Here is a 111509-nt window from a genome sequence, read left to right as displayed (position 1 = left end):
TTCATGGCCGTGTGGTTCACCCTGGTTTACGCGCCCATTGCGCACATGGTGTGGAGCGGCGACGGCGGCCTGATGTGGGACTGGGGCGTACTGGACTTTGCCGGTGGCACCGTGGTGCACATCAACGCCGGTGTTGCCGGTCTGGTGGCCTGCCTGGTGTTGGGCAAGCGCAAAGGCTTCCCGACCACCGCCATGGCGCCGCACAACCTGGGTCTGACCCTGGTGGGTGCCGCGATGCTCTGGGTCGGCTGGTTCGGCTTCAACGCCGGTTCCGCGGTTGCCGCCAACGGTACTGCGGGCATGGCCATGCTGGTGACCCAGGTCGCTACCGCTGCCGCAGCGCTGGGCTGGATGTTCGCCGAGTGGATCACCCACGGTAAGCCGAGTGCGCTGGGGATTGCCTCGGGCGTGGTTGCCGGTCTGGTGGCCATTACCCCGGCGGCCGGTACGGTCGGTCCGGTCGGTGCGCTGATCATCGGTCTGGCGGCAGGCGTGATCTGCTTCCTCTGCGCCACTAGCTTGAAGCGCAAGCTGGGCTATGACGACTCCCTGGACGCCTTCGGCGTGCACGGTATCGGCGGCATCGTCGGCGCCCTGCTGACCGGCGTGTTCGCCGCGCCGGCTCTGGGTGGCTTCGGCACCGTGGAAGACATCCCGCTGCAAGTCTGGATTCAATTCAAGGGCGTGCTGTTCACCGTGGTCTACACCGCCATCGTCACTTTCGCGATTCTCAAAGTGCTCGATCTGGTGATGGGCCTGCGTGTCACCGAAGAGGAAGAGACCGTCGGTCTCGATCTCGCCCAGCACAACGAGCGCGGCTACAACCTGTAAGCACACGGAGTGCGCCCGGAGCCAACCCGGGCGCCTTAACCGAACAGCGCTATAAAAGCGCGACGGCAAGAGGTGAATCATGGACAACACAGCATTGACTGCATTGCAGTATGGCTTCGATACCTTCTACTTTCTGATTTGCGGTGCCCTGGTGATGTGGATGGCGGCGGGTTTTGCCATGCTCGAATCCGGCTTGGTGCGCGCAAAGAACACCACGGAAATCCTCACCAAGAACATCGCGCTGTATGCGGTGGCCAGCATCATGTACCTGGTGATCGGTTACCACATCATGTACTCCAGCCCGGAAGGCGGCATCCTGCCAAGCCTGGGTTTCCTGATCGGTGACGAGAACAGCGTCGAGTCGGTACTTGCCGGCGGCGACGATGCCCCTTACTACTCGGCACGCTCCGACTTCTTCTTCCAGGTGGTGTTCGCCGCGACCTGTATGTCGATCGTTTCCGGTGCGGTGGCCGAGCGCATGAAGCTGTGGGCGTTTCTCGCCTTTGCCGTGGTCATGACCGGTTTCATCTACCCGGTTCAAGGCTTCTGGAAGTGGGGTTCGGGCTTCCTCAACGAGGCCGGTTTCCTTGATTTCGCCGGTTCCGGCGTGGTCCACATGGCCGGTGCTAGCGCTGCTCTGGCCGGTGTGTTGCTGCTCGGTGCGCGTAAAGGCAAGTACGGCGCCAACGGTCAGGTCAACGCCATTCCTGGCGCCAACCTGCCGATGGCGGCCCTGGGTACTTTCATCCTGTGGATGGGCTGGTTCGGCTTCAACGGTGGTTCGCAGTTGAAGATGAGCACCATCGAAGACGCCAACGCCGTCGCTCAGGTGTTCGTCAACACCAACATGTCGGCTGCCGGCGGCTTGATCGCGGCGCTGATCGTGGCGCGCATCCTGTTCGGTAAAGCCGACCTGACCATGGCGCTCAACGGTGCTTTGGCCGGTCTGGTGGCGATTACCGCCGAACCGCTGACGCCGAGTGCGCTGCAGGCCACCCTGATCGGTGGCGTGGGTGGCGTGCTGGTGGTGTTCTCGATTCTGGGTCTGGACAAGCTGAAACTCGACGACCCGGTCGGTGCCATTTCCGTACACGGTGTAGTCGGCATCTGGGGCCTGTTGGCGGTGTGCCTGACCAACGGCGATTCGAGCCTGGGTGCCCAGTTGCTGGGTATCGGCGCGATCTTCACGTGGGTCTTCGTCTGCAGCCTGATCGTCTGGTCCATCATCAAGTTGGTGATCGGCCTGCGGGTCACCGAGGAAGAAGAGTACGAAGGCGTGGACATCGCCGAGTGCGGCATGGAAGCCTATCCGGAATTCACTAAAAACTGATTCCCGGCGATTTAAAGCGAGGGCGCCTAAGGGCGCCCTTTGTTTTTTCTGACAGCGCGCTAGAATGCGCGCCGTGAGCACATTTACCGGAGCGGACTGTGTGCGTCCGGGCCGGCGCAGGGAATGGCTGGCGACGCTGCCAGGTAAGGTCATTTGAATTTTTTCCAGCGGCATACGAAAGCGTGCGCAGCTGGGCTATAACTAACCTGCTTTTCGCAAGTCATGAGGTTGAACATGAGCGACGAAGAACTGGAACAAGACGAGCTGGAAGGTTCCGACGAAGACGAGGGTGAGGAGCTGGCTGCCGCCGATGATGGTGACAGCGGCGACGACGGCGACGATGAAGTCGTGGTTACCGGCAAGAGCAAAGCCAAGGCCAAGGCGGCGGTCGATGTCGACGATTTGCCGAGCATTGAGGCCAAGCAGAAGGAGCGCGATGCTCTGGCTCGTGCCATGGAAGAGTTTCTCGCGCGCGGTGGCAAGGTGCAGGAGGTCGAGCCCAATGTGGTGTCCGACCCACCGAAGAAGCCGGACAGCAAATACGGCAGCCGCCCTATTTAAGCGCCCCTATGCAGACGAAAAACCCGCCCGTTGGCGGGTTTTTTTAGCGCCATCACAACCGTGTGTTGCATACGGTTGGGAGCGTGGCTGCCGACCGATGCTCTGGCGCATATCCGCTAGGTTGGCGTTGGGCGGAGCGAAGCCCAGCATCAGGTGCCTTGGGCGTCGTCGCAATGCTCTTGCACCATGCAATTGGCACAGCGCCGTTGCGTGCGCCAGGTGCTGTGGGTTGCCGTGGTTACGCCCAGCTCTTCAGCAGCGCCGGCAATTCGGCCAGGCTGCGGATCTCGGCCTGCGGCTGCGTGGTGGCCTCCCAGGGTTTACCCTGAGGGTTGAACCAGATCGCGCGCAACCCCGCCGCTTGCGCCCCGGCGATGTCGTCACTGGGGTGATCGCCGATATGCACGGCATGCTCGGCGGCGACGCCGGCGCGCTTGAGCGCCTCCTGAAACGGTTTGGGATCGGGTTTGCCGACCCCCAGTTCTTCCGCGCAGAGGGCGAACTGGAAATAGTCGGCCAGGCCCAGGCGGCGTACGTCGGCGTTGCCGTTGGTGATTACTCCGAGTTGATAGCGGTTGGCCAGGGCTTCCAGGGTCGGATGCACCTCGGCGAACAGCGCGACCTGGTGGCGCGCGGCAAGGAACACCTGAAAACCGCCCTCGGCCAGTGCCACGGCCTCGCCCCGCGCGTAGCCAGCGCCTTCCAGGGCATGGAAGAGGATGCGCCGGCGCAGTTCGCTAAGGCGGTGCTTGAGTGCCGGCTCGGCGTGCAGCAGGTGGGCGCGGATCTCCCACAGGTGTTCGACCGGTACCGCGCCCAGGCGTGGCGCGTGCATCGCTAGCCAGTTGCGCAGCGCCGCTTCGGCGTCCTGCATCACCGGCGTCACGTCCCACAAGGTGTCGTCGAGGTCGAAGGTGATCAGCTGAATACTCATTCGGTACTGCCTTTGCGTTTGGCCCGTGGGTGGGTGCTGTCATACACCGTGGCCAGGTGCTGGAAATCCAGGTGGGTGTAGACCTGGGTGGTGGCGATGTCGGCATGCCCGAGCAGCTCCTGCACCGCGCGCAGGTCTTGGGAGGACTCCAGCATATGACTGGCGAAGGAATGGCGCAGCATATGTGGGTGCAGGTGCTGGCCCAGTTCGCGCACGCCGGCCTGGCGCACGCGCAACTGTACCGCACGCGGACCGAGACGCCGTCCCTGTTGGCTGATAAACACCGCGCCATCGCTCGGCCTGGCCAGCGCGCGCAGCGGCAACCACTGTTCCAGGGCCTGACGGGCCATGCGCCCGACGGGCAACTCGCGGGTCTTGCTACCTTTACCGAGTACCCGCACCAGGCCGGCCGAGAGGTCGAGGCCATCGAGGTTCAGCCCGACCAGTTCGGAGAGGCGCAAGCCGGAGGAGTAGAACAGCTCCAGCATGGCCTGGTCGCGGCGGGCGATAAAGTCGTCCTCCACCGCGCCGTCGAGCAGTTGCGCGGTGCGGTCGGCATCCAGGGTTTTCGGCAGGCGCCGCTCGCCCTTGGGTGGGGTCAGGCCGCTGGCGGGGTCAGCCTGGCAGTGGCCTTCGCGGATCAGGTAGCGGTACAGGCCGCGGGTGGCCGAGAGCAGGCGCGCCAGGCTGCGGCTGGACTGCCCCTCCAGGTTCAGGCGGGCGACCAGCCGGCGCAAGCGCGCGGTATCCAGCGCCGACCACGTGCCGAGCTGTTCGCGCTCGCAGTAGGCCAGCAGCTTGCCGAGGTCGCTACTATAGCCGTCGAGCGTATGCAGGGAGACTTGACGCTCGCTACGCAGGTGTTCGAGGTAGGCGTCCAGGAGGTCTTGCATGGAAGCTCCCTGCGGGTGCACGTAGGATGGGCTCTGCGGCGCAGATTGCAGACACTAAGCAATATTGGCGCGGCGCGTAACCCATCGGCAAGCTATCGGGCAGCGATGGGTATCGCTTTGCTCAAGTGTGCAACGGTTCTAACGCACCGAGCGCAGCGGGGTGGCGAAGCGCGGCAGGACGCGGGCCAGCACTTCGGCGATATAGCCGAGAAACAGGGTGCCCAGAGAGCTTTTGTAGTGCTGCGGATCGGCGCTGCCAATCGCCAGTACGCCATGCAGACCTTGGTATGAGAGGGCCACCACGGCGGCCGAGCCAACTTGCGCGCCTTCGCTTTCGCCGAACAGGAAGGTCAGCTCGTGGCTGCGCAGCACGCCACAGATGGTCTTGCCCCCAGCCAGCAGGCCGCCGACAGCCTGGTGGGCTTCCGCGCTGCTGACCGAGCGGCCGACCGGCAGCGGGGTTTCGCTGAACAGGATCAGGCTGACGAAGGGCACCTGGAACTCGCGGCGCAGGCTGTCTTCAACGCAGCTGACCACTTCTTCCAGGCTGCTGGCATCGAGCAGGTCGAGCACCAGGCGGCGGGTCTTGTCGAACAGGCGGTCGTTGTCGCGCGCCACATCCATCAGCTGCGAGAGGCGATGGCGCATCTCGATATTGCGCTCGCGCAACAGCTTCACCTGGCGTTCGACCAGCGATACGGTGTCGCCGCGCTGGTGCGGGATGCGCAGTTCGGGAATCAGCTCGTCGTGGTCGATGAAGAATTCCGGGTGCAGCCGCAGGTAAGCCGCAACCGTGGCCGAGTCGAGTGTCTTGGGCGAATCCTGCTGGTCAGTCATAGGCGAACCTGTCCTTCGTACACGCGTACCGCGGGCCCGGTCATCATAACGGGCTGGCCTGGGCCTGCCCATTCGATGGATAACTTGCCGCCCGGCAGCTCGAGCTGCACCGGCGAATCCATCCAGCCCTGGCTGATCGCCGCCACGGCCGCCGCGCAGGCGCCGGTGCCGCAGGCCTGGGTTTCGCCCGCGCCGCGTTCCCAGACGCGCAATTTGCCGCGCTGGCGGTCGACGATTTGCAGGAAGCCAACGTTGACCCGTTGTGGGAAGCGCGGGTGGTGTTCGAGCAGCGGGCCGAGGGTGCGCACGGGGGCGTTGTCGACGCTGTCGACGCGCAACACGGCATGCGGGTTGCCCATCGACACGGCGGCCAACTCGACCGTTTGCCCGTCGACTGCAACGCTGTAGCTGAGCGCCTGCTGGTCGGCTTGGAACGGGATATCCGCGGGCACCAGGCGCGGCGCGCCCATGTTCACGCTGATCTGCCCATCGGCGCGCACGTCCAGCTCGATGATGCCGCCCTTGGTTTCCACACGGATCTGCTTTTTCACCGTCAGGCGCTTGTCCAGCACGAAGCGGGCGAAGCAGCGCGCACCGTTGCCGCACTGCTCCACTTCCGAGCCATCGGCGTTGAAGATGCGGTAGCGAAAGTCGACGTCCGGGTTGCTCGGCGGTTCGACCAGCAACAGCTGATCGAAGCCGACACCGGTGTGGCGGTCGCCCCACTGCTTGGCGTTTTTCGGCTGGATGTGCGCGTGCTGGCTGACCAGGTCAAGGACCATGAAGTCGTTGCCGAGGCCGTGCATTTTGGTAAAGCGCAATAGCATCGGCGTTACTCCGGCAGGCGGCTTTCGCCCGCAAAGAGTTCGCTGAGCGTCTCGCGGCGACGCACTTCGAAGGCCTGCTCGCCATCCACCATCACCTCGGCGGCGCGGCCACGGGTGTTGTAGTTGGAACTCATGACAAAGCCGTAGGCGCCGGCCGAGCGCACGGCCAGCAAGTCGCCTTCGGCCAGGGCCAGGTCGCGGTCCTTGGCGAGGAAGTCGCCGGTCTCGCAGATCGGCCCGACGATGTCGTACGGGCGGCTGGCGCCGTCGCGCGGCTGCACCGCCACCACGTCCATCCAGGCTTGGTACAGCGCCGGGCGGATCAGGTCGTTCATCGCCGCATCGACAATGGCGAAGTCCTTGTGTTCGGTGTGCTTGAGGTATTCCACCTGAGTCAGCAGCACGCCGGCGTTGGCGACGATCGAGCGGCCCGGCTCGAATACCAGGGCCAGGTCGCGGCCGGCCAGGCGTTCGCGCACCGCTTGGATGTAATCGCCGGCCAAAGGGGGGTGCTCGTCGCGGTACTGCACGCCGAGGCCGCCGCCGAGGTCCAGGTGCTTGAGACGGATGCCGCGCTCGGCCAGGCGATCGATCAGCCCCAGCAGCCGCTCCAGCGCGTCGAGGAACGGCGGCAAGGTGGTCAGCTGCGAGCCGATATGGCAATCGACACCGACCACCTCCAGGTTGCTCAGCGCGGCCGCCCGGCTGTAGACCGTTTCGGCATCGGCGATGGCGATACCGAACTTGTTTTCCTTCAGCCCGGTGGAAATGTACGGGTGAGTACCGGCGTCGACGTCCGGGTTGACCCGCAGCGATACCGGCGCCTTGACGCCCAGTTCGGCGGCGACCAGTTGCAGGCGCTCCAGCTCATCGGTGGATTCGACGTTGAAGCAGTGCACGCCGATTTGCAGGGCGCGGCGCATGTCGTCGCGGCTCTTGCCGACGCCGGAAAAGACGATCTTGCCCGGCTCGCCGCCGGCTGCCAGCACGCGTTCCAGCTCGCCACGGGAAACGATGTCGAAGCCGGCACCGAGGCGCGCCAGGACATTCAACACGCCGATATTGGAGTTGGCTTTAACGGCGAAGCAGACCAGATGCGGCATGCCTTGCAGGGCATCGGCATAGGCGCGGTACTGCGCCTCGATGTGTGCACGCGAGTAGACGTAGGTCGGTGTACCGAAGCGTTGGGCGATGGCGGACAAGGCCACGCCTTCCGCGAACAGCGCGCCGTCGCGGTAGTTGAAGGCGTTCATAACCCGTCCTTATTCGGCTTGCGCGGGTGCGGAGGGGCTGTCTTCAGGCAGGTACAGCGGGCCTTTCTGGCCGCAACCCGCGAGCAGGGCGGTGACGGCGACGAGCGCGACAAGGGCAGTAAACAGCCGCTTCATGGCGAAATCCTTGTAATAAAGCATGATTGCGCCGGAGTATACCGACCGCCCGGCGCCTTGCCTATGCGCCAGGATTCCCGTCCGGCGGGGCTTTGCCCGTGCCTCGATGGGGTCAGCGAAAAGGAGTCTGGATGGATAACCCTGCACCACTCGCCAGTTCGGTTTCCGTTGCCTACCTGCAAGGGTTGCTGGATTACCTCGGGCGCCACGGCGTCGAACCGGCCGGTTTGCTTGCACGGGTCCAGCTGAGCGCGGACATCCTCGCGCAGCGTGACCAGCGCATCGCCGCCAGTACCTACCTGGAGTTGCTCGCTCAGGGTGTCAAACTGAGCGGCGACGACGCCCTTGGTCTGCATCTGGGCGAAGCGGTGCGTCCCGGTTATTACGGCGTGCTCGGCTACCTGATCATGAGTTGCGCGACCCTCGCCGACGCCCTGCATCGCCAGGCCCGCTATGCCGCGTTGGTCGGCAACCTCGGTCGCGTCGACCTGGCCGACGAGCCACCGCGCGCCGGCCTGGAACCGCAGGTGGCGCACAGCTGGCAGCCGTGGTTGCCGCAGCAGCAACGCCAGCTCAGCGAGGAAACCCTGGCCGGCTGGGTGACCTTTGGCCACTGGATCAGTGGCCTGGATATTCCGCCGACCGAGGTGCGCTTTCAGCACCCGGCACCGCCCGATACCCGTGAGCATCAGCGGATATTCCGCTGTCCGGTGCTGTTCGGCCAGGCCGATAACGCGCTGGTGTTCCCCAAGCGCCTGCTGGCCGCGCCGCTCGGCCAGGCCGATGTGCAGGTGCGGCTGATGCTCGACGCCTACGCCGATCGGCTGCTCAACGAAATCAAGCAAGGCCACAGCGTGCTCGATCGCGCGCGCCTGGAACTGGCGCGTCAGTTGCCGGAATCCGGTGCCGACCTGAGGCTGATCGCCGCGGCGTTGGCGCTCAGTCCGCGCACCTTGCAGCGGCGTTTGCGTGAAGCCGGGTTATCCTTTAACCACCTGGTGGACGAGACACGCCAGCAACTGGTGCTGCATTATCTGCGCGACCCGGCGCTGGAACTGGCGGAAATCGCCTTTCTCGTCGGCTTCAGCGAGCCTGGTTCGCTGGCCCGCGCGTTTCGTCGCTGGACTGGGCAAAGCCCCGGTGAATACCGCCGCCATCTGCTCGGCTAAATGCCTCTGGCGTTGGCCGAAGGTGGCGGTAAACCCGTGTCGGGCTGCTGATGTGCCCCGTTGTATACGGCCTTTTGGGGCTGGTGCTGGCGTTCACGGCAGCCGCACAACGCCTGATTCGACACTTTTTGATGCAGCTGAATTTTTTGAGGTTACCCGCAATGAGTTTGACCGAAGCCCGCTTTCACGATCTGGTCGATGCCACCCAGCAGGCGGTGGAAGACATTTTCGATGACAGCGACCTGGATCTCGATCTGGAAAATTCTGCTGGCGTGCTGACCGTGCGTTTCGAAAATGGCACCCAGTTGATTTTCAGCCGTCAGGAACCGCTGCGCCAACTCTGGCTGGCGGCGCGTTCCGGCGGCTTCCACTTCGATTACGATCAAGCCAGCGACCGCTGGATCTGCGACAGCAGCGACGAACAACTGGGCGAGATGCTTGCGCGCATCACCCTGGAACAGTCGGGCGCCGACCTTGAATTCGAAGAGCTCTGAGCGTGCCAATAGGCCTGGCGAGGTGGCCGATACGGTCGCCTCGCCGTGCCGCCGCGAGTGCTGCCTGGACGACCGGGATATGTGCCTGGGCTGCGGTCGGGTGCTGGCGGAAATCCTCGAATGGGGCACGGCCGACAGCCCGCGGCGGCGGATAATTTGTCACGACGCCCAGGCGCGCTTGCGGCAACCGCGGGGCTGACCAAGTGGTCTTGTTTATTTGAACGGCTGTGATACGGTCGGCCCAAGCTTCGCAAAACCCCGCTACCTAGAGCGGGGTTTTGCTTTTTTCGCGTCCAGCAAAGGAGACTCGCGTTCACCATGACCAGTACCCCGTCGATCACCATTACCCGCCTCGACTTGCAGCGTTTAGAGCGTTTGCTCGACAGCCTGGAAGACCTTGGCCCGGGCGCTATCGCCCTGCAAGCCGAGCTGGACCGTGCCGAAGTGGTCGGCCACGACGAGGTGCCGGCTGGCGTGGTGACCATGAATTCGCGGGTGCATTGCCGTGAGGAAAGCAGCGGCAAGGATTACCACCTGACCCTGGTATACCCGCAGGACGCCGGCGGCGACGGCAAGGTCTCGATCCTTGCGCCGGTCGGCAGCGCCTTGCTGGGCTTGAGCGTCGGCCAGCATATCGACTGGGCCGCGCCCGGCGGCAAGGTGCTGAAGTTGACCCTGCTGGCGGTGGAATATCAGCCGGAGGCGGCGGGCGAATACAGCCGTTGAGTAACGCCCGGCGCCGATCGGCAGCCAGCGCTCGGCGCGATGGTCTAGAGTAGGCTGCATCGTCGATCCGGCACGGAGGCCTGTATGCCCAGTCTACCGCTGTACTTCCCCGAAGCGTTTGTCTTGCCGCAAGCGCTGTTGTGCGCGCAATTGGTCAGTACGGCTTATGACCAGTACACCCAATGGCAAACCCAGGACCGCCCCCGGCGGCCGCAGGACTTCACCTGGCAGCCGCCCGCGCTGGCCGGCTGGCAGTTCTCGGCGCCGATCTGGAGCATTCTCAGCGAGCTGCATTTTCTTAACGAATCGGAGCCATTTGGTTTCGCTGCCCGCGATCCGCAGGGCGCGGTGTACCTGGTGTTTCGCGGCACCGACACGGTGCAGGACTGGCTTGACGACCTGGATGCCGAGCAGCGTAGCTATCCGTGGCAGGCCGGCGTGGGTCAGGTGCATGACGGCTTTCTCAAGCTCTATACCTCGCTGCGCGATCTGGCCTTGCAAGCGGTGGACAGCTTGCAGCCGAACGCTGCGTTGTGGGTCTGCGGGCACAGCCTGGGCTGCACCCTGTCGAGTCTGGCGGTGCTGGATGTACGCGAGCGCTGGCCGGACCTGCCGTTGCAGCACTACAACTTCGCCAGCCCGCGTCTCGCCGCTGCGGATTTCGCCGCCTACTACAACGCGTTGCAGGTGCCGACGTTTCGCCTGGTCAATGACAGCGATCTGGTCCCGCAGGTGCCGCCTGGGGTGACCGGCCGCTGGATCTATCAGCACCTCGGTCTGGCAATCACCTTTACCGCCAGCTACGCCGGCGTAGCGGCCGATCACAGCCTGGCGGACTGCTACCTCTACGCCCTGCTGAACCCGCAGTCGCCGATGCGTAGCTAGTACCTCAGGGCTCAGGCTTTTTGCAGGGCGATATTCAGCGCTTGTTCCAGCTTGGTCTTGTAGCGCAGGTAATGCACGGTCTGCGCGTGGCCTTCGCCGAGGACGGCGGAGAGGTCGAGGTCGGTGATGTAGCAGGGGTAGCGTTCGCCGCCCGAGCGTTGCGCGAGGATGTGCTGGGCGACGGCGGCGAACAGGTCGCCGGCGTATTCCAGTTCGGAAAATTCGCGATGGTTGCAGTACAGCGTCACGTGTACGCGCTTGCCGTCGGTGGGTTCGACAATCGCTTGGACGTCATAGAACGGATGGCTGATCGGCGATTGTGGCGGCGGACGGCGCTCCAGGCGTTGCGCACGTAGCGGCGCTGGCGGCAGCACCTGATAGAACAGCACCTCCAGCGCGGCCTGGGACGTCGGGGTGTCCAGCGGCAGCAGGGCGTTGCGCCGGTACAGCACGGATTGCAAGAAGCGTTGCAGCGGCGTCAGCAGGCTCTGCTCATCGCGAAACGGCATGCGCTGGCGCCACAGGGCGTTGTGTTCATCGAGCACGGTCAACTCGGCCTCGCCGCTGGCCTCGTGCTGGCGGTAGAACACCTGGATACAGTCGGGGCGGCCGAACGGCAGGATCAAGGCCAGGTCGTCGCCTCCCAGGGCATTGCGGTCGAGGTGCAGCGCGCTGTAATCCGGCTGTTCCTCGCCGAGGTGTTCAAGCAGCGCCGACAGGTCGTGCAGGGGCGTATGGCTGACCCGGCCCGGGGTCAGTTCCAGCACGTGGTATTGCTGTTTGATTTGCAGCAGGTAGCGGTTGCGTCGTGCGCTGCCAAAGTTGCTCAAGGTGTCGCGGAACAGCTCTTCGACCCGCTCGGCGATGGCCGTGGCGCGGTTGCGGCAGAAGCAGCGTACGCGCAGGTTTGGCGGGTTGCCGTTGGCCGGCAGGCTGTTGAGGAAGTCGCGCAGGCAATCGAGCAGCGCGTGCGGGCCGTCATAGCGGCTGATGGATAATTCGTTCCAGCTGTTCAGGCTGACCTGATCGATGGTCAGCACCAGGTTTTCGCGCACGCCGGAATAGCCCAGCGCATCGATGCGCTCGGTGGTCATGTGCACGTTCATCTGGCTGTGCTGCTTGAGCGGGTCGATGCCGACGTTGACCAAGAGCAGCACTGTGCCCGGCGTGCTGGCTTGCAGCAGCGCGGTTTCAGTCACAGCTGCCAGGGGCAGGGGCACCGCTTGCTGCAGGCTGGAGAGCAGATTGGACAGCTCGTATTCGCCCAGGTCGCTGCTGCCGGGGTGCAGCGACAGCCGTGTGCTGCTGTCGATCACGCCGTTGCGGTGGCACCAGGCGAGCAGCTCGATCAGCTCGCGGGCACGTTTGAGCGGCGCGAAGTCGGGCCATTCCTGCGCCCCCAGGCTGCCATTGAACAGCGCCCACTGGGTTTCGTTGGGCGCTTCCGGGCTCGGGCATTGCACCAGGGTCAGGGTGTCTTCGGCGAGATCCGGGGCGATGCCCGGATTGATGAATTCGATCTTGCCGGCCTTGCGCTCGAACGCGGCATACAGACGCCGGCCGAGTACGCCGAGGTCGCGGCTGTTGAGCGAGCTGCCGGCTTGTTCGCTGCGGGCGAACTGCGACAGGAAGCGGTAGCTGTAGGTCAGTTCGTTGACCAGTGCACGGCGCTCGGCACTGACCTGGCGCACCTTCCATTGGCTGCGGCTGTCGAGCATCGCCAGTTGCCGGCTATCCCAGTGCCAGTCGGCGGTCAGGCGCTCCAACAGCAGACGCTGCCAACTCTTACGGCGGTCGCGCGGTGGGCGGCTGAGCTTTTTGTTGACCTTCAGGTACAGGCAGCGACGGATCAGCTCCAGGCGCTCGGTTTCGCCGCGCGCCGTGAGGTATTCCTCCAGGCGCCGGTACACCACTATGTAGGGGTCGAGTTCGTCGAGGTCGAGGCGATTGGCGAATACCGCCTGCTTGAAGCGCAGCGACAGGCACTCGACTGTGGGGTGCTCGCTGGCGTAGACCTCGGTGAGCAGCAACTTGAGCACCGATTTGTAGGGCGACTCGATGCCTTTGTACAGCTGCCACATGCCGGCGCCGATGAATTCGCCCGGCGGAATGTGCGCCAGATGGCCGAGGTCGAGCACCTCCTCGGCGCGGATAAAGCGCTTGCTCAGCAGGGTGGTGGTGTAGGCGTGGTAGCGCTGCTCCTCGTACACCGGCACCAGCCACCACAGCGGCGTGCGCCCGGCCAGCCAGATCGCGGTGCGGTAGAACTCGTCGAGCAGCAGGTAATGCTGGGTGGTGCCGCAGTCGTCGGAGGTCAGCTGCGCCTCGCGGTCGCCGACGGTAAAGCGCGCCGGGTCGATCAGAAAGAAATGCGCTTCGGCGCCTTGGGTCGCCGCCCAGCTTTCCAGTTGGTCGCACTTCTTGCGCAGCTCGCCGATTTCCTGCGCGCTGAGGTCGGGTGCGTGGCACACCCAGAGGTCCATGTCGCTCTGTTCGGCCTGCGCCACCGTGCCCAGGCTGCCCATCAAAAACAGCCCGTGAATCGGCAGCGACGGGTTGCCGCGCCGCGCCTTGTAAGCAAAGGAGCGGGTCAGGCGCTGGGCCTCGGCGAGCAGTTCGTCGTCCGGCTCGAAGCCGCTCAGCCCGGCGGGTGTTAGCCCGGAGATGTAGCCGGGCAGTAGCGGATGGTTGACGTGGAACAACAGCGGCAACAGCCTGAGGACCAACTGCTGACGTGTCGACAGCGCCTGCATGGCCCGCTCCAGACGCCCGCTGTTGACCTTGAGAAAGCGCGCGCGCAGCTGCGCCAGCACCTTGCGGTCGATACCGTCGTCGATATCCGGGCGGATTTCCTGGGTGCGGCTCATGCGCAGGCTCTGCGGGGGTAATGCGGCAAGACTATCAGCCAGGCGTGACGGCGGGCAGGGGGCGATGGGGAAAACGGCGCACGTGACGGGTTCGACCGGGTCGCGCGTGCGTCTGCGGCCGTTTCGCCGGCCGCCTTGGCGGTCGGCGTAGGACGGCCGGTTAGGCGGTTTCGGTCACGCTGAGGATGGTTAGCAGGGTTTGCGCATGTTCCGCCGCATCCAGGCCCAGGCTGGTCAGGTAGCCGCCGTCGGTTTGGGTGGTCAGGCCTTTGGCATGCAGGCGTTGGGCTGCGGCAATCGCTTGTGGGGCGGCCACATGATGAACCTTGAGGCCTTCCTGGGTGTTGCCCAGGTTGAACAGCGCGAGAAGTTCCAGTTCAGCAATCAGCTCAGGGGTAAAGGACATAGGTGCTCCGGGCTCTTGTTGTCATGGGCCGGGCACTGCATGCGCCCGGAGGATGGCACCCCGCGGGGATCAATCGGCAGCGGGTCTTTGCAGTGTAGCGAGCCGCGGCGCAGCGCGCTGACTTCAGCGACTATCGTCGCAGTATCACGGTGTTTCTTCCGGCAGCTCGGGCAGGGCGCGCAGGGCTTGCTCGTAAGCGGCGCTGTCGAATGGGCGGTCTTCGCTGAGCATGCACTTGATTTCGTGGGCCAGCACCAGCGCCATCAGTTGCAGGATTTCTTCGCGCTCGTAGCCAACCAGCATCAGTTTGTTCTGCGTGGCCAGGGCGGCAGGCGGCTCGCCCGCTTCGATCTGGTTCTCGATGGCCTGGATCAGGGCGTCTTCGGCAAAGGCTTCGTCTTCGGGGTTGTCGTGTTCAGTCATGGAGGGCTTATCCGCGGAGTGAAGGCGCAGTGTGCCAGCGCGCTGCCAGCCGCGCCATTCACTGGTCTGATGCGACTGGCTGGGTCGGCCTGCGGGGGTCTATAACTCTGAGTACCCCTTCGCCGGCCTGGAGCCTGCCACCATGTTCAAACTGTACGGATTCGCAGTCAGCAATTACTTCAATATGGTCAAGTTGGCCCTGCTGGAGAAAGGCTTGGCATTTGAGGTGATCACGCTGCACGGTAACCAGAGTGATGAGTTTCTCAGCATCAGCCCGCGTGGCAAGGTGCCGGTGCTCGGTGTCGAGCAGGGGTTCATCAATGAGACCAGCGCGATCCTCGATTACCTGGAGGAGTGCGCTGGCGGTACGCCGCTGTTGCCGGCCGAACCGTTTGCCCGCGCCCAGGTGCGGGCGCTGATGAAGGAAATCGAGCTGTACATCGAATTGCCGGCGCGTTTGGGTTACCCCCAGGCATTTTTCGGCATGGAGATTCCCGACGCCCTGAAAACCCGCTGCAAAGCCGAGCTGCTCGCCGGCATCGCCACGCTCAAGCGCCACGGCCGCTTCACTCCTTACGTCGCGGGCGACAGTTTCAGCCTGGCCGATATCTACTTTCTCTACAGCGTCGACCTGGCCTGCGTGGTGGCGAAAAAGCTGTTCAACCTGGATTTGCTGGGCGATTTCTCCGTGGCCCGCGATCTGCTGGTGCTGCTCAATAAAAACCCCCACGTACAGCAGATCGCCGCCGACAAGGAAGCCGATATGCCGGGCTTCCTGGCGCTGGTTCAGGCTCAGGCGAAAGGGTGAGCAGGCGCGGCGCAGGGCGCGCCGCGCAGTACGACTCAGCGGTCTGCTAGCAGCGCCCGGCCGCGTTGCACGGCGGCGCGGACCTGATTCGGTGCGGTGCCGCCGATATGGTCGCGGGCATTCACCGAGCCTTCCAGAGTCAACACGGCAAAGACGTCCTGCTCGATCTCGCCGCTGAACTGGCGCAGTTCGTCGAGGCTCATTTCGGCCAGGTCCTTGCCGCTGTCCACGCCGTATTTCACCGCGTGGCCGACGATTTCGTGGCAGTCGCGGAACGGCAGGCCGCGGCGGACCAGGTAGTCGGCCAGGTCGGTGGCGGTGGAGAAACCGCGCAGCGCCGCTTCACGCATGATCGCGTGCTTGGGCTTGATCGCCGGGATCATGTCGGCAAAGGCGCGCAGCGAATCGCGCAGGGTGTCGGCGGCGTCGAACAGCGGTTCTTTGTCTTCCTGGTTGTCCTTGTTGTAGGCCAACGGCTGGCCCTTCATCAGGGTCAGCAGGCCCATCAGCGCGCCGAATACCCGGCCGGTCTTGCCGCGTACCAGCTCCGGCACGTCGGGGTTTTTCTTTTGCGGCATGATTGAGCTGCCGGTGCAGAAGCGGTCCGGCAGGTCGATGAACTGGAATTGCGCGGAGGTCCACAGCACCAGCTCTTCGGAGCAGCGCGACAGGTGCATCATCGCCAAGGACGCCGCGGCGCAGAATTCGATGGCGAAGTCGCGATCGGAAACACCATCCAGTGAATTGCCGCCAACGGCGTCGAAACCCAGCAACTGTGCAGTGATTTCGCGTTGAATCGGGTAGGTGGTGCCGGCTAGCGCGGCCGAGCCGAGCGGCATGCGGTTGGTGCGCTTGCGGCAGTCGACCAGGCGCTCGTAATCGCGGCTGAGCATCTCGAACCAGGCCAGCAGGTGATGACCGAAGGTTACCGGCTGCGCGGTTTGCAGGTGGGTGAAGCCGGGCATGATAGTCGCCGCTTCACGCTCGGCCTGCTCCAGCAGGCCCTGTTGCAGACGGGTGATCTCGGCGAGGATCAAGTCGATCTCGTCGCGCAGCCACAGGCGGATATCGGTAGCCACCTGGTCGTTACGGCTGCGGCCGGTGTGCAGCTTCTTGCCGGTCACGCCGATGCGGTCGGTCAGGCGCGCTTCGATGTTCATGTGCACGTCTTCCAGGTCGACGCGCCAGTCGAATTGGCCGGCTTCGATCTCGCTCTGAATCTGCGTCAGGCCGGCGACGATGCTGTCGCGCTCGGCGTCTGTCAGCACGCCGACCTTGGCCAGCATGGTGGCGTGGGCGATGGAGCCCATGATGTCGTGGCGATACAGGCGCTTGTCGAATTCGACCGAGGCGGTAAAACGGGCCACAAAGGCATCGACGGGTTCGCTGAAGCGGCCGCCCCAGGATTGGTTGGTCTTTTCAGTGCTCATGGGTTTCGCTCGGCTGGTGCGCTAAAACAGGCGGGCCGCAGGTGGCGGCCAGCGTGGCGGAAAAAGTCTGCCGATAATAACAGGGTGGCGGGCAAAATCGCCGCGTCGGTTTGTCGGCCGCTGCCACTGCCGACGGTCTGGGCAGTGTTGCGCCGATCACAGATTTGCCGGTTGCACGGCATTTGAGCGGTTTATTTTGCCCGGCCAGAGCTGGCCCGCTTGCCGGTTTGGCGGGCCGCGCGGAAACTGCGCCGATGCATACTCAATGGTTCAACACTAAAAATACCGCGGTCCTGGTCGACGACTTCTTCGTCCCCGAGCTGTGCCAGCCAGAAGCGTTGCTGAGCATGGTGCTGCTCGCCGAGTTGCTGGTGCTGGTGCTGGTGCTGTCCGAGCCGATGTTGCCGGGGTTCGACTGGGTGCGCTTGGCCCTGACGTCGCTGTTCGTGCAGTGGATCGTGCTGCTGTCGGCGGCGCTGCTCTGCCGCTTGCGGCCGTTGATGGCGCGTATGCGGGCGGCGCTGGCCGGCTGCCTGTGCTGTGCGATGGTGGTCGGTCTGGCGCTGGCCTGCACCGCGGTGGCCGATTATTACGACCTCGGCGGGCCGCTGCCGCGCGAGGGTGAGGTCAATCTGTACCTGCGCCACGCGTTGATCAGCCTGATCATGTCGGCGCTGCTGCTACGCTATTTCTATCTGCAGAGCCAATGGCGGCGGCAGGAGCAGGCGGAGCTGCGTGCACGTATCGAGTCGCTGCAAGCGCGGATTCGCCCGCACTTCCTGTTCAACAGCCTGAACAGCATTGCCAGCCTGGTGGTGCTCGACCCATACAAGGCCGAGCAGGCGGTACTGGATTTGTCCGATCTGTTTCGCGCCAGCCTGGCCAAGCCCGGCAGCCTGGTGGCCTGGAGCGAGGAGCTGGAGCTGGCAAAACGATATTTATCGATCGAGCACTATCGCCTCGGCGAACGACTACAGTTGCAGTGGGAGGTCGCCGATGTGCCGCATGATCTGCCGATCCCTCAATTGACGTTGCAACCTTTGCTGGAGAATGCCTTGATCTATGGCATCCAACCGCGCATCGAGGGTGGCCTGGTGCGGGTCGACGCGAGTTATACCGATGGGGTGTTCAACCTGTGCGTCAGCAATCCTTATGAGGAACCCGGCGAGCAGCAGCCTTCGCGCGGCACGCACCAAGCGCTGGGCAATATAGATGCACGCCTTGCGGCACTTTTCGGGCCGCAGGCCAGTCTCAGCGTGGAGCGCCGTGACGGCCGCCATTTCACCTGTCTACGCTATCCTTGTGCGAGACTCACGCAGGAAGCCAGAGCACTATGAATGTCCTGATCGTCGATGACGAACCACTTGCCCGCGAGCGCCTGATCCGCATGGTCGGCGAGCTTGAGGGCTATCGCGTGTTGGAGCCGGCCGCGAGCAATGGCGAAGAGGCGTTGACCTTGATCGACAGCCTGAAACCGGATGTCGTGTTGCTGGATATCCGCATGCCCGGCCTGGATGGTTTGCAGGTCGCCGCCAAGCTCTGCGAGCGTGAAGCGCCGCCCGCGGTAATTTTCTGCACCGCCCATGACGAGTTTGCCCTGGAGGCTTTTCAAGTCAGTGCGGTCGGCTATTTGGTCAAGCCGGTGCGCCCGGAAAATCTCAGCGAGGCGCTGAAAAAAGCCGAGCGGCCGAACCGTGTGCAACTGGCGGCGCTGACCCGTCCTGCGGCGGAAAGCGGCGGCGGTCCACGCAGCCACATCAGTGCGCGGACGCGCAAAGGCATCGAGCTGATTCCGCTCGATCACGTTATTTATTTCATCGCCGACCATAAGTACGTGACGCTGCGTCACGAAGGCGGCGAGGTGCTGCTGGACGAACCGCTGAAGGCGTTGGAAGACGAGTTCGGCGACCGCTTCGTGCGTATCCACCGCAATGCCCTGGTGGCTCGCGAGCGCATTGAGCGCTTGCAGCGCACGCCGCTCGGGCACTTCCAGCTGTTCCTCAAGGGCATGAATGGCGAGGCGCTGATCGTCAGCCGGCGGCACGTGGCCGGGGTGCGCAAGTTGATGCATAACCTATAGGGTCTGTTGCCGTTTCATCGCGAGGCGCGTTGCTGCGAGAAATGGCCCCCCGGTTAGGCGCAGGACGCAGGTAATGGCTATTCCCTTACCAAGTCCTGCAACAACAGCGGGGGGCCATTTCCCGCGCAACCCACGGGGCCGGGCCTGTTTTTGCGCGATGCGGCGTTTCTCGACGCTCATTTGGAACAACCAAACTTCGCGTCTGTGTGACCCACATGGATGTGGGAAATGCCGCAAGCCCGCCGGGAGCGGGCGCGGCCCTTGCCTCGCGCAAAAACAGGCTCCGGCGCGACCGCGAATGAAACGGCAACAGACCCTAACAGGCCGCTAACTCAGGCGCAGGCAGCTCGGCACTCGTCCGGGCTGCCTGCGTGGCTATCCGCTCAGGGCATGTGAGCCTGTTATTATCCCCGGCAGTTCGTTTTCTGGAATTGCCCCATGTCTCGCGAAATTCGCATTGCCACCCGTAAGAGCGCCCTGGCCCTGTGGCAGGCCGAGCACGTCAAAGCCCGTCTGGAGCAAGCGCATCCCGGTTTGCAGGTCAGCCTGGTGCCGATGGTCAGCCGTGGCGACAAACTGCTCGATGCGCCGCTGGCGAAAATCGGCGGCAAGGGTTTGTTCGTCAAGGAGCTGGAAACCGCGCTGCTGGAAAGCGACGCCGACATCGCCGTGCATTCGATGAAGGATGTGCCGATGGACTTCCCGTCCGGCCTCGGCCTGTACTGCATCTGCGAGCGTGAAGACCCGCGCGATGCCTTTGTCTCCAACACCTTCGCCAGCCTCGACGCGCTGCCTGCCGGCAGCGTGGTCGGCACCTCCAGCCTGCGCCGCCAGGCACAGCTGCTGGCGCGTCGCCCGGACCTGAAAATCCAGTTCCTGCGCGGCAACGTCAATACCCGTCTGGCCAAGTTGGATGCCGGCGAATACGACGCCATCATCCTTGCCGCCGCTGGCTTGATCCGCCTCGGTTTCGCCGCCCGTATCCGCGCCTCGATCAGCGTCGATGACAGCCTGCCGGCGGGCGGGCAAGGCGCGGTCGGCATCGAGTGCCGCACCGCCGATGCGGAAATTCATGCGCTGCTGGCGCCATTGCACCATGCCGATACGGCGCTGCGAGTGACCGCAGAGCGTGCCCTGAACAAGCACCTGAACGGGGGTTGCCAGGTGCCGATTGCCTGTTATGCGGTGCTCGAAGGCGAACAGCTATGGCTGCGCGGGTTGGTCGGTCAGCCGGATGGTGGGCTGCTGCTGCGTGCGCAGAGTCGCGGCCCGGCCAGCAGCGCTGAACAGCTTGGCGTGCATGTCGCCGAAGCCCTGCTGGCGCAAGGCGCCGCCGACATCCTGCAAGCGGTGTACGGCGAGGCGGCTGACGAGTGAATCAGTGGCGTTTGCTGCTGACGCGCCCGGCCGAAGAATGCCCGGCGTTGGCCGCGGCGTTGGCCGAACGCGGCATCTACAGCAGCAGTTTGCCGCTGCTGGCGATCGAGCCGCTGGCAGAAACCCCGGCGCAGCGAGCGACCATCTGCGAGCTGGATCGCTACTGCGCGGTAATTGTGGTCAGCAAACCGGCCGCACGCTTGGGCCTTGAATTACTCGCTCGGCACTGGCCGCAGCCGCTGGCGGAGCAACCCTGGTTCAGCGTCGGCGCGGCGACTGCCGAAATTCTCGGTGGCTACGGCCTGAGCGTTTGCTTCCCCAGTCAGGCGGACGACAGCGAAGCCTTGCTGGCGCTGCCGCAATTGCAGCAGGCGCTGGCGGCGGCAGTGGCCCCGCGGGTGCTGATGCTGCGCGGCGAGGGTGGCCGAGAGTTACTCGCCGAGCGTTTGCGCGGCCAAGGCGTGCAGGTCGACGATCTGGCACTCTATCGCCGTAGGTTGCCGGAATACCCGCCGGCGCTGCTGCCCCAGCGGGTGCGTGCGGAACGCTTGAATGGCCTGGTGGTCAGCAGTGGGCAAGGTTTTAGTCATTTGCTGCAACTGGCCGCTGGAGAGTGGCCACGGTTGGCTCGACTACCCTTGTTCGTACCCAGCCCGCGTGTCGCCGAGCAGGCGCGCGCTGCGGGCGCCGAGCTTGTTGTGGACTGCCGTGGCGCGAATGCCGCGGCGTTGTTGGCGGCGTTGCACACGCAGGCTGCCCCCGACCTCTGATGCAAAGGATGGATACGTGAGCGAAGCGACTTCTCCGAAAGAGCAATCCGTGCAGGATGCACCGGCTTCTGGCGCCGCGGCTACGCCAGTCGCCGCCTCGGCTAAAGCGGCATCGCGCGGCAATGGCCTGGCCATGTTGGCGCTGCTGCTGGGCGCGGCCGGCGTCGCGGTTGGTGGTTGGGGCGTGTGGCAGGTGCGTGGCCTGGAGGCCCGCGATCAGCAACAGCTCGGCCTGCTGGAGGCGGCCCGCAGCGAAACCGCGACCCTGGCGCAAGGCGCGCAGGGCCTGAGCGAGCGTCTGGCGCAACTGCCAACGGCCGAGGAGCTGGAAACCCGGAGGCGCCTGGTCGCACAGCTGCAAGGCGACCAGCAACTGCTCAATCAGCGCCTGGAAACCGTGCTCGGTGCCAGCCGCCAGGATTGGCGTTTGGCCGAGGCCGAGCACCTGTTGCGTCTGGCCAGTCTGCGTCTCTCGGCGTTACAGGACATCAACAGTGCCGAGGCCTTGGTGCAGGGCGCCGACGAAATCCTTCGTGATCAGGATGACCCCGCCGCATTCGCGGCCCGCGAGCAGTTGGCCAAGAGCCTGGAAGCGCTGCGCACCACCGAGAACCCCGACCGTACTGGGTTGTTCCTGCAACTGGGTGCCCTACGGGCGCAGGTAGCGCAGTTGAACACCTTGCCCCCGGCGTTCGTCAGCCAAGGCGGGGTGCTCGGCGATTATGCGGCGCAAGGCGATGGCAGCAGTTGGTGGAGCGAATGGCTGGCGACTCTGTCGCAGTATTTCCGCATCGATTTCAACGCCGACCAGAATGTGCGTCCGCTGCTTGCTGGGCAGAGCCTGACGCAAGTCCGCCTGGCCCTCAGTCTGGCCTTGGAGCAAGCGCAATGGGCGGCGCTGCATGGTCAGACCCAGGTCTACCGGCAGGCGCTGCAACAGGCGCGCGAGGTGCTGGATGCGCATTTCAACCTGGATAACCCGGATAGCCGCGCCTTGCGCGCGCGCATCGATGAGCTGGTCGAGCAGCCGATCGAGGTGGCCGCGCCGGACCTGAGTCAATCGCTGAGTGCCGTGCAGGCCTATATCCAGCGCAAGCAACGCACGCGCGAACAGGCTGAGCCTGAGGCACCCGTGGCAACGCCGCCGGTGGAGGACGCCCGCCCATGAAGCGCGTCTATCTGCTGCTTGCCGTATTGGTGGTTGCCGCAGGCCTGGCGTTGCTTGGCCTGGTCATCGCCGAACACAAGGGATACGTCCTGTTCGCCTACCCAGGCTTTCGCTATGAATCCAGCCTGTGGGCCTTCCTCGCCCTGGTCGCGGTGGTATGGCTACTGGCGTACCTGCTGCGGCTGGCGCTGCGCTTGATGATCACCTCCGGTGGCCTGGTCAATCCGTGGTCGCGCCTGCATCGTCGTCGGCGCGTACGCCTGGCTGCCGAGCTGGGCTTTCTCGATCTGGCCGAGGGCCGCTGGGCGCGTGCGTTGCGCCACCTGCGCCGAGCCGCCGAAGACGAGCCGCAACCGCTGATGTATTACCTGGGCGCCGCCCGCGCCGCCCATCACCTGGGGCAGCATCAAGACAGCGATGGCTTGCTGGAGCAGGCGCTCAATCGTCAGCCGCAGGCCGAGTTGGCCGTTGCCCTGACCCATGCCGAGTTGCAACTGGCGCGCGGCCAGGCTGACGCGGCGCTGGACACTCTGCAGGCCATGCGCGAACGCCATCCGGGCCATCACTTGGTACTGCGCCAGTTGCAGCAGTTGTACCTGCAACGCGGCGATTGGTCGGCGTTGCTTGGCCTGTTGCCGGAGTTACGCAAGGAAAAAGCCCTAGGTGATGCCGAACTGGCCGAGTTGGAGCGGCAGGCCTGGCGTGGGCGCCTGATGGCCATCGGGCAGGACGAAGGCGCTAGCGAAACGGCGCTGAGCAGCCTGGCCCACGCCTGGCAGCAGCTCTCCTCGGCGCAGCGCCACGAGCCGCAATTGCTCGGGGTGTATGCCGAGCAGTTACGCCGGCTGGGCGCCGAAGGCGAGGCCGAAGCGTTGCTGCATGCGGCCTTGAAGCGCAGCTATGACAGCCATCTGGTGCGCCTCTACGGCTTGCTCCGGGGCCGCGATCCGGCGCGCCAACTGGAGGCGGCCGAGGGCTGGTTGAAACAGCATCCCGAGGACGCCGGCCTGCTGCTGACGCTGGGGCGCCTGTGCTTGCAGAATCAGCTGTGGGGCAAGGCCAAGGCGTATTTCGAAAGCAGCCTGGCTTTCCAGCGCCACCCGGAAACCTGCGCCGAGCTGGCACGCCTGCTGGCGCAATTGGGCGAGGTGGAACAGAGCAATCGCCTGTTCCAGGAAGGCCTGGGTTTGCTCGACCAGCGTTTGTGCGGCGTGCCGGTTGCGGTCGCGCACTAATCGCCAGGCGCCGGTGCTGCCTGCGGCGGATTGCCCCAGGCAGCCCGTGTGGCGCGACGCATGGCGTATTTCGGCGGATGGCTAGCCGCTCTACCCAGGCCATTTGCCTTGAAAGGCCACGGCGCTTTCCACTACCGTAAGCGCCTTCGCCACCTCCCTCGGAGCCGCCATGCCTTTGGCCAGCCCTCGTTCGTTGTTTCTCCTCGCTTTCGTCGGTTGTCTGGTGCTGATGGGCGCAGCCCTCTACCTGGAACATGTGGTCGGTCTGGAGCCGTGCCCCCTGTGCGTGGTGCAGCGGGTCTGCGTGATCGGCTTTGGCCTGGTCTGCCTGCTCGCCGCCCTGCATGCGCCCGGGCGTACGGGCCGGCGTGTCTATGCCCTGGGGGCGCTACTCTTTGCCGCCGCCGGCGCGGCGACCGCCGGCCGGCAAATTTGGTTGCAGAGCGTGCCCGCGGATCAGTTGCCGGCCTGCTTGCCGAGCCTCGACTACATGATGGAAGCCCTGCCGTTTCAGGACATCGTACGCATGGTGCTGCATGGTTCGGCCGATTGCGCCGAGGTCAGCTGGACGCTGTTCGGCATGAGCATCCCGGAGTGGAGCCTGCTCGGTTTCGTCGCCATGTTGCTGTTTGGCGTATTCCAGTTGCTGCGTCGGGCCTGATCGTTACCGGGCCAGGCCGGCATTCTGAGCGAGCGCGTAATGCTCAAGCGCGTGCGCAGGGCGGCGTGGCGTCGCGATTGGGGTCAGGTCACCCGGCGTTTCTACAAGCCAAGCGCCGTGCGGGGCGCCGATTAAACGCTCGTATGAAATTTTCTCGGTCGTGCGCCTTGATGGCACCGGCCCGCGGGCATAATCTGGCCCGCATACACCGCCGGAAAGTTGCCATTGTGCGGCTGTCTTCCCAAGACCATGTACCGATTGACAAAAAACCGTCTCGGATCGGACGTATAACTAGAGATACCGATAAGGGAAGTGAGGTCATCATGCTCGAGAGTTGTCAGAACGCCCAGGAACGTTGGGGTGGAGTTCACCTGCTGATTGACCGCTGGTTGCAGGAGCGCCAAGAGCTGATCGGCGCTTATGCGGCAATTAGCGACTCCCCGCAGGCGCCCAGCGCCAATGCGCAGACCTTGCAGAGATTCTGCGAAATTCTGGTCGACTATGTGTCCGCCGGGCACTTCGAGGTCTACGAGCAGTTGACCAACGAAGCCAAAGCCTTCGGCGATCAGCGCGGCCTTGACCTGGCCAAGCAAATCTACCCGCGCATCGACGCGATCACCGAGGTCGCGCTGGCGTTCAACGACCGCTGTGACAATGGCGATTGCCGCGACAGCGTGTCGTTGGGTGAAGAGCTGAAGCGCTTGGGGCAATTGCTGCATGAGCGCTTCGAGTTGGAAGACTGCCTGATTGAAGTGCTGCACAACGCCCATCAGCAGCAGGCTGCTGCCCCCGCGCTCTAGCGGGCCGTTGAAAAATGTAGGCGAGGCAGCCGAGACAAGGCAAAAACGGCCGAAAAAGCGCAGTTTACGTGGTGTAAATGAGCATTTTGAGGCCGTTTTTAACGCCGTATCGGCAATGTAGGTAGTTTTGCAACGGCCTGCTAGCGGCTGGCAGCACGGCGATCAGTCACTGGTGTCGAGCAGCTCCAGTTCGAACACCAGTGGCGAATAGGGCGCTATCAGATCGCCCGCACCCTCGGCACCGTAGGCTTGCGCCGAGGGAATCACCAGGCGCCACTGCGCGCCCACGGGCATCTCCAGCAATGCGCTGCGCCATCCGGCGATCACGCTATCCAGGCGAAACCACTGGGCTGTCTGGCTTTCATCGAACTGGCTGCCGTCCGCCAACTGGCCGATATAACGCACCTGCACCCGGCCATTTGCGCTGGGCTTGCGACCTTGACCGGGGCGTAACTCCTGTAGCAGCACGCCGTGCTGCAATTCCCGCACACCTGGCTTGGCCTGCTCATTGGCGAGAAAGCGCGCCTCGGCGGCAATCGCGCGTTCGGCTTTTTCCGGTGCGACGGCGAGTTGCGCTTCATGTTCGGCGAGCAAGGTGTCGATACGCGCGGCATCCAATTGCAGAGGTTGATTGCGATAGGCCTGACGCAGGCCATCGAGCAAGGCTTGCAGCTCCAGATCCGGCACCTCCTCGCGCAGCCGTTCCCCCAGGCGCACGCCCAGACTGTAGGCCAGTTCCGTGGCGTGTTCCTGCGCGTGGGCGAGTGGTGCCAGCAGGCAAACCAGCAGTAATGAAAGACGAGGCATGGAGCGGCTCCAGGCGAAGGTGGCGGCGATTATGCCAGGCCTGGACGCCGACTCAATGCATGCACTGGCGACTGGCGAGGCTGGCGTCTAGTATGGGCTGCATCTCTACCCGCTAGGAGGCCCGTCATGTCGGCCACTAAGAACGCCAAGAAGAAATCGGTTAGTACCCCGCTGCACCTGCTCCAGCAACTTTCCAGCAGCCTGCTCGAACACCTGGAGAACGCCTGCTCGCAAGCGCTGATCGATGCCGAAAAATTACTCGCCAAGCTGGAGAAGCAGCGTGGCAGCGCCCAAGAAAAACTGCACAAGGCCCGCAGCAAACTGCAAGATGCGGCCGCCGCCGGTAAAGCCAAGGCGCAAGCCAAAGCCAAGGCCGTGGTGGGTGAATTGGAAGACCTGCTCGATACCCTGAAAACCCGGCAAACCGAGACCCGCAGCTATATTGTCGGGCTCAAGCGCGACGCTCAGGAAAGCCTGAAGCTGGCCCAAGGGGTGGGTAAGGTGAAGGAGGCCGCAAGCAAGGCGCTGAGCAGCCGCGAAGCCAAGCCGGCGTCGGTAAAACCGGCCGCCAAACCTGCTGTCAGCAAAGCGCCGGCAGCGAAAGCACCCGCCAAGGCAGCGGCCAGCAAGGCCCCAGTCAAGGCGGTCAGCAAGCCAGCCGCCAGCTCTGCGACAAAAAAAGCCGTGACACCGGCGGCCGCCAAGCCAGTGGCGAAAGCGCCAGCAAAACCCGCGACTAAACCGGCTGCCAAACCAGCGGCGAAAAAGCCAGCAAGCGCAGCGGCTAAGCCGGCGAGCAAAGCGCCCGCCAAGCCTGTTGCGAAGGCACCCAGCAAGCCCGCGGCGAAAAAACCGTTGGCAGCGGCCGGCAGCGCCAAACCGGCAGCCGCTAAACCTGCGGCAAATAAAGCGCCTGCGGCTAAAACCGCAAGCAAGCCCGTGGCCAAACCTGTGGTCAAAGCCGTTGCAAAACCGGTGGCGAAACCGGCCGTGAAGCCTGTGGCGAAACCCGCAGCGAAACCCGCGGCGAAAAAACCAGTAGCCGCCAAACCAGCCGCGCCCAAGCCTGTCGCCAGTGCTCCTGTCGCCGCGCCGGCGGCGGCGACGCCTGCCGGTAACGGCAGCACCCCACCCGCTACGTCCTAAAGTTGCAGGGCCGCGGCACGCAGTTGTTCCAGCGCGTCGCGGTCGGCTGCTGTATTCAGGGGCGTCAGAGCCTCCAGCCAGCAGTGCAGATCTTCTGCGGCCCGAGTCGGCCAGTGATCGCTCAGTGATGCCAGGCGCTGCAATTGCACGCGCTCAGCCGCCAGTTCCAGTTGTTTGACCTGCTCGCGCAGCGCGGCCAGGGCACTGTCGTCGTGGGCGGCCGTGCGCCATGCCTGGCGCACGTGCCGCAGAACACTCACCACCTCGCGTTGCCAGAACTGCGCGCCGTTGCGTAAGCACTCGGCCCGCTCGGCATTCCAGCTCACGCCGCGTCGGCCAAGCCAGGCGCCGCAGAGCAGCAGGCAAATATCCGCGCCCTGGCTTTGCAGGTGCAGGCACGCGGCTTCGACGCCGGGGCGTTGGTAGAGGTCTTCGGCGAAGCGCCACAGGTCAGAGGGCATAGTGCTTTCCAGGAATGCGGCGGGCGACTCTGATAGACTCCGCCGCCATTATGATTCGACTCCAAAACCTCACTTTACAGCGTGGCCCTCAGCGTCTGCTAGAAGACGCCGAGCTGACCCTGCATCCCGGCCAAAAAGCCGGTCTGATCGGCGCCAACGGCGCCGGCAAATCCAGCTTGTTCGCCTTGTTGCGCGGCGAGTTGAGCGCGGACGCGGGCGATTGTCTGATTCCCGCCGACTGGCGCATTGCCCACATGCGCCAGGAGATCGACGCCGTCGAGCGCCAGGCGGTGGACTATGTGCTCGATGGCGATGGGCAGTTGCGCAAGGTGCAAGCCGAGCTGCTGCTGGCCGAAGCCGCCCACGACGGCGCTGCGATTGCCCGCTTGCATACCGAGCTGGATAACCGCGACGGTTACAGTGCCGATGCCCGTGCGCGTAAATTGCTCGCCGGCCTGGGCTTCGACAGCGCGCAGATGGACCGCCGCGTCGGCGACTTCTCCGGCGGCTGGCGCATGCGCCTGAACCTGGCCCAGGCGCTGATGTGCCCGTCCGACCTGTTGCTGCTCGACGAGCCGACCAACCACTTGGACCTGGATGCGATCCTCTGGTTGGAAGGCTGGCTGCAGAGTTATCCGGGCACCTTGCTGCTGATCTCCCACGACCGGGATTTCCTCGATGCGGTGGTCGACCACGTCGCGCACGTCGAACAGCGCAAGTTGACTCTCTACCGCGGCGGCTACTCGGCCTTCGAGCGCGCCCGCGCCGAACGCCTGGCCCAGCAGCAGCAGGCGTACGAGAAGCAGCAGGCGCAACGTGCGCACATGGAAAAATACATTGCCCGCTTCAAGGCCCAGGCCACCAAGGCGCGCCAGGCGCAGAGCCGAATCAAGGCCCTGGAGCGCATGGAAGAGCTGTCCGCCGCGCATGTCGACTCGCCGTTCGACTTCAGCTTTCGCGAAGCCGACAAGATTTCCAGCCCGTTGCTCGACCTGAGCGAAGGGCGCCTCGGCTATGGCGACAAGGTGGTGCTCGAGCAGGTCAAGTTGCAGTTGACCCCGGGTGCGCGCCTGGGCTTGCTCGGGCCGAACGGCGCTGGCAAGTCGACCCTGATCAAGAACCTAGCCAATGAACTGCAACCGCTCGGCGGTCGTGTGCAGCGTGGCGAAAACCTGGTGGTCGGCTACTTCGCCCAGCACCAGCTCGATGCCCTCGACGACAAGGCCAGCCCGTTGCTGCACATGCAGCGCCTGGCGCCGAGCGAGCGCGAGCAGACCTTGCGGGATTTCCTCGGCGGTTTCGATTTTCGTGGCCCACGTTGCGACGAGCCGGTGCTGAATTTCTCCGGTGGCGAGAAAGCCCGCCTGGCGCTGGCCTTGATCGCCTGGGGCAAGCCCAACCTGCTGTTGCTCGATGAGCCGACCAACCACCTCGACCTGGAAATGCGCCTGGCGCTGACCATGGCCCTGCAAGATTTTTCCGGTGCAGTGGTAGTGGTCTCCCACGACCGGCATCTGCTGAAAAGCACCACCGACGAGTTTCTCCTGGTTGCCGAGGGCCGCGTGCTGCCGTTCGACGGCGACCTCGACGACTATGCACGCTGGCTGGTGGACTATCGCACGCGACAGGCGCCGGTCAGCGGTGGCGAGAGCAACCTCGACAAGACCGACAAGCGGGCCCAGCGCCAGGCCGCGGCGGTGTTGCGCCAGCAGCTGGCGCCGCACAAACGCGAAGCCGACAAGTTGGAAAAAGACCTCGGTCAGCTGCACGAAAAGCTCGCCAAGGTGGAAGCCCAGTTGGCTGACAGTGCGCTGTACGAGGCCGCGCGCAAGGACGAGTTGCGCGACCGACTGGCCGAGCAAGCCAGCCTGAAAAGTCGCGAGGCCGATCTGGAGGAGCGCTGGTTGCTCGCCCTGGAAACCCTCGAAGCCTTGCAGGCGGAACTGGAGGCTGCCAGTTGACTATCGAACTGCCCTCGTGGGACTGGTTGATCACCTACAGCGAGCTGCTGATCCGCGCGGGTCAGGTGGTGTTGATTCTGCTGTTGGGCTGGCTGCTGCAACGCTTTCTGGCGCGCGGCCTGACGCGTCTTGGCCAGCGCTACCCACAAGTCCCGCCGGAGCTGCTGATGCCGCTGCGCGGCGGCCTGCGCTGGTTGATCATGGGCAGCGCCTTCATGCTGGTGCTGGAGCGCCTGGGCGTTTCGGCAGAGGTGCTGTGGACGGCCCTGACCGGGTTCGTCGCGGTGGCGGCGATCGCCTTCTTCGCCATCTGGAGCGTACTCTCCAACCTGTTCTGTGCCCTGCTGATCCTGACCCTCACGCCATTTCGCATCGGCGACTGTGTCGAGGTCATCGAGAGTGCCGACAAGCCGGGCGTGCGTGGCCGGGTGTTGGCGATCAATTTGTTCTATACCACCCTGGAAGACCTCAGCGGCGATGCGCCAGGCACCTGGGTGCAGATTCCCAACAGTCTGTTTTTTCAAAAAGCCGTGCGCCGCTGGCGTAATGGCGAGTTACCAACCCCACGACCGACACTGCCCAAACACGAGAGTTAACCCACTATGGAATGGCTAGCCAACCCGGAACTATGGGTCGCATTTCTGACACTGACGGCCCTGGAAATCGTTCTCGGCATCGACAACATCATCTTCATTTCGATTCTCGTCAGTCGCCTGCCGAAGCATCAGCAGCCGCAGGCGCGCTTCTTCGGCTTGGCGTTGGCGATGGGCACGCGGATTCTCTTGCTGTTGTCGATCACCTGGGTCATGCGCCTGACCAGCGATCTGTTCCAGATGTTTGGCCAGGGTATTTCCGGGCGTGACCTGATTCTGTTCTTCGGCGGCCTGTTCCTGCTGTTCAAGAGCACCATGGAGATCTTCCACAGCCTGGAAGGCGCCGAGGAAGCCCATAAAGCCGGCGGCAAGACCTACGGCTTCATGGGCATCATCGTGCAGATCGCGATCATCGACATCGTCTTCTCGCTGGATTCGGTGATCACCGCGGTCGGCCTGGTTGACAACGTGCCGGTGATGGTCGCGGCCATCGTCATTTCGGTGATTGTGATGATGCTCTCGGCCAGCACCATCAGCGACTTCATCGACAAGCATCCGTCGCTGAAGATGCTCGCCCTGTCGTTCCTCATCGTGGTTGGCACCGTGTTGATCGCAGAAGCCTTCGAGGTGCATGTACCGAAGGGCTACGTCTACTTCGCCATGGCCTTCTCGCTGGCGGTGGAAGCGATCAATATCCGCTTGCGCGGCGCCATGGCGCGCAAGAAGGGCCAGGAGCCGGTGCACCTGCGCAAAGGTTCGCCGGACTGACCGACGAGGCTGGGCGCGTTACGCTGCCAGGGGTAGGCTGAAGACCTGCCCCGGGCTCTGTCGCCGTTAGCTGTTGATGCCGCTCAGCGTCTTGTGGGAGGCGTTTTAGTCGTGAGAGATGTGCAGTTTTCGCCGTTTTTCACCGCTAAATCCTCGCCCACAAAAGCCGGCCGCTCATGCAGCAGGTGTCATCGGCACATAGCCGTTATCAACCCGTATTGAGGTATCTGTCATGGTGCTTGAAACCTGGCTGGCGTTCTTCGTCGCCTGTTGGATCATCAGCCTGTCGCCGGGCGCCGGGGCTATCGCCTCGATGTCCGCCGGCCTGCAATACGGGTTTTGGCGCGGTTACTGGAACGCCCTCGGCTTGCAACTGGGGCTGGCCTTGCAGATCGCCATCGTCGCCGCCGGGGTCGGAGCGATTCTCGCGGCGTCGGCCTTGGCCTTCAGCCTGATCAAGTGGTTCGGCGTGGTCTACCTGGTGTATCTGGCCTACCGCCAGTGGCAGGCGCTGCCCAGCGACCTCAATGCCGATGCCGGGCAGCGTCCGCTGGGCCGTCCGTTGAGTTTGGTGCTGCGCGGGTTTCTGGTGAATTTCAGCAACCCCAAGGCCATCGTCTTCATGCTCGCGGTGCTGCCGCAGTTCCTCAACCCGCAGGCACCGCTGCTCGCGCAGTACCTGGTGATGGGCGTGACCATGATCTGCGTCGACCTGATCGTCATGGCCGGCTACACCGGCTTGGCCGCCCGGGTGTTGCGCGTGTTGCGCACGCCGCGTCAGCAGCGGGTGATGAACCGCAGCTTCGCCGTGTTGTTCGTCGGCGCCGCCGCTCTGCTGGCCACGGTGCGCCGCGCGCCGGCGTGACGCAGTCGACGCTGGGTGCGTGAACCGGTGCTGCGACAGCTGCATGGCGAGACCCTAGGCTACCCGCTTTGCCTTGTCGAGCCGCCGCATGCCGTCTTCTTCGATTCAATCTGCCCACTACGCCGACAGCCCCGATCTGGCCATCGCCGCCTTGCGCCACCCGCCACTGGAACAGGCGTTGGGCGCGGCTTGCGCCGAGTTGGCGATTGCCGAGGCTTACCTGGCCGCGTTGCGCGACCCGGCGATTGGCCCGCAACCGCGCCTGCTGTTGGCGGTAACGGCGGCCGGGGTGACGGCCCAACGGCGCCTGGCGGCGCTGGTCGCCGAATTGCTGCCGGATGAACTGGAGCTGGACTTGATCGAGCTGGCCGATGACAGCCTGTCGGCGGCCTTGCGCGAGCGTTGTACGCCGTTCTACCGGCGCTGATCACCAGGGAATGGCGGCGCCGTCCCAGGCCCAGAAGCTGCCGCTTGCCGCAGGGCCGTGACGTTCGATCTGCTCCAGCAGGCGCGCGGCGGCGAAATCCGCGGTGAACAGTTTGTCCGCTGGCACATTGGCCTGGAAGGGCTTCGACAACTGGGTGTCGGTGGTGCCAGGGTGCAGGGCGAGCACGCAGGCCTGCGGGTTGAGCCGCGCCAGTTCGATGCTGGCGGTGTGCAGCAACTGGTTCAGCGCGGCCTTGCTGGCACGGTAGCTGTACCAGCCGCCGAGGCGGTTGTCGCCAATCGAACCGACCCGCGCCGAGAGCGCCGCCACCGTGCAGGGATGGCGGCCGCGCAGCAGCGGCAGCAGGTGCTTGAGCAGTAGGATCGGCGCGAACGCGTTGACCTGAAAGGTCGCCAGCAAGCCTTGCAGGTCGAGCTGGGCCAGGCCTTTTTCCGCCTTTGATGCGCCGTCTTGCAGCACCCCGACGGTGCACAACAGCAGGTGCAGGCGCGGAACCGCCGCGCGCAGCTGGGTGGCCAGCTCGCTCAGCGCCTGTTCATCGCATACGTCCACATCCAGGCAGTGCAAGCGCTGACCATGCTGCGCGGCCAATGCCAGCAGTGCGGGTGCCTGGCTGGCCTGGCGGGCGATAGCCCAGACGCCGGCTACATCCGCGCGCGCCAGCAGTTGCGTGGTCAGCGCCAGGCCGATACCACGGCTGGCCCCACAGACCACGACATGGGCCGGTTCTTCCAGGCGTTGCCAAAAACTCATCGGGTCTCTCCTAGCGCATTGCGACAATCCGTCGCGGGCCTTGGTGGATCAAGGGTTGAGGAAAATCGTTAGGGAAGTAACAATCTAATGCCACACATTCGTATTTGGGATTAACTCCTATATGACTTCCGTATTGCGTTTCTTCAGTTGGTTGCTGCTGCCCGTATTGGCCGCGTGCAGCCTGACTGTCATGGCCGAGCCCATCGAGGGCGCGGCGCAAGCGTTGCACCTGCTCGGTTACCTGGGCGCCGACTACCCGGCCACTGTGGCCAATGGGCAAATCATCGACTCCGGCGAATACCGCGAGCAGCTGGAGTTCCTCACTGTACTGCAAGGCCTCATCGTTGCGCTGCCGGCGCGTAGCGAACAGGCCGAGCTGGAGCAGGGCGTGGCGACGTTGCGTCAGGGCATCGAGCAGCGCGTGGACGGTGGCCAGGTCGCCGCGCAGGCGCGCCAGTTGGCCACCACCCTGGCCACGGCCTATGGGGTCAGCCAGACCCCGGCCATCACTCCCGATCCCAGCCGTGGCGCGCCGCTGTTCGCCCAGCACTGCAGCGTCTGCCATGGCGCCAGCGGCGCCGGCGACGGTCCCGCGGGGATTGGCCTGGAGCCGCCGCCGGCCAACCTGCGCGAGCAGGCGCGGCTGGATAGGTTGAGCCTGTACGACCTGTTCAACAGCATCGGCTTGGGTATCGACGGCACCGATATGGCGGCCTTTGCCGACCAGCTCGATGAGCGCCAGCGCTGGGATCTGGCCAGTTATATCGCCGGCTTCAGCGCCGCGCCTGCGGCCAAGGGCAAGCCGTTCGCCATATCTGCGCTGGCCGGCATGACTCCGGCCGAGGTCGCTGCCGCGCAAGGCGAAACTGCCGCTGCGGTTTTCCGCGCCCAGCGTGCGCAGCCACCGGTGCAGCAGCGTGGCCCGCAGCAGATGATCGAACACATCCGCGCGACCCTGGAGCAGAGCCTGGCCGCTTACCGTGCCGGTGATCATGAGCAGGCCTATGACCTCTCCATCGGCGCCTATCTGGAAGGTTTCGAGCTAGTCGAAAGCGCCCTGGATAATCTCGACGCGGCGCAGCGCAAGACTACCGAGCGCGCGCTGATGGCTTACCGTCAGGCCTTGCAGGATGGTCTGTCGGTGCCTCAGGCGGCGCAGCGGCTGGAGCAGGCCAAGATCGAGCTGGCGATTTCTGCCGCCTTGCTCGACAGCGATGGTCTGTCGGACTCGCTGAGTTTCTTCTCCAGCCTGCTGATTCTGCTGCGCGAAGGGCTGGAGGCGATTCTGGTGCTGGCGGCGATCCTCGCCTTCCTGCGCAACACCGGCCAGCAGCAGGCGGTGCGCAGCGTGCATCTCGGCTGGGGCCTGGCGCTGCTGGCCGGGGTCGGCACCTGGGCGCTGGCGGCGTACCTGATCGACGTCAGCGGCGCCCAGCGCGAGCTACTCGAAGGGCTGACCGCGCTGTTCGCCAGCGTCATGGTGCTCTGGCTCGGCGTATGGATGCATGACCGGCGGCATGCGGCGGCCTGGCAGGATTACATCAAGAGCAGCCTGGTCGGCGGCGGCGGTCGTTTCGGCTTTGCCGTGCTGGCGTTCTTTTCGGTGTACCGCGAGCTGTTCGAGGTCATCCTGTTTTACGAAACCCTCTGGCTACAGGCTGGCCCGCAAGGCCATGGCATGGTCCTCGCCGGTGCGGCGGCGGCCCTGGTACTGCTGCTTGGTCTGGCCTGGGTGATTTTGCGCGGTTCACGCAAGCTGCCGCTGGCGACCTTCTTCGGGCTCAACGCTATGATGCTGTGCGTGCTCTCGGTGGTGTTCGCCGGTCATGGCGTGGCGGCCTTGCAGGAGGCTGGAGTGCTGGGTACGCGGCCGGTGACGTTCGTCGAGTTCGATTGGCTGGGCATTCATGATGATGCCTACAGCCTTGCGGCCCAGGCCACGGCGCTGGCGGCGATTGCCCTGCTGTATGGGCGCAGCTGGCTGGGCGGGCGGCAGCGGTTGACGGCCTGAGGACGTGGCAGGCGCCGGCATGGTTTAGCATGTCGGCTCGGTTGCCCATGGAGAGCGCTACGTGATGCGAGTCTGGATCGATGCCGATGCCTGCCCACGGGGCGCGCGGGATCAGGTGGTGAAATTCGCCCTCAAGCGCGGCTTCGAGGTGCTGTTGGTCGCCGGCCAGGCAGTGGCCCGGCCGAGCTTCGCCTGCGTGCGCCTGATCGTGGTGCCGAGCGGGCCGGATGCGGCGGACGATTACCTGGTCGAGCATGCGCTGCCCGGCGAGCTGGTGATCTGCAGCGATGTGCCGCTGGCCGACCGCCTGGTGAAGAAGGGCGTCGCCGCCCTCGATCCGCGCGGTCGCGAGTTCGACGAGCGCAACATGGGCGAGCGCCTCGCCGTGCGCAACCTGTTCACCGACCTGCGCGAGCAAGGCCAGGTCGGCGGCGGGCAGGCGCCCTACGGCGATAAGGATCGCCAGGCGTTCGCCAACTCGCTGGACCGTATCCTTACCCGTCTGAAAACCCTCGGCGCCTAGCCCGTAGTGCGATACCCATTAGCGATACCCGCATGGGTATCGCTGCGCTCAACCCATCCTACAAACTTCAGCGGCGAGTTGTTGAGGCTTGTCGCGGCTGAAGCCCCTCCCACGGTCGCTATCTCAGTGCATCTGCACTAACCACACAGGTAGGTGCCGGTGCCCACCGCCACCAGGGTGCCGTCGTCGCTGTGCAGTTCGCTGCGCACCACCGCCACCTTGTTGCCGGAGCGCAGCAGCACCGCGCTGGCGGTGAAGCGTTGTCCGCGTCCGGGGCGCAGGTAGTCGATGCGCAGGTCGATGGTGCCGAGCTTGGACAGCCGCGCCATGCGCTCGCTGCTGGACAGGTGCTGGTGCCGCTCGAAGGCGCCAATCAATGCCATGGCTCCGCCGGCGACGTCGAGCAGGGAAGAGATGACTCCACCATGCAGAATGCCGTGGACGAAGTTGCCGATCAGTTCGGGCTTCATCGGCAGGTGCATGGTCACCCGTTGCGGGCTCAGTTCATCGAGCTCGATGCCGAGCATCTGGTTGAACGGGATGCGCTGGAAGAAACTGCTCACCGCCTGTTGCAGCTCGGCGGTGAGTTCGAAGGGTTGGTTGGTCATCGCGGCGCGCCTGTGTGGTTTGCCACCACGCTGCCGCAGCGCGCGTTACTTGGCCAGAGGCGCGGCGGGTGTGCCGCGCGCATTGGCGGGTTCGCCGTAGCGCCGGCAGGCGCAGCCCGTTGCTTGTGGCGGCGCTTACTCGTGAGTCATTTCCAGAACCCGGTCGACCAGCTTGTTGATCCCCGACGCGGCCTGGCTGATCGACTGAGCGAGCATGTAGGCCGGGGTGCTGACCAGCTTGTGCGCGGCGTCTTCGACGATCTCGCTGACTTCGCAGTCGTGGTGCACTGCGCCCATCTGGGTGAGCGTCGCCGCGGTGTCGTGGTCGGTGCCGATGGTGCAGTTGACCCCCGCGCCGAAGATTCTTGCCGCCAGGGCCGGGGCGATGCAGATCAGTCCCACGGGTTTGCCGGCCTTGGCGAAACCCTGGGCGGCGTGCAGCACGTCGGGCTGCACCGTGCAGTTGGCGCCGCTGACGGCGAAGTCGGAAAGGTTTTTGGCCGCGCCGAAGCCGCCGGGCATGATCAGCGCATCGAAGTCGGCGGCATGCAGCTCGCGCACATCCTTGATATTGCCGCGGGCGATGCGCGCGGATTCGACCAGGACGTTGCGGCTTTCGTCGGTTTCATCGCCGCTGTAGTGGTCCACCACATGCAGCTGCGTCACGTTCGGCGCAAAGCACTGTACCTCGGCGCCGCGCTGGTCGAGGCGCAACAGGGTGATCACGCTTTCATGAATCTCCGCGCCGTCGTAAACACCGCAGCCGGAAAGAATCACCGCTACTTTTTTGTGCATCGCGTACTCCTGGTCATTGGGCTGGGCCGAGGTGGGCACGCAGGAAATGCCTGACCTGCTGTGCATCCTTGGCGAGTTGAGGTGGATCGCTGGCTAAATCGCTGGGGTGGGCGAACACATGATTCGCGTGCACGTACTGTTGCACTTGGACTGAGTACGGCGCCAGTTGTTGCATGGCGGCCAGGGATTGTCGGCAAACAGCCCCTGACCGGTTCAGGCAGCAACGCGGCGCGATACGATTAGGCGCCAGCGGGGTGAGTATCACGCTGCCAGCGAGCCAACGGAGAGGTCTGCGCATACTGTCGTCAAATGCCACTTAGGTTGTCATTGCGCGTCGCGAGAGGTGCGGACGCCAGGGGCTAGGATCCACTAGCAATCCTAGCCCCTGGCCTTGCACAACGATATGGCCCCGATATGAATTACATCCTGTATGCCGTGCCTTTTTTCTTTCTGTTGATCGCCTTGGAGCTGCTCGCCGACCGCTGGCGCGGCGTCAGCACTTATCGCCTGGCCGACGCGATCAACAGCCTGAGTGCCGGCGTGCTGTCGACCAGCGTGGGCTTGCTGACCAAGGCGGTCGGTCTGCTCACCTACACCCTGGCCTGGCAGCAGCTGGGGCTGTTCGAGTTGTCCGCCGACAGCCTGTGGGTGTGGGCGTTCGCATTCGTCTTCTACGACTTCTGCTACTACTGGAACCACCGCCTCGGGCATGAGCGCAACGTGCTGTGGGCGGCGCACTCGGTGCATCACCAGAGCGAGGACTACAACCTCTCCACCGCGCTGCGCCAGACCAGCACCGGCTTTCTCTTCGGCTGGATCTTCTACCTGCCGATGGCCGTGGCCGGCGTACCGCCGCTGGTGTTCCTGACGGTGGCGGCGCTGAACCTGCTGTATCAGTTCTGGGTACACACCCGGCACATCCCCAAGCTCGGCTGGTTCGAGTGGATCTTCATCAGCCCGTCCAACCACCGCGTGCACCATGCGCAGAACGCGGTGTACATGGATCGCAACTACGGCGGCGTGTTTATCCTTTGGGATCGTCTGTTCGGCACGTTCCAGGAGGAGCTGGACGAACAGCCGGTGATCTTCGGCGTGACCACGCCGCTGGCCAGCTGGAACCCGCTGTGGGCCAACGTGCAGTTCTACGTGGCGCTGTGGCATGACGCCGTGCGCGCCGAGTCCTGGTGGGACAAGCTGCGCATCTGGTTCATGCGCACCGGCTGGCGCCCGGCCGACGTGGCGGCCCAGTACCCGGCGCACAAGCCCGAGCTCAGCCAGTTCGTCAAATTCGAGGTGCCGTTGAGCCGCTACCGGCAGCTGTATGCCGCGGCGCAGTTCACCGTGTATGCGCTGGGCGGCAGTTACCTGCTGGCACGCGGCGCCGAGTTGCCGGTGGCGGCAGTGTGGCTGGGCTGCGTGTGGGTCGCGTTCGGTCTCTACAGCATCGGCATCTGGCTGGAGAATCGCGCCTGGGCCCCGCGGCTCGAAGCGGCGCGGCTGGCGGCCAACCTGCCGCTGTTTTGGCTGGCCGAGGCGTTGGGCGTATTCGGCGCGGGCTGGGTGTTGCTCGGCGTCTACAGCCTGCTCAGCGCTCTGGCGTTGCTGGCCGGCCGGCGCGCGGCCCAGGCCCTGGCGATGTGATTCACGGCGCCGCGCGGCGCAGGCGTCGGCGCAGCCAGAACCCGCCGCCGATCAGCAGCAAGGCCCCGAAGATGTACAGCTGGTAGCGGCGCACGTCGCCGAGGATAGTCTCCAGCGCCGCGCCGAGGTGATAGGCCGCCAAGCCCAGGCTGGTGGCCCAGACGGTGGCGCCGATGGCGTCGAGCAGCAGATAGCGGCGCCACGAATAGCCGGACAGGCCGATGGCCAAAGGCATCACGGTGCGCATGCCGTAGATGAAACGAAAGCCCAATACCCACAAGTCCGGGTGCCGCTGCAGGTGCCGTATGGCCTTGTCGCCCAGCGCTTGCCAGCGCGGCCGGCGGGCGAGAATACCGCGGCCATGGCGGCGCCCAAGGAAGTACCAGAGCTGGTCGCTGGCGTAAGTGCCACAGAAGGCGAACAGCAGCACCCATTCGATGCTCAGGTAACCGCGCAGCGCCAGGTATGCCGCCAGCAGCAGCGACATCTCGCCCTCGAGGAAGGTGCCCAGTACCAGGGCCGGGTAGCCGAATTGTTGCAGCAAATTCTCGAGCATGGCGCGGACCGAAGAAGAAGACGCTCAGCCTACTCCCTCGCGTTGTCGCGGAAAACTGCGCGCCGCTCGACGAACCGCCGGCGCGGTGGTCACAATATGGCCGAGCCGCCGAGCCGCCGAGCCGCCGAGTCACTGCGACGCGCCGTCGCAGTGACATATACGACTGTCATCAATTGGTCATAATGGCCGCTTATAACTGTCACACTCGCCCGTCTGTGCGGGCTTTGGAGTCTGCCGTGAGCTTTACCCCCGCCAATCGTCTGTTCCCCGCCACCCGCCTGCGGCGCAATCGCCGTGACGATTTCTCCCGGCGCCTGGTGCGCGAGCACCGTTTGAGCGTCGATGACCTGATCCTGCCGGTGTTCGTGCTCGACGGCGACAACCGCCGCGAAGCGATTGCCTCGATGCCCGGCGTCGAGCGTCTGTCCATCGACCTGCTGTTGCACGAGGCGGAGAAGTGGGTGGCCCTGGGCATTCCGGCGCTGGCCCTGTTCCCGGTCACGCCGCTGGACAAGAAATCCCTGGATGGCAGCGAAGCCTGGAACCCGGACGGCATCGCCCAGCGCGCGATCCGCGCCCTGCGCGCGAAATTCCCCGAATTGGGGGTGATCAGCGACGTGGCCCTCGACCCATTCACCACCCACGGTCAGGATGGCATCCTCGACGAGGATGGCTATGTGCAGAACGACATCACCGTCGATGCGCTGGTCAAGCAAGCGCTGTCGCATGCCGCCGCCGGTGCCCAGGTGGTGGCGCCGTCGGACATGATGGACGGCCGTATCCAGGCGATCCGCGAGGCGCTGGAGCTGGCCGATCACACCAACGTACGCATCATGGCCTACTCGGCCAAGTACGCCAGCGCCTACTACGGGCCGTTCCGCGATGCGGTCGGTTCGGCGGCGAATCTGGGCAAGGCCAACAAGGCCAGCTATCAGATGGACCCGGCCAATAGCGACGAAGCGCTGCACGAAGTGGCGGCGGACCTGGCCGAAGGCGCCGACATGGTGATGGTCAAGCCGGGCATGCCGTATCTGGACATTCTTTGTCGGGTCAAAGACGAATTTCGCGTGCCGACCTTTGTCTATCAAGTCAGTGGCGAGTACGCCATGCACATGGCGGCGATCCAGAATGGCTGGCTCAGCGAAGCGGTGATCCTCGAATCGCTGACTGCCTTCAAACGCGCCGGTGCCGATGGCATCCTCACTTATTTCGCCGTTCGCGCGGCAGAACTGTTACAGCCGGGACACTAGTCCGGCCAGGACGATCCAATGAATACCGAAGGACTCAGCAATAGCGAATTGCAGGCCGCCGAGCTGGTTGAACAGCCGGTCGCCGCCGATGTGGCGGTGGAAGCCCCGCCGCTCGTCGAGGTTCCCACGCCCGCGCCGCCGATGGTGGTGCCGAGCCTGGACGACAGCAGCCTGTACATCCACCGCGAGCTGTCGCAGCTGCAATTCAATATCCGCGTGCTGGAGCAGGCGCTGGATGAGTCCTATCCATTGCTGGAGCGGCTGAAGTTCCTGCTGATCTTCTCCAGCAACCTGGATGAGTTCTTCGAGATCCGCGTCGCTGGGCTGAAAAAGCAGATCACCTTCGCCCGCGAACAAGCCGGCGCCGACGGTTTGCAGCCGCACCAGGCGTTGGCACGGATTTCCGAGCTGGTGCATGAGCAGGTCAACCGCCAGTACGCGATCCTCAACGACACCCTGCTGCCGGCCCTGGAGAAACACCAGGTGCGTTTTATCCGCCGGCGTTTCTGGAACACCAAGCTGAAGGCCTGGGTGCGGCGTTACTTCCGCGACGAGATCGCGCCGATCATCACGCCGATCGGCCTCGATCCGACGCACCCGTTCCCCTTGCTGGTGAACAAGAGCCTGAACTTTATCGTCGAACTGGAGGGCATCGACGCCTTTGGCCGTGACTCCGGTTTGGCGATCATCCCGGCGCCGCGTCTGCTGCCGCGGATCATCAAGGTGCCGGAAGACGTCGGTGGCCCCGGCGACAACTACGTATTCCTCTCGTCGATGATCCACGCGCACGCCGACGACCTGTTTCAGGGCATGAAGGTCAAGGGCTGCTACCAGTTCCGCCTGACCCGTAACGCCGACCTGTCGGTGGACACCGAAGACGTCGAAGACCTGGCCCGCGCGCTGCGCGGCGAACTGTTCTCGCGGCGCTACGGCGATGCGGTGCGCCTGGAGGTGGTCGACACCTGTCCGGCGCACCTGAGCGGCTACCTGCTCAAGCAGTTCGGCCTGGCCGAGAGCGAGCTGTACAAGGTCAACGGCCCGGTCAACCTGACGCGTCTGTTCAGCATCACCGGCCTGGACAGCCACCCGGAGCTGCAATACACGCCGTTCACCCCGGTGATCCCCAAACTGCTGCAGAACAGCGACAACATCTTCAGCGTGATCAGCAAGCAGGACATCCTCCTGCTGCATCCGTTCGAGTCGTTCACCCCGGTCGTCGACCTGCTGCGCCAGGCGGCGAAAGACCCGCATGTGCTGGCGATCAAACAGACCCTGTACCGCAGCGGGGCCAACTCGGAGATCGTCGACGCCCTGGTGGAGGCGGCGCGCAACGGCAAGGAAGTCACCGCGGTGATCGAGCTGCGCGCGCGCTTCGACGAAGAATCCAACCTGCAACTGGCCAGCCGCCTGCAAGCGGCCGGTGCGGTGGTGATCTACGGCGTGGTCGGCTTCAAGACTCACGCCAAGATGATGCTGATCCTGCGCCGCGAAAGCGGCGAGATCGTCCGCTACGCGCACCTCGGCACCGGCAACTACCACGCCGGCAACGCCAAGCTTTACACCGACTACAGCCTGCTCACCGCCGATGTGGCGCTGGGTGAAGACGTGGCGAAGATGTTCAGCCAGTTGATCGGCATGGGCAAAACCCTGCGCATGAAGAAGCTCTTGCACGCGCCGTTCACCCTGAAGAAAACCCTGCTCGACATGATCACCCGGGAAACCCAGCTGGCCAGCGAAGGCAAGCCGGCGCACATCATGGCCAAGTTCAACTCGCTGACCGATCCGAAGATCATCCGCGCGCTGTACAAGGCCAGCCAGACCGGCGTGCGCATCGACCTGGTGGTGCGCGGCATGTGCTGCCTGCGTCCGGGGATTGCCGGGGTTTCGCACAATATTCAGGTGCGCTCGATCATCGGTCGCTTCCTCGAACACACGCGGGTGTTCTACTTCCTCAACGAAGGCGACGAGAAGATTTACCTGTCCAGCGCCGACTGGATGGAGCGCAACCTCGACAAGCGCGTCGAGACCGGCTTCCCGGTGGAAGGCAAGAAGCTGATCCTGCGGGTGAAGAAGGAACTGGAGGCTTATCTGACCGACAACACCCAGAGCTGGGTGTTGCAGCCGGACGGTCGCTACCTGCGCAGCAGCCCGACCGGTAACCAGAACCCGCGCAGCGCCCAGGCCGGGCTGCTGGATAAGTTGACCGCGCCGCTGGTCAGCGCACGCTGAGGTCGATGCCGATGCGCTTGAGCCAGTCCGCTTCCTGAGTGAAATCCGCTTGGGTCAGCGGGTTGGCGGCCAGCCAGCCCTGCGGGAACTGGATTTCCAGGCTTTGCCCGGCGGCTTGCAGATGCACCGTGGGCATTTGCTGGCTGCCGCGAATGTGGTGGAACAGGATGGCGAAGCGCAGCAGCACGCACAGGCGGATCAGCTTGATCGCCTCGTCGCCGAACTCGGCGAGTTTTTCCTTGGGGATATTGCGCCGGTGGCCGCGCACCAGCAGGGCCAGCATCTGCTGGTCCAGGCGCGAGAACCCGGCTAGGTCGGAGTGCTCGACCAGGTAGGCGCCGTGCTTGTGGTATTGGTAGTGGGCGATGTCCAGGCCCAGCTCGTGCACCCGCGCGGCCCAGATCAGCAGCTCGCGGTGCCAGTCGTCGCCCAGCCCCCAATCGTCGGCAACTTGTTCCAGGGCCTCCAGCGCCTTGCTTTCGACCCGTGCCGCTTGCTCCAGATCGACGTGGTAGCGCTCCATCAGCGCGCTCAAGGTGCGCTCGCGCACGTCCTCGTGGTGGTGCCGGCCGAGCAGGTCGTAGAGCACGCCTTCGCGCAATGCGCCTTCGGAGTGGGTCATGCGGCTGATTTCGCAGGCGTCGAAAATCGCTTCGAGAATCGCCAGGCCGGCCGGGAAGATCGCCCGGCGATCCGGCTTGATGCCGTCGAGGTCGAGTTTTTCCACCTCGCCGAGCTTGAACAGTTTGCGCTTCAGCCAGGCCAGCCCTTCCGGGTTGACCTCGCCGCTGCCCAGGCCCGCGGCCTGGATGGTCAGGCCGATGGCCTTGATCGTGCCGGAGGCGCCCACCGCATCCTGCCAGCCGAGGCGGCGCAGGGCGTGTTCGATGCCCATGATTTCCAGGCGCGCCGCGGTGTAGGCCTGGGCGTAGCGCGCCGGGGTGATTTTGCCGTCGCGGAAAAAGCGCTGGGTGAAGCTGACGCAGCCCATTTGCAGGCTTTCGCGCAACAGCGGTTCGAAGCGCTGGCCAATGATGAATTCGGTACTGCCGCCGCCGATGTCGGTGACCAGGCGCTTACCCGGGGTGTCGGCGATGCTGTGGGACACGCCGAGGTAGATCAGGCGCGCTTCTTCGCGGCCGGAGATGACCTCCACCGGATGGCCGAGGACTTCTTCGGCGCGGCGGATGAATTCGCCGCGGTTGCGCGCCTCGCGCAAGGCGTTGGTGCCGACGATGCGCACCGCGCCTTCCGGCAGGCTGGCGGTCAGTTGGGCGAAGCGGCGCAGGCAGTCGAGGCCGCGCTGCATGGCTTCTTCGCTGAGCAGGCGCTGCTCGTCGATACCGGCCGCCAATTGCACTTTGTCGCCCAGTCGTTCGAGGATGCGAATCTCGCCGTGATCGGCCTTGGCCAGCACCATGTGGAAGCTGTTGGAGCCCAGGTCGATGGCTGCAATCAAGGGAAATGACTCGGCAGGGGTATGCGGCATGGCGGCAGTGTCTCGATCTATAACCGCGCCATCGTGCCACGATAGGTCGAGCGCGCCAACGCATACTGATGTCGCAGTGCCCTGCGGCGTACGCTGAAAATCGCTGCGTCGCGGCATGCCGCTGGTTAGAAATCGACCCGCAAAGGCTGGCGCAATAGCTGCTCATCGCAGTTGTGGCCGCTGCCGCCGCGATCGACCACGACGAAGCGCCCCGGTCGCTCCAGGCATAGCAAGGGATGGTGCCAGGTGCCGGCGGCGTAGTTGACGCCTTGTTCGGGCGTGCTGATAAACGCGCGGATTGCCCGTTCGTCGAGTTCGCCGGGCGGCGCCACGACGATCAGCATGCGCGCGCCGTCCACCGGGTAGAACGCCTGACTGCCCAGCGGGTGACGTTCGAGCAGGTTGAGCGAGATGGGCGAGTGCCAGGCCTGGCCGTCGAACAGGTTGAACAGCACGCGCGCGGCGCTGCCGAGCGCCTCGATCCGCGCCAGGTCGTGAAAGCGCGTGGTGGTCCCGGCATTGATCGCCAGCGGTGTGGCGCCGGCGCCTTCCAGCACCTCGCCGAACGGCGCGAAGGCCTCGCGGGTCAGCGGCGCGACGCGCAGTGGCCGGGTGTTCGTCAGCGTTTGCGGCATGCTCACAGGTTGACCGAGCCGATAAAGTTGCGCAGCTCCTGGGTCTGCGGTTCGGCGAACAGCACCTTGGGATCGCCGACTTCATGCACCTTGCCCTGGTGCATGAACACCAGTTTGTCGCCGACTTCGCGGGCGAAGCGCATTTCGTGGGTGACCATGATCAGGGTCATGCCTTCGCTGGCCAGTTGCTTGACCACCGCCAGCACCTCGCTGACCAGTTCCGGGTCGAGCGCCGAGGTAATCTCGTCGCACAGCAGCACCTTGGGCGACATCGCCAGGGCGCGGGCAATCGCCACGCGCTGTTGCTGACCGCCGGACAAACGCTCCGGGTAGGCGTCGAACTTCTCGCCCAGGCCGACCCGTTCAAGCATCTGCCGCGCCAGCTGTTGCGCCTCGTCGCGGGGCAGCTTCTTCACCACCTGCGGCGCCAGCATGATGTTCTCGCCCACGCTCAAGTGCGGGAACAGGTTGAACTGCTGGAACACCATGCCGACCTTCTGCCGCAGGCTGCGTAAGTCGGCCCGCGCGGCGTCGAGGTAATCGCCGTCGACTTCGATGACCCCGTCGTTGACCGATTCCAGGCCATTGAGGGTGCGCAACAGGGTGCTCTTACCCGAGCCGCTGCGGCCGATGATGGCGACCACTTCGCCTTCTGCGACGCTCAGGTCGATGCCCTTGAGCACGTGGTTGTCGCCGTAGTACTTGTGTAGGGCGGTGACGTTAAGCAGTGACATTCAGCCTCCTTTCCAGGCGGTGTGCGGCAAACGACAAGGGGTAGCAGAGCAGGAAGTAACCCAGCGCGACGAAGCCGTAGACCATGAACGGCTCGAAGGTGGCGTTGGCCAGCATGCCGCCGGTCTTGGTCAGTTCGGTGAAACCGATGATCGAGGTCACCGCAGTGCCTTTCACCACTTGCACCGAGAAGCCCACGGTGGGTGCCACGGCGATACGCAGCGCCTGCGGCAGCACCACGTGGCGCAGCACTTCGAGGCGGGTCATGGCCAGGCTGTGCGAGGCTTCCCATTGGCCGCGCGGGATCGACTCGACGCAGCCGCGCCAGATCTCGGCGAGAAAGGCGCTGGTGAACAGGGTCAGGGCGATGGCGGCGGCCAGCCAGGGCGATACGTCGATACCGAGCAGGGCGATGCCGAAGAACACCATGAACAGTTGCATCAGCAGCGGGGTGCCCTGGAACAGTTCAATGTAACCGCGCGCCAGGACGCGCGGCGCCGTCAGTGGGGCGATGCGCGCCAGCAGCACCAGCAGCCCGGCGATCCCGCCGCAGACGAAGGCCACCAGCGACAGCAGCAGGGTCCACTGCAAACCGACCAGCAGGTTGCGCAGGATGTCCCAGAGGGTGAAGTCCATCAGCGAGCCCCGACGATATAACGGCGGCCGATCCAGGCCAGTAGCTGGCGGATCAGGATCGCCATGGCCAGGTACAGCAGGGTGGTGACCAGGTAGGTCTCGAAGGCGCGGAAGTTGCGCGACTGGATAAAGTTGGCGGCGAACGACAGCTCCTCGGTGGAGATCTGCGAGCACACCGCCGAGCCGAGCATGACGATGATGATCTGGCTCGACAGCGCCGGCCAGACCTTGGCCAGCGCGGGGCGCAGGACCACATGGCGGAAGCTCTCGAAGCGGTTCAGCGCCAGCGCCGCCGCGGCTTCCAGCTGGCCATGGGGGATCGCCTGAATGCCGGCGCGGATGATCTCGGTGGAGTAGGCGCCGAGGTTGATCACCATCGCCAGCACCGCGGCTTCCCACTCGTTCATCCGCACCCCCAGGGCCGGCAGGCCGAAGAAGATGAAGAATAACTGGACGATGAACGGGGTGTTGCGGATCAGCTCCACGTAGAGCCCGAACACCCGGTTGAAGGGCTTGATCTGCCAGGCGCGCAGCACTGCGCCGACAATCCCCAGGCCGACCCCGAGCAGGGTGCCGACCGCGGTCAGGCCGAGGGTGAACAGCGCGCCTTGCAGCAGCAGGTCGGCGTTGTGCAGCACCGGGATAAAGTCGAACTGATACGCCATGGCTCAAGCCTCCATCAGCGGCTGGCGGCTCACAGGTCGGCCGGTAGCGGTTGCTTCAACCATTTCTCACTGATGGCATTGAGGCTGCCGTCGCCCTTGGCGGTGCTGAGAATTTGGTTGACCTTGCTCAGTAGCGCCGCTTCATTCTTGTTCAGGCCAACGTAGGTGGGCGAGTCCTTGAGGTTGAGCTTCATCGTCGGGATGCGCTTGGGGCTGCGCTCGGCAATCGCCGCCATCACCACGTTGCCGCTGGCGATCAGGTCGACCTGGCCGGAGAGGTAAGCGGCGATGGTCGAGTTGTTGTCTTCGAAGCGCTTGATGGTCGCGCCCTTGGGGGCGACTTTGCTCAACTCGATATCTTCGATGGCGCCACGGGTGACGCTGATGGTCTTGCCTGCCAGGTCGTCGAGCGTCGCGATTGGCGCCTCTTGCGGGCCGAACACGCCGAGGTAGAAGGGCGCGTAAGCATCGGAGAAGTCGATGACCGCCTCGCGTTCGGGGTTCTTGCCCAGGCTGGAGATCACCAGGTCGACTTTGCCGGTGGTGAGGAACGGGATGCGGTTGGTGCTGTTCACCGGAGTCAATTCCAGTTTGACCGCCAACTTGTCGGCCAGCAGTTGCGCCGTGTCGATATCCAGGCCGCGTGGTTTGAGGTCCGGACCGACCGAGCCGAAGGGCGGGAAGTCCTGCGGCACGGCGACTTTGAGCACGCCGCGTTCACTAATATCACTGAGACCGTCGGCGAAGGCCGGGGTCAGGCTCAGCGTCAGGCTGGTGAGCAGGATGCTGAGTAGGCTGCGCGTGGCGTGGGTCATGGCGATCTCCCGATTGGCTGGTTAATTCGAGCTATTTCGATGAATAGTGGTTTTGCATCAGCTGTGCCAATTTCATTTAATTCATGTACTTAGGTTTATTGCTTTTGCAAAACAAGGTCTTACTGGTCTGAACAGTTGAAAAGCTGACCGCTTGGTTGATATAGCTTTTGCCTCATTGCAGTGCGCGGTGCTTGGCGGGGTACGAAAACGGGGCGTGGCTTGCCTGGCGGGGTGCTCTGGCCGTACAAAGGCAGCCTTTACTGGACTGACCGGCCTGAACAGTCATGCATGCTTCCGCGCCCCGCGCCGTACCCGAATACGCCCTGCAAGCGATCCGCAAGCTGATCGAGGACGAGGGCTATCGCCCTGGCGATGCATTGCCCTCGCAGCGCGACTTGGCCGAACGCCTGGGCGTCAGCCGCACGTCCTTGCGCGAGGCGCTGTCGTCGCTGAGTGCGTTGGGGTTGGTCAGCGTGCAGGCGGGCAAAGGCGTGTTCGTGCAGGCACCCGTGGCACAGTCGTCTGCCCACGCCGGGTTTGCCTGGCCATTCGCCGCGCAGGTGTCGGCGGCCGATACCTTTCAGCTACGGTTCGCCTTGGAAGGGTTTGCCTGTGGCTTGGCGGCGGTAACCCTGACCGCCGAAGAGCTGGATGCCCTGCAAGACAACGTCGAGCAGATGCGTTTGGCGTTGCGTGCCGGCGACTTCGACAGCGCCTCGCGCCTTGACTTCGATTTCCATCGGCGCATCCTGCACGCCAGCGGCAACCAGGCGATGCTCGGCATCGTCAGCTCCAGCGCGGATATTTTCCTGGAGAGCCAGAAGCTGCCGTTCATCCGCCCCGAGCGGGCGCTGGAAACCTGGCAGGAGCACCGCAAGATCCTCAAGGCGCTCGGTCGGCATGCCGCAGGCCCGGCGCAGAAGGCCATGCAGCAACATATTCGCGCGGCAGCCTTGCGTACCGGCATCGCTTTCGCCACGCTCGGCGATTAGTTGTGGGTAAATTCGGTGTGCCCCATAGATAAGCTCAATTGCGCTTACCTTCCTGTGTCAGAAAAGCCGGGCTATGATGTCGGTCACTTTTTGCTTCCGAACACGGAGACTTTCCATGAGCGAATTCATCACCAATGTCAGCGATGCCAGCTTCGACCAAGATGTCATCCAGGCCGAAGGGCCGGTTCTGGTCGACTACTGGGCTGAGTGGTGTGGCCCGTGCAAGATGATTGCCCCAGTTCTGGACGAAATCGCTCAGACCTACCAAGGCAAACTGAAAGTCTGCAAGCTGAACATCGACGAAAACCAGGACACCCCGCCGAAATACGGCGTGCGTGGCATCCCGACGCTGATGCTGTTCAAGAACGGCAACGTCGAAGCCACCAAGGTCGGCGCCCTGTCCAAGTCGCAGTTGGCCGCCTTCCTCGACAGCAATATCTGATCGCCGCCGGAGCGACCGCTACGCTCCCGGTATCGCATGCGCTGTCGATCAAAGCCCCGCAATACGCGGGGTTTTTTTCTGCGCATAGGCTAGACGCCTTCGTCAAGCCGGTGTTACATTCGGCCTCGCTGTATTTCCTATACAGCCCCCTGCAAGCCGTCGTCGACGCATTCCTACTCGAATACTTTCGATATACAAGCAGGCGATCCAGTCGCCTTCTCCGCGGCGCGGCTTCCCAAGCTAATAGCTTATTTCCCCCTCCTTCATGATTACGTCATTCCTATGAATCTGACCGAACTCAAGCAAAAGCCGATTACCGAACTGCTGGAAATGGCCGAACAAATGGGCATCGAGAACATGGCCCGTTCGCGCAAGCAGGACGTGATCTTCTCGCTGCTGAAAAAACACGCGAAAAGCGGTGAGGAAATCTCCGGTGATGGCGTGCTGGAGATCCTCCAGGACGGTTTCGGCTTCCTCCGCTCCGCGGACGCCTCGTACCTCGCCGGCCCCGACGACATTTACGTCTCGCCGAGCCAGATCCGCCGCTTCAACCTGCGTACCGGCGATACCATCGTTGGCAAAATCCGCCCGCCGAAAGAAGGCGAGCGGTACTTCGCGCTGCTCAAGGTCGATACGATCAACTATGATCGTCCGGAGAACGCGAAGAACAAGATTCTGTTCGAAAACCTGACGCCGCTGTTCCCCACCAAGCGTCTGGTCATGGAAGCCGGCAACGGCTCCACCGAAGACATCACCGGTCGCGTCATCGACCTCTGCGCGCCGATCGGCAAGGGCCAGCGTGGCCTGATCGTGGCACCGCCGAAAGCCGGTAAGACGATCATGCTGCAGAACATCGCGGCCAACATCACTCGCAACAATCCGGAAGTGCACCTGATCGTGCTGCTGATCGATGAGCGCCCGGAAGAAGTGACCGAAATGCAGCGCACCGTGCGCGGCGAAGTGGTCGCTTCGACCTTCGACGAGCCGCCGACCCGCCACGTGCAGGTTGCCGAGATGGTGATCGAGAAGGCCAAGCGCCTGGTCGAGCACAAGAAGGACGTGGTTATCCTGCTCGACTCCATCACCCGTCTGGCGCGCGCCTACAACACCGTGATCCCGAGCTCCGGCAAGGTGCTCACCGGTGGTGTCGACGCTCATGCCCTGGAGAAGCCCAAGCGCTTCTTCGGCGCCGCGCGTAACATTGAGGAAGGCGGCTCGCTGACCATCATCGCCACCGCGCTGGTGGAAACCGGCTCGAAGATGGACGAAGTGATCTACGAAGAGTTCAAGGGCACCGGCAACATGGAGCTGCCCCTGGATCGTCGGATCGCCGAGAAGCGCGTATTCCCGGCCATCAACATCAACAAGTCCGGCACCCGCCGCGAAGAGTTGCTGACCGCCGAAGACGAGCTGCAGCGCATGTGGATTCTGCGCAAGCTGCTGCACCCGATGGACGAAATCGCCGCCATCGAATTCCTCATCGACAAGCTCAAAGCGACCAAGACCAACGACGAGTTCTTCTTGTCGATGAAACGCAAGTAAGTCGAGCAGTGATCGAACAAAAGCCGGGGAAACCCGGCTTTTGTGCATCTGCGTGTTGTATCGACCTTCTGAAAGACCAACTTCGGCGCTAAACTTTGCGCCCCGATTGGCCCGGCTGAAACGAGGCATCTGCATGCAGTATCGCGACCTGCGCGACTTTATCCGCGGTCTGGAACAGCGCGGCGAGCTCAAGCGCATCCAGGCGCCGGTTTCCCCGGTGCTGGAAATGACCGAAATCTGCGACCGTACCTTGCGTAAGGGCGGCCCGGCGCTGCTGTTCGAAAACCCTACGGGCTTCGACATGCCGGTGCTCGGCAACCTGTTCGGCACGCCCAAGCGCGTGGCCCTGGGCATGGGCGCGGCAGAAGTCAGCGAGCTGCGTGAAATCGGCAAGCTGCTGGCCTTTCTCAAGGAGCCGGAACCGCCGAAAGGCCTCAAGGATGCCTGGTCGAAGCTGCCGATTTTCAGGCGTGTACTGGCCATGGCGCCCAAGGTGTTGAAGGATGCGCCGTGCCAGGAGGTGATCGAGGAGGGTGACGACGTCGACCTCGGCAAGCTGCCGGTGCAGACCTGCTGGCCCGGCGACGTCGGCCCGCTGATCACCTGGGGGCTGACCGTCACCAAGGGGCCGAATAAAGAGCGGCAGAACCTCGGCATCTACCGCCAACAGGTGATTGGGCGCAACAAGCTGATCATGCGCTGGCTTAGCCATCGTGGCGGTGCGCTGGATTTCCGTGAGTGGTGCGAGAAGTTTCCCGGTAAGCCGTATCCGGTGGCGGTGGCGTTGGGTGCTGACCCGGCGACCATTCTCGGCGCGGTGACGCCAGTGCCGGACAGCCTCTCCGAATACGCCTTCGCCGGTCTGTTGCGTGGCAACAAGACCGAGCTGGTGAAGTGCCGGGGCAGCGACCTGCAAGTGCCAGCCAGTGCCGAGATCGTCCTCGAAGGGGTCATCCATCCCGGCGAGATGGCCGATGAGGGCCCGTATGGCGACCACACCGGTTACTACAACGAGGTCGATCGCTTCCCGGTATTCACCGTCGAGCGCATCACCCGTCGGCAAAAGCCGATTTACCACAGCACCTACACCGGCCGGCCGCCGGATGAGCCGGCGATTCTCGGCGTGGCGCTGAACGAAGTGTTCGTGCCGATCCTGCAGAAGCAGTTCCCCGAGATCACCGACTTCTACCTGCCGCCGGAAGGCTGCTCCTATCGCCTGGCCGTGGTCACCATCAAGAAGCAGTACCCCGGCCACGCCAAGCGCGTGATGCTCGGTGTCTGGTCGTTCCTGCGCCAGTTTATGTACACCAAGTTCGTTATCGTCACCGACGACGATATCAATGCCCGCGACTGGAACGACGTGATCTGGGCCATCACCACGCGCATGGACCCCAAGCGCGACACGGTGCTGATCGACAACACGCCGATTGATTACCTCGACTTCGCTTCGCCGGTCTCCGGGCTGGGCTCGAAGATGGGCCTCGACGCCACTCACAAGTGGCCGGGCGAGACCACCCGTGAATGGGGCCGGGCTATCGTTCAGGACGAGGCGGTCAAGCGTCGGGTCGATGAGCTGTGGGCCGAGTTGGGCATCGACTGATGCTGCTTGCCTGGAGAAGCGGGCGCTCGGCGCCGCGTAGACACACGATCAATCGATTCGCGGCCGAGGCCGCTGCCACGCTTTTGCTTTGGATTGCCCTGCCATGAGAGTCACCCTGCAACCTTCCGGCGCCGTGTTCGAGATGCTCCCTGGCGAGCGTATTCTCGATGCGGCGCGGCGCCTGGGCTTCGACGGCCCGCAGAGTTGCCGCAATGGCAATTGCCATATCTGCGCGGCGCTACTGGTCGAGGGGCGGGTGCGCCAGAAGGGTGCCGAGTTGGCGCAGGGCGAACTGTTCACCTGCCTGGCCGAGCCACTGGAGGATTGCGTGCTGCATTGGGACGGCGTGCTGGCGCCCGGCGAGTTGCCGGTGCGCGAGTTGGCGTGTCAGGTGCTGGCTTGCGAGGCGGTGGGCGGCGATGTGTTTCGCGTGAGCCTGCGTGCGCCGGCCGGCAAAATGCCGCGCTATCACGCCGGGCAGTACCTGCTGTTGCAGCGCGAAGGTGCTGACTATGCGGCGTTTTCCCTGGCCTCGGCGCCGCATGCCGGCCGCGATCTGGAGCTGCACGTCCTGGCCCGCGACGAAGCCACCATCGGCCTGGTGGCGCAGTTGCGGGCGCAGGGTGTGGCGCGAATCAAGTTGCCGTTTGGCGACACGCACCTGGCCGAATTGCCGAAGGGGCCGCTGGTGTTGATTGCCGCCGGCACCGGCATGGCGCAGATGCACAGCCTGATCGAGCATTGCCGCGCCGCGGGCTTCCAGCACCCGGTGCACCTGTACTGGGGCGCGCGTCGGCCTGAAGATTTCTACGCGCTGCCGCACTGGGCCGACTGGCAGCAACTGAACAACCTGCACCTGCATCAGGTGGTCAGCGATCAGTGTGGCTGGTCGGGTCGTTGTGGTCTGTTGCACGAAGCCGTGTGCGAGGACTTCGCCGATTTGAAGGCGCTGCATGTGTATGCCAGCGGCTCGCCGGCGATGGTCTATGGCACCCTCGATGCACTGGTCGGCGCCGGCATGGATGCGCACCAGATGCGCGCCGATGTGTTCGCTTACGCACCGCGTGGTTGAGGGCAATCGCTTATGGAAAGCTCTACATTTTTTCGCGTGATTAAGCCTTTGGTCAGCATCGTCTGCCTAATATTGATTATCGAGAGCTTACGCACCGGAACCACTCTTGCCGTTGGTCGTACTGGATTCAGTTGGGTCAGCCAAGACATGCGGCCCGTGGGCTTTTGGTTTGCGAATTTAGCCTTGTTGGCCTTCGCCGTTTTGGGCTTGCTTGGCCCGTTGCGTAAAGGACGAAAGTCATAGGGTGGAAGTCGCGTAGCGTTTTCCACCCTGGTTGGTTTAGCGAACCTGCACCACCACCTTGCCCACCGCTTTGCGTTGACCGAGCATGTTGATCGCGTCGGCGGCCTGTTCCAGTGGGAAGGTCTGCGAGACCAGTGGCTTGAGCTTGCCGGCGGCGTGCCAGGCGAACAGCTGCTCGAAGTTGGCAGCGTTGTCCTGCGGCTGGCGCTGGGCGAACGCCCCCCAGAACACCCCGACCACCGCGGCGCCCTTGAGTAGGGTGAGGTTGACCGGCAGCTCGGGAATACGTCCGCTGGCGAAGCCCACCACCAACAGGCGGCCGTTCCAGGCGATGCTGCGAATCGCCGCATCGAACAAATCGCCGCCGACCGGATCGTAGATCACGTCCGCGCCTTGGCCGCCGGTCAGGCGCTTCACTTCGTCCTTGAGGCTAGTTTCGCTGTAGTTGATCAGCTCATCGGCGCCAGCCGCTTTGGCCACCTCCAGTTTCTCGGCGCTGCTTGCGGCGGCGATCACCTTGGCGCCCATCGCCTTGCCGATTTCCACCGCGGCCAGGCCGACGCCGCCGGAGGCGCCGAGCACCAACAGGGTTTCCCCCGGTTGCAGGTTGGCGCGCTGCTTGAGCGCGTGCATCGAGGTGCCGTAGGTCATGCCGAAGGCGGCAGCACTGGCGAAGTCCATGCTCGATGGAATCGGCATGACGTTGTAGCCCGGCACGGCGACCTGTTCGGCGAAGCTGCCCCAGCCGGTCAGGGCCATGACCCGGTCACCGACTTTCAGGTGGCTGATCTTCTCGCCAACCGCGCTGACCACGCCAGCTGCTTCGCCGCCTGGTGAGAAGGGGAAGGGTGGCTTGAACTGGTACTTGCCCTCGATGATCAGGGTGTCCGGGAAGTTGACCCCGGCGGCGTGCACCTCGAGAAGGATTTCGTTCTTCTTCGCTTCGGGGCTGGCGATTTCTTCCAGCACCAGGGTTTCGGCAGGGCCGAAGGCTTTGCACAGCACGGCTTTCATCGGGGCATATCCTCTGGGTGTTGTGGTCCAGCAGTGTAGGTGGGCGACGGGGGCGGTCAACGAGCATGGCTCGGCCTGATGGCGCAGCATAAGCATTGGGCTTGGGTGTCGACGCCGCTGTGGCTATGCTAGGGTCTGTTCCCGTTTCATCGCGAGGCGCGTTGCTGCGAGAAATGGCCCCCGGTTAGGCGCAGGACGCAGGTAATGGCCTAGGCCGGCCGCGTCTTCCCTTGCCAAGTCCTGCAACACCAGCGGGGGCCATTTCTCGCGCAACCCGAGGGGCCGGGCCTGTTTTTGCGCGATGCGGCGTTACTCGACACTCATTTGGAACAACCAAACTTCGTGTCTCATGCCTTGCCTCGCGCAAAAACGGGCTCCGGCGCGGCCGCGAATGAAACGGCAACAGACCCTAGGCAGCAATCTTCTGGAGATACCATGCCTGTGAATGTTCTGATCGCTTTACTGCTCGCTCTGTCGCTGCCATTGCAGGCGTTTGCCGAGGAGGACGAGGAAAAAGTCGCGGCCCCACAGGTGGCTTATCTCAACCTGGTGCCGGCACTGGTCGGTAATTTCGGCAGTGGGCCGAAGTTGAAGTTCTATAAGGCTGACGTGTCGCTGCGTGTTACCGGCCCTGAAGCCGAGGCCAAGGTGGCCCATCACGAGCCACTGATTCGCAATCAATTGGTGATGCTGTTTTCCCAGCAAACCGAGGAAGGCCTGAGTGCGCCGGATGCCAAGGAGCAACTGCGCCAAGAGGCGCTCAAGCAGGTGCAGCAGGTGTTGACCGAGGAAGAGGGGCAGCCGCTGGTCGAAGACCTGCTGTTCAATAACCTCATCCTGCAACGCTAACGCGGGTTGTCCGGGCGCCACACGCAGGTTCGATTACGCCCTTCGCGCTTGGCCTGATACAGCGCCTGATCGCTTTGCGCGATCAGCGTGTCGGGGAGGATTTCTTCGCTGAGGTCGACGCAGGCCAGGCCGATGCTCAGGCTCAAGCGCCCGAGGGGGCTGGCGGGATGGCTGATGTGCAGTTCGGCCAGCCGCTGATGCACCTGTTCGGCCACATGGTTACCGCCATCCAGGCCGGTGTTGGCGAGGATGATGGCGAACTCTTCGCCACCATAACGACAGGCCGTGTCGCCCTCGCGCTGCAGCGCATCTTGCAAGACCTGGGCAACCCGGCGCAGTGCATCGTCGCCGGCCAGGTGGCCAAGCTGGTCGTTGTAGGCCTTGAAGAAGTCGATATCCAGCATCAGCAAGGTCAACGGTGCGCCCTGGCGGCGTAACCGGCGCCACTCGCTGGCCAGCTGGTTGTCGAAGAAGCGCCGGTTGTACAGGCCGGTCAGGCCATCCTGCTGCGACAGGCGTTGCAGTTGTGCCTCCAGTTGCAGGCGCTCGCTGTTGTCGCGGGACACGCCGATCAGGTATTCGTGGCCATTGAGCAGCACCAATTGCGCGCTGATTTCCGCGGCCTGGTTACTGCCGTCGCGGCGGCGCATTTGCCGCTGGAACATCATTGAGAGGTTGTCCTGGTGCGCTTGGCGTACGCCGTCGAGCCAGCTGTTGAAGCCCGGCAACAGCTGTTCCGGGTCTTGCTTGAGCAGTTGGCTGAAGGCTTCGGCGCTATAGCCCAGGCTGCGGTAGGTGGCCTGGTTCATGTGCAGGATGTCGCGGCTGTGCGGGTCGATGATAAACAGGCCGTCGCGGCTGGAGTCCGTCAGGTCGAGCACCAGTTGCAGGCGCTCGCGACTGTCGCGCAGCACCTGCTCGACCTGCTCGCGCTGGCCGACTTCTTGGTTCAGGCGCCGGTTGCTGAGTTGCAGAGCGCTGGCGCGGCGGGCGTTTTCCAGGGCCAGAGCCAGGGCGGCGACCAGCAGCAGGCTGATGATCAGGCTGGCACCGAGGACGATCTCCGGCAGTGGCGTGGTCAATTGCCCGACCAGTTGCTGGCTTGGCTTGAGTTGCAGGGCAAAGCTCTGGTTGTTCAGCAGGTGCAGCGGTACTTCCTGCTGCAAGCCGTCGAGGGCATCGGTTCGTTCGCGGCTGTAGATGGGTTGGCCGTTTTCCAACAGGTAGGCACTGAAGTCGCTGCTGTCGAGGTGGGTCAGCAGTTCATCCATCAATTGCTCGACGCGAAACACGCCCTGCATAAAACCGTCGAACACCCGCTCAGCCTGTTCATCACGGATATACAGTGGGGTGTAGAGGACGAAACCATGGCCGCCCTGGACCAGGGCAAAGCTATTGGAGAAGCGCGGTTCGCCCAGGGTCTTGGCCTGCATGGCCAGGTTGAAGTTGGGGTGCGTCGGAGTCAGGCGGAAGTTCTGCGCCGCTTCGTTGCCTGACAGTGGTTCGATCCAGCGCATGCGCAGATCGGCGCCCAGCCATTGGATGGCTTGGTAGCCCTTGAAGTGGTTTAGGGAGAGCTGGCTGTCGAGGCGCCATTCGTCCTTGGGGATGCGCCCGCGGTGATTCCACAGCTGGGCGATGCGCCGCAAACCGTCGACCTGGTCGTTCAGGCTGCTTTCCAGTTGCCGGGCCAGGCTGCGCGCTTGATAGCTCACGCGCTCGGCGACGCGCTGTTGCTGCCCGATCACTAGCTGCTGCCAGAGCAACAGGCTGGCCAGGCATAAGCTCAGCAATAAGGCTGCAAGCGCCAAGCGGGCGGGCCAGAGAGACTGAAGGCGCTGCGGCATGAGCGATTTCCACGGGGTTCGCCTACCTCATAGCACAGTGCCGCTACTGACTCAACGCATGGCCAGGATCGCGGCCCACTGCTCGGCACTGACCGGCATCACCGACAGGCGGCTGCCTTTCTGCACCAGAGGCAGCTCCAGCAGCGCGCTCTGCGCCTTCAATTGTGCCAGCGTGATCACCTGCTTGAACGCGTCGACGAACGCCACGTCGACCGCGCTCCAGGGATTCTTCTCCGCGCTGGCCTTGGCGTCGAAGTAATGGCTGTGCGGGTCAAGCGCGCTGGGGTCGGCATAGGCCGGCCGGCAGATGCGCGCGATACCGGCGATCCCCGGTTCGGGGCAGCTGGAGTGATAGAAGAACAGTAAGTCGTCGACCTGCATGCCGCGCATGAAGTTGCGCGCCTGGTAGTTGCGTACGCCATCCCAGCGCGCCTCGCCGAGGCGTTGCAGATCGTGGATGGACAGTTCATCGGGTTCTGATTTCATCAGCCAAGTGGGCATGAACTTTGCTCCGTGAAGTTGGTCCCTGATACGGACTGAGGGCTGTACGCACAGATGGCGACCGTTTGGCGCCAGAAATTGCTAGGCCAGCGTGACTGGCAGACAATGCCGGCCTTTGCGCTAGGCAGTGTCGTACCGCCGATAAAAATAACCGCCGCCGGTCCACCGTGCGCAGTGTGCCTTGAAGGGGGAGGCATCCAATGAAACGCAAACCAGATCTTTTGTGGGTATTGGTCGTTCTGTTTAGCCTGGGCGTGGTTACCACGGGTTACACCCAGAGCCAGTGGGACCGCCAGGCTGCTGCACCGATCAACGTATCCCAGCAGCCATAATTACGGCTTGCTCGTCTATGCGCCGCAGGGACCGCGGTGCCGTTCGCCTCACCTCAATACCAGGCCTTGTCCGTCACCGTCGCCATGAGCGGCACATCCCAGCTGGCCTGCGCCAGGCGATCCACTTGCTGACATTCATGCGCCAAGCCCAATAAAGTCGGCTTGTGCCAATTTTTGCGCATGCTGCGGTAAGCCAGGCTGCGGTCATAAAAACCACCGCCCATGCCCAGGCGTGCGCCGTGCCGATCGAAGCCGACCAGGGGCAGCAAGACCAGGTCCAGTGCTCGCAGTGTGCGTTGCTGCGCCGGGTTGCGCCGCGGTTCGAGGATGTGAAAGCGATTGGCGATCAAGGCATCCCCGGGGCGCACGCGTTGGAAGACCATTTTGGTGCGGGGCCACGGGCTGAGAACGGGCAAATACGTGGCCTTGCCACGTTGTTGGGCGGCGCGCAGCAGCGGGCGGGGATCGATCTCGCCATCGTTCGGCAAGTACAGGGCGATGTGCTGGGCGCGGCGAAACAGCGGGTGTTGCGCCAGTTGTCGATACAGCCCGCGCGCGGCCTGACGCTGGGCGTGGGCGTTGAGGGCGCGGCGCTTCTGCCGCAGCAGGCGGCGCAGTTGCACGCGGGTCAAGGTGGTTGAGTCGAGCATGTCAGGCGCTGGGCCTATGCCGCGAGGCGGGCAATCGGCAAAAAGAAGTGACTCCCCGACGTGCCGCTGTCGGTTTAGCCCTTGAACCCGAAAGTTCAAGGTGGAGGTTGCAGGAGGCGTTAAGGCTTTCCGTCAGGCGGACATGCACACCGGCCCCAACATGCAACCCCCGGGTTTGTGCGTATCGGCTCAGGGACATCACCAACTGGCGCACACTCCAGGGAGCGGCGGCCAGTATACCCGAATCCGCCGCGCTGCAATCAGCTGCGCTGGCCATCCGCATCTTCGGCCAGGGCATGGTCGACGCGCTCAAGCAAATCGCGCACCTGCTCGCGGGTGGAGCTGGCTTGCAGATCGAGGTGCTGTTGCTTGTGCAGCAGATCGTGGGTGATATTCAGCGCCGCCATCACCGCCACGCGGTCGGCGCCGATGACTTTGCCGCTGGTACGGATCTCCCGCATCTTGCCATCAAGGTAGCGCGCGGCGCTTTCCAGGTTGGCGCGTTCGTCCGGCGGACAGGCGATGCAATATTCTTTGTCCAGGATATGGACGCTTACGGTATTCGACTGGGTCATGAGTCCTGCTCCAGGGCTTTCAGGCGCGAAATCATGGATTCGACCTTGTGCCGGGCCATTTCGTTCTTTTCGATCAGATGGGCGCGTTCCTCGCGCCAGGCCTTTTCATTCGCCAAGAGGAGTCGGTTGTCAGCCTTGAGCTGCTCGACGCGCTGGATCAGCAGCTCCAGCTTGCTCGTAAGGTCATGCAGATCGGCGTCTTCCATGGGGTCTCGCTAAGGCAAGGATTGACCGGACTATATAGGCGCGCGATCGTCCGGGGTCAAACCCTTGGATGGTCTTGGCGCGCCTGCCGGTGCTAGGATACGAGGCCTCCATTCTAGTGATTGCGCCGTCTGGCGCCTAGTTATCTATGCCGACTTCAAGTTCTCCGTATGCTGCTTTCGCCACGCTGCTCGCCAGCAGTGGTCAACCCGTATCGCCCGCCGAGCTGCATGGCCTGTTGTTAGGCCGCAGTTGTGCCGGTGCCGGCTTCGAGATCGACAGCTGGTTGGTGGATGCCGCCGAGCTACTCGGCAGTGCGCCGCAAGACAATGTGCGCCAGGCGCTGATTGGTTTGCAGGAAATGGTCAAAGGTGAATTGTCCGGCGACGAGGTCACCGTGGTGCTCCTGCTACCGTCCGACGAGGCGCCGCTAAGCGAGCGTGCTGCGGCGCTGGGCCAATGGTGCCAGGGTTTTCTTGGCGGCTTCGGCTTGACCGCCCGCGATGCCGCCTTGAGTGCCGAAGCCATGGAAGTGCTGCAGGATCTGTCGGCGATTGCCCAGGTGCAGAATGCCCTGGAAGAGTCGGAAGACGGCGAAAGCGACTATATGGAAGTGATGGAATACCTGCGTGTCGCCCCGTTGTTGCTGTTCAGCGAGTGTGCCAAGCCGCTGTCGCCAGTGGCGAAGCCGTCGCTGCACTGATTATTCACGCGTTAGAAGTGGACCCAGCCTGCCCATGATCAGCATCCCCAAGTCGGAATATGCCCGTCGGCGCAAGGCGCTGATGGCGCAGATGGAACCCAACAGCATCGCCATTCTGCCGGCCGCGCCGGTGTACATCCGCAACCGCGATGTCGAACACGTGTACCGCCAGGACAGCGACTTCCAATACCTCAGCGGCTTCCCCGAGCCGGAGGCGGTAATCGCGCTGATTCCCGGGCGCGAGCATGGCGAGTACGTGTTGTTCTGCCGTGAGCGCGACCCGGAGCGTGAGCTGTGGGACGGCCTGCGCGCGGGCCAGGATGGCGCGATCGGCCAGTATGGCGCCGACGATGCGTTCCCCATCGGCGATATCGACGACATCCTGCCGGGGCTGATCGAGGGCCGCGAGCGGGTGTATTACGCCATGGGCACCAACCAGGAGTTCGACCGCCACCTGATGGACTGGATCAATGTGATCCGCTCCAAGGCACGCCAGGGCGCCCAGCCGCCGAACGAATTCGTCGCCCTCGATCACCTGCTGCACGACCTGCGCCTGTACAAGAGCGCGGCGGAAGTGAAGGTGATGCGCGAGGCCGCGCAGATTTCCTCGCGCGCCCATGTGCGGGCCATGCAGGCCAGCCGTGGCGGTCTGTACGAGTACCACCTGGAAGCCGAGCTGGATTACGAATTCCGCAAGGGCGGGGCGAAGATGCCGGCCTACGGCTCGATCGTCGCCGCCGGCAAGAACGCCTGCATCCTGCATTACCGCGAGAACGATGCGCTGCTCAAGGACGGTGACCTGGTGTTGATCGACGCCGGTTGCGAGATCGATTGTTATGCCAGCGATATCACCCGCACCTTTCCGGTCAGCGGGCGCTTTTCCGCGGAGCAGAAGGCCATCTACGAGTTGGTGTTGGCCTCCCAGGAGGCGGCCTTCAAGGAAATCGCCCCGGGTAAACACTGGAACGAAGCCCACGAGGCCACGGTGCGCGTGATTACCGCCGGTCTGGTCGAGTTGGGCCTGTTGCAAGGCGATGTGCCAGAGCTGATCGCCAGCGAAGCCTACAAACCGTTTTACATGCACCGCGCCGGGCATTGGCTGGGCATGGATGTGCATGACGTTGGCGAGTACAAGCTTGGCGGCGAATGGCGGGTACTGGAAGTCGGCATGGCGATGACGGTCGAACCGGGTATCTATATCGCGGTGGACAACCCCAACGTGGCGAAGAAATGGCGCGGCATTGGCGTGCGCATCGAAGACGATGTGGTGGTGACCAAGAGCGGCTGCGAGATTCTCACCACCGCGGCGCCGAAAACCGTTGCCGAGATCGAGGCGCTGATGGCGGCCGCACGCACCGAGGCGGCTTGAAGCCCATGCGGGTGAATATCGCGATTATCGGCGGCGGTCTGGTCGGCGCCAGCCTGGCCCTGGCCCTGCAAGCTGAGGCCAAGGCTCGCGATTGGCAGATCAGCCTGATCGAGCCGTTCGCCCCGGGCGCCGGCTACCAGCCGAGCTATGACGCGCGCTCCACCGCGTTGTCCTATGGCTCCCGGCAAATTTACCAGCGCCTCGGCCTGTGGTCGCGGATCGCCGAGCGTGCCGAACCGATTCAGCAGATTCACGTATCCGACCGTGGCCGTTTCGCCGCGGCACGCCTGAGTGCGCGGGAGGAGGGCGTGCCGGCGCTCGGTTACGTGGTGGAGAACGCCTGGCTCGGCCAATGCCTGTGGCAGGCGCTGGACCAGCAGGTGGTCAGTTGGCGCAGCCCGGCGGAAGTCACGCGGTTGGAGGCGCTGCCGGCCGGTTATCAGCTGACCTTGAACGACGAATCCAGCCTACAGTGCGAGTTGGCGATTCTCGCCGACGGCGGTCGCTCCGGCCTGCGCGAGCAGTTGGGCATCGGCGTGACGCACACCCCGTATGGGCAGAGCGCCTTGATCGCCAACGTCAGTCCGCAGGACGCCCATCGCGGCCAGGCCTTCGAGCGCTTTACCGCGGACGGGCCGATGGCCCTGCTGCCGCTGGCGGACAATCGCTGTGCGCTGGTCTGGACGCGCGCCGCCGCGGATGCCGAGCGCCTGCTGCGGCTGGATGAAGGGCGCTTTCTCGACGAATTGCAGCAGGCTTTCGGTTATCGCCTCGGCGCTTTGCGCCAGGTCGGCGCGCGGCACCTGTACCCGCTGGCGCTGGTCGAGGCCCAGGAACAGGTGCGCCCGCATCTGGTGGTGCTCGGTAACGCCGCGCACAGCCTGCACCCGATTGCCGGGCAGGGCTACAACCTGTCGCTGCGCGACACCCTGGCGTTGGCCGAAAGCCTGTTGGCCAGCAACGCGCCGTTGGGCGATTTCGCCACGTTACAGGGTTACCTGCAACGCCAGCAGGGCGATCAGCAACTCACCGTGGGCTTTTCCGATCAGGTCACGCGCTTGTTCAGCAGCAATCAAGCGTTGCTCAGCGCCGGCCGCAATCTCGGCTTACTTGGCCTCGATCTGTTACCGCCGGCCAAGCGCTGGTTCGCCCGCCAGGCCATGGGCCTCGGCACACGCACGGAGCGCTAGGGCATGCCGGTAAAACGCATGGCGCGTAAGGCGCGGCTACTTCGTTGGGCCATGAACATCTACCCGCCCTACCTCGGTGCGGGCGTGTGGGTGCGGCAGATCAGTGCGGACTTCCGCCGGGTACAGGTCAAAATGGGCCTGGGCTGGTACAACCGCAACTACGTCGGTACGCAGTTCGGCGGCAGCCTGTATTCGATGACCGACCCGTTTTTCATGCTGATGCTGATGGAGAACCTCGGCCGCGACTACATCGTCTGGGACAAGGCCGCCAGCATCGACTTCATCGCCCCCGGCAAAGGCCCGGTGTATGCCGAATTCACTATCGACGACGGTCTGCTGAGTAGCATTCGCGCGCAGACCGCAGGCGGTGACAAGTCTTTACCCGAGTTGCAGGTCGAGGTGCGCGACGGTGCCGGAACCCTGGTGGCGCGGGTGCACAAGACCCTCTACGTGCGGCTCAAACCGCGCGTCCGGCAGGCAGCTTAAGGAATCAACATGCGTGCGGATCTGATCATCGTCGGTGCCGGTATGGTTGGCAGCGCCTTGGCCCTGGCCCTACAGGACAGTGGCCTGGAGATTCTTCTGGTCGACGGTGGCCCGCTCAGCGTCAAACCGTTCGACCCGTGCGCGCCGTTCGAGCCGCGGGTCAGCGCCTTGTCGGTGGCCAGCCAGCGCGTGCTCGAACGCCTGGGCGTATGGCCGGGCATCGCCGCGCGGCGCAGCAGTCCATATGGCGAGATGCAGGTGTGGGACGGCTCCGGCACCGGGCAGATCCACTTCAGCGCGGCCAGCGTGCATGCCGAGGCGCTCGGCCATATCGTCGAGAATCGCGTGGTGCAGGATGCGCTGCTGGAGCGTCTGCACGACAGCCAGATCGGCCTGTTGGCCAACGCGCGCCTGGAGCAACTGCGCCGCAGCGGCGACGACTGGCTGCTGACCCTCACCGATGGCCGCCAGTTGCGTGCACCCCTGCTGGTGGCGGCCGATGGCGCCAACTCGGCGGTGCGTCGGCTGGCCGGCTGCGCTACTCGCGAGTGGGATTACCTGCACCACGCCATCGTCGCCAGTGTGCGCTGCGAGCGGCCGCATCAGGCCACGGCCTGGCAGCGCTTCACCGACGATGGTCCGCTGGCGTTCCTGCCCTTGGCGGCGGCGGATGGCGAGCACTGGTGCTCGATCGTCTGGTCGACCACGCTGGCTCAGGCCGAGCAGTTGATGAGCCTGGACGATGCAGCGTTCTGCGGCGAGCTGGGCAAGGCTTTCGAGCACCGCCTGGGGCGCGTGCTGCACGCCGACCGCCGGCTGTGCATCCCGCTGCGCCAGCGGCACGCCAAGCGCTACGTCGAAGACGGCCTGGCGCTGATCGGCGATGCCGCGCACAGCATCCACCCGCTGGCTGGGCAGGGGGTCAACCTGGGCTTTCTCGATGCCGCCGTGCTCGCCGACGTGTTGCTGCACGCGCTGGCGCGTGGCGAGCGGCTGAGCGACGAGCGGGTATTGAGCCGCTACGAACGCCGGCGCATGCCGCACAACCTGGCGATGATGGCGGCGATGGAGGGTTTCGAGCGGCTGTTCCAGGCCGATCCGCTGCCACTGCGCTGGCTGCGCAACGCTGGGCTCAATTGGGTCGACGAGTTGCCCGAGGCCAAGGCGTTGTTCGTCCGTCAGGCGCTTGGCTTGTCCGGTGATTTACCGGCGTTGGCGCGCGCCTAGCGAGGCTCCGTAGACGGCGCAGAGCGTGCCCCGGGTAATGGTGAGTTACACCTATCGAGCGAAGAGTAGTTGAGAAGCTAAATGCCATTCACTACTATTTGGTCTTACAACTCACCTTTGACCAAGAGGCAGGAATCATGCAGGTAAGCAAGCGTCTATTCGCCGCTCTCACCCTCACCGCGCTGGCAGGCGCTGTGCAGGCCGCCGATGAAGTGGTGGTTTACTCCGCGCGTATCGATGAGCTGATCAAGCCGGTTTTCGATGCTTACACCGCCAAGACCGGTGTACCGGTGAAGTTCATCACCGACAAGGAAGCGCCGTTGCTGGCCCGCCTCAAGGCCGAAGGTGAAAACACCCCCGCCGACATGCTGATCACCGTGGATGCCGGCAACCTCTGGCAGGCCGAGCAGGAAGGCGTGCTCAAGCCGCTGCAGTCTGCGGTCATCGAGGAAAACATCCCGGCGCAGTACCGCTCCAGCACCGGTAGCTGGACTGGCCTGTCGCTGCGCGCACGGACCATCTTCTACTCCACCGAGCGGGTCAAACCGAGCGAGCTGTCGACCTACGAAGCCCTGGCCGACAAGAACTGGGAAGGCCGCCTGTGCCTGCGCACCAGTAAGAAGGTCTACAACCAGTCGCTGACCGCCACCCTGATCGAAACCCATGGCGCGGCCAAGACTGAAGAAATCGTCAAGGGTTGGGTGGGTAACCTGGCCACCGACGTGTTCGCCGACGACACCGCCCTGCTGCAGGCCATCGACGCCGGCCAGTGCGACGTAGGTATCACCAACACCTATTACTACGGCCGTCTGCACAAGCAGCAGCCAGACCTGAAAGTGAAGCCGTACTGGCCGAACCAGGACGACCGTGGCGTGCACGTCAACCTGGCCGGTGCCGGGGTGACCAAGCACGCGCCGCATGCCGATGCCGCGCAGAAGCTGTTGGAGTGGATGACTGGCGAAGAGGCGCAGGCACTGTTCGCCGGCCTCAACCAGGAATTCCCGGCCAACCCGAAAGTCCCGGCGTCCGCCGAAGTGACCGCGTGGGGCAGCTTCAAAGCTGACGCCATCCCGGTTGAAGTCGCCGGCAAGCGTCAGGCCGAAGCAATCATGCTGATGGACCGTGCTGGCTGGAACTGAGGCCTGCCCAGCTCCAGCAGGTAGGGTGGGTTGAGCGCAGCGATAGCCATCGCACCACGTGACGATGGCTATCGCCGCTCCGCGCCGCAACCCGCCCTGCGTCTGCCGTTATACTCGACGCCCCGGCTCAGCCCGGGGCGTTGTGTTTTTCCGTTCTGAGGATTCTGCGTGGCCCATCCTGCCCAGCGTCGCTGGTACCCCATCGCGTTTGCCATTGCCTTGTTGGTGTTGCTGCCGCTGAGCGTCTTGCTGTTCAGCTGGCACGAGGTGGATCGGCAAATTTGGGCGCACCTGTGGCAGACCCAGATGCTGCGCTTGATCGGCAACACCCTGGTGCTGGTGCTTGGCGTGGGCGTCGGGGTTGTCCTGCTGGGTGTCAGCCTGGCCTGGCTGACCAGCCTCTGCGAGTTTCCCGGGCGGCGCTGGCTGGATTGGGCGCTGATGTTGCCGTTCGCCATTCCCGCCTACGTGCTGGCCTTCGTCTTCGTCGGTCTGCTGGATTTTGCCGGGCCGGTGCAAACCCTGCTGCGCGATTGGTTCGGTGCCGGCGTGCGCTTCCCCAGGGTGCGTTCCACCGGTGGGGTGATCATCGTCCTGGTGTTGGTGTTCTATCCCTACGTTTACCTGCTCGCGCGCAATGCCTTCCTGGCGCAGGGCAAAGGCTTGATGGAGGCCGCGCGGGTGCTCGGCCTGAGCCCCTGGCAGGCGTTCTGGCGGGTGGCTTTGCCGATGGCGCGGCCGGCAATTGGCGCCGGCCTGGCGTTGGCGATCATGGAGACCCTGGCGGATTTCGGTGCGGTGTCGGTGTTCAACTTCGACACCTTCACCACCGCCATTTACAAAACCTGGTACGGCTTTTACAGCCTGACCAGTGCCACCCAGTTGGCCAGCCTGTTGCTGTTGGCGGTGATGCTGGTGCTGTATGGCGAGCGGCGTGCTCGCGGTGCGGTGCGCCCGGTCAACGAGCGGCCGCGCGGCAAGGCGCTGTATCAGCTCAAGGGTGGCCAGGCGCTGGCCGCCAGCACGTGGTGCGGCCTGGTGTTCGCCTGTGGTTTCGTGATCCCCATGCTGCAACTGCTGGTGTGGTTCTGGCAGCGCGGGCGCTTCGACCTGGATGAGCGCTACGCTGCGCTGATCCTGCATACCCTGTACCTCGGCGGCATGGCCGCGCTGATTACCGTCGGCGCGGCGCTGTTGCTGGCCTTCGCCCGCCGGTTGGCGCCAACCCGGCTGATGCGTTCGACCGTCGGCCTGGCCAATCTCGGTTACGCTTTGCCGGGCTCGATGCTGGCGGTGGCGATCATGCTGGCGTTCAGTTACCTCGACCGCGAGCTGGTGATTCCGTTGTCCAGCTGGCTGGGCGGCGCCGGCAAACCCTTGCTGCTCGGCAGCCTCTCGGCGCTGCTGCTGGCTTACCTGATCCGCTTTCTGGCGGTGGCCTACGGGCCGCTGGAGAACAGCCTGGCGCGTATTCGTCCGTCGCTGCCGGAGGCTTCGCGCAGTCTCGGGGTGGGCGGTATCGGCCTGTTCTTCAAGGTCTATTTGCCGTTGCTGGTGCCGGGGGTGCTGTCGGCGGTGCTGCTGGTGTTCGTCGATGTGCTCAAGGAAATGCCGGCGACCCTGCTGATGCGCCCCTTTGGCTGGGACACGCTGTCGGTGCGGGTGTTCGAGATGACCAGCGAGGGCGAATGGGCGCGCGCCGCGTTGCCGGCCTTGACCCTGGTGCTGGTGGGGCTGCTGCCGGTTATCGGGCTGATCCGCCGTTCCGCGCGGCGGATTGGCTAGGCGCGCCAAGGCCGCAGAGCGGGTAGCGCGCAGCAAAACCCAGCAGTGGCCAGCCAGCTAATGCCTTCGCCCAAGATGACCCGCCGGGGGCTTGCGGCTACAATGCGCGCCATTCGCTGCGGCCGGTCATTTCGACAGCCCGTGCCAGTGCCCTGTTGCAGTCGGCTCAGCCGGGTTTAGCGGTGGTTCGCAGCTTTGCCAAGCCCGGAAGGAGCACCCATGGGACAGCGCACACCTCTCTACGACCTGCACCTCGCGTTGGGTGCCAAGATGGTCGACTTCGGCGGCTGGGATATGCCGCTGCACTACGGCTCGCAAGTCGAGGAGCACCACCAGGTCCGCCGCGATTGCGGGGTCTTCGATGTCTCCCACATGACCGTGATCGATGTCAGCGGTCGCGAGGCCAAGGCCTATCTGCAACACCTGCTGGCGAATGACGTGGCGCGTTTGCACAGCCCCGGCAAGGCGCTGTACAGCGGCATGCTCGACCCGCAGGGCGGGGTGATCGACGACCTGATCGCCTACCTCACCGAGGACGGTTACCGCCTGGTGGTCAACGCCGCCACCCGCGACAAGGACCTCGCCTGGTTGCGCCAACAGAGCGGCCCCTTCGCCGTTGCGCTGCACGAGCGCAGCGAGCTGGCCATGCTCGCCATCCAGGGGCCACGCGCCCGCGCGAAAACCTCCGAATTGGTGACCCAGGCGCGCGCCGCGCTGATCCACGAACTCAAACCCTTCCAAGGGCTGCCCGACGGCGACTGGTTTATCGCCCGCACCGGCTACACCGGCGAAGACGGCCTGGAAATCATGCTGCCGGCCGATCAGGCCGTGGCGTTTCTCAATGACCTGGTCGGCGCCGGTATTTCCCCGATCGGCCTCGGCGCGCGCGACACCCTGCGCCTGGAAGCCGGGATGAACCTGTACGGCCAGGACATGGACGAAAGCGTCTCGCCGCTGGCGGCCAATATGGCCTGGAGCATTGCCTGGACGCCCGCCAGTCGACAGTTTATCGGCCGCGCTGCGCTTGAGGCGCAGCACGCCGCTGGCGCTCAGGCCAAGCTGGTTGGCTTGGTGCTGGAGGAGCGCGGCGTGCTGCGGGCGCATCAGGTGGTGCGAGTGGCCGAGGTGGGCGACGGTGAAATCACCAGCGGCAGCTTTTCGCCAACCCTCGGCAAGTCGATTGCCCTGGCCCGCGTGCCGGCTGCCACCGGCGAGCGTGCCGAAGTAGAAATTCGCGGTAAGTGGTACCCGGTGCGCGTGGTCAAACCGACCTTCGTGCGCCACGGCAAGGCGCTGATTTGACGCTGGCCGGTTTCTTTCAACGCGCTGTCCACCTTATGGCTGGCGCCTGCTAAATTCTTCTGACGGCGCGGTCGCCGTCATGTCTGATGAGGAACGACACATGAGCACTATCCCCGCCGATCTGCGTTACGCCACCAGCCACGAGTGGGCGCGCCTGGAGGCCGACGGTAGCGTTACCGTGGGTATTTCCGACCACGCTCAGGAAGCCTTGGGCGACGTGGTCTTCATCGAACTGCCGGACGTCGGCAAGACCTTGGCCGCCGGTCAGGAAGCCGGTGTGGTGGAGTCGGTCAAAGCCGCCTCCGACATCTATGCGCCAATCAGCGGTGAAGTGATCGCGATCAATGACGGCCTGGCCGACAGCCCGGAGAATGTCAACAGCGACCCCTACGGCAGCTGGTTCTTCAAGCTCAAGCCGAGCGACCTGACGGAGCTGGACAAGCTGCTCGACGCCACGGCCTACAAGGCCAGTGCCGACGCCGCGTAATTCGCGTGGCGCTGTAGGCCCTCCCTACGACGATCCGCCGCGCACTTTGCTGAGTTTTTCCTAAGCTGATAGAGCCTCGCCTTGTCGAGGCTTTGTCATTTTATGAGGCTCTTGCCATGTCCGTGACGCCCTCCCTGTTTCAGCTTCAGCAGCCGGACGCCTTCCTGCGTCGCCACCTCGGCCCAGATGCCGCTGAACAGCAGGCCATGTTGGCCGCCCTTGGCTTGCCCAGCCGTGCCGCGCTGATCGAGCAGACGGTGCCGCCGGCGATCCGCCTGAACCGGCCGCTGGATTTGCCGCCCGCGCTGGACGAGCAAGGCGCGCTGGCCAAGCTCAAGGGCTATGCCGCGCAGAACCAGCTGTGGACCAGCCTGATTGGCATGGGCTACCACGCCACCCTTACGCCCACGGTGATTCTGCGCAACGTGCTGGAGAACCCCGGCTGGTACACCGCCTACACGCCGTATCAGCCGGAAATCGCCCAGGGCCGCCTGGAAGCGCTGCTGAACTTTCAGCAACTGGTCATCGACCTGACCGGCCTGGAGCTGGCCAGCGCCTCGCTGCTCGACGAGGCCACGGCCGCCGCCGAAGCCATGGCGTTGGCCAAGCGGGTGGCCAAGAGCAAGAGCAACCTGTTTTTCATCGACGAGAACTGCCACCCGCAGACCATCTCGGTGGTCAGCACGCGTGCCGAGGCCTTCGGCTTCGAGCTGGTCATCGCCGCTGTGGAGACGCTCGGCGAGCACTCGGTATTCGGCGCGCTGCTGCAGTACCCGGACACCCACGGCGAAATCCGTGACCTGCGCCCGTTGATCGAGCAGCTGCACGCGCAGCAGGCGCTGGCCTGCGTCGCCAGCGACCTGCTCAGCCTGTTGCTGCTCACCCCGCCCGGCGAGCTGGGCGCCGATGTGGTGTTCGGCTCGGCTCAGCGCTTCGGCGTGCCGATGGGCTACGGCGGCCCGCATGCGGCATTCTTTGCCACGCGTGACGAGTTTAAGCGCGGTCTGCCGGGGCGGATCATCGGCGTGTCCAAGGATGCGCGCGGCAATGTCGCGTTGCGCATGGCCCTGCAAACCCGCGAGCAGCATATCCGCCGCGAGAAGGCCAACTCGAATATCTGCACCGCGCAGGTGCTGCTGGCCAATATCGCCAGCTGCTACGCGGTCTATCACGGCCCGCAGGGGCTCAAGCAGATCGCCCAACGGGTACACCGACTGACCGCGCTCCTCGCCGCCGGCCTGGCGCAGAAGGGCATTCAGCGCGACAACCGGCATTTTTTCGACACCCTGACCCTGGAGGTCGGCGGCAGTCAGGCGGCGATCATTGCGTCGGCCCAGGCGGCGCAGATCAACCTGCGCATTCTCGGTCGCGGCAAGCTCGGCGTCAGCCTGGATGAAACCTGCACGGCGCAGACGCTCGAGCAGCTGTTCGCGATCTTCCTCGGCGCCGACCACGGCTTGAGCGTCGCCGAACTGGATAGCGGCACCGTCGCCGAGGGCATCCCCGCCGAATTGGCGCGCCGCAGCGCCTACCTGACGCACCCGGTGTTCAACACCCACCACAGCGAAACCGAGATGCTGCGCTACCTCAAGCAGCTGGAGAACAAGGACCTGGCGCTCAACCAGGCGATGATCCCGCTCGGTTCCTGCACCATGAAGCTCAACGCCAGCAGCGAGATGATCCCAATCACCTGGCCCGAGTTCGCCAACCTGCACCCCTTTGCACCGGTCGAGCAGGCGCAGGGTTATGCGCTGATGATCGACGAGCTGGAACGCTGGTTGTGCGCGATCACCGGTTTCGATGCGATCTGCATGCAGCCCAATTCCGGCGCCCAGGGCGAATACGCCGGCTTGCTGGCGATCCGCAAATACCACCAGAGCCGTGGCGACAGCCAGCGCAATATCTGCCTGATTCCGGCCTCGGCGCATGGCACCAACCCGGCCTCGGCGCAGATGGCGAGCATGCGCGTGCAGATCGTCGAGTGCGACGCCGCGGGCAACGTCGACCTCGCCGACCTCAAGCGCAAAGCCAGTGAGGCCGGCGACCAGCTGGCCTGCCTGATGGCCACCTATCCCTCGACCCACGGCGTCTACGAGGAAGGCATTCGCGAGATCTGCGAAGTGATCCACGCCCATGGCGGCCAGGTGTACATGGACGGCGCCAACCTCAACGCCCAGGTCGGCCTGACCCGGCCGGCGGATATTGGCGCGGATGTGTCGCACATGAACCTGCACAAGACCTTCTGCATTCCCCACGGCGGTGGTGGCCCGGGCATGGGCCCGATCGGCGTGCGTGCGCACCTGGCGCCCTTCGTCGCCAATCATCCGGTGATCGAGCTGCATGGCCCGAACCCGGAGAACGGCGCGGTGAGTGCCGCGCCCTGGGGCAGTGCGAGCATCCTGCCGATCAGCTGGATGTACATCGCCATGATGGGCCCGCAGTTGGCAGACGCCACCGAGGTGGCGATCCTCGGCGCCAACTACCTGGCGAACCAGTTGCAGGGGGCTTTTCCGGTGCTCTACAGCGGGCGCAACGGCCGGGTGGCACACGAGTGCATTTTGGATCTGCGACCGCTCAAGGCGCTGACCGGGATCAGTGAGGAGGACGTGGCCAAGCGCCTGATGGATTACGGCTTTCACGCGCCGACCATGTCTTTCCCGGTGCCCGGCACCTTGATGATCGAGCCGACCGAAAGCGAGTCCAAGCACGAGTTGGATCGCTTTATCGAGGCGATGCTGAGCATCCGTGGGGAGATTGGCAAGGTGCAGAACGGCGACTGGCCGGGCGAGGACAATCCGCTCAAGCGCGCGCCGCACACCCTGGCCGATGTGCTCGGCCATTGGGAGCGGCCGTACAGCATCGAGCAGGCGGTGGCCCCAACCGCACACACGCGCGCGCACAAATACTGGCCGGCAGTGAACCGGGTGGACAACGTCTACGGCGACCGCAATCTGTTCTGCGCCTGCGTGCCCTTGGACGACTACCGCGAGTAGAAAAAACCGCCTGCGGGCGGTTTTTGTGCTGTGGCTGCTGGGCAACGCGCCGCCACCCCGTAGGCTGGGTTAGCGGCGTGCTGCCACGCTATTTTTCGAACGCCGCGTTACTCGGCGGCCAGCAGGGCGGTGGCCAGTTGCATATCGCTGGCGTTCAACTGCGGGTTGTCGGCGCGCAGCTGAAGCAGCGCGGCCTCCAGATACGGTCCGCGAATCTCGCCGCCACTGGCGACAAAGCTGCTGGCATCGTCCATGGCCGGCACGATCATCTTCTTATCCTTGAAGGTCAGGTAGGTCGAGGCGGTGGTCGCCCCGGACGAGAGGATGTCGCGCAACGTGGTATCGGCGAATGCCGGCACGGCGGACAGGGACAACGCGACAACGAATAGCGGGGCAAGTCGACGCATGTTGAAGCACTCCGGTTGATGAGTCGTGAAGCTAAGAGTGTCGGCAGGCGATACTGGTTCCGATGAGCCGACCGGCAGCATCAGACGTGGAGCAGGTAGTGCTGGTGCAGACCGTCCAGGTGCAGCTCGGCGCGCAGCTGAAACGCATGGCGTTGGTAGAGCCTGAGGTTGCGTGGCTCGGCAGTTTCCAGCGCAGCAGGTCGGCCGCAGTCTTGCAGGCAGTGGCTCAGCAGGGCGCTGCCGATGCCTTGGCCCTGTTGGCCGGGCGCCACGGCCAGGAATTCGATGCGCGCGCAGTCCGCGCTATCGATGTGTTGGTCAAAGGCCGCGAGCAGCCGGTCAAGCCGGTTCAGGCAGTCTTCGCCGCAGTGTCGGCTGATGGCTTGAGCGATCCAGGCCAGGTTGTCCGCGTGGGGCTGCTCGCCACCGCGGCTGTAATGGCACAGGCCGAGCAACTGCTGGTCGCGCCAGGCCGCGACAGTCGGCAAACCGCTGGTGCGATGAAAGCGTTGGTAGATCGCCAGGTAGTCGCGGCGCCGTTGGGCGAAGCCAGGGCGCTCGGCGAACAGGTACCAGCGCAGTGTCGGGTCCGCGGCGAAGGCCCGATCGAGCAGGTCGAGCGCGGCGCTGTCCTGCGCCGCCGGCAGCGGCGCAAGGTGCAGCGTGTTCACGCGCAGGCTTCGACTTTCAGCAGCACGCCGTCCTGGCCGATGACTTGGACGCGGCTGCCCGCCGGCAGGTCGGGGCCGATCACCAGCCACAGCGAATCGCCGACCTTGATCTTGCCGCGACCGCTGACAATCGCTTCATGCAGGGCGAACTGGCGCCCGAGGAGTTCGCTGCCGCGGCGGTTCAGTCCGGGTTGGTCGGACGGTTTGGCCGCGGTGCGTTGGCGGCGCCACCAGAACACGGCCGTCAACACCGAGAGCACGCCGAACAGGATGAACTGCACGGTCCACGGCAGCTCCGGCAGCAGGTAGGTGAGCACGCCGACACTGGCCGCCGCCACGCCGATCCACAGCAGGTAGCCGCCGGCACCGAATACTTCGAGGATCAGCAGCAGCGTACCGACGGCCAGCCAGTTCCAGAATGACAGGTGTTGCAAGGTGTCCCACATCGCTTAACCCTTTTGCTTGCCTGCGTTCGAGGCGGTCCCACCTGAGGCGGTCCCCCCAAAGGTGGCTTTGACGATTTCGCCGATACCGCCGACTGCGCCAATCACCTGGCTGGCCTCCAGCGGCATGAGAATCACCTTGCTGTTGTTGGCGCTGGCCAACTGGCCAAGGGCTTCGATGTACTTTTGCGCGACGAAGTAGTTGACCGCCTGCACGTTGCCGCTGGCAATGGCGTCGGAGACCATGCGCGTGGCTTCCGCTTCGGCCTGGGCCGCGCGTTCGCGGGCTTCAGCTTCGAGGAAGGCGGCCTGGCGCTGGCCTTCGGCCTTGAGGATGTCGCCCTGCTTCTGCCCTTCGGCGGTGAGGATGGCGGCGGCGCGCAGGCCTTCGGCTTCGAGGATTTGCGCGCGCTTGATGCGTTCGGCCTTCATCTGCCCGGACATGGCGGCCATCAGGTCAGCCGGCGGGCTGATGTCCTTGATCTCGATACGGGTGATCTTGATGCCCCAGGGCGCGGTGGCTTCATCGACGGTCTTGAGCAGGCGCTCGTTGATCGCGTCGCGCTGGCCGAGCATGGCGTCCAGCTCCATGGAGCCGAGCACGGTACGGATATTGGTCATCACCAGGTTGCGGATCGCATGCTCGAGGTTGTTCACCTCGTAGGCCGCCTGGGCGGAATTGATGATCTGGAAGAAGCAGATCGCATCGATCTGCACGGTGGCGTTGTCGGCGGTAATCACTTCCTGCGGCGGAATATCCAGCACGCTTTCCATGACATTCAGCTTGCGGCCGATGCGGTCCATCACCGGGACGATGATGTTGAGGCCCGGCTTGAGGGTGTTGGTGTAGCGGCCGAAGCGTTCCACCGTCCACTCGAAGCCTTGCGGCACCACCTTGAAGCCCATGAAGACCACGGCCACGGCGAGGCCGACAAAGAGAAAGATAACGCTGCCGATTTCCATAAAAACTCCATTTCCATTGGGTTGTAAGGTGGGCAGGATAACGCCGTGGCCACCGTGACGATCACGCGGACAAACCGTGGTTCGGTCGGTATGCCCTGGATTTACTTTTGTTCGCTTTGCGGGGTGACGCGCAGAACCTCCTCAATGGTAGTCAGTCCGGCGGCAACTTTCTGTGCGCCAGACAGCCTTAGGCTGCGCATACCGTCTTTGAAGGCATGCCGGCGCAGGGCGACCAGGTCGGTGTCGGCGCTGATCAGCGGTTTGATCGCGTCGTTGAGTTGCATGATTTCGTAGACCCCGGCGCGGCCCCGGTAACCGGTGTCGCGACATTCCAGGCAGCCCACGGCTTTGTGTGCACCGCTCGGTAACGGGGCGTTCCAGGGTTTGGTCAGGCTCTGCCAGTCATCTTCGTTGAGATCGTGCGGCGTTTTGCAATGTGGGCATAGGGTGCGCACCAGACGCTGAGCCATGACGCCGAGCAGGGTGGCCTTGAGCAGGTAGTGCGGCACGCCCAGTTCGAGCAGGCGGGTGATCGCGCTGGGCGCGTCGTTGGTGTGCAGGGTGGAGAGCACCAGGTGCCCGGTGAGCGCCGCCTGGATCGCCATCTCGGCGGTTTCCAGGTCGCGGATCTCGCCGACCATGATGATGTCCGGGTCCTGACGCATCAGCGCGCGCACGCCGCTGGCGAAGGTTAGGTCGATATTGCTCTGCACCTGCATCTGGTTGAAGGCGCCTTCGATCATCTCGATCGGGTCTTCGATGGTGCAGACGTTGACTTCCGCGGTCGCCAGCTGCTTGAGCGTGGTGTACAGCGTGGTGGTCTTGCCCGAACCGGTGGGGCCGGTGACCAGGATGATGCCGTTGGGCTGGCCGGTCATGTCGGCCCAGCGCTTCAGGTCGTCCGGCGAGAAGCCCAGCTGATCGAAGCTTTTCAGCAGCACTTCCGGGTCGAAAATCCGCATCACCATCTTTTCGCCAAAGGCGGTCGGCAGCGTCGACAGGCGCAGTTCGACTTCGCCGCCGTCCGGGGTCTTGGTCTTGACCCGGCCGTCCTGCGGTTTACGTTTTTCCGCGACGTTCATCCGCCCCAGGCTCTTCAGGCGGCTGACGATGGCCATGGTCACCTGCGGCGGGAATTGATAGACGGTGTGCAGCACGCCGTCGATGCGAAAGCGCACGCTGCCCTGTTCGCGACGCGGTTCGATATGGATATCGCTGGCGCGCTGCTGGAAGGCGTACTGGAACAGCCAGTCGACGATATTGACGATGTGCGCGTCGTTGGCATCCGGTTCCTGATCCTGGGCGCCGAGGTTGAGCAGTTGCTCGAAGTTGCCGACGCCGCTGATCTTCGCGTCGCCGGCGCTGGCGCCGATCACCGATTTGGCCAGGCGGTAGAACTCCACGGTAAACCGCTGGATATCCGCCGGGTTGGCCACCACGCGTTTGATCGGGCGCTTGAGCACATGCGTCAGGTTGGCTTCCCAACTGTGCACCAACGGTTGTGCGCTGGCGATGGTCACCGCATCCGGCGCCACCGCCACGGCGAGAATCTTGTGGCGTTGGGCGAAGGCGTAGGACATCAGCGGGGTGACGGCGGCCACGTCGATTTTCAGCGGGTCGATGCGCAGGTAGGGCTGCTTGGCCAGCTCCGCCAGCCACACGGTGAGGCTTTCCAAGTCGAACTTCTTGCCCGCACGGCCGCGATCATCCAGTTGCTGGGCGGCGAGAAACTCCAGGGGATGCTGTTGCGGGTTGGCTGCGCTGCGGCGAATCGCCAGACATTGCTCGGCACTGTCCTGATCGACCCGACCCTGGGCGACCAGCTCGCGCAGCAGGTCGTTGAGGTCCAGTGGACGATCCGTGGTGGGCGAGGCTAATGCGGACATGGGACTCCCTAAGGTCGTGGCTACCGGCTGCACGCCTCAACCGGTAGGAGCCAGGACTAGGCGTCCCCCTGGCTCCTACGAAAAGCGCTGTAGCGATAGACGGGTTCGCTTGCAGCTTAACGCGTTAGCGCTCTCCAGGCCTTGAGCGATGCCACAGTATGGGCCTGAGCTTGCCGCGCAGCCAATGACTCGGGGTCGATGGCGCGGTTGGCCAGCTCGCTGAGCTTGCTCAGCTCGCCGTATAGCCGGTCGACTTCCGCCACGTCCAGCACGCCACGGGCCAGGCGCAGCCAGACCAGCAGACGCTCGATGCGCGGCAGCTGTTCGGCGAGGTCTTCCGGCTGTTGCTGGTAGCGGATCAGTTGCAGGGTGCGGCCCTCTTCGCCGAGCAGTGTCGGCAACCAGTTGCCGAGTACCGCAGCGCCTTGGCGATTGCCGCGGTTGTTGCGGGCTACGGTCCAGCCGCGGGCCAGCAGCCAGCGTGAGGTGTTCAGCGAGAATTGGCCCCAGCGTGTGTCGGCCAGTTCGGCGGCGAATTGCGCGGGCGCCAGCTTGCGCGCCGCCTCGTCTTGCTGCCCGGCGTGCACACGCGGGCGCCAATCGTGCAGCAGGGCGTCGAGGCCCTGGCGCAGTTCGCTGCTGCTGGCGCGCGGGGCGGCCTGGCCGAGGCTGCTGAGCAGCGCGCGCAGGTCGATCAGTTGCTCCAGCCAGTCGTTGAGTAAGCGCCAGTGACCATTGAAGCGGTATTGCTCGGCCAGACGTTGGCTGCTGCCGAGCAAGTGCCAGGCCAGCGCCGCGACGCTGTCGTCCAGGCTGGTCTCGGTGTGCAATTCGGGGGCGGGCAGGCTGAGGGCGTAACTGTTGGCATCGAACAGGCGGTAGCCGCGTTCGGCCTTGCTGATGTCGCAGGGCATCAGCGCCAGGTCGGCAGCCAGTTCGCTGGCCAGCTCCAGCAGCGCTTCGGGTTCGCCTTGGCGCAGCTCCAGCTCCAGTTCGCAGATTTCTTCTTCCTGGTCGCCGGCGAGCACCTTGCCGAGGTCCAGCGCGGCTTCGATCACCACCTTGCTCTTGCCGCGACCCCAGGCGATCTCGGCGCGCTGGCGGACGAAGTCGGTGGTGAAGATCGGTTTCAGTTGCTTCTTGTCCAACTCGGCCAGCGCCGCCGGCCAGCAACTGTCGTCGAGTTTCTTCAGGTCCAGCTTGGCTTTATCCAGAAACCAGTCCCACTCATTGCGTTCGGACAGGCCGGCGACACTGTGCCCGCGAGTCTTCAGGGTCTGGATGAACTGATCGGCGTCGCGGCGCAGGCGCAGGGCGACTTTGGCCTGGGCCAGGTCGCGCTGCGGCGTGTCGAAATACTGGTTGAACAGCTCGCGCTGCTCCCAGCCGCTCTTGTTGCGCTTTTTCAGCAACGGGTGCTCGCGCAGGGCGGCCAGGGTGTCGCGGCTAACGCGCAGTTTGATTTCGGTTTCTTTGACCATAATGGTGAGCTTAAGCGCCTACTATGAATTTGTGACAGACCGATGACACGTGCTGGCGAGCATAGGAAGCGATCCGTATACTTGCCGCCTTCTTAAAACCGGGGTTCACCCTATGCCAGTCAATCCATTTGCCAGCCTGTTTGGCCGCTCGCCCATCGGGCCGATGCAGCAGCACTTCGCCAAAGCCCATGAGTGCGCGGCGAATCTGGTGCCTTTTTTCGAAGCCGTAATGGCCGAGGACTGGGCCAAGGTGGAGCAGGTTCAGCAAGACATGGCGCGGCTTGAGGGCGAAGCCGACAAGCTCAAGAAAAGTGTGCGCCTGCACCTGCCCAAGAGCCTGTTCCTGCCGGTGCCGCGCTCGGATCTGCTTGAGCTGCTGAGTGTACAGGACAAAGTTGCCAACCGCGCCAAGGACATCGCCGGCCTCATGCTCGGCCGCGAAATGGCCATCCCGCAGGCTCTGCAGCCGCTGATGCGGGCCTTTGTGCAGCGCACCGTGGATGCCAGCGCCCAGGCGCTGAAAGCCATGAACGAACTGGATGAGCTGCTGGAAACCGGCTTTGGTGGCCGTGAAGCGGCGCTGGTCGAATCCATGGTCATGGAGCTCGAACAAATCGAACGCGACACCGACAAGATGCAGATCGAAGTCCGTCGTGCGCTGTTCAAACTGGAAAAGGACCTTCCCGCTGTCGATGTGATGTTCCTCTACAAGATCATCGAATGGATCGGCGACGTAGCCGATCGTGCCGAACGTGTCGGTAACCGACTGGAACAACTGCTGGCGCGCTAAGCGCCAGTGTCCTTTCTGGAATCTACGGATTAATTATTTATGTCTCTAATCGCGGACTACGGCCTCGTATTGCTGCTGCTTGCCTGTCTCTTCGGCTTTTTCATGGCCTGGGGTGTGGGCGCCAACGATGTGGCCAACGCCATGGGCACGTCGGTGGGCTCCAAAGCCCTGACCATCAAGCAGGCGATCATGATCGCCATGGTCTTCGAGTTTGCTGGGGCCTATCTGGCCGGCGGCGAAGTCACCGAAACCATCAAGAATGGCATCGTCGACGCCACGATGATCACGCCCGACCTGATGGTGCTGGGCATGATGTCGGCGCTGTTGGCGGCCGGCACCTGGCTGTTGATCGCCACCAGCCGTGGCTGGCCGGTATCCACCACGCACTCGATTGTCGGCGCGGTGATTGGTTTTGCCGCCGTGGGCGTGTCGATGGAAGCGGTGCAGTGGTCTGCCGTCGGCCCGATCGTCGCCAGCTGGGTGGTGACTCCGGTGCTCTCGGGCCTGGTTGCCTTCGGCCTGTTTATGAGCGTGCAGAAGCTGATCATCAACACCGATAACCCGTTCCTCAATGCCAAGCGCTTTGTGCCGCTGTATATGTTTGCCACCGGTTTTATGGTGGCGATCATGACCCTGACCAAGGGGCTCAAGCATATTGGCTTGGATCTCAACGGCAATCAGAGCCTGCTGCTGGCCGCCGGCGTTGGTGCGCTGGTGATGTTGTTGGGTATTGCGCTGCTTAGCCGCATCACGATCGATGAAGAAGCCGACAAGGAATTCCACTACGCCAGCGTGGAGAAGGTCTTCGCCGTGCTGATGGTATTTACCGCCTGTGCGATGGCGTTCGCCCACGGTGCCAACGATGTGGCCAACGCCGTCGGTCCGCTGGCGGCCATCGTCGGGGTGATCCAGTCCGGCGGCGACCTGAGCATTGGCGCCAAATCTGCAGTGCCTGGCTGGGTGCTACTTCTGGGGGCCGTGGGTATCGTCATCGGCTTGGCCACTTATGGTTACAAGGTGATCGCCACCATCGGTAAGGAAATCACCGAGCTGACCCCGAGCCGTGGTTTCGCCGCCGAGCTGGCCACCGCCTCCACCGTGGTCGGCGCCTCGGCCATCGGCCTGCCGGTGTCCACCACCCACACCCTGGTCGGCGCGGTCCTGGGTATCGGCATCGCCCGCGGCATCGGTGCGCTGAACCTGGGCGTGATCGGTTCGATTTTCATGTCCTGGATCATCACCCTGCCAGCGGGTGCAGGCCTGTCGATCATCTTCTTCTTTATCCTGCGAGGCATCTTCCTCTAAGAACCTCTCTACGATCTGCTGCGCCTCGGCCCTGCAAGAGCGTAAACAGATTCTAAGAAAGTCCTTCACGGTTTTATCTCTGCCGGCGATGCCCCTATGATGGGCCTCGCTTGCGGAGATGACCGATGCCCCTGCCTTCCTTCAAAGATCAATTCGCCGCGCTGATCGCCGCGCCTTCGGTGAGTTGCACCCAGGCGCACTGGGATCAGTCCAATGGTCCGGTGATCGAGTTGCTGTCGAGTTGGCTCGGCGACCTTGGCTTCGCCTGCGAGGTGCAGGAAGTCACGCCGGGCAAATTCAACCTGCTCGCCAGTTACGGCAGCGGCCCCGGCGGCCTGGTGCTGGCCGGGCACAGCGATACCGTGCCGTTCGACGCCGCGTTGTGGCAGACCGACCCTCTGAAGCTCACGGAAGTCGACGGCCGTTGGGTGGGCCTTGGCAGTTGCGACATGAAGGGCTTTTTCGCCCTGGTCATCGACGCTGTGCAGCCCTTGCTGAGTCAGCGCTTTCAGCAGCCACTGCTGATTCTCGCCACCTGTGACGAGGAAAGCTCGATGGCCGGCGCCCGCGCCCTGGCCGACGCTGGCCGCCCGCTGGGACGCGCCGCGGTGATCGGCGAGCCGACCGGGCTCAAGCCGATCCGCCTGCACAAGGGCGTGATGATGGAGCGCATCGACATCCTCGGGCGGAGCGGGCACTCCTCCGATCCGCGCTTCGGCCACAGCGCGCTGGAAGCCATGCAGGACGTGATGCTCGAACTGCGCGGCCTGCGCGCGCAATGGCAGCGCGAGTACCACAACCCGCAGTTCAGTGTGCCGCAACCGACCCTGAACTTTGGCTGTATCCATGGCGGCGACAACCCCAACCGCATCTGCGGGCAGTGCTCGCTGGAGTTCGACCTGCGGCCATTGCCCGGCATGGCCCCGGAGATGCTCCGCGCGGCGATCCGCCAGAAGCTGCAGCCGCTGGCCGAGCAGCATCAGGTGACGATCGATTTCGCGCCGTTGTTTCCCTGTGTGCCGCCGTTCGAGCAAGCCGCCGATGCCGAACTGGTGCGTGTCGCGGAGCGCTTGACCGGGCACAGTGCCGCTGCGGTGGCATTCGGCACCGAAGCGCCTTATCTTCAGCAGCTTGGCTGCGAGACCCTGGTGCTGGGGCCCGGCGATATTGATTGCGCCCATCAGCCCGGCGAGTACCTGGATATGTCACGCCTTGAGCCGACGGTGCGTCTATTGCGTGAATTGATTCAGCATTATTGTTTGGGCCCGGCCCCATGAACTGGTGTGCGGCCTTTGCCCTCTGGAGGAGAACACGCGTGATGTTGCCCCAACTGCGACGATAAAGCGGGTGCCGATGACTGCTTCGTCCCGCGCCTTGCGGCGCTTTATTCATGCGTTCCGACTCACAGGTTCTCTGCGCCATGCACGACTACGTTAACTGGCTGCGCCACGCTTCGCCCTATATCAATGCCCACCGCGACTGCACCTTCGTGGTGATGCTGCCGGGCGAGGGCGTCGCCCATCCGAATTTCGGCAATATCGTCCACGACCTGGTGCTGTTGCACAGCCTCGGCGTGCGCCTGGTGCTGGTGCACGGCTCGCGTCCGCAAATCGAAGCGCGCCTGAGCGCCCGTGGCCTGACCCCGCACTTCCACCGCGACCTGCGCGTCACCGATGGGCCGACCCTGGAGTGCGTGATCGACGCGGTCGGGCAACTGCGTATCGCCATCGAAGCGCGCCTGTCGATGGACATGGCGGCCTCGCCGATGCAGGGCGCGCGCTTGCGCGTGGCCGGTGGCAACTTCGTCACCGCGCGGCCCATCGGCGTGGTCGAGGGCATCGATTATCACCACACCGGCGAAGTGCGCCGGGTCGACCGCAAAGGTATCGGCCGTCTGCTCGACGAGCGCAGCATCGTGCTGCTCTCGCCGTTGGGTTACTCGCCGACCGGGGAAATCTTCAACCTGGCCTGCGAGGACGTCGCCACCCGCGCGGCCATCGATCTGGGTGCCGACAAGCTGCTGCTGTTCAGCGCCGAACGCGGCCTGCTCGACGAGCAGGGCAAGCTGGTGCGCGAACTGCGCCCGCAACAGGTGCCGGCGTACCTGGCACGGCTCGGCAACAACTACCAGGCGGAATTGCTCGACGCCGCCGCGCAGGCCTGCCGCGACGGGGTCAAGCGCGCGCACCTGGTCAGTTATGCGGAAGACGGCGCCCTGCTGACCGAACTGTTCACCCGCGATGGCGGTGGCACCCTGGTCGACCAGGAGCAGTTCGAATCCTTGCGCGAGGCGAATATCGAGGATGTCGGTGGCTTGATCGAGCTGATCAGCCCGCTCGAAGAACAAGGCATTCTGGTGCGCCGCTCGCGCGAGGTATTGGAGCGGGAGATCGGTCAGTTCAGCATCGTCGAGCGCGACGGCCTGATCATCGCCTGCGCGGCGCTGTACCAGATCGCCGACTCGGACAGCGGCGAGCTGGCGTGCCTGGCGGTCAACCCGGCTTACCGCCATGGCGGGCGTGGCGACGAGTTGCTCGAACGCATCGAAGAACGCGCGCGGGCTCAGGGCCTGAAGACCTTGTTCGTGCTCACCACGCGCACCGCCCACTGGTTTCGCGAGCGCGGCTTCGTACCCAGCAGCGTTGAGCGCATGCCGGCGGCACGGGCTTCGCTGTACAACTATCAGCGTAACTCGCAGGTGTTCGAGAAGACGTTGTAGGGCCGGACCAGGGCCCTACCCGCGAAAGTCCGCTCGGGGCTTTCGCGGCCGCGCCTAGACACGTCTGGCGATGGTTCAGGCGCTTTTCTGCTGCCGCAGCATCTGCTCGTGGCCATCGTCCCAGCCCGCTTCCCAGGCGGCCGCGATGACCTCGGCAGGGTGTCCCTGGGGCGTGTTGGCTTGGCCGGTGAGGCCGGCCATGTAGCCTTGCTGGTAGGCCTTGTTCAGGCTTTCCAGGCTCCAGTGGCGGTCATCGTCATCGGGGTGGGCGTCGGACGCCATCGGCGTTGGCTCGTGTTGATCTCACCCTGCCTATGCTAGCCGTGCTGCGCGCCCGCGCTTGAGCCGCTGGTCCCGGCTTTTGCCCCGCTGGTTTTTTTTGTGACGGATTCGTCTATTTATCCGCCAGCACGTGCGACCTGTTAAACCGCGAGGGCCAGGATGCTCGCCTGGTAGGCGGCGGCAAAGCTGTCGAAGTCACCCTCTTGCTGAGCTTCCAGCTCGACTTGCTCGCGCAGCGATTGCGCCGCAGCCTGCTCGAAGGCGGCCTGCTGTTCGGCGCTCAGCGGTTGGCTGCGGAAGTACTCGGCATGTTGCTGGCTTTGATGCAGGGCGAACTGGGTAAAGCTTTCACCTTGCTGCAAGCGCGCGAGCACCTGGGCCGAAGGCGTCAGGCTGGCGTCGTCGACCTTGGCGCGCTGGGCCTGCAAGGCCAGGCTATGCGCATCGCCGCCATGGCTGTGATCGAGCAGGGTCGCGAGCTGCTGGATGCCGTCGAGCAGTTCGTGCGCCCAGGCTTGCAGTTCCAGCGGTTTGCCGTGGCGTTGCAAATGCAGGCCAGGGCGACGACCTTCCTTGACCACCTTGAGGAAGTTGTCGGTGCAGGCATGGCATTCGCCACTTTCCAGCGCGGGGCTGTCCTGCAGGGCGCAGAACAGCAGGAAGGCATCGAGGAAGCGCGCTTCGGGCAGATCGATGCCCAGCGGCAGGAAGGGGTTGATGTCCAGGCAGCGCACTTCGACGTACTGCACGCCGCGCGCCATCAGCGCCTGAATCGGCCGCTCGCCGCTGTAGGTCACGCGTTTCGGGCGGATATTCGAGTAGTACTCGTTCTCGATTTGCAGGATGTTGCTGTTCAGTTGCAACCACTCGCCGTCTTTCTGCGTGCCGATCTCGACATACGGCGGGTAGGGCGTGGCGACCGCCTGGCGCAGGCTATCGGTATAGCTGGCGAGGTCGTTGTAGCACGGCGTCAGGCCGGCTTGCGCGCTGCTCTGGTAACCCAGGTCGCTCATGCGCAGGCTGGTGGCGTAGGGCAGGTACAGGGTGTCGGCATCGAGTTGCTGCAAGTGGTGCGGCCGACCACGCAGAAAGCCGGCGTGCAGCGCCGGCGAGGCGCCGAACAGGTACATCAGCAGCCAGCTGTAGCGGCGGAAGTTGCGAATCAGCGCGATATAGCGGGCCGACTGGAAGTCCCGCGCGCTCTGGTTGTCGCCCTCGGCCTGCTGCAACAGCGCCCAGAGGCTGTCCGGCAGGGAGAAGTTGTAGTGAATACCGGCAATGCACTGCATGGTCTTGCCGTAGCGCAGCGCCAGGCCTTTGCGGTAGACGTACTTGAGCTGGCCGATGTGCGAGTCGCCGTAACGGGCGATCGGAATCAGCTCTTCTTCCGGCAATGCACAGGGCATCGACGGGCTCCATAGGTACTCGCCGTCGAGCTTGCTGTAGGCGAAACGGTGGATCTGTTCGAGGTCCGCCAGGGTCGCCGCCGGGTCGGCTTCGGCCGGGGTGATGAACTCCAGCAGCGACTCGGAATAGTCGGTGGTGATCTGCGGATGGGTCAGCGCCGCGCCGAGTGCTGCCGGGTGCGGGGTCAACGCCAGCTGGCCGTCGCTGTCGACGCGCAGGCATTCGCGCTCGATGCCGTGCAAGCACTGGGAAAGCAGGGAGAGGTTGGCGCGCTCGCCCAGCAGGGCCAGGCGGCGGGAGAACAGGTCGCTCAAGATTGCATTCCTTCACGCATCGGTCGCCCCAATATGGGGGTGGACTGAGCGGTCTACAAGGGGGGTGGATAACGGACGTGGTCGTCTGCTCGAACGTCCGTTATACCTCAGCTTGCAACGCCCCGGTTATACGCAGGCGAAGGTGGCTTGTGCCTTGGCGACCAGCTTCTCGCCCTGGTGCACTTCGGCCTCGATGACCTGGGTGCGGCGGCCGCTGTGGACCATCCAGGCGCGGCAGAGCAAGTCGCCGGTGCTGACGCTACGAATGTAGTTGATCTTGCATTCGAGGGTGACGCTGCTCGGCGTGCCGTCGGTCAGGCTGTGGCTGGCCTGGCCCATGGCGGTGTCGATCAGCGAGAACAGCGCGCCGCCGTGCAGCTTGCCATGCAGGTTGCGCAGGCCGTCGTGCATGCTCAGTTTGAGCAGCGCCTCGCCGCCTTCGGCCTTGACGATTTCCAGGCCCAGCAGGCGCCCGAAGGCGCTGCTCTTGCCGATTTCCTCCACGGGCTCGCTCACGGGTTATTTCCTCAGCTGCTTGGCGTTGGCGAACAGCGAGGCCATGCCGGCCGTGCTCGGCGCCGGTTTGTCCTGGCTGGAGTGCCGCTCGCTGCGCGGCGTGTTGCCCTGAGCGTTGCCGCCGCGCGATTGCCCGCCCCGCGGGCCTTCGACCTTCTCGCCCGGGGTGTCACCCATGCGCATGGACAGGGCGATGCGGTTACGCGGAATGTCCACCTCCATCACCTTGACCTTGACCACGTCGCCGGCCTTGACCGCCTCGTGCGGATCCTTGATGAACTTCTCCGACAGCGCCGAGATATGCACCAGACCATCCTGGTGCACGCCGATGTCGACGAAGGCGCCGAAGTTGGTGACGTTGGTCACCACGCCTTCGAGCATCATCCCCAACTTGAGGTCTTTCAGAGTCTCGACGCCTTCCTGGAACTCGGCGGTCTTGAACTCCGGGCGCGGATCGCGGCCGGGTTTTTCCAGCTCGCTCAAGATGTCGCCGATGGTGACCAGGCCGAATTTATCGTCGGTGAACTGCTTGGGGTCGAGACGCTTGAGAAAGCCCGAGTCGCCGATCAGCGAGCGGATGTCGCGGCCGGTGTCCAAGGCAATGCGCTGCACCAGCGGGTAGGTTTCCGGGTGCACCGCCGAGGCGTCCAGCGGGTTGTCGCCGTTCATCACGCGCAGGAAGCCGGCGGCCTGTTCGAAGGTTTTCTCGCCGAGGCGCGAGACCTTTTTCAGCGCCTCGCGGGTCTTGAACGCGCCGTTGGCATCGCGGTGCGCGACGATGTTCTGCGCCAGGGTCGCGTTCAGCCCGGAGATGCGTGCCAGCAGCGCGGCGGAGGCGGTATTCACATCGACGCCGACGGCGTTTACGCAGTCTTCCACTACCGCGTCCAGGCTGCGCGCCAGCTTGAGCTGCGACACATCGTGCTGGTACTGGCCGACGCCGATGGATTTCGGGTCGATCTTCACCAGCTCGGCCAGCGGGTCTTGCAGGCGGCGGGCGATGGACACCGCGCCACGCAGCGACACGTCCATCTCGGGGAATTCCTTGGCGGCCAGCTCCGAGGCCGAATACACCGAAGCACCGGCCTCACTCACCATGACCTTGGTCAGCGTCAGGCCCGGCAGCTGCTTGATCAGGTCGGCCGCCAGCTTGTCGGTCTCGCGGCTGGCGGTGCCGTTGCCGATGGAGATCAGGTCCACAGAATGTTTGGCGCACAGCTTGGCGAGGATCGCCAGGGTGCCGTCCCAGTCGTTGCGCGGCGCATGCGGGTAAACCGTGGAGGTTTCCAGCACCTTGCCGGTGGCATCGACCACCGCCACCTTGCAGCCGGTGCGCAGGCCCGGGTCGAGCGCCAGGGTCGCGCGTGGGCCGGCCGGAGCGGCCAGCAGCAGGTCGTGCAGGTTACGCGCGAAGACGTTGATCGCCTCGTCCTCGGCCGCTTCACGCAGCTCGCCGAACAGGTCGGTTTCCAGGTGGGTGTAGAGCTTGACCTTCCAGGTCCAGCGCACCACTTCACCCAGCCACTTGTCGGCGGCGCGGCCACGGGCGCTGATGCCGAAGCGTTCGCCAATCATCACTTCGCCAGGGTGCATGGTGCCGGGAAGCTCGTCGCCGACCTTCAGGCTGGCGCTGAGAATGCCCTCGTTACGGCCGCGGAAAATCGCCAGGGCGCGGTGCGACGGAGCGTTTTTCAGCTTCTCGTCGTGCTCGAAGTAGTCGCGGAACTTGGCGCCTTGCTCTTCTTTACCGGCGATTACCCGGGCGCTGAGGGTGGCGTTGTCCTTGAGGAAGCTGCGCAGGTTGCTGAGCAGCGTGGCGTCTTCGGCGAAGCGCTCCATGAGGATGTATTTGGCGCCTTCGAGCACGGCTTTGACATCGGCGAAGCCCTTCTCGGCATCGATAAAGCGCGTGGCTTGTGTTTCTGGATCAAGGGTCGGGTCACCAAACAGCGCGTCGGCCAGTTCGCCGAGGCCGGCTTCCAGGGCGATCTGGCCCTTGGTGCGGCGCTTTTGCTTGTACGGCAGGTACAAATCTTCGAGGCGGGTCTTGGTATCGGCCAGGTTGATCTCGCGGGTCAGCTCCGCGGTCAGCTTGCCTTGTTCTTCGATGCTGGCGAGGATGCTGACACGGCGCTCGTCCAGCTCACGCAGGTAACGCAGGCGCTCTTCGAGGTTGCGCAGTTGCGTGTCGTCCAGGCTGCCGGTGACTTCTTTGCGGTAACGGGCGATGAACGGCACGGTGGAGCCTTCGTCAAGCAGCGCCACGGCGGCAGCGACCTGTTGCGGGCGCACGCCCAGTTCTTCGGCGATGCGGTTGTTGATGCTGAGCATAGAAAGCTACCCACCTTGAAACGAAAAACCGGCCACGCAGACCGCGGGCCAGATTGACGGGCATGCCGCGTAGGGCACGCCGACGAATGAACGCCAGCGCGGTCGTCCGCCACCCTCGTCCGGCGCTACGCGTGAGGGCGCAGGCGATAAGGATGGCAACGGCCACGCTGAGAAAGCGGCGCATTATAAACACCGCTCAGGAGTGAGCTGGAAACCGTTCGGGGAAAAATCTGCTAACAATGGGTAGCACGCTGGCTCAGGCGCCTGGGCCATAATGCCGGCGTTGGAAGCTGTTGGCGCCCGCTGGGCGTCACAGATTTTCGGTCAAGGAGCCCCTATGAGCAGCACTGCACTTCCGGTTGAAGGCGAGAAAATTCTGATTGTCGACGACGATGCCCGTCTGCGGCGTTTGCTCGAGCGCTTCTTCGACGAGCAAGGCTACCGCGTGCGCGCGGTGGAAAACGTCGAACAGATGGATCGCCTGTTGTCGCGCGAGCTGTTCAACCTGGTGGTCCTCGACCTGATGCTGCCGGGCGAGGATGGTCTGTCGGCCTGCCGCCGCCTGCGCGCGGCGAACAACCAGGTGCCGATCATCATGCTCACCGCCAAGGGCGATGAGGCCAGCCGTATCCAGGGCCTGGAACTGGGCGCCGACGATTACCTGGCCAAGCCATTTAACCCGCGCGAATTGCTGGCGCGAATCAAGGCCGTGCTGCGTCGTCAGGCGCCGGTGGTGCCGGGCGCGCCGGGCAGCGAGGACGAAAGCGTGAGCTTTGGCGAGTACGAGCTGTCGTTGGCCACCCGCGAGCTGAAGAAGGGCGAAGAGGTGCACATGCTCACCACCGGTGAGTTCGCCGTGCTCAAGGCCTTGGTGCAACACGCCCGCGAGCCGCTGACCCGCGACAAGCTGATGAACCTGGCGCGCGGCCGCGAATGGGATGCGCTGGAGCGCTCCATCGACGTGCAGATCTCGCGCCTGCGCCGGCTGATCGAGCCCGATCCGTCCAAGCCGCGTTATATCCAGACGGTCTGGGGCGTCGGCTATGTGTTCGTGCCGGATGGCAACAAATAGTCGCCCAGGCATTAATTGATGTAGGAGCCAGCTTGCTGGCGATCCTGCCGGCCAATCGCCAGCAAGCTGGCTCCTACAGGTGCAGTTGCGTCACATGAAAACCCCGCTGTGGTTCCCGCAAAGCTTCTTCGCCCGCACCCTCTGGCTGGTGTTGATCGTGGTGTTGTTCTCCAAGGCGCTGACCCTGGTTTATCTGATGATGAACGAGGACGTGCTGGTCGACCGGCAATACAGCCACGGTGCGGCGCTGACCCTGCGCGCCTATTGGGCGGCCGACCTTGAGGACCGCGAGACGATCGCCGAGGCGGCGGGCTTGAAACGGGTGCCTTACGCATCGGTACCGGCCAGCGAACAGCACTGGCCCTACAGCGAAATCTTCCAGCGGCAGATGCAATCCGAGCTCGGCCCCGACACCGAGGTGCGCGTACGTGCGAAGAGCCCGCCAGCGCTCTGGGTGCATGCGCCGACCCTGGGCGATGACTGGCTGCGCGTACCGCTCTACCCGCACCCATTGCGCGGCCAGCGGATCTGGAGCGTGCTCGGTTGGTTCCTTGGCATCGGCCTGCTGTCCACCGCCGCCGCGTGGATTTTCGTGCGCCAGCTTAGCGCGCCGCTGAAACGCCTGGTGTTCGCCGCCCGCCAGGTCGGCAAGGGGCGCAGCGTGCGCCTGCCGGTCAGCGACACGCCGAGCGAGATGGCCGAGGTGTACCGCGCCTTCAATCAGATGGCCGAAGACGTCGAACAGGCGGCCCGCGAGCGCGAACTGATGCTCGCTGGGGTCTCGCATGACCTGCGCACGCCGCTGACCCGCTTGCGCCTGTCCCTGGAGTTTCTCAACAGCGACTCGGAGTTGACCGACGACATGGTCCGCGACATCGAGGACATGGACGCGATTCTCGACCAGTTCCTGGCCTTTATTCGCGACGGCCGCGACGAGCCAGTGGAAACCCTCGACCTGCTCGAATTGATCCGCGAAGTGGTGGCGCCCTACAACCAGCAGCATGAGCTGGTGCGCCTGTGCCTGGAGCCGGTGCCGGCCTTTCCTCTGCGCCGGGTGTCGAGCAAGCGCCTGCTGGTCAACCTGATCGAGAATGCCCTGCGTTACGGCGGCAATGCGGTAGAAGTCGCGGTCTCGGTCTCTGGCGACCACAGCGCGCCTTATGTGGTGCTCAGCGTGCTGGATCGCGGCGCGGGCATCGACCCGGCCGAGCTTGGTACTGTGTTCAACCCGTTCATTCGTGGCGACCGTGCCCGTGGCGGGCAGGGCGCTGGCCTGGGGCTGGCCATCGTCAAGCGCATCGCCGCCCTGCACGGCGGCAGCGTCGAACTGCGCAACCGCTCCGGCGGCGGCCTGGAGGCGCGGGTCTGTTTGCCGCTGGGGTTGTTGCTGCCGCGTGACGCGGTTTAGAGCGGGGCGCAGTAAATTGCAGTGACCTTATGGCAGCGCGCTGAACTATGCTAATTCAGCGCAATGACATGAGGTCAGCATGCCCGTAGTTCCCGACCGCCTGCCAAAATGGACGTGGTGGCTGCCACTGCCGCTGTTCCATCTGGCCACCTGGCTTTCTCTGTTCACCCAATTCAGCGATGGGGCGGCGTTGTGGTACGTGCCATTCGCCCTGGGCCTGGTGCTGTGCCAGTGGTGGGGGCCACGCGTTCTGCTGGCCCTGTACCTCAATGCGTTGCTCAGTATTCCGCTGTGGGGCCTGGATTGGCGCTGGGCGCCGCTGTACGCGTTGCCGGAAACCCTCAGCGTCGGCCTGGCCTGGTGGTTGTTGCGCCGCCGCGCGTTCGATGTGGCGCTGCCCGACCTCAGTCATCTGTTGCGGTTCATGCTGCTTGGCGTGCTCGCGCCGGCGGCGCTGGCCGGGGGCGGGGTGCAGGCCAACCTCTGGCTCACCGGCCATGTGGCGTGGCAAGACTTAGGCCTGGGCAGTTTGAGCCTGTGGTTGGCCGACAGCCTGACGGCCTTGGTCATCGCCACGCCGCTGTTGACCTACCTCAGCCCCTGGCTGCGCCAGCGCGGCTGGTTGCAGGGTGCGGCCGCGGGTGACGCGGGCCTGGCGCAGGTGCCGGTGGCCCTGCGCCAACTGCCGCCCTGGCCCTTGCTGCTGCTTTTGCTGTTTGGCCTGCCCTGGCTGCTGGCGGCGCTGCCACTGACCCTGAAACTGCCGTTGATTGGCGTGGTGATGCTCAGCCTGGCGCTGGTCTGGGGCTTTGCCGGGGCGTTGTGCGGGGCCTTTCTGACGGCGCTGATGGTGCTGGTGCTGCCCTTGCTGCGCGGCTTCAGCGGCACGGCGGCCTGGCTCGACCCGCAGCGTCTGGAGTTGCACGTCAGCGTGCTGCTGTTCATGGTGGCGGCGTTGCTGGTTGGTCGCAGCCTCAGCGATTTGCGCCTGGCGTTGGGGCGCAGTGCGCAGATCCAGCAGCAATTGGCGCTGGCCAATCTGGCCCTGGAGGCCAGCCCGCTGGGCGTGACCATCGCCGATGCGCGCCAGGCCGATTTGCCGCTGATCTACTGCAACCCGTCGTTCGAGCGGATCACCGGCTTCAGCCGCGAGGAAAGCCTGGGCAGCAATTGCCGCTTTTTGCTGCGCAACGATCGCCAGCAACACGAGCTGAGTCGCCTGCGCCAGGCCATTCGCCAAGGGATCGGCTGCCAGGTGGTGCTGCGCAACTACCGCAAGGATGGCCGGCTGTTCTGGAACGAACTGATCCTCGCGCCGATGCATGACGAACAGGGCCTCAGCCATTTCATTGCCTTGCAGAGCGACGTCAGCGCGCGCGAGCTGCTGGCGACGGAAGTGGCGGCGCAGCGCGAGGAGCTGCTCCGGCAGAGCTACCTGTTCAGTCAGACCGAGAGCATCGCCGACCTTGGTGGCTGGGTGCTCAATCTGGCCGACTACAGCATGTACTGGAGCGCCGGCTGTTTCCGTATCTATGAGCTGGACCCCTATGCCGGCGCGCCACCTTTCGAGAGCGTGCTCGATTACCTGGATGCCAGCGGCCGGGTGTTGGCCGAAAGTACGTTGCAGCAGATGTTCGAGGGGCTCAACCAATTCGATATCGAAGTGCGCCTGCTCACCGCCAAAGGCAAGAGTCGCTGGGTGCGCATCAAGGGCGTGGCCGAGCGCGATGGTACGCAACTGGTGCGGGTGTACGGGGCGATTCAGGATGTCAGCCTGCGCAAGCGCGCGGAGCAGCAGTTGCGCGAGCGCGATGAACGCCTGCGCCTGTTCTTCGAGGCGCCGCTGATCGGCATGGCGCTGACCAGCCCGAGTTTTGCCTGGGAAGAGGTCAACCCCAAGCTGTGCAGCATCCTCGGGCGTTCACCTGAAGAGTTGCGCGGCTGTAGCTGGGAGCGGATTTCCCAGAGTGACGACCTGGCCGTCGAGCAGCCGTTGCTGGACGAGGTGCTCAGGGGCGCGCGCGAAGGTTATGAGCTGGATAAGCGCTTCGTCCGTGCCGACGGCACGCTGGTCTATACCCGCCTCAACCTGCGCGCGGTGCGCCATGCCAACGGCCGCGTCAGCATGTTCCTGCTGCTGGTCGAAGACATCAGCGCGCGCCACGAGGCCGAGGCGCGCTACCGCACCATCGTCGAACATGCGCCGGAAGCCATCATGCTGTTTACCCCGCATGGCGGCATGGTCGACTTCAACGAAAACGCCCTGCGGCTGTTCCGCTACAAACGCGAGCACTTATTGGGCAAGACCGTGCTCGACCTGAGCCCGCCCCGCCAAGCCAACGGCCAGGTGTCCGCCGACATCGGCAAGGTGTATCTGCGCCGCGCGATTGCCGGCGAGGCGCCGGTGTTCGACTGGCTGCACCGTGACAGCGCTGGCCGGCAGATCCCCTGCGAAGTGCGTCTGGTGCGCATGCCGGGCGACGAAGTGCTGATTCGCGGCAGCATCACCGATATTTCCGAGCGCCAGCGTTACCAGCGTGAAATCGAGCGCTTGGCCTACAGCGACGAACTGACCGGATTGCCCAACCGGCGCTTGCTGCTCGACCGTCTGCAACATGCGATGGACCGCGAATTGCGCGAAGGCAGCCTGGGCGCGTTGCTGTTTATCGACCTGGATCACTTCAAGACGGTCAACGACAGCCTCGGCCATCTGGTCGGCGATGGCCTGTTGCGTGAGGTGACCGCGCGGCTCGCCAGCCAGTTGCGCGCTGAAGACACCCTGGCGCGGATGGGCGGCGATGAGTTCGTGGTGATGCTCGAAGCCCTCGACAGCAACCCGGAGCTGGCCGCCGAGTACGCCGCCGTGACCGCGGAAAAGCTGCTGAAGAGCCTCGCCGGCAGTTGCTGGATCGACGGCCACGAGCTGTCGATCAGCGCCAGCATCGGCATTGCCCTGCACCCGTTCGGCGAGCAGGCCGCCGCCGACGTGCTGAAGCAGGCGGACACCGCCATGTACCGGGCCAAACATGCCGGGCGCAACGCCCTGCATTTTTTCGCCCCGGAGATGCAGTTCGCCATCGACCAGCGCCTGCACTTGCAAAGCGAGCTGCGTCAGGCCATCCAGCGCAATCAGTTGCACCTGGTGTTTCAGCCGCAACTGGCGCTCGGCACCGGGCGGGTCGCCGGTGCCGAGGTGTTGCTGCGCTGGCTGCACCCGGAGCGTGGCGAGATCATGCCTGGGCAGTTTATTGCGCTGGCCGAGGAAACCGGGCTGATCCAGGAACTCGGCAACTGGGTACTGGAGCAGGCCTGTGCGGCGCTGGCGCGCTGGTTGCCGCACTGGCCGCAGCTGCTGCTGGCGGTCAACCTCAGCCCGCGCGAGCTGCGCCACGCCGGCTGCGTCGAGCGCGTGCGCGCCTGCTTGCAGCGCCATCACGTGCCGGCCACCGCGTTGGAGCTGGAAATCACCGAAGGCGTGCTGCTCGAAGACGTCGAGCAGTGCATCGCCAACATGCAAGCGTTGAAGGCCCTGGGGGTGCGCTTCGCCATCGACGATTTCGGCACCGGTTATTCCTCGCTGACCTACCTCAAACGCCTGCCGTTGGATCGCCTGAAGATCGACCGCAGCTTTATCCAGGACCTCGATGGCGATAGCAGCGGCCTGATGCTGGTGCAAACCATCCTGGTAATCGCCCGCAACCTCGGCTTGGAATGCGTCGCCGAAGGCATCGAAAGCCAGCGGCAGCTGGACATGCTGGGCGAACAAGGCTGTGCGCTGGGGCAGGGCTACTATTTCAGCCGGCCGCTGAGCGAGGCGGATTTCCTCAGCTGGATGGACCGGCACGTGACATGGGGCGCGGGCGAGACGCGGCCTTTGCGGTTGTAGTTGTGTCGATGGGGTTAGACGCGTGTGCGATGGTCCGTGGCGCATGACGGTGCGAGTAGCGACGCCGTGCTGGGTTACGCGGCATTCGAAAAGTCAGTCGACTGCACCTCGGTAGCTTGTGCCGCTAACCCAGCCTACGAGGGTGCGGCGCTTGCCTGCCAAGTCACGCCAACCTGGGGGCTTTACTTGGAGGCAGCCCCTGGCATTTGCCTCAGCCTTTGCCCTTGGTGCGGGTCAGGTGCGGGCCGCTGTTCTTTTCCAGGTACTGGATCACCAGGCCGGCAACATCCTTGCCGGTAGTGACTTCGATGCCTTCCAGGCCCGGCGAGGAGTTCACCTCCATCACCAGCGGGCCGTGGTTGGAGCGCAGGATATCCACGCCGGCCACGCTGAGGCCCATGACCTTGGCCGCGCGAATGGCGGTCATGCGCTCTTCCGGGGTGATCTTGATCAGGCTGGCGGTGCCGCCGCGGTGCAGGTTGGAGCGGAACTCGCCGGCCTTGGCCTGGCGCTTCATCGCCGCGATCACCTTGTCGCCGACCACGAAGCAGCGAATGTCGGCGCCGCCGGCTTCCTTGATGTATTCCTGCACCATGATGTTCTGCTTGAGGCCCATAAACGCCTCGATCACCGACTCCGCCGCCGTCGCCGTCTCGCAGAGCACCACGCCGATGCCCTGGGTGCCTTCCAGCACTTTGATCACCAGTGGCGCGCCGTTGACCATCTGGATCAGGTCGTCGATGTCGTCCGGCGAATGGGCGAAACCGGTCACCGGCAGGCCGATGCCGCGCCGAGAGAGCAGTTGCAGCGAGCGCAGCTTGTCGCGCGAGCGGGCGATGGCCACCGATTCGTTGAGCGGGAACACCCCCATCATCTCGAACTGGCGCAGCACCGCGCAGCCATAAAAGGTCACCGAGGCGCCGATCCGTGGAATCACCGCGTCGAAACCTTCCAGGGGTTTGCCGCGGTAGTGGATCTGCGGCTTGTGGCTGGCGATGTTCATATAGGCGCGCAAGGTGTCGATCACCACCATCTCATGGCCACGCTGCTGCCCGGCTTCGACCAGGCGACGAGTGGAATACAGGCGCGGATTGCGCGACAGCACGGCGATTTTCATGGGGCACCGGAAAGGTCGGAAAGCGAGGGTTTGTCTTGTACGTAAGTCAGAGCCGGGTTGACCACCAGTTGGCCATCGACCAGAGCTTTGGAGCCCAGCAGCACGCGGTAGCGCATGGTTTTGCGGCACGCCAGGGTGAATTCCACCGGCCAGGCGCGGTCGCCCAACGACAGGTGGGTGCGGATCACGTAACGGGTTTGCGCCTGGCCGTTGGAGCTTTTGATCTTCTTCACCGTGACCAGCTGTGCTTCGCAGCGGTGGCGGCGCTGCACCAGGGTGCCGAGGTGAGCGGTGAAACGCACCCACTGCTCGCCATCGCGCTCGAACGGCTGAATATCGCTGGCATGCAGGCATGAGGTGCTGGCGCCGGTATCGATTTTCGCGCGCAAACCGACCATCCCCAGCTCCGGCAGATTGATCCATTCGCGCAGGCCGATCACGCTGAGTTGGTCGAAGGTCTTCAAAGAGGGCTTTCCATTAAACTTCCGGGCATTCTAGTTGGGCCTTGTGACAACTGCATCCAGCAAGATTCACCGGCGTGGCGTGTTTAAATTGAGTGAACGATGAACGAAAAAGACGACGACAAGGTGCGCCTGGACAAGTGGCTGTGGGCGGCGCGCTTCTACAAGACCCGTGCACTGGCCAAAGCGGCGATCGAGGGTGGCAAGGTGCACTGCCGTGGCGAGCGCTGCAAGCCGGGCAAGGAGCCGCGGGTCGGCGATGAGTTGCTGATCCGCACCGGCTTCGACGAGCGCACGGTGGTGATCCAGGCGTTGTCCGGGGTGCGTCGGGGTGCACCGCAGGCACAGGCGCTGTATCGGGAAACCGCCGAGAGCATCGCCCGCCGCGAGCTGGCCGCCGCGCAGCGCAAGGCCGGTGCGCTGGGCGTGCAGACCGATGGTCGGCCGAGCAAGAAGCAGCGTCGGCAGATTCATCAGTTTCACGGCAATCAGGACTAGCGGCGCGCCTGGCGCCTGTGCAAGCCACGCCGGGGCGCCGGTTCGATAGCTTTTCCCCGCAGGCCTGATAGATAAGAGGCGCTTGGTCGGATGGGCGTTTGCGCCTAAAATCGCCGGCCGAGTCACCTTCAGTGAAATTGGCATGTCTGATTTTTCCCAACGCTTCTTGTTCGACGACAGCGATATTCGCGGTGAGCTGGTTGGCCTGACCGACAGCTACAGCCACGTGCTGGCCAAACACACCTACCCGCAACCGGTCGCCCAACTGCTGGGTGAACTGTTGGCCGCCGCCTCGCTGCTGATTGGTACGCTGAAATTCGAGGGCTTGCTGATTCTCCAGGCGCGCTCCTCCGGTGCCGTGCCGTTGCTGATGGTCGAATGCTCCAGCGACGGCGAGCTGCGCGGGATCGCCCGCTATCACGCCGAGCAGATCGCTGCCGATGCCAGCCTGCGTGAGCTGATGCCCGATGGCGTGCTGGCCATGACCGTCGACCCGAAATCCGGGCAGCGTTACCAGGGTATCGTCGATCTGGAAGGGGACACCCTGGCCGACTGCCTGACCAATTATTTCGCCACCTCCGAGCAGTTGCCGACGCGCTTCTGGCTCAGCGCCGACGGCCAACGCGCCCGCGGTCTGCTGTTGCAACAACTGCCGGCCGACCGCTTGAAGGAAGCCGATGAGCGTGAGGCCAGCTGGCAGCACGCCATGGCCCTGGCCGATACCTTGACGGCCGAAGAGCTGCTCGGTCTGGATAACGAGACCCTGCTGCACCGCCTGTATCACCAGGACGCGCTGCGCCTGTTCGACCCGCGCGCCCTGCAATTTCGTTGCAGCTGCTCGCGTGAGCGTTCCAGCCGTGCGCTGATCAGCCTCGGCCAGGCCGACGCCGAAGCGCTGGTGCAGGAGCATGGCGGCAGCGTGGAAATCGATTGCCAGTTCTGCAACGAGCGTTATCTGTTCGATGCCGCCGATGTGCTGCAACTGTTTATCGATGGCAGCATCGAAGCCGCATCGGATACCCGCCACTGAGGCGAATTGACCCAATTATCGGCGGATTGAACCGATCAGAGGCTGCACCCGCAGCCGGCTTTTCTGGCATAATCCGGCGCACTTTTTTCGCTGTAGTAGTGCTGCGCTTTCTACTACAAAACGTTTGGAAGACTCGGCCCACTCGCCGACGGGGACTCACATGACGCAAGCCAATAACGCCGTGTATACCGACATCAGCGCCGCCCAACTGGTCGAAGAAGCCCTCCGTCGTGGCGAAGGCGAACTCGCCGCCAACGGCTCGCTGGTCGTGCGCACCGGCCACCGCACGGGTCGTTCGCCGGCGGATCGCTTCATCGTGCAAGAGCCGAGCACCGAGGCGAAAATCGCCTGGGGCGCGATCAACCGTCCGTTCCCGGCCGACAAATTCGATGCCCTGTGGGACCGCGTGCAGGCGTTCTCCGACGCGCAGGACAGCTTCGTTTCCTACGTTCATGTAGGTTCTGCCGAGGCGCACTACCTGCCGGTCAAGATGACCACCGCCACCGCCTGGCAGAACCTGTTCGGCCGTTGCCTGTTCATCAACCCGGAGCAGTACAACCCGGCTGGCAAAGACGAGTGGCAAGTACTCAACGTCGCCAACTTCGAGTGCGTACCGGAGCGTGACGGCACCAACTCCGACGGCTGCGTGATCCTCAACTTCGCCGCCAAGAAGGTTCTGATCGCCGGCATGCGTTACGCCGGTGAAATGAAGAAAGCCATGTTCAGCGTGCAGAACTTCCTGCTGCCGGACGCCGACGTGCTACCGATGCACTGCGCCGCCAACATCGGCGAAGACGGCGACGTGACCTTGTTCTTCGGTCTGTCCGGCACTGGCAAAACCACCCTGTCGGCCGACGAAAGCCGTTACCTGATCGGCGACGACGAGCACGGCTGGGGCGTTGGCGTGGTGTTCAACATCGAAGGCGGTTGCTACGCCAAGTGCATCGACCTGTCCGAGAAGAACGAGCCGGTGATCTGGAAAGCCATCCAGTTCGGCGCCGTGCTGGAAAACGTGGTGCTCGACGAAAACCGGGTACCGGACTACGCCGACGACAGCCTGACCCAGAACAGCCGCGCGGCCTATCCGCTGGAGCTGGTCGAGAAGCGCAGCGAGAAAAACCTCGGCGGCGAGCCGAATGCGGTGATCTTCCTGACCTGCGACCTGACCGGCGTACTGCCGCCGGTATCGATCCTCAGCGAAGAGCAGGCGGCCTACCACTTCCTCTCCGGCTACACCGCGCTGGTCGGTTCCACCGAAATGGGCAGCGGCGGCGGCATCAAGTCGACCTTCTCCACCTGCTTCGGCGCGCCGTTCTTCCCGCGTCCGGCTGGCGAATACGCCGAGCTGCTGATCAAGCGTATCCGCGGTTTCGGCTCCAAGGTCTACCTGGTCAATACTGGTTGGACAGGGGGCGGGTATGGAGTGGGTAAACGCTTCAACATCCCGACTACCCGTGGCGTGATCGCAGCGATCCAGAGCGGTGCGCTGATCGGTACCGAAACCGAGCAACTGCCGATCATCAACCTGAGCGTGCCTAAGTCGGTGCCGGGCGTTGAAACCAACCTGCTCAACCCGCGCAACACCTGGGCAGACAAAAACGCCTACGACGAAGCCGCCAAAGGCCTGGCCACGTTGTTCATCGACAACTTCAAGAAGTTCGATGTCAGCGACGCCATCAAGAACGCTGGCCCGCAGCTGTAAGCCGAGTGTTCTGAACGACAAAGCCGCCTTCGGGCGGCTTTTGTATTTCACCCGTGCAGGTTATGGGAGTGGCTGGGTGGTGCTGTCGTGACGAAGCATCGCCGCTAAAGCGCCTCCCACGGTATAAGCGGCGATGCCGAGTAGTCCTGACTGCACCACATCGGGTGGGAGGGGCTTTAGCCGCGAGCTCGACGTCTACGTGCGCAACGTTATATCCAACATATGCCGGCCGCGTTATGGTCATCGGCCATTCGGCGGTCAACGGAGTGACAGCTCATGTACGCAACACTCGAACGCGTTTTCGGTTTTCAGCAGCTACGCCCCGGCCAGGAGGCGGTGGTCAACGCCGTGCTCGCCGGGCGCTCGGCGGCGGCGATCTTTCCCACCGGCTCGGGTAAGTCGCTGTGCTACCAACTGCCGGCGCTGCACCTGCCACACCTGACCCTGGTGGTCTCGCCACTGCTGGCTTTGATGCAGGATCAGCTCGCGTTTCTGCACAAACACGGCATCAGCGCGGCGAGCATCGATTCGGCGCAAAGCCGCGAAGACGCCAGCGCCACCATGGCCAAGGCGAAGTCCGGCGAGCTGAAGATTCTGATGATCTCGGTCGAGCGCCTGAAAAACGAACGCTTTCGCACGTTTATCGCTCAGGTGCCGATTTCCCTGCTGGTGATCGACGAAGCGCACTGCATCTCCGAATGGGGCCATAACTTCCGTCCCGACTACCTCAAGCTGCCCGACTACCAGCACCAGTTCGGCATTCCCCAGGTGCTGCTGCTCACCGCCACCGCCACGCCGCCGGTGATTGCCGACATGCAGGCCAAGTTCGCCATCGCCGCAGAAGACGTGGTCACCACCGGCTTCTACCGGGCCAACCTCAACCTGTTGGTCGAGCCGGTCAGCGGCGCTAACAAGCAGCGGCGGCTGGTCGAGTGGCTGGCCGCCAAGGCCGATCAGCCGAGCATCGTCTACGTCACCCAGCAGAAAACCGCCGAGCAGATCGCCGAACACCTGAGCCAGCGTGGCATCGCCGCCAGTGCTTACCACGCCGGCATGGCCCATGAGGCGCGCGAGGCGATCCAGCGCCGGTTCATGGCCGGACAGATCAACTGCATCGTCGCCACCATCGCCTTCGGCATGGGCATCGACAAGAGCGACATTCGCAACGTGGTGCATTTCGACCTGCCGAAATCCATCGAGAACTACAGCCAGGAAATCGGCCGCGCCGGGCGCGATGGTCAGCCGTCCGACTGCCTGGTGCTGGCCAACCGCGACAGCCTCAACGTGCTGGAAAACTTCGTCTATGGCGACACCCCCGAGCTGGCCGGCATCCGCTGCGTGCTCGACGAATTGTTGCAGGCCGCGGATCAGGCGAGCGATGGCCAGTGGGAACTGATGCTCAACGCCTTGTCCGAGCAGAGCAATATCCGCCAGCTGCCGCTGAAAACCCTGCTGGTGCAGCTGGAGCTGCGCGGCATCATCGCCCCGCGTTACGCCTACTTCGCCGAATACCGCTTCAAGTTCCTGCTCGAACCCGAGGCGCTGCTGGCCAAGTTCGACGGCGAGCGGCGGCAGTTCGTCGAAGGCGTGATCGCCACCTCGCAACGCGCGCGCACCTGGTGCACCGTGGACTTCGACGCGCTCTACCAGCAGCATCAGGCCGAGCGCGGGCGGGTGGTCAAGGCGCTGGACTACTTCCAGGAAAAAGGCTGGATCGAGCTGGAAAGCAAGCAGATGACCGATGTCTATGCGCTGCTCGACCCGAGCTTCGAGCCCGCCGTGCTCAGCGCCGAATTGCATGCCTACTTCAAGCAGCAGGAAGACAGCGAGATCCGGCGCATCCACGCCATGCTCGCGCTGTTCGCCACCGAGCAGTGCCTGAGCCAGCGCTTGGCCGCCTACTTCGGTGACGCGCACGCGCCAGTGCGCTGCGGCCACTGCTCGGTGTGCCACGGTCAAGTCGCTCACCTGCCCGCGCCGCCGCCACTGCGCGCGCTGGCCGAACACGACCTGCACAGCCTGTGCGGCAGTTTTATCCAGCGGCATGCGCAAATGAAAAACCACGCGCCGAGTGCCGAATGCCTCACGCGTTTTCTCTGCGGCATCAGCGTGCCGCTGTTCACTAAGCTCAAGGCGCGCACCATCCCAGGTTTTGCCGCGCTGGATAATTACCCCTATGCCGAGGTGCGCAACTGGGCTACCCAGCAGCTATAACGGCGCCGCACCCGTGCAAGAACCGCGGCTCACCAGCGTCCTCCGGAACCTTGGTGGTGTCGCGGCCTCGAACCTACAAGCCCGTCAGAAATGAGGAACACCATGCAAGTTCATGTGAACAGCAACCATATCGAAGGCAGTGCACGGCTTCAGGAGTGGGTGGCCGCGGCAGTGGCGGGGCGCTTGGAGCGCTTTGAAGACTTTTTGACACGGGTGGAAGTGCACCTCAGCGACGAAAATGGCTCAAAATCCGGCGCCGATGACAAACGCTGCCAGATCGAGGCGCGGCCCAAGGGCCACCAAGCCGTTTCCGTCAGCCACAAAGCCTCATCGCTGGACCTGGCAGTGGAAGGCGCGGCGGAAAAAATGCGTCATGCGCTCGATCACCTGACCGGCAAGCTTGAAGCCAAAGTGGTCTCGACCGGGCATCTCGACGATCCGCTGCTGAGCGCAGAGCCCGAGCAAGTCACCGAAGCGTTGTTGCAGGAAGAGTTTCTCGCCAAGCAGGAAGCCATGGGCAAGGACTAATGCCCTTTTCCCGGCTAATCGAAAGATGTTGAACGGCGGATGAGGTATCGGCCGAGGCGGTGCTGGTGATTGCCAGCCATCGTCTCGGCCTTAACCAGTTGGTGCCCTGTTGGGCTCCGGGTTTACGTTACGCGCCGCCTGGTCGATTCCAGAGTGCTGCGTAGGTTCGCCCAGTTGTTGCAGTTCGAACGCTGTTGGTCAGCGCCATGGCTGTCCTGGCTCGGAGTCAGGTAGACGTTCAACTGCGGTGACTGTGTGCGATTTATCCATACGCTTGCTGCGGCTACGCGCAATCTGCGCGGTCTTGCGTGTTCATATACTGTTGGCCGGCATCCACGGCCTGAGTCATCTGCCTCACAGTTACACGTGCTCCCGGATGTTAGCGACTTGGCCAGCGTGCGGGATGACGCGGGTGCTTAGTAGGAGGTTCGCAGTGCCACTGATCATCATCGGATGGAGTCCTCCTCGCTGCCTACCTTGATTTCAGAGTACGCCAAAAAAACCGGAGAGCTTAGTGGGGTTAGTCATAACGCCATGGCCCCTCTGCTCAAACCTGCATAACCGCTTTGCCAGCACCGCGCTCATACCCGGTGCCCCGTGCGTTTCCAGGCAGATGGGCGTCGACTACAGACAGTTGCGCATCGCCCAAGGGCTTTAGGCTACGCGAGGTTATTTCAACCCGCTGCCCTGGAGCACCCATGCAACCGATCACCGTACTGCGCGACACCACCCCCGTACCGCTGCTCGACGCCTGCAAGTGGGAGCGCATCGCCGGCGACCCGCACACCGTCAACCTCAACGCCTACACCTCGGAAGACGGCAAGAAAATCATGGGCACCTGGATCTGCACCCCCGGCAAATGGCGCGTCGCCTACGAGAAATGGGAGTACTGCCACTTCCAGGAAGGCTACTGCATCATCACCCCGGACGGTCAGGCGCCGATCCACCTGAAAGCCGGCGACATCTTCATCGTCGAACCGGGCATGCAAGGGACATGGGAAGTGGTGGAAACGGTGCGCAAATACTTCGTGTTTGCCTGACGCATGCGCGCTGTGAAGAACACCCAAAGCCCGCACGCAGCGGGCTTTTCGTTGGCTAGGCGGCTGTGTGTCGTGTGGTCCCTTAGGCTCAATCTCAGCTTGAGCATGAAACACTTCTATTAGTTTCCCGCAGGTGCTTGTTACCCAGCCTTTGACTACGCCGCCTGGTGCTAAACCAATCACCAACGCTTCGCGGTATTCACTGGCCTAACAAGGTGGATCAAGCCGTTCGCTCATCACCAGCCAACGGCATTAACGCTTCCGTTATTGGGACGATGTACGGATACAGCAGCCCGAGACCTTTATGCTCAATGCCTTCGACTCAATTATTGAGCTGATCCAACTCCAGCTGTAACTCAGCTGCAAGGAAAACGTTGCGGGTCTCGAAATGCGTCAGTCAGATGATCGAACACCAGGCGCACCCGACGCGGTACGGGCCCCTGCTGTGGGCGATAGATGAACAGGTCCCAGGGCGGCGGGGCAAGGTCGTCCAGCACCCTTACCAGTCTGCCGTTGCGGACGAGGGGGCTGGCCAGGTAGGAGGGGATCTGGCCAAAGCAGGCGCCGGACAGAATCGCCTCCAGCTCTGTATCGGCGTCGTCGCAGATCAGCACCGGTTGCCGGGGGCTGAAGCTCTGGCCGTCGGCAAACAGCCACGGCCAGGGTCTGCCATTGCGCTGGTCGATCAACGCCGACAGCGGACAGGCGTCCAGCGCCTGAATCGAGCGCGGCACGCCGCTCCGGTCGATCAGTTCCGGGCTGGCAACCACATGCATGGGCACGGGTGCAAGTGCCTTCGCAACGTAGCGACGGTCGCGTATCAACCCGACCCGGATACCGATGTCGATCTGAGCCTCCACCGAGTCCGTCATCTGGTCCTCCAGCCGCAGGTGGAACTGCAGATCTGGATGAGCCGCCATCAGCGGCTGCAGAAACGGAATCAGGTAGCGTCGGCCAATGGTTTGCGGTGCGGTAATCCCGATACGGCCTGAAAGCTCGGGTTCACTGCGGTGTGAGCGGAACAGTGTATCGAAGTGCTCCAGGGCCGCGCGGGCTTCCTGCGCATAGCCCTGGCCAAAGGCGGTAATGTGCACCTGGCGGGTATTGCGGTGGAACAGCAGCTCGCCCAACTCGGCCTCCAGCGCCTGAACGGCGCGCGTGACCCCCTGCGGAGAAATGCCCAGGCGGGTGGCGGCTGCGCGGAAGCTGCCGGACTCGGCGGCCGTGCAGAAGATCCTGACCATCTCCATGCGATTGAGCATGGGTTACTCCTTTATGTTCCTGAATTAGGAATAGCTTAATCCAAACATTTCCATTTATTGAGATTTGCTGTGGGTCTACTGTGCTCACAGGCCAGGGACATCTCCCGGCGCCATCCAACCTGTCACGACGAGGTTCGCAGCATGAGCAACAACATTTCTGGAAAAGTGGTGATCATCACTGGCGCCAGCAGCGGTCTGGGCGAGGCCACGGCCCGTCATCTGGCGGCTAAGGGGGCACGTGTCGTCCTAGCGGCGCGTCGCAAGGACAAACTGGATGCGCTGGTTGCAGAGCTGGTGGCCGCCGGCGGCCAAGCGGTGGCCTACCAGACCGATGTCACCTCCCAGGATGACATCAAGGCGCTGATCCAGGGCGCGGTTGACACCTTCGGCCGCCTCGACGTGCTGGTCAACAACGCAGGCCTGATGGCCATCGCCCCGCTGAGCGAAGGGCGCGTGGACGAGTGGGACCGTATGATCGACATCAACATCAAGGGGCTGCTGTATGGGGTTGCGGCCGCACTGCCGGTGTTCCAGCAGCAGAACAGCGGTCATTTCATCAATATTGCTTCGGTCGCCGGCCTGAAAGTATTCAGCCCGGGCGGTACGGTCTACAGCGGCACTAAGTTCGCGGTCCGCGCCATTTCCGAGGGGCTGCGCCATGAGGTTGGCGGCCACATTCGGACCACCACCATTGAGCCGGGTGCCGTCGATTCCGAGCTCAAGTTCGGCAGCTCCCACCAGGCCAGCCGCGATTTCGTGGTCGACTTCTACCAGAAGGCCATTCCCGCCGAGTCGGTGGCCCGCGCTATCGCCTTCGCCATCGAGCAGCCTGCCGATGTCGACATCAACGAGATCGTGCTGCGCCCGACGGTGCAGGAGTTCTAAGCCAAGCAAGGCGCCTGCGGGCGCCTTTGCTGTCAAGCCTGCAGGAGCAGGAATACGTGATGAAGATCGAGCAGATGGACGCCTGGCTGAAGCAGGCCTGCTCAAGCCCCTGCTGAACCCGCACTGCTACAAGATGGCCGAAGCGCAGGCCCCGCATGAGCAATCGGACCAGGGATCGGTGATTGGGAAGTTAGTGCTGGACGCTGATTGGTTTTTTCTAGTCCCAACATATGCGCTTGCGCGGCCAGGGTCGGCACGTACTGGGTTTCGCTACGCGCTACGCCAGCCTGCGCAAACCAACTAATAAGACGGGCGCTCTAGCGCGCTTCCTCCTCCGCCAGGCGTTTGATGTATTGGGCGAAGTCCGGGTCTTCGCCGCGCAGCAGTTCCGGTAGGCGTGCGCGGAAGTCTTCGCGTCGGCTCCATTCACGCATGTAGTCCTCCCAGGAGTGCCAGCGGCGTTGGCGTTTTTCGGTCATGTCGGTGTCGAAAATCAGCAGGTAGGCGCGCTCGAACAGTGAGATGAGCATGTCGAAGATCACCAGCATGCGCTCGTGTTGTTCGTCGCTGAGGTCGGGCGTGGCGTACTGGCTGCGCAGTTTGAGGTCGGGGTTGGCCAGCACCACTTCGAGGAAGTCGATGTAGGCATCGGAGATCTGTTGCCAGGTGGCGTCTTCCTCGTTTGCGCGTTCTTTGCGCTGCTCGAAGAGGAACACGCCAATCGCGAAGGGCAGCGCTACCACGGTGACGATGTAGGACAGCAGTTCCCAGGTGGCGAGGGTCATGTCGATTCCTGTGCGTAAGGCTTATCCAGCAAGCAAAGACTATTTTCGCCCTGACTCGGGCTGTTTTGTGTGGCGTGGCGATGCCGTGGTGGGTACGTTCATCCGGTTATGTGGTGGGGTGCCGGTCTTTTCGCGCCTTTTGCCCGAGCCTGAGCCATAACTGTGCTGGCGCAGTACGAAAGGTGGATGACAACGCGCGCCTCGGCAGTGAATCTGGCGGCCATGCGTGGCCCGCGGTTGCTGCCGCGCGCCCAAACCCGAGCGAGGAAGCCCATGTCTGCGGAACACCTGGACGTTTTGATTGTTGGCGCTGGCCTTTCCGGCGTCGGCGCGGCGTATCACCTGATGAAGCATTGCCCGAACAAGCGCTTCGCCATTCTGGAGGGCCGCGCCGCCTTGGGTGGCACCTGGGATCTGTTTCGCTATCCGGGTATTCGTTCCGACTCGGACATGTTCACCCTGGGCTACAACTTCAAGCCTTGGACCGACCCGCAGGCGATTGCCGACGGCCCGTCGATCCGCCGTTACATCGCGGACACCGCGCGGGAAAACGGCATCGACGGCAAGATTCGTTACCAGCACCAGGTGCTCAAGGCCGACTGGTGCAGCGAAACCGCCTGCTGGACGTTGCAGGTGCAGCGTGGCGATGGCGGCGAACCGATCGCCCTGAGCTGCAATCAGTTGCTGATGTGCACCGGCTATTACCGCTACGAGGCGGGCTATACCCCTGACTTCAAGGGCCGCGAGCTATTTCAGGGCGCGTTCGTGCACCCGCAGCTGTGGCCAGACAACCTCGATTACCGCGACAAGAATGTGGTGGTGATCGGCAGCGGTGCCACCGCCGTGACCCTGGTGCCGGCGCTGGCCGCCAAGGCCCGGCACGTGACCATGTTGCAGCGTTCGCCGAGCTATGTGGTGAGCCTGCCGCAGGCGGATCGGCTGTCCAATTTCCTGCGGCGTTGGCTTCCCGCCACCGTGGTCTACCGGTTGGCGCGCACGCGCAATGTGGCTTTTCAGCTGGGCTTCTACAAACTGGCGAAGGGCTTGCCGACGCTGGTGCGCAAGCTGCTGCTCGGCCAGGCCAAGCGCCAGTTGGGGGCGGGTTTCGACATGCGGCATTTCAGCCCGCGCTACAAACCCTGGGATGAGCGTGTGTGCGTGGTGCCGGACGGCGATCTGTTCAAGGTGCTGCGCCAGGGCAAAGCGTCGATGGTGACCGAGCATATCGACGGTTTCACCGCCAAGGGCATTCGCCTGAAATCCGGCAAGGAGCTGCCGGCCGATGTGATCGTCAGCGCCACGGGGCTGGAGTTGCAGCTGTTCGGCGGCATGCAGGTGGCGGTGGATGGCGTGCCGTTCGATGCGGCCAAGAGCATGGGCTATCGCGGCATCATGCTGCGCGATCTGCCCAACGCCGCCGTGGTGCTGGGTTACACCAATGCCAGCTGGACGCTCAAGGCCGACTTGTCCAGCGAGTACTTCTGCCGTTTGATCAACCACATGGATGCCATCGGCATGCGCCAATGCACCCCGCGCGATACCCAGCGCCAGGTCAAGGAGGCGCCGTTTCTCGATCTGGCGTCCGGCTACATCAAGCGCGCTGCCGACAAGATTCCCACCCAGGGCGACCGCGCGCCGTGGAAGCTCTACCAGAACTACCTGCTCGACCTGGCATTGCTGCGCTACGGCAAGGTCGAGGACGGTTACCTGGCGTTCACCTCGCCGCAACGCACTGAACATGCCGGAACGGCCAGCGCGGTGAGCTAAGCAGTGGCGGCGTAGGCGCTGTCGGGGCTGTGTAAGCCAAATGCCATAGGCGTTTGGTGGCTATCGGCTACAGCATGGGAGCAAATCGCGCTTTGCCAGCAGGCACAAGGCCATTATCCTTTGCGACGCGTTATCACGGATAAGCGCTTTGGCCAGCCGCCTGCGCTAACCCCTCCCTCGGCAGTGAAAGGACTCGGCCATGAAAGAACAACGCTCCCTCCCGGCGTTACGTGCGCATATCGAGCAGTTGCTCAGCAACGGCTGGGTAATCGCCGAGCGCAGCCCGTTGAAGTTGCAACTCGGCCGGAGAACCTGCCTGGTACTGCACGGCATGCTGATCAGCGAAGGCGCGCTGTGAACTCCCGTGACTAAGTTCGCCTCCGCGTTGCCGGCTTAGTGCGTTGTAGCGGCCGAGTGTCAGGCTCGGCCGATGGCGACGATCTGTTCGATCAACCATTGCAGCGCCGCATCGCGCTGGCGCTGGGCCAGGCTGACCACGTCCAGGTGGAACGGCCCGAGCGCGAAGGGCAACTCGAACAATTGCAGTGGTAGCAGCGCGGCGAAGTGGCGCGCCAGTTGACTGGGCAGCACCGCCGCCAACTCGCTGCTGGCGACGATATGCGCAGCCTGTAGGTAGTTCGGCGTGGTGTAGAGAATCTCGCGACTCAGCCCCTGTTCAGCGAGCCATTGGTCGACCATGCCGCGCGTTTGCCCGCCGTGTACCCACAAGTGGCGCAGTTGCAGAAACCCCTGTAAATCCAGTTCGCCCGCGATCAGCGGATGCCCCTGGCGCACCGCCAGTTGCAGGGTTTCGCTCATCCAATGGCGGCGCTCGAAACGCGTGGGCAGCTCTTCGAAGCGGCCGAGTACCAGGTCCAACTCGCCTTTATCCAATGCGTCGGCGGGTAGGTTCGGGCTCAGGTGACGGATGTCGATGCGAATGCCGGGCGCCTGCTGGCTCAGTTGTTCGAGCAGGCGCGGCATGCAGATCAGCTCGACGTAATCGGTGACCGCGATGCGAAAGCGCTGGCGGCTGTTCGCCGGATCGAAGGCTTCGCCGGCCGTCAGGCTCTGTTCGATTTGCTGCAAGGCGGCGCGGATCGGCGCCTCCAGGGCCAGGGCGCGCGGCGTCGGTTGCATGCTGCGGCCAACGCGCACCAGCAGTGGGTCGTCGAGCAGCACGCGCAGGCGGTTGAGCGCATTGCTCACCGCGGGTTGGCTCAACGCCAGCCGCTCGGCGGCGCGCGACACGTTGTGCTCGCGCAGCAGGGCGTCGAGTATGCGCAGCAGGTTCAGATCGAAATTGGAGATATTCATTGGCTGAATACGAAGTATCACAAGACTAAATTTCAAAAATAGTAACGCCTTGCTTATGGTGGTTGGCGAATTTTCTTCGGCAACCAGATAGAGGCGTGGGCATGAGCAAGGCATTCGAGGTTCAGCAGGCCGCCGTGATCGGTGCGGGCACCATGGGCCGGGGTATCGTTATGAGCCTGGCCAACGCCGGCATTCAGGTGCTGTGGCTGGACAACAACCCGCAGATGCTCGAGCAGGCCATGGGCGTGGTGGCCGAGACCAATGCGCACAACCTCAAGCTGGGGCGGATCAGCGCCGAGCAGGCGGCTGCGCGCCTGGCCTGCGTCACTCCGGTGGGCGATTACGCTGCGCTGGCCGACGCCGATCTGGTGATCGAGGCGGTGTACGAGAACCTTGAGCTCAAGCAGCAGATTTTCCGCACGCTCGACGCCACCTTGAAGGCGAGTGCGATCCTCGCCAGCAACACCTCGGCGCTGGATATCGACGCGATTGCCGCCGTCACCCAGCGCCCTGAGCAGGTACTGGGCCTGCACTTCTTCAGCCCGGCGCACATCATGAAGCTGCTGGAAATCGTCCGTGGCGCGCAGACCGCCCCGGCGGTGCTGGAGGCGGCGGTGACTCTGGGTCGGCGCATCGGCAAGGTCAGTGTGGTGGCCGGCAACTGTGACGGTTTTATCGGCAACCGCATGCTGCACACGTATGTGCGCGAGGCGCGCATGCTGCTGCTCGAAGGTGCCTATCCGCATCAGGTCGACGCCGCACTGCAGGGTTTCGGCTTCGCCATGGGCCCGTTCCGCATGTACGACGTGGTTGGCATCGACCTGGAGTGGCGCGCCCGTGAGCTGGCCGGCAAGGGCCAGGATGATCCGGCGGTGCAGGTGGATAACCGCCTGTGCGGCCTCGGTCGTTTCGGCCAGAAGGCGCGCATGGGCTATTACCGCTACGCCGAAGGCAGCCGCCAGGCCGAGCATGATCCCGAGGTGGATGCGCTGGTGTTGCAGGTATCCGAGCAGCTGGGTTTTGCTCGCCGCGAGATTGGCCCCGAGGAAATCCTCGAACGCTGCCTGCTGGCGCTGGTCAACGAGGGCGCGAAGATCCTCGAAGAGAATATCGCCGCCAACAGCCACGACATCGATCTGGTCTATCTCAACGGCTATGGCTTCCCGGCCGACAAGGGTGGACCGATGACCTGGGCCGATAGCCAGGGCGCGGCAGATATCCTCGGCCGTTTGCAGGACCTGCAAAGCCATTTCGGTAGCCACTGGCAGCCGGCAGCACTGCTTGAAAAACTGGCCAGCAGCGGTCAGCGCTTTGCCGACATGCGGGTAGCCGACATGCGGGTATCCGACGTGCAGGAGGGCCGGGTATGAGCTATCAAGCGCCGCTGCGCGATATGCGCTTTGTGCTGCACGAACTGTTCGATATCAGCGGCCACTGCGGACTGCTCGGCAACGGCCTCGATCGCGAGCTGATCGACGGCGTGCTGGAAGAGGGCGCGCGTTACGCCGCCGAGGTGGTGGCACCGCTCAATCGCAACAGCGACGAGCAGGGTTGCCAACTGCGCGACGGCCAGGTGAGCACCCCGGATGGTTTTGCCGAGGCCTACCGGCAGTATGTCGATAACGGCTGGGCGAGCATGACCGGGCCGAGTGAGTATGGCGGCCAGGCGCTGCCGCAGATGCTGGCGTGCAACTTTCACGAGATGCTGATGGGCGCTTCGTTGTCGTTCCGGGTGTATTCCGGGTTGACCGAAGGCGCGGTGCTGGCGCTGTACAAGCACGGTAGCGAGACGCTGAAAAACGCCTACCTGCACAAGCTGGTCAGCGGCCAGTGGGCCGGCACCATGTGCCTGACCGAACCGCAGGCCGGCACCGACCTGGCGCTGCTGCGCACCAAGGCCGAGGCGCAGGCGGACGGCAGCTTCAAGGTCAGCGGCAGCAAGATCTTTATCAGCGGCGGCGAGCAGGATCTGTCGGAAAACATCATCCACCTGGTGTTGGCGCGCCTGCCGGACGCACCGGCCGGGGTGAAGGGCATTTCCCTATTGCTGGTGCCGAAATTTATTGCGGCGGCCGACGGCATGCCCGGCGAGCGTAACGCGCTGTCCTGCGGTGCCATCGAGCACAAGATGGGCATCAAGGGCGCGTCCACCTGTGTGATGAACTTCGACGGCGCCACTGGCTGGCTGATCGGTGAAGCTAATCAGGGCCTGGCCGGCATGTTCACCATGATGAACGACGCGCGTTTTCAGGTCGGTTTGCAGGGCTTAGGGATAGGCGAAGCGGCCTTTCAGGGTGCGCTGCGTTATGCCCGCGAGCGTTTGCAATCGCGGGCGCTGAGCGGGCCAGCCGAGCCGGGCAAGGCGGCTGATCCGATCATCGTTCACCCGGATGTGCGGCGCATGCTGCTGACCCAGAAGAGCCTGGTCGAAGGTAGCCGCATGCTCGCGGTGTATTGCGCGCGCCAGCTCGACCTTGAGCACGGCCACCCAGATGCGGCGGCGCGCAAGGCCGCCGGCAAGCGCGCGGCGCTGCTGATCCCGATCGTCAAAGCCTTCTTTACCGATATGGGCCAGGAAGCCGCCAGCCATGCGGTGCAGGTCTACGGCGGCCACGGCTTTATCCGCGAGTGGGGGATCGAGCAGCTGATGCGCGACAGCCGCATCACTCAACTCTATGAAGGCACCAACGGCATCCAGGCGCTGGACTATATCCGTCGCAAGGTGCTCGGTGATGGTGGGGCCGAGCTGTCGGCGTTGCAGGCCGAATTCAACGAGCTGTGCGATGCGCAGGTTGGCCGTCCGACCTTGGCCGCGTTGGCCACAACCGTGCAGGTGCGCCTGGGCGAATGGCGCGAACTGAGCGCGGCGGTGATCGCCGCCAGCCAGCGCGATGTGCAAGAGATCGGCGCCTGCTCGGTGGACTTCCTCCAGTATTCGGCCTATGTGTTGCTGGCCGGCTTCTGGTTGCAAGCCGCCGCGCGGGCGCAGGATGCCCTGGACGAAGGGCGCGGCGACGCGGCGTTCTACCAGGCCAAGCTGCACAGTGCGCAGTTCTACCTGCGCCGCGTATTGCCGCGCGCCAGCGGCCATCGCGAAGCTCTGCTCGGCGGTGCGGCGTGCCTGATGGCCATGGATGAAGGCAGCTTTGCGTTTTAACCGCGGACCTTTGTAGAAGCCAGCTTGCTGGCGA

Annotated in this window: 106 protein-coding genes and 1 other RNA gene (1 of these 107 cut by a window edge); 63 read left to right on the top strand and 44 right to left on the bottom strand. The window is 64.1% G+C overall.

All coding sequences use genetic code 11. The annotated features are described in order from the left end of the window. The 3 genes from B3M58_RS05705 to sutA form a co-directional block, all read left to right on the top strand. Positions 1-831 carry the 3' portion of an ammonium transporter gene (locus tag B3M58_RS05705; RefSeq protein WP_296217598.1) on the top strand. 486 nt of this gene lie to the left of the window's left edge, so only the last 831 of its 1317 coding nucleotides appear in the window; the start codon falls outside the window, past its left edge; the stop codon is at positions 829-831. 79 nt (positions 832-910) lie between these two features. After that, positions 911-2161: an ammonium transporter gene (locus B3M58_RS05700; RefSeq protein WP_296217597.1), complete on the top strand. Its 1251-nt coding sequence runs from the start codon at positions 911-913 to the stop codon at positions 2159-2161. Positions 2162-2395: 234 nt separating this feature from the next. Continuing rightward, positions 2396-2722, top strand: coding sequence for a transcriptional regulator SutA (gene sutA, locus B3M58_RS05695; RefSeq protein WP_296217596.1), 327 nt, complete (start codon positions 2396-2398; stop codon positions 2720-2722). 238 nt (positions 2723-2960) lie between these two features. Here the strand turns inward: sutA and B3M58_RS05690 are convergent, their stop codons facing one another. The 6 genes from B3M58_RS05690 to lptM form a co-directional block, all read right to left on the bottom strand. Then, complete coding sequence (locus B3M58_RS05690; RefSeq protein WP_296217595.1) at positions 2961-3656, bottom strand: HAD family hydrolase; 696 nt, start codon at positions 3654-3656, stop codon at positions 2961-2963. Continuing rightward, the gene (xerC, locus tag B3M58_RS05685) at positions 3653-4549 is read right to left on the bottom strand and encodes a tyrosine recombinase XerC (protein WP_296217594.1); all 897 of its coding nucleotides are present in this window, start codon (positions 4547-4549) and stop codon (positions 3653-3655) included. Before xerC ends, B3M58_RS05690 begins: the two co-directional genes overlap by 4 nt. Positions 4550-4687: 138 nt before the next feature. Then, positions 4688-5386, bottom strand: a complete 699-nt coding sequence (locus B3M58_RS05680) for a DUF484 family protein (protein WP_296217593.1) — start codon at positions 5384-5386, stop codon at positions 4688-4690. Next, positions 5383-6213, bottom strand: a complete 831-nt coding sequence (gene dapF, locus B3M58_RS05675; protein WP_296217592.1) for a diaminopimelate epimerase — start codon at positions 6211-6213, stop codon at positions 5383-5385. Before dapF ends, B3M58_RS05680 begins: the two co-directional genes overlap by 4 nt. 5 nt (positions 6214-6218) lie before the next feature. Beyond that, positions 6219-7466, bottom strand: coding sequence for a diaminopimelate decarboxylase (lysA, locus tag B3M58_RS05670; RefSeq protein ID WP_296217591.1), 1248 nt, complete (start codon positions 7464-7466; stop codon positions 6219-6221). A 9-nt stretch (positions 7467-7475) separates the two neighbouring features. Further along, complete coding sequence (gene lptM, locus B3M58_RS05665) at positions 7476-7601, bottom strand: LPS translocon maturation chaperone LptM (RefSeq protein ID WP_296217617.1); 126 nt, start codon at positions 7599-7601, stop codon at positions 7476-7478. A 131-nt stretch (positions 7602-7732) separates the two neighbouring features. Between lptM and B3M58_RS05660 the strand changes: the two genes are divergently transcribed. The 5 genes from B3M58_RS05660 (at position 7733) to B3M58_RS05640 (ending at position 10875) form a co-directional block, all read left to right on the top strand. Continuing rightward, positions 7733-8770, top strand: coding sequence for an AraC family transcriptional regulator (locus tag B3M58_RS05660; RefSeq protein WP_296217590.1), 1038 nt, complete (start codon positions 7733-7735; stop codon positions 8768-8770). Between the two features lie 161 nt (positions 8771-8931). Further along, complete coding sequence (gene cyaY / locus B3M58_RS05655; RefSeq protein ID WP_296217589.1) at positions 8932-9264, top strand: iron donor protein CyaY; 333 nt, start codon at positions 8932-8934, stop codon at positions 9262-9264. A 22-nt stretch (positions 9265-9286) separates the two neighbouring features. Further along, positions 9287-9463, top strand: a complete 177-nt coding sequence (locus B3M58_RS05650; protein ID WP_296217616.1) for a DUF1289 domain-containing protein — start codon at positions 9287-9289, stop codon at positions 9461-9463. 119 nt (positions 9464-9582) lie between these two features. Then, positions 9583-9990 carry a nucleoside diphosphate kinase regulator gene (gene rnk / locus B3M58_RS05645; RefSeq protein WP_296217588.1) on the top strand — a complete coding sequence of 136 codons (408 nt, stop codon included), beginning with the start codon at positions 9583-9585 and terminating at the stop codon, positions 9988-9990. A gap of 84 nt (positions 9991-10074) precedes the next feature. Then, positions 10075-10875, top strand: a complete 801-nt coding sequence (locus B3M58_RS05640; RefSeq protein WP_296217587.1) for a lipase family protein — start codon at positions 10075-10077, stop codon at positions 10873-10875. Positions 10876-10886: 11 nt separating this feature from the next. On the opposite strand, the gene B3M58_RS05635 is transcribed toward B3M58_RS05640, so the two are convergent. The 3 genes from B3M58_RS05635 to B3M58_RS05625 all read right to left on the bottom strand — a co-directional run bounded on the left by B3M58_RS05635 (position 10887) and on the right by B3M58_RS05625 (position 14571). After that, positions 10887-13742: a class I adenylate cyclase gene (locus tag B3M58_RS05635; protein WP_296217586.1), complete on the bottom strand. Its 2856-nt coding sequence runs from the start codon at positions 13740-13742 to the stop codon at positions 10887-10889. A gap of 160 nt (positions 13743-13902) precedes the next feature. Then, positions 13903-14148, bottom strand: coding sequence for a TIGR02647 family protein (locus B3M58_RS05630; protein ID WP_296217585.1), 246 nt, complete (start codon positions 14146-14148; stop codon positions 13903-13905). Positions 14149-14292: 144 nt separating this feature from the next. Next, a complete protein-coding gene (locus B3M58_RS05625) occupies positions 14293-14571 on the bottom strand; it encodes a hypothetical protein (protein WP_296217584.1) in 279 nt (92 codons plus the stop codon). A 142-nt stretch (positions 14572-14713) separates the two neighbouring features. On the opposite strand from B3M58_RS05625, the gene B3M58_RS05620 reads away from it, so the two are divergent. After that, positions 14714-15379 carry a glutathione S-transferase family protein gene (locus B3M58_RS05620; protein ID WP_296217583.1) on the top strand — a complete coding sequence of 222 codons (666 nt, stop codon included), beginning with the start codon at positions 14714-14716 and terminating at the stop codon, positions 15377-15379. Between the two features lie 35 nt (positions 15380-15414). Here B3M58_RS05620 and argH read toward each other — a convergent pair whose 3' ends face one another. Continuing rightward, positions 15415-16809, bottom strand: coding sequence for an argininosuccinate lyase (argH, locus tag B3M58_RS05615; RefSeq protein ID WP_296217582.1), 1395 nt, complete (start codon positions 16807-16809; stop codon positions 15415-15417). Between the two features lie 254 nt (positions 16810-17063). On the opposite strand from argH, the gene B3M58_RS05610 reads away from it, so the two are divergent. The 8 genes from B3M58_RS05610 to rsd all read left to right on the top strand — a co-directional run bounded on the left by B3M58_RS05610 (position 17064) and on the right by rsd (position 24900). Beyond that, positions 17064-18146 (top strand): sensor histidine kinase, encoded by a 1083-nt coding sequence (locus B3M58_RS05610; protein WP_296217581.1) that lies wholly within the window; start codon positions 17064-17066, stop codon positions 18144-18146. Next, on the top strand, positions 18143-18889 hold the full coding sequence (locus tag B3M58_RS05605) for a LytR/AlgR family response regulator transcription factor (RefSeq protein ID WP_296217580.1): 747 nt from the start codon (positions 18143-18145) through the stop codon (positions 18887-18889). Before B3M58_RS05610 ends, B3M58_RS05605 begins: the two co-directional genes overlap by 4 nt. A gap of 438 nt (positions 18890-19327) precedes the next feature. Further along, entirely contained in the window at positions 19328-20266 is a 939-nt protein-coding gene (gene hemC / locus B3M58_RS05600) for a hydroxymethylbilane synthase (protein WP_296217579.1), read from the top strand. Beyond that, positions 20263-21036, top strand: a complete 774-nt coding sequence (locus B3M58_RS05595) for a uroporphyrinogen-III synthase (RefSeq protein WP_296217578.1) — start codon at positions 20263-20265, stop codon at positions 21034-21036. Before hemC ends, B3M58_RS05595 begins: the two co-directional genes overlap by 4 nt. A gap of 16 nt (positions 21037-21052) precedes the next feature. Then, the gene (locus B3M58_RS05590) at positions 21053-22204 is read left to right on the top strand and encodes a uroporphyrinogen-III C-methyltransferase (protein WP_296217577.1); all 1152 of its coding nucleotides are present in this window, start codon (positions 21053-21055) and stop codon (positions 22202-22204) included. Then, positions 22201-23439, top strand: a complete 1239-nt coding sequence (locus B3M58_RS05585) for a heme biosynthesis HemY N-terminal domain-containing protein (RefSeq protein WP_296217576.1) — start codon at positions 22201-22203, stop codon at positions 23437-23439. Before B3M58_RS05590 ends, B3M58_RS05585 begins: the two co-directional genes overlap by 4 nt. A 169-nt stretch (positions 23440-23608) precedes the next feature. Next, positions 23609-24100 carry a disulfide bond formation protein B gene (locus B3M58_RS05580; protein ID WP_296217575.1) on the top strand — a complete coding sequence of 164 codons (492 nt, stop codon included), beginning with the start codon at positions 23609-23611 and terminating at the stop codon, positions 24098-24100. A gap of 323 nt (positions 24101-24423) precedes the next feature. Next, positions 24424-24900 carry a sigma D regulator gene (rsd, locus tag B3M58_RS05575; RefSeq protein ID WP_296217574.1) on the top strand — a complete coding sequence of 159 codons (477 nt, stop codon included), beginning with the start codon at positions 24424-24426 and terminating at the stop codon, positions 24898-24900. A gap of 162 nt (positions 24901-25062) precedes the next feature. Here rsd and B3M58_RS05570 read toward each other — a convergent pair whose 3' ends face one another. After that, on the bottom strand, positions 25063-25707 hold the full coding sequence (locus tag B3M58_RS05570; RefSeq protein ID WP_296217573.1) for an FKBP-type peptidyl-prolyl cis-trans isomerase: 645 nt from the start codon (positions 25705-25707) through the stop codon (positions 25063-25065). Positions 25708-25833: 126 nt separating this feature from the next. Here B3M58_RS05570 and B3M58_RS05565 point away from each other — a divergent pair, with 126 nt between their 5' ends. Beyond that, the gene (locus B3M58_RS05565) at positions 25834-26853 is read left to right on the top strand and encodes an AlgP family protein (RefSeq protein ID WP_296217572.1); all 1020 of its coding nucleotides are present in this window, start codon (positions 25834-25836) and stop codon (positions 26851-26853) included. Here the strand turns inward: B3M58_RS05565 and B3M58_RS05560 are convergent. Further along, positions 26850-27314, bottom strand: a complete 465-nt coding sequence (locus B3M58_RS05560) for a TIGR02444 family protein (RefSeq protein WP_296217571.1) — start codon at positions 27312-27314, stop codon at positions 26850-26852. The two genes, B3M58_RS05565 and B3M58_RS05560, sit on opposite strands and share 4 nt — an antisense overlap. A 50-nt stretch (positions 27315-27364) precedes the next feature. Here B3M58_RS05560 and B3M58_RS05555 point away from each other — a divergent pair, with 50 nt between their 5' ends. The 5 genes from B3M58_RS05555 (at position 27365) to B3M58_RS05535 (ending at position 31928) form a co-directional block, all read left to right on the top strand. After that, complete coding sequence (locus tag B3M58_RS05555; RefSeq protein WP_296217570.1) at positions 27365-29275, top strand: ATP-binding cassette domain-containing protein; 1911 nt, start codon at positions 27365-27367, stop codon at positions 29273-29275. A gap of 2 nt (positions 29276-29277) precedes the next feature. Next, the gene (locus B3M58_RS05550) at positions 29278-29871 is read left to right on the top strand and encodes a mechanosensitive ion channel domain-containing protein (RefSeq protein ID WP_414704051.1); all 594 of its coding nucleotides are present in this window, start codon (positions 29278-29280) and stop codon (positions 29869-29871) included. Positions 29872-29877: 6 nt separating this feature from the next. After that, entirely contained in the window at positions 29878-30636 is a 759-nt protein-coding gene (locus B3M58_RS05545) for a TerC family protein (protein WP_296217569.1), read from the top strand. 232 nt (positions 30637-30868) lie between these two features. Further along, positions 30869-31501 (top strand): LysE family transporter, encoded by a 633-nt coding sequence (locus B3M58_RS05540; protein ID WP_296217568.1) that lies wholly within the window; start codon positions 30869-30871, stop codon positions 31499-31501. 88 nt (positions 31502-31589) lie between these two features. After that, on the top strand, positions 31590-31928 hold the full coding sequence (locus tag B3M58_RS05535) for an enhanced serine sensitivity protein SseB C-terminal domain-containing protein (RefSeq protein WP_296217567.1): 339 nt from the start codon (positions 31590-31592) through the stop codon (positions 31926-31928). On the opposite strand, the gene B3M58_RS05530 is transcribed toward B3M58_RS05535, so the two are convergent. Next, positions 31929-32702, bottom strand: a complete 774-nt coding sequence (locus B3M58_RS05530) for an SDR family NAD(P)-dependent oxidoreductase (protein WP_296217566.1) — start codon at positions 32700-32702, stop codon at positions 31929-31931. It lies immediately after the preceding gene. A gap of 121 nt (positions 32703-32823) precedes the next feature. On the opposite strand from B3M58_RS05530, the gene B3M58_RS05525 reads away from it, so the two are divergent. Together B3M58_RS05525 and B3M58_RS05520 are read left to right on the top strand one after the other, a co-directional pair. Further along, a complete protein-coding gene (locus B3M58_RS05525; RefSeq protein ID WP_296217564.1) occupies positions 32824-34713 on the top strand; it encodes a cytochrome c/FTR1 family iron permease in 1890 nt (629 codons plus the stop codon). A 64-nt stretch (positions 34714-34777) separates the two neighbouring features. Further along, entirely contained in the window at positions 34778-35236 is a 459-nt protein-coding gene (locus tag B3M58_RS05520; RefSeq protein WP_296217614.1) for a YaiI/YqxD family protein, read from the top strand. A gap of 137 nt (positions 35237-35373) precedes the next feature. Here B3M58_RS05520 and B3M58_RS05515 read toward each other — a convergent pair whose 3' ends face one another. Together B3M58_RS05515 and elbB are read right to left on the bottom strand one after the other, a co-directional pair. Next, positions 35374-35844, bottom strand: a complete 471-nt coding sequence (locus tag B3M58_RS05515; protein WP_296217563.1) for a thioesterase family protein — start codon at positions 35842-35844, stop codon at positions 35374-35376. Between the two features lie 135 nt (positions 35845-35979). Then, positions 35980-36639 carry an isoprenoid biosynthesis glyoxalase ElbB gene (elbB, locus tag B3M58_RS05510; protein WP_296217562.1) on the bottom strand — a complete coding sequence of 220 codons (660 nt, stop codon included), beginning with the start codon at positions 36637-36639 and terminating at the stop codon, positions 35980-35982. 414 nt (positions 36640-37053) lie between these two features. Here elbB and B3M58_RS05505 point away from each other — a divergent pair, with 414 nt between their 5' ends. After that, positions 37054-38280, top strand: coding sequence for a sterol desaturase family protein (locus tag B3M58_RS05505; protein ID WP_296217561.1), 1227 nt, complete (start codon positions 37054-37056; stop codon positions 38278-38280). Between the two features lies 1 nt (position 38281). On the opposite strand, the gene B3M58_RS05500 is transcribed toward B3M58_RS05505, so the two are convergent. Beyond that, complete coding sequence (locus B3M58_RS05500) at positions 38282-38836, bottom strand: DedA family protein (protein ID WP_296217560.1); 555 nt, start codon at positions 38834-38836, stop codon at positions 38282-38284. A gap of 236 nt (positions 38837-39072) precedes the next feature. Between B3M58_RS05500 and hemB the strand changes: the two genes are divergently transcribed. Beyond that, positions 39073-40086: a porphobilinogen synthase gene (gene hemB, locus B3M58_RS05495; protein WP_296217559.1), complete on the top strand. Its 1014-nt coding sequence runs from the start codon at positions 39073-39075 to the stop codon at positions 40084-40086. Positions 40087-40104: 18 nt separating this feature from the next. Next, on the top strand, positions 40105-42315 hold the full coding sequence (gene ppk1, locus B3M58_RS05490) for a polyphosphate kinase 1 (RefSeq protein WP_296217558.1): 2211 nt from the start codon (positions 40105-40107) through the stop codon (positions 42313-42315). Here the strand turns inward: ppk1 and ppx are convergent. The 6 genes from ppx to B3M58_RS05460 form a co-directional block, all read right to left on the bottom strand. Next, positions 42302-43804 (bottom strand): exopolyphosphatase, encoded by a 1503-nt coding sequence (gene ppx, locus B3M58_RS05485; protein WP_296217556.1) that lies wholly within the window; start codon positions 43802-43804, stop codon positions 42302-42304. The genes ppk1 and ppx overlap by 14 nt on opposite strands. A gap of 125 nt (positions 43805-43929) precedes the next feature. Next, complete coding sequence (locus tag B3M58_RS05480) at positions 43930-44439, bottom strand: ureidoglycolate lyase (RefSeq protein ID WP_296217613.1); 510 nt, start codon at positions 44437-44439, stop codon at positions 43930-43932. Positions 44440-44441: 2 nt separating this feature from the next. After that, positions 44442-45173, bottom strand: coding sequence for an amino acid ABC transporter ATP-binding protein (locus tag B3M58_RS05475; RefSeq protein ID WP_296217555.1), 732 nt, complete (start codon positions 45171-45173; stop codon positions 44442-44444). After that, a complete protein-coding gene (locus B3M58_RS05470) occupies positions 45160-45810 on the bottom strand; it encodes an amino acid ABC transporter permease (protein ID WP_296217612.1) in 651 nt (216 codons plus the stop codon). The genes B3M58_RS05475 and B3M58_RS05470 overlap by 14 nt, the downstream gene beginning before the upstream one ends. Further along, a complete protein-coding gene (locus B3M58_RS05465) occupies positions 45807-46472 on the bottom strand; it encodes an amino acid ABC transporter permease (RefSeq protein ID WP_296217554.1) in 666 nt (221 codons plus the stop codon). The genes B3M58_RS05470 and B3M58_RS05465 overlap by 4 nt, the downstream gene beginning before the upstream one ends. A 29-nt stretch (positions 46473-46501) precedes the next feature. Continuing rightward, positions 46502-47287, bottom strand: a complete 786-nt coding sequence (locus B3M58_RS05460) for a transporter substrate-binding domain-containing protein (protein ID WP_296217553.1) — start codon at positions 47285-47287, stop codon at positions 46502-46504. A gap of 284 nt (positions 47288-47571) precedes the next feature. Here B3M58_RS05460 and B3M58_RS05455 point away from each other — a divergent pair, with 284 nt between their 5' ends. The 5 genes from B3M58_RS05455 (at position 47572) to B3M58_RS05435 (ending at position 52935) form a co-directional block, all read left to right on the top strand. Continuing rightward, positions 47572-48279 (top strand): FadR/GntR family transcriptional regulator, encoded by a 708-nt coding sequence (locus tag B3M58_RS05455; protein ID WP_296217552.1) that lies wholly within the window; start codon positions 47572-47574, stop codon positions 48277-48279. A gap of 115 nt (positions 48280-48394) precedes the next feature. Then, on the top strand, positions 48395-48721 hold the full coding sequence (gene trxA, locus B3M58_RS05450; protein WP_079203790.1) for a thioredoxin TrxA: 327 nt from the start codon (positions 48395-48397) through the stop codon (positions 48719-48721). A gap of 282 nt (positions 48722-49003) precedes the next feature. Further along, on the top strand, positions 49004-50263 hold the full coding sequence (rho, locus tag B3M58_RS05445; RefSeq protein WP_296217551.1) for a transcription termination factor Rho: 1260 nt from the start codon (positions 49004-49006) through the stop codon (positions 50261-50263). A 133-nt stretch (positions 50264-50396) separates the two neighbouring features. Beyond that, positions 50397-51863: a 4-hydroxy-3-polyprenylbenzoate decarboxylase gene (gene ubiD, locus B3M58_RS05440; RefSeq protein ID WP_296217550.1), complete on the top strand. Its 1467-nt coding sequence runs from the start codon at positions 50397-50399 to the stop codon at positions 51861-51863. A 103-nt stretch (positions 51864-51966) separates the two neighbouring features. Next, positions 51967-52935: a CDP-6-deoxy-delta-3,4-glucoseen reductase gene (locus B3M58_RS05435; RefSeq protein WP_296217549.1), complete on the top strand. Its 969-nt coding sequence runs from the start codon at positions 51967-51969 to the stop codon at positions 52933-52935. A gap of 279 nt (positions 52936-53214) precedes the next feature. Here B3M58_RS05435 and B3M58_RS05430 read toward each other — a convergent pair whose 3' ends face one another. Beyond that, a complete protein-coding gene (locus B3M58_RS05430; RefSeq protein WP_296217548.1) occupies positions 53215-54192 on the bottom strand; it encodes an NADPH:quinone oxidoreductase family protein in 978 nt (325 codons plus the stop codon). 441 nt (positions 54193-54633) lie between these two features. On the opposite strand from B3M58_RS05430, the gene B3M58_RS05425 reads away from it, so the two are divergent. Next, on the top strand, positions 54634-55041 hold the full coding sequence (locus B3M58_RS05425) for a flagellar basal body-associated protein FliL (RefSeq protein ID WP_296217611.1): 408 nt from the start codon (positions 54634-54636) through the stop codon (positions 55039-55041). On the opposite strand, the gene B3M58_RS05420 is transcribed toward B3M58_RS05425, so the two are convergent. After that, positions 55038-56888 (bottom strand): sensor domain-containing diguanylate cyclase, encoded by a 1851-nt coding sequence (locus tag B3M58_RS05420; RefSeq protein ID WP_296217547.1) that lies wholly within the window; start codon positions 56886-56888, stop codon positions 55038-55040. The genes B3M58_RS05425 and B3M58_RS05420 overlap by 4 nt on opposite strands. Before the next feature lie 51 nt (positions 56889-56939). Next, a complete protein-coding gene (locus tag B3M58_RS05415; protein ID WP_296217546.1) occupies positions 56940-57389 on the bottom strand; it encodes an EVE domain-containing protein in 450 nt (149 codons plus the stop codon). A gap of 200 nt (positions 57390-57589) precedes the next feature. On the opposite strand from B3M58_RS05415, the gene B3M58_RS05410 reads away from it, so the two are divergent. Continuing rightward, positions 57590-57721 carry a hypothetical protein gene (locus B3M58_RS05410; protein ID WP_296217545.1) on the top strand — a complete coding sequence of 44 codons (132 nt, stop codon included), beginning with the start codon at positions 57590-57592 and terminating at the stop codon, positions 57719-57721. A 53-nt stretch (positions 57722-57774) separates the two neighbouring features. Here B3M58_RS05410 and B3M58_RS05405 read toward each other — a convergent pair whose 3' ends face one another. The 4 genes from B3M58_RS05405 to B3M58_RS05390 all read right to left on the bottom strand — a co-directional run bounded on the left by B3M58_RS05405 (position 57775) and on the right by B3M58_RS05390 (position 59152). Continuing rightward, on the bottom strand, positions 57775-58371 hold the full coding sequence (locus B3M58_RS05405) for a 5-formyltetrahydrofolate cyclo-ligase (protein WP_296217544.1): 597 nt from the start codon (positions 58369-58371) through the stop codon (positions 57775-57777). 48 nt (positions 58372-58419) lie between these two features. Then, positions 58420-58598, bottom strand: a non-coding RNA gene (ssrS, locus tag B3M58_RS05400) — 6S RNA. A gap of 33 nt (positions 58599-58631) precedes the next feature. Next, the gene (locus tag B3M58_RS05395) at positions 58632-58946 is read right to left on the bottom strand and encodes a cell division protein ZapA (RefSeq protein ID WP_296217543.1); all 315 of its coding nucleotides are present in this window, start codon (positions 58944-58946) and stop codon (positions 58632-58634) included. Next, entirely contained in the window at positions 58943-59152 is a 210-nt protein-coding gene (locus B3M58_RS05390; protein ID WP_296217542.1) for a TIGR02449 family protein, read from the bottom strand. The genes B3M58_RS05395 and B3M58_RS05390 overlap by 4 nt, the downstream gene beginning before the upstream one ends. A 146-nt stretch (positions 59153-59298) precedes the next feature. Between B3M58_RS05390 and B3M58_RS05385 the strand changes: the two genes are divergently transcribed. The 10 genes from B3M58_RS05385 (at position 59299) to gcvP (ending at position 71831) form a co-directional block, all read left to right on the top strand. Then, on the top strand, positions 59299-59853 hold the full coding sequence (locus B3M58_RS05385; protein ID WP_296217541.1) for a YecA family protein: 555 nt from the start codon (positions 59299-59301) through the stop codon (positions 59851-59853). A gap of 34 nt (positions 59854-59887) precedes the next feature. Further along, positions 59888-61222 (top strand): Xaa-Pro aminopeptidase, encoded by a 1335-nt coding sequence (pepP, locus tag B3M58_RS05380; RefSeq protein ID WP_296217540.1) that lies wholly within the window; start codon positions 59888-59890, stop codon positions 61220-61222. Positions 61223-61227: 5 nt separating this feature from the next. After that, positions 61228-62412 (top strand): 2-octaprenyl-6-methoxyphenyl hydroxylase, encoded by a 1185-nt coding sequence (ubiH, locus tag B3M58_RS05375; RefSeq protein WP_296217539.1) that lies wholly within the window; start codon positions 61228-61230, stop codon positions 62410-62412. A 3-nt stretch (positions 62413-62415) separates the two neighbouring features. After that, entirely contained in the window at positions 62416-62898 is a 483-nt protein-coding gene (locus B3M58_RS05370) for a DUF4442 domain-containing protein (protein WP_296217538.1), read from the top strand. Between the two features lie 9 nt (positions 62899-62907). Beyond that, entirely contained in the window at positions 62908-64125 is a 1218-nt protein-coding gene (locus tag B3M58_RS05365) for a 2-octaprenyl-3-methyl-6-methoxy-1,4-benzoquinol hydroxylase (protein ID WP_296217537.1), read from the top strand. Positions 64126-64262: 137 nt separating this feature from the next. Further along, positions 64263-65264, top strand: a complete 1002-nt coding sequence (locus B3M58_RS05360) for an extracellular solute-binding protein (protein ID WP_296217536.1) — start codon at positions 64263-64265, stop codon at positions 65262-65264. Positions 65265-65432: 168 nt separating this feature from the next. Beyond that, positions 65433-67049, top strand: a complete 1617-nt coding sequence (locus tag B3M58_RS05355; RefSeq protein WP_296217535.1) for an ABC transporter permease — start codon at positions 65433-65435, stop codon at positions 67047-67049. A gap of 219 nt (positions 67050-67268) precedes the next feature. Continuing rightward, a complete protein-coding gene (gene gcvT / locus B3M58_RS05350) occupies positions 67269-68351 on the top strand; it encodes a glycine cleavage system aminomethyltransferase GcvT (protein WP_296217534.1) in 1083 nt (360 codons plus the stop codon). 100 nt (positions 68352-68451) lie between these two features. Further along, positions 68452-68838, top strand: a complete 387-nt coding sequence (gene gcvH, locus B3M58_RS05345) for a glycine cleavage system protein GcvH (protein WP_296217533.1) — start codon at positions 68452-68454, stop codon at positions 68836-68838. A 116-nt stretch (positions 68839-68954) separates the two neighbouring features. Then, the gene (gene gcvP / locus B3M58_RS05340; protein WP_296217532.1) at positions 68955-71831 is read left to right on the top strand and encodes an aminomethyl-transferring glycine dehydrogenase; all 2877 of its coding nucleotides are present in this window, start codon (positions 68955-68957) and stop codon (positions 71829-71831) included. A 107-nt stretch (positions 71832-71938) separates the two neighbouring features. On the opposite strand, the gene B3M58_RS05335 is transcribed toward gcvP, so the two are convergent. The 6 genes from B3M58_RS05335 to B3M58_RS05310 form a co-directional block, all read right to left on the bottom strand. After that, a complete protein-coding gene (locus tag B3M58_RS05335) occupies positions 71939-72238 on the bottom strand; it encodes a DUF2388 domain-containing protein (protein WP_296217531.1) in 300 nt (99 codons plus the stop codon). An 80-nt stretch (positions 72239-72318) separates the two neighbouring features. Then, positions 72319-72909: a GNAT family N-acetyltransferase gene (locus B3M58_RS05330; RefSeq protein WP_296217530.1), complete on the bottom strand. Its 591-nt coding sequence runs from the start codon at positions 72907-72909 to the stop codon at positions 72319-72321. Further along, on the bottom strand, positions 72906-73355 hold the full coding sequence (locus B3M58_RS05325; protein ID WP_296217529.1) for an NfeD family protein: 450 nt from the start codon (positions 73353-73355) through the stop codon (positions 72906-72908). The genes B3M58_RS05330 and B3M58_RS05325 overlap by 4 nt, the downstream gene beginning before the upstream one ends. Positions 73356-73358: 3 nt before the next feature. Further along, positions 73359-74315 (bottom strand): SPFH domain-containing protein, encoded by a 957-nt coding sequence (locus B3M58_RS05320; protein WP_296217528.1) that lies wholly within the window; start codon positions 74313-74315, stop codon positions 73359-73361. 101 nt (positions 74316-74416) lie between these two features. Further along, positions 74417-76201, bottom strand: a complete 1785-nt coding sequence (locus tag B3M58_RS05315; RefSeq protein ID WP_296217527.1) for a GspE/PulE family protein — start codon at positions 76199-76201, stop codon at positions 74417-74419. Between the two features lie 116 nt (positions 76202-76317). Continuing rightward, positions 76318-77682 (bottom strand): inorganic triphosphatase, encoded by a 1365-nt coding sequence (locus B3M58_RS05310; RefSeq protein WP_296217526.1) that lies wholly within the window; start codon positions 77680-77682, stop codon positions 76318-76320. Positions 77683-77794: 112 nt separating this feature from the next. Between B3M58_RS05310 and B3M58_RS05305 the strand changes: the two genes are divergently transcribed. From B3M58_RS05305 to argA, 4 genes are all read left to right on the top strand, one after another. Then, positions 77795-78472, top strand: coding sequence for a TIGR00153 family protein (locus tag B3M58_RS05305; RefSeq protein WP_296217525.1), 678 nt, complete (start codon positions 77795-77797; stop codon positions 78470-78472). Positions 78473-78511: 39 nt separating this feature from the next. Continuing rightward, a complete protein-coding gene (locus tag B3M58_RS05300) occupies positions 78512-79777 on the top strand; it encodes an inorganic phosphate transporter (RefSeq protein WP_296217524.1) in 1266 nt (421 codons plus the stop codon). 125 nt (positions 79778-79902) lie between these two features. Further along, positions 79903-81054, top strand: a complete 1152-nt coding sequence (gene argE, locus B3M58_RS05295) for an acetylornithine deacetylase (RefSeq protein WP_296217523.1) — start codon at positions 79903-79905, stop codon at positions 81052-81054. A gap of 143 nt (positions 81055-81197) precedes the next feature. Further along, positions 81198-82496 (top strand): amino-acid N-acetyltransferase, encoded by a 1299-nt coding sequence (argA, locus tag B3M58_RS05290; protein ID WP_296217522.1) that lies wholly within the window; start codon positions 81198-81200, stop codon positions 82494-82496. Positions 82497-82571: 75 nt separating this feature from the next. On the opposite strand, the gene rmf is transcribed toward argA, so the two are convergent. The 4 genes from rmf to B3M58_RS05270 form a co-directional block, all read right to left on the bottom strand. Next, entirely contained in the window at positions 82572-82778 is a 207-nt protein-coding gene (gene rmf / locus B3M58_RS05285; protein WP_296217521.1) for a ribosome modulation factor, read from the bottom strand. 140 nt (positions 82779-82918) lie between these two features. Continuing rightward, positions 82919-84499: a glutamate--cysteine ligase gene (gene gshA, locus B3M58_RS05280; protein ID WP_296217520.1), complete on the bottom strand. Its 1581-nt coding sequence runs from the start codon at positions 84497-84499 to the stop codon at positions 82919-82921. Between the two features lie 126 nt (positions 84500-84625). After that, positions 84626-85015, bottom strand: coding sequence for a PaaI family thioesterase (locus B3M58_RS05275; RefSeq protein WP_296217519.1), 390 nt, complete (start codon positions 85013-85015; stop codon positions 84626-84628). 3 nt (positions 85016-85018) lie between these two features. Then, positions 85019-87346: a Tex family protein gene (locus tag B3M58_RS05270; RefSeq protein WP_296217518.1), complete on the bottom strand. Its 2328-nt coding sequence runs from the start codon at positions 87344-87346 to the stop codon at positions 85019-85021. Between the two features lie 337 nt (positions 87347-87683). Here B3M58_RS05270 and ompR point away from each other — a divergent pair, with 337 nt between their 5' ends. The 3 genes from ompR to B3M58_RS05255 all read left to right on the top strand — a co-directional run bounded on the left by ompR (position 87684) and on the right by B3M58_RS05255 (position 93712). Next, positions 87684-88418: a two-component system response regulator OmpR gene (ompR, locus tag B3M58_RS05265; RefSeq protein WP_296217517.1), complete on the top strand. Its 735-nt coding sequence runs from the start codon at positions 87684-87686 to the stop codon at positions 88416-88418. 94 nt (positions 88419-88512) lie between these two features. Continuing rightward, on the top strand, positions 88513-89826 hold the full coding sequence (locus B3M58_RS05260; RefSeq protein WP_296217516.1) for an ATP-binding protein: 1314 nt from the start codon (positions 88513-88515) through the stop codon (positions 89824-89826). A gap of 79 nt (positions 89827-89905) precedes the next feature. Then, positions 89906-93712, top strand: a complete 3807-nt coding sequence (locus B3M58_RS05255) for a bifunctional diguanylate cyclase/phosphodiesterase (protein WP_296217515.1) — start codon at positions 89906-89908, stop codon at positions 93710-93712. Between the two features lie 211 nt (positions 93713-93923). Here B3M58_RS05255 and rimK read toward each other — a convergent pair whose 3' ends face one another. Further along, positions 93924-94829, bottom strand: a complete 906-nt coding sequence (rimK, locus tag B3M58_RS05250) for a 30S ribosomal protein S6--L-glutamate ligase (RefSeq protein WP_296217514.1) — start codon at positions 94827-94829, stop codon at positions 93924-93926. Next, complete coding sequence (locus B3M58_RS05245) at positions 94826-95260, bottom strand: ATP-dependent zinc protease (RefSeq protein WP_296217610.1); 435 nt, start codon at positions 95258-95260, stop codon at positions 94826-94828. The genes rimK and B3M58_RS05245 overlap by 4 nt, the downstream gene beginning before the upstream one ends. Before the next feature lie 132 nt (positions 95261-95392). Here B3M58_RS05245 and B3M58_RS05240 point away from each other — a divergent pair, with 132 nt between their 5' ends. From B3M58_RS05240 to B3M58_RS05215, 6 genes are all read left to right on the top strand, one after another. Beyond that, entirely contained in the window at positions 95393-95788 is a 396-nt protein-coding gene (locus tag B3M58_RS05240; RefSeq protein WP_296217513.1) for an RNA-binding S4 domain-containing protein, read from the top strand. Between the two features lie 142 nt (positions 95789-95930). Further along, entirely contained in the window at positions 95931-96818 is an 888-nt protein-coding gene (gene hslO, locus B3M58_RS05235) for an Hsp33 family molecular chaperone HslO (protein ID WP_296217512.1), read from the top strand. Positions 96819-96978: 160 nt separating this feature from the next. After that, positions 96979-98520, top strand: a complete 1542-nt coding sequence (locus B3M58_RS05230; protein ID WP_296217511.1) for a phosphoenolpyruvate carboxykinase — start codon at positions 96979-96981, stop codon at positions 98518-98520. Between the two features lie 276 nt (positions 98521-98796). Beyond that, positions 98797-100734, top strand: a complete 1938-nt coding sequence (locus tag B3M58_RS05225; RefSeq protein WP_296217510.1) for a RecQ family ATP-dependent DNA helicase — start codon at positions 98797-98799, stop codon at positions 100732-100734. 102 nt (positions 100735-100836) lie between these two features. Beyond that, the gene (locus B3M58_RS05220; protein ID WP_296217509.1) at positions 100837-101262 is read left to right on the top strand and encodes an HPF/RaiA family ribosome-associated protein; all 426 of its coding nucleotides are present in this window, start codon (positions 100837-100839) and stop codon (positions 101260-101262) included. A gap of 698 nt (positions 101263-101960) precedes the next feature. Beyond that, a complete protein-coding gene (locus B3M58_RS05215) occupies positions 101961-102302 on the top strand; it encodes a cupin domain-containing protein (protein ID WP_296217508.1) in 342 nt (113 codons plus the stop codon). A gap of 356 nt (positions 102303-102658) precedes the next feature. Here the strand turns inward: B3M58_RS05215 and B3M58_RS05210 are convergent, their stop codons facing one another. Then, on the bottom strand, positions 102659-103564 hold the full coding sequence (locus tag B3M58_RS05210; RefSeq protein WP_296217507.1) for a LysR family transcriptional regulator: 906 nt from the start codon (positions 103562-103564) through the stop codon (positions 102659-102661). A 141-nt stretch (positions 103565-103705) separates the two neighbouring features. Between B3M58_RS05210 and B3M58_RS05205 the strand changes: the two genes are divergently transcribed. Next, on the top strand, positions 103706-104449 hold the full coding sequence (locus B3M58_RS05205; RefSeq protein ID WP_296217506.1) for an SDR family oxidoreductase: 744 nt from the start codon (positions 103706-103708) through the stop codon (positions 104447-104449). A gap of 317 nt (positions 104450-104766) precedes the next feature. Here B3M58_RS05205 and B3M58_RS05200 read toward each other — a convergent pair whose 3' ends face one another. Next, a complete protein-coding gene (locus B3M58_RS05200) occupies positions 104767-105234 on the bottom strand; it encodes a hypothetical protein (RefSeq protein WP_296217505.1) in 468 nt (155 codons plus the stop codon). A gap of 273 nt (positions 105235-105507) precedes the next feature. On the opposite strand from B3M58_RS05200, the gene B3M58_RS05195 reads away from it, so the two are divergent. Beyond that, positions 105508-107001, top strand: coding sequence for a flavin-containing monooxygenase (locus tag B3M58_RS05195; RefSeq protein ID WP_296217504.1), 1494 nt, complete (start codon positions 105508-105510; stop codon positions 106999-107001). Between the two features lie 199 nt (positions 107002-107200). Next, positions 107201-107359, top strand: a complete 159-nt coding sequence (locus tag B3M58_RS05190; RefSeq protein WP_296217503.1) for a hypothetical protein — start codon at positions 107201-107203, stop codon at positions 107357-107359. Positions 107360-107418: 59 nt separating this feature from the next. On the opposite strand, the gene B3M58_RS05185 is transcribed toward B3M58_RS05190, so the two are convergent. Further along, complete coding sequence (locus B3M58_RS05185; protein WP_296217502.1) at positions 107419-108318, bottom strand: LysR family transcriptional regulator; 900 nt, start codon at positions 108316-108318, stop codon at positions 107419-107421. A 101-nt stretch (positions 108319-108419) separates the two neighbouring features. Here B3M58_RS05185 and B3M58_RS05180 point away from each other — a divergent pair, with 101 nt between their 5' ends. Both B3M58_RS05180 and B3M58_RS05175 read left to right on the top strand, forming a co-directional pair. Next, complete coding sequence (locus tag B3M58_RS05180) at positions 108420-109688, top strand: 3-hydroxyacyl-CoA dehydrogenase (protein WP_296217501.1); 1269 nt, start codon at positions 108420-108422, stop codon at positions 109686-109688. Continuing rightward, on the top strand, positions 109685-111475 hold the full coding sequence (locus B3M58_RS05175) for an acyl-CoA dehydrogenase C-terminal domain-containing protein (protein WP_296217500.1): 1791 nt from the start codon (positions 109685-109687) through the stop codon (positions 111473-111475). The genes B3M58_RS05180 and B3M58_RS05175 overlap by 4 nt, the downstream gene beginning before the upstream one ends. The last annotated feature ends 34 nt before the right edge of the window (positions 111476-111509 follow it).

This window comes from Pseudomonas sp. UBA2684 (genome assembly GCA_002354655.1).
GTDB lineage: Bacteria > Pseudomonadota > Gammaproteobacteria > Pseudomonadales > Pseudomonadaceae > Aquipseudomonas.
This window is presented reverse-complemented; position numbering and strand designations above follow the sequence as displayed.

Excerpts from the sequence above, each read along its gene's own strand:
- B3M58_RS05700 (WP_296217597.1), top strand. The coding sequence starts at position 911 with ATGGACAACACAGCATTGACTGCATTGCAGTATGGCTTCGATACCTTC.
- sutA (WP_296217596.1), top strand. The coding sequence starts at position 2,396 with ATGAGCGACGAAGAACTGGAACAAGACGAGCTGGAAGGTTCCGACGAA.
- B3M58_RS05690 (WP_296217595.1), bottom strand. The coding sequence starts at position 3,656 with ATGAGTATTCAGCTGATCACCTTCGACCTCGACGACACCTTGTGGGAC.
- xerC (WP_296217594.1), bottom strand. The coding sequence starts at position 4,549 with ATGCAAGACCTCCTGGACGCCTACCTCGAACACCTGCGTAGCGAGCGT.
- B3M58_RS05680 (WP_296217593.1), bottom strand. The coding sequence starts at position 5,386 with ATGACTGACCAGCAGGATTCGCCCAAGACACTCGACTCGGCCACGGTT.
- dapF (WP_296217592.1), bottom strand. The coding sequence starts at position 6,213 with ATGCTATTGCGCTTTACCAAAATGCACGGCCTCGGCAACGACTTCATG.
- lysA (WP_296217591.1), bottom strand. The coding sequence starts at position 7,466 with ATGAACGCCTTCAACTACCGCGACGGCGCGCTGTTCGCGGAAGGCGTG.
- lptM (WP_296217617.1), bottom strand. The coding sequence starts at position 7,601 with ATGAAGCGGCTGTTTACTGCCCTTGTCGCGCTCGTCGCCGTCACCGCC.
- B3M58_RS05660 (WP_296217590.1), top strand. The coding sequence starts at position 7,733 with ATGGATAACCCTGCACCACTCGCCAGTTCGGTTTCCGTTGCCTACCTG.
- cyaY (WP_296217589.1), top strand. The coding sequence starts at position 8,932 with ATGAGTTTGACCGAAGCCCGCTTTCACGATCTGGTCGATGCCACCCAG.
- rnk (WP_296217588.1), top strand. The coding sequence starts at position 9,583 with ATGACCAGTACCCCGTCGATCACCATTACCCGCCTCGACTTGCAGCGT.
- B3M58_RS05640 (WP_296217587.1), top strand. The coding sequence starts at position 10,075 with ATGCCCAGTCTACCGCTGTACTTCCCCGAAGCGTTTGTCTTGCCGCAA.
- B3M58_RS05635 (WP_296217586.1), bottom strand. The coding sequence starts at position 13,742 with ATGAGCCGCACCCAGGAAATCCGCCCGGATATCGACGACGGTATCGAC.
- B3M58_RS05630 (WP_296217585.1), bottom strand. The coding sequence starts at position 14,148 with ATGTCCTTTACCCCTGAGCTGATTGCTGAACTGGAACTTCTCGCGCTG.
- B3M58_RS05625 (WP_296217584.1), bottom strand. The coding sequence starts at position 14,571 with ATGACTGAACACGACAACCCCGAAGACGAAGCCTTTGCCGAAGACGCC.
- B3M58_RS05620 (WP_296217583.1), top strand. The coding sequence starts at position 14,714 with ATGTTCAAACTGTACGGATTCGCAGTCAGCAATTACTTCAATATGGTC.
- argH (WP_296217582.1), bottom strand. The coding sequence starts at position 16,809 with ATGAGCACTGAAAAGACCAACCAATCCTGGGGCGGCCGCTTCAGCGAA.
- B3M58_RS05610 (WP_296217581.1), top strand. The coding sequence starts at position 17,064 with ATGCATACTCAATGGTTCAACACTAAAAATACCGCGGTCCTGGTCGAC.
- B3M58_RS05605 (WP_296217580.1), top strand. The coding sequence starts at position 18,143 with ATGAATGTCCTGATCGTCGATGACGAACCACTTGCCCGCGAGCGCCTG.
- hemC (WP_296217579.1), top strand. The coding sequence starts at position 19,328 with ATGTCTCGCGAAATTCGCATTGCCACCCGTAAGAGCGCCCTGGCCCTG.
- B3M58_RS05585 (WP_296217576.1), top strand. The coding sequence starts at position 22,201 with ATGAAGCGCGTCTATCTGCTGCTTGCCGTATTGGTGGTTGCCGCAGGC.
- B3M58_RS05580 (WP_296217575.1), top strand. The coding sequence starts at position 23,609 with ATGCCTTTGGCCAGCCCTCGTTCGTTGTTTCTCCTCGCTTTCGTCGGT.
- rsd (WP_296217574.1), top strand. The coding sequence starts at position 24,424 with ATGCTCGAGAGTTGTCAGAACGCCCAGGAACGTTGGGGTGGAGTTCAC.
- B3M58_RS05570 (WP_296217573.1), bottom strand. The coding sequence starts at position 25,707 with ATGCCTCGTCTTTCATTACTGCTGGTTTGCCTGCTGGCACCACTCGCC.
- B3M58_RS05565 (WP_296217572.1), top strand. The coding sequence starts at position 25,834 with ATGTCGGCCACTAAGAACGCCAAGAAGAAATCGGTTAGTACCCCGCTG.
- B3M58_RS05560 (WP_296217571.1), bottom strand. The coding sequence starts at position 27,314 with ATGCCCTCTGACCTGTGGCGCTTCGCCGAAGACCTCTACCAACGCCCC.
- B3M58_RS05555 (WP_296217570.1), top strand. The coding sequence starts at position 27,365 with ATGATTCGACTCCAAAACCTCACTTTACAGCGTGGCCCTCAGCGTCTG.
- B3M58_RS05545 (WP_296217569.1), top strand. The coding sequence starts at position 29,878 with ATGGAATGGCTAGCCAACCCGGAACTATGGGTCGCATTTCTGACACTG.
- B3M58_RS05540 (WP_296217568.1), top strand. The coding sequence starts at position 30,869 with ATGGTGCTTGAAACCTGGCTGGCGTTCTTCGTCGCCTGTTGGATCATC.
- B3M58_RS05535 (WP_296217567.1), top strand. The coding sequence starts at position 31,590 with ATGCCGTCTTCTTCGATTCAATCTGCCCACTACGCCGACAGCCCCGAT.
- B3M58_RS05530 (WP_296217566.1), bottom strand. The coding sequence starts at position 32,702 with ATGAGTTTTTGGCAACGCCTGGAAGAACCGGCCCATGTCGTGGTCTGT.
- B3M58_RS05525 (WP_296217564.1), top strand. The coding sequence starts at position 32,824 with ATGACTTCCGTATTGCGTTTCTTCAGTTGGTTGCTGCTGCCCGTATTG.
- B3M58_RS05520 (WP_296217614.1), top strand. The coding sequence starts at position 34,778 with ATGCGAGTCTGGATCGATGCCGATGCCTGCCCACGGGGCGCGCGGGAT.
- B3M58_RS05515 (WP_296217563.1), bottom strand. The coding sequence starts at position 35,844 with ATGACCAACCAACCCTTCGAACTCACCGCCGAGCTGCAACAGGCGGTG.
- elbB (WP_296217562.1), bottom strand. The coding sequence starts at position 36,639 with ATGCACAAAAAAGTAGCGGTGATTCTTTCCGGCTGCGGTGTTTACGAC.
- B3M58_RS05505 (WP_296217561.1), top strand. The coding sequence starts at position 37,054 with ATGAATTACATCCTGTATGCCGTGCCTTTTTTCTTTCTGTTGATCGCC.
- B3M58_RS05500 (WP_296217560.1), bottom strand. The coding sequence starts at position 38,836 with ATGCTCGAGAATTTGCTGCAACAATTCGGCTACCCGGCCCTGGTACTG.
- ppk1 (WP_296217558.1), top strand. The coding sequence starts at position 40,105 with ATGAATACCGAAGGACTCAGCAATAGCGAATTGCAGGCCGCCGAGCTG.
- ppx (WP_296217556.1), bottom strand. The coding sequence starts at position 43,804 with ATGCCGCATACCCCTGCCGAGTCATTTCCCTTGATTGCAGCCATCGAC.
- B3M58_RS05480 (WP_296217613.1), bottom strand. The coding sequence starts at position 44,439 with ATGCCGCAAACGCTGACGAACACCCGGCCACTGCGCGTCGCGCCGCTG.
- B3M58_RS05475 (WP_296217555.1), bottom strand. The coding sequence starts at position 45,173 with ATGTCACTGCTTAACGTCACCGCCCTACACAAGTACTACGGCGACAAC.
- B3M58_RS05465 (WP_296217554.1), bottom strand. The coding sequence starts at position 46,472 with ATGGCGTATCAGTTCGACTTTATCCCGGTGCTGCACAACGCCGACCTG.
- B3M58_RS05460 (WP_296217553.1), bottom strand. The coding sequence starts at position 47,287 with ATGACCCACGCCACGCGCAGCCTACTCAGCATCCTGCTCACCAGCCTG.
- B3M58_RS05455 (WP_296217552.1), top strand. The coding sequence starts at position 47,572 with ATGCATGCTTCCGCGCCCCGCGCCGTACCCGAATACGCCCTGCAAGCG.
- trxA (WP_079203790.1), top strand. The coding sequence starts at position 48,395 with ATGAGCGAATTCATCACCAATGTCAGCGATGCCAGCTTCGACCAAGAT.
- rho (WP_296217551.1), top strand. The coding sequence starts at position 49,004 with ATGAATCTGACCGAACTCAAGCAAAAGCCGATTACCGAACTGCTGGAA.
- ubiD (WP_296217550.1), top strand. The coding sequence starts at position 50,397 with ATGCAGTATCGCGACCTGCGCGACTTTATCCGCGGTCTGGAACAGCGC.
- B3M58_RS05435 (WP_296217549.1), top strand. The coding sequence starts at position 51,967 with ATGAGAGTCACCCTGCAACCTTCCGGCGCCGTGTTCGAGATGCTCCCT.
- B3M58_RS05430 (WP_296217548.1), bottom strand. The coding sequence starts at position 54,192 with ATGAAAGCCGTGCTGTGCAAAGCCTTCGGCCCTGCCGAAACCCTGGTG.
- B3M58_RS05420 (WP_296217547.1), bottom strand. The coding sequence starts at position 56,888 with ATGCCGCAGCGCCTTCAGTCTCTCTGGCCCGCCCGCTTGGCGCTTGCA.
- B3M58_RS05415 (WP_296217546.1), bottom strand. The coding sequence starts at position 57,389 with ATGCCCACTTGGCTGATGAAATCAGAACCCGATGAACTGTCCATCCAC.
- B3M58_RS05410 (WP_296217545.1), top strand. The coding sequence starts at position 57,590 with ATGAAACGCAAACCAGATCTTTTGTGGGTATTGGTCGTTCTGTTTAGC.
- B3M58_RS05405 (WP_296217544.1), bottom strand. The coding sequence starts at position 58,371 with ATGCTCGACTCAACCACCTTGACCCGCGTGCAACTGCGCCGCCTGCTG.
- B3M58_RS05395 (WP_296217543.1), bottom strand. The coding sequence starts at position 58,946 with ATGACCCAGTCGAATACCGTAAGCGTCCATATCCTGGACAAAGAATAT.
- B3M58_RS05390 (WP_296217542.1), bottom strand. The coding sequence starts at position 59,152 with ATGGAAGACGCCGATCTGCATGACCTTACGAGCAAGCTGGAGCTGCTG.
- B3M58_RS05385 (WP_296217541.1), top strand. The coding sequence starts at position 59,299 with ATGCCGACTTCAAGTTCTCCGTATGCTGCTTTCGCCACGCTGCTCGCC.
- pepP (WP_296217540.1), top strand. The coding sequence starts at position 59,888 with ATGATCAGCATCCCCAAGTCGGAATATGCCCGTCGGCGCAAGGCGCTG.
- ubiH (WP_296217539.1), top strand. The coding sequence starts at position 61,228 with ATGCGGGTGAATATCGCGATTATCGGCGGCGGTCTGGTCGGCGCCAGC.
- B3M58_RS05370 (WP_296217538.1), top strand. The coding sequence starts at position 62,416 with ATGCCGGTAAAACGCATGGCGCGTAAGGCGCGGCTACTTCGTTGGGCC.
- B3M58_RS05365 (WP_296217537.1), top strand. The coding sequence starts at position 62,908 with ATGCGTGCGGATCTGATCATCGTCGGTGCCGGTATGGTTGGCAGCGCC.
- B3M58_RS05360 (WP_296217536.1), top strand. The coding sequence starts at position 64,263 with ATGCAGGTAAGCAAGCGTCTATTCGCCGCTCTCACCCTCACCGCGCTG.
- gcvT (WP_296217534.1), top strand. The coding sequence starts at position 67,269 with ATGGGACAGCGCACACCTCTCTACGACCTGCACCTCGCGTTGGGTGCC.
- gcvH (WP_296217533.1), top strand. The coding sequence starts at position 68,452 with ATGAGCACTATCCCCGCCGATCTGCGTTACGCCACCAGCCACGAGTGG.
- gcvP (WP_296217532.1), top strand. The coding sequence starts at position 68,955 with ATGTCCGTGACGCCCTCCCTGTTTCAGCTTCAGCAGCCGGACGCCTTC.
- B3M58_RS05335 (WP_296217531.1), bottom strand. The coding sequence starts at position 72,238 with ATGCGTCGACTTGCCCCGCTATTCGTTGTCGCGTTGTCCCTGTCCGCC.
- B3M58_RS05325 (WP_296217529.1), bottom strand. The coding sequence starts at position 73,355 with ATGTGGGACACCTTGCAACACCTGTCATTCTGGAACTGGCTGGCCGTC.
- B3M58_RS05320 (WP_296217528.1), bottom strand. The coding sequence starts at position 74,315 with ATGGAAATCGGCAGCGTTATCTTTCTCTTTGTCGGCCTCGCCGTGGCC.
- B3M58_RS05315 (WP_296217527.1), bottom strand. The coding sequence starts at position 76,201 with ATGTCCGCATTAGCCTCGCCCACCACGGATCGTCCACTGGACCTCAAC.
- B3M58_RS05310 (WP_296217526.1), bottom strand. The coding sequence starts at position 77,682 with ATGGTCAAAGAAACCGAAATCAAACTGCGCGTTAGCCGCGACACCCTG.
- B3M58_RS05305 (WP_296217525.1), top strand. The coding sequence starts at position 77,795 with ATGCCAGTCAATCCATTTGCCAGCCTGTTTGGCCGCTCGCCCATCGGG.
- B3M58_RS05300 (WP_296217524.1), top strand. The coding sequence starts at position 78,512 with ATGTCTCTAATCGCGGACTACGGCCTCGTATTGCTGCTGCTTGCCTGT.
- argE (WP_296217523.1), top strand. The coding sequence starts at position 79,903 with ATGCCCCTGCCTTCCTTCAAAGATCAATTCGCCGCGCTGATCGCCGCG.
- argA (WP_296217522.1), top strand. The coding sequence starts at position 81,198 with ATGCACGACTACGTTAACTGGCTGCGCCACGCTTCGCCCTATATCAAT.
- rmf (WP_296217521.1), bottom strand. The coding sequence starts at position 82,778 with ATGGCGTCCGACGCCCACCCCGATGACGATGACCGCCACTGGAGCCTG.
- B3M58_RS05270 (WP_296217518.1), bottom strand. The coding sequence starts at position 87,346 with ATGCTCAGCATCAACAACCGCATCGCCGAAGAACTGGGCGTGCGCCCG.
- ompR (WP_296217517.1), top strand. The coding sequence starts at position 87,684 with ATGAGCAGCACTGCACTTCCGGTTGAAGGCGAGAAAATTCTGATTGTC.
- B3M58_RS05260 (WP_296217516.1), top strand. The coding sequence starts at position 88,513 with ATGAAAACCCCGCTGTGGTTCCCGCAAAGCTTCTTCGCCCGCACCCTC.
- B3M58_RS05255 (WP_296217515.1), top strand. The coding sequence starts at position 89,906 with ATGCCCGTAGTTCCCGACCGCCTGCCAAAATGGACGTGGTGGCTGCCA.
- rimK (WP_296217514.1), bottom strand. The coding sequence starts at position 94,829 with ATGAAAATCGCCGTGCTGTCGCGCAATCCGCGCCTGTATTCCACTCGT.
- B3M58_RS05240 (WP_296217513.1), top strand. The coding sequence starts at position 95,393 with ATGAACGAAAAAGACGACGACAAGGTGCGCCTGGACAAGTGGCTGTGG.
- hslO (WP_296217512.1), top strand. The coding sequence starts at position 95,931 with ATGTCTGATTTTTCCCAACGCTTCTTGTTCGACGACAGCGATATTCGC.
- B3M58_RS05230 (WP_296217511.1), top strand. The coding sequence starts at position 96,979 with ATGACGCAAGCCAATAACGCCGTGTATACCGACATCAGCGCCGCCCAA.
- B3M58_RS05225 (WP_296217510.1), top strand. The coding sequence starts at position 98,797 with ATGTACGCAACACTCGAACGCGTTTTCGGTTTTCAGCAGCTACGCCCC.
- B3M58_RS05220 (WP_296217509.1), top strand. The coding sequence starts at position 100,837 with ATGCAAGTTCATGTGAACAGCAACCATATCGAAGGCAGTGCACGGCTT.
- B3M58_RS05215 (WP_296217508.1), top strand. The coding sequence starts at position 101,961 with ATGCAACCGATCACCGTACTGCGCGACACCACCCCCGTACCGCTGCTC.
- B3M58_RS05210 (WP_296217507.1), bottom strand. The coding sequence starts at position 103,564 with ATGCTCAATCGCATGGAGATGGTCAGGATCTTCTGCACGGCCGCCGAG.
- B3M58_RS05205 (WP_296217506.1), top strand. The coding sequence starts at position 103,706 with ATGAGCAACAACATTTCTGGAAAAGTGGTGATCATCACTGGCGCCAGC.
- B3M58_RS05200 (WP_296217505.1), bottom strand. The coding sequence starts at position 105,234 with ATGACCCTCGCCACCTGGGAACTGCTGTCCTACATCGTCACCGTGGTA.
- B3M58_RS05195 (WP_296217504.1), top strand. The coding sequence starts at position 105,508 with ATGTCTGCGGAACACCTGGACGTTTTGATTGTTGGCGCTGGCCTTTCC.
- B3M58_RS05190 (WP_296217503.1), top strand. The coding sequence starts at position 107,201 with ATGAAAGAACAACGCTCCCTCCCGGCGTTACGTGCGCATATCGAGCAG.
- B3M58_RS05185 (WP_296217502.1), bottom strand. The coding sequence starts at position 108,318 with ATGAATATCTCCAATTTCGATCTGAACCTGCTGCGCATACTCGACGCC.
- B3M58_RS05180 (WP_296217501.1), top strand. The coding sequence starts at position 108,420 with ATGAGCAAGGCATTCGAGGTTCAGCAGGCCGCCGTGATCGGTGCGGGC.
- B3M58_RS05175 (WP_296217500.1), top strand. The coding sequence starts at position 109,685 with ATGAGCTATCAAGCGCCGCTGCGCGATATGCGCTTTGTGCTGCACGAA.